84 protein-coding genes, 2 tRNA genes and 1 pseudogene (1 of these 87 running past the window's edge) are annotated in these 115,343 nt (G+C 66.1%); 53 read left to right on the top strand and 34 right to left on the bottom strand.

All coding sequences use genetic code 11. From position 1 onward, the window contains the following. Positions 1 to 256 precede the first annotated feature (256 nt). Positions 257 to 2,698 (bottom strand): annotated as a pseudogene (locus FHW94_RS19870) (conjugal transfer protein TraG N-terminal domain-containing protein); the annotation flags it as partial. Between the two features lie 114 nt (positions 2,699 to 2,812). On the opposite strand from FHW94_RS19870, the gene FHW94_RS19875 reads away from it, so the two are divergent. Beyond that, a complete protein-coding gene (locus FHW94_RS19875; protein ID WP_168557589.1) occupies positions 2,813 to 3,247 on the top strand; it encodes a hypothetical protein in 435 nt (144 codons plus the stop codon). Between the two features lie 277 nt (positions 3,248 to 3,524). Beyond that, entirely contained in the window at positions 3,525 to 5,018 is a 1,494-nt protein-coding gene (locus FHW94_RS19880; protein WP_168557590.1) for a recombinase family protein, read from the top strand. On the opposite strand, the gene FHW94_RS19885 is transcribed toward FHW94_RS19880, so the two are convergent. The 3 genes from FHW94_RS19885 to FHW94_RS19895 all read right to left on the bottom strand — a co-directional run bounded on the left by FHW94_RS19885 (position 5,008) and on the right by FHW94_RS19895 (position 6,278). Then, a tRNA-Asn gene (locus tag FHW94_RS19885) sits at positions 5,008 to 5,082 on the bottom strand. The two genes, FHW94_RS19880 and FHW94_RS19885, sit on opposite strands and share 11 nt — an antisense overlap. A 54-nt stretch (positions 5,083 to 5,136) precedes the next feature. Then, a tRNA-Asn gene (locus FHW94_RS19890) sits at positions 5,137 to 5,211 on the bottom strand. A gap of 257 nt (positions 5,212 to 5,468) precedes the next feature. Continuing rightward, positions 5,469 to 6,278, bottom strand: a complete 810-nt coding sequence (locus FHW94_RS19895; protein ID WP_246866300.1) for an NAD kinase — start codon at positions 6,276 to 6,278, stop codon at positions 5,469 to 5,471. A gap of 135 nt (positions 6,279 to 6,413) precedes the next feature. Between FHW94_RS19895 and FHW94_RS19900 the strand changes: the two genes are divergently transcribed. After that, positions 6,414 to 7,778 (top strand): bifunctional diguanylate cyclase/phosphodiesterase, encoded by a 1,365-nt coding sequence (locus FHW94_RS19900; RefSeq protein ID WP_168557591.1) that lies wholly within the window; start codon positions 6,414 to 6,416, stop codon positions 7,776 to 7,778. Between the two features lie 12 nt (positions 7,779 to 7,790). On the opposite strand, the gene mfd is transcribed toward FHW94_RS19900, so the two are convergent. Both mfd and FHW94_RS19910 read right to left on the bottom strand, forming a co-directional pair. Then, on the bottom strand, positions 7,791 to 11,294 hold the full coding sequence (gene mfd / locus FHW94_RS19905) for a transcription-repair coupling factor (protein WP_168557592.1): 3,504 nt from the start codon (positions 11,292 to 11,294) through the stop codon (positions 7,791 to 7,793). A 197-nt stretch (positions 11,295 to 11,491) separates the two neighbouring features. After that, entirely contained in the window at positions 11,492 to 11,803 is a 312-nt protein-coding gene (locus FHW94_RS19910; RefSeq protein ID WP_168557593.1) for a succinate dehydrogenase assembly factor 2, read from the bottom strand. A 64-nt stretch (positions 11,804 to 11,867) separates the two neighbouring features. Between FHW94_RS19910 and recG the strand changes: the two genes are divergently transcribed. The 3 genes from recG to FHW94_RS19925 all read left to right on the top strand — a co-directional run bounded on the left by recG (position 11,868) and on the right by FHW94_RS19925 (position 17,297). Then, complete coding sequence (gene recG, locus FHW94_RS19915) at positions 11,868 to 13,925, top strand: ATP-dependent DNA helicase RecG (protein WP_168557594.1); 2,058 nt, start codon at positions 11,868 to 11,870, stop codon at positions 13,923 to 13,925. Positions 13,926 to 14,161: 236 nt separating this feature from the next. Further along, positions 14,162 to 16,762 carry a TonB-dependent receptor gene (locus tag FHW94_RS19920; protein WP_210425778.1) on the top strand — a complete coding sequence of 867 codons (2,601 nt, stop codon included), beginning with the start codon at positions 14,162 to 14,164 and terminating at the stop codon, positions 16,760 to 16,762. A gap of 124 nt (positions 16,763 to 16,886) precedes the next feature. Continuing rightward, positions 16,887 to 17,297: a hypothetical protein gene (locus tag FHW94_RS19925; RefSeq protein WP_168557596.1), complete on the top strand. Its 411-nt coding sequence runs from the start codon at positions 16,887 to 16,889 to the stop codon at positions 17,295 to 17,297. A gap of 100 nt (positions 17,298 to 17,397) precedes the next feature. Here the strand turns inward: FHW94_RS19925 and FHW94_RS19930 are convergent, their stop codons facing one another. From FHW94_RS19930 to FHW94_RS19940, 3 genes are read right to left on the bottom strand one after another with little or no spacing between them, the layout of a single operon-like run. After that, entirely contained in the window at positions 17,398 to 18,510 is a 1,113-nt protein-coding gene (locus tag FHW94_RS19930; protein ID WP_168557597.1) for a glycosyl hydrolase 53 family protein, read from the bottom strand. 19 nt (positions 18,511 to 18,529) lie between these two features. After that, complete coding sequence (gene galA / locus FHW94_RS19935) at positions 18,530 to 21,049, bottom strand: beta-galactosidase GalA (RefSeq protein WP_168557598.1); 2,520 nt, start codon at positions 21,047 to 21,049, stop codon at positions 18,530 to 18,532. A 3-nt stretch (positions 21,050 to 21,052) separates the two neighbouring features. Beyond that, positions 21,053 to 21,988 (bottom strand): Gfo/Idh/MocA family oxidoreductase, encoded by a 936-nt coding sequence (locus tag FHW94_RS19940; protein WP_168557599.1) that lies wholly within the window; start codon positions 21,986 to 21,988, stop codon positions 21,053 to 21,055. Positions 21,989 to 22,125: 137 nt separating this feature from the next. Between FHW94_RS19940 and FHW94_RS19945 the strand changes: the two genes are divergently transcribed. Together FHW94_RS19945 and FHW94_RS19950 are read left to right on the top strand one after the other, a co-directional pair. Next, positions 22,126 to 23,943 carry an IlvD/Edd family dehydratase gene (locus FHW94_RS19945; RefSeq protein ID WP_349237571.1) on the top strand — a complete coding sequence of 606 codons (1,818 nt, stop codon included), beginning with the start codon at positions 22,126 to 22,128 and terminating at the stop codon, positions 23,941 to 23,943. Beyond that, a complete protein-coding gene (locus FHW94_RS19950; RefSeq protein ID WP_349237572.1) occupies positions 23,930 to 24,835 on the top strand; it encodes an SMP-30/gluconolactonase/LRE family protein in 906 nt (301 codons plus the stop codon). Before FHW94_RS19945 ends, FHW94_RS19950 begins: the two co-directional genes overlap by 14 nt. A gap of 22 nt (positions 24,836 to 24,857) precedes the next feature. Here the strand turns inward: FHW94_RS19950 and FHW94_RS19955 are convergent, their stop codons facing one another. Then, positions 24,858 to 25,583, bottom strand: coding sequence for an FCD domain-containing protein (locus tag FHW94_RS19955; RefSeq protein ID WP_168557601.1), 726 nt, complete (start codon positions 25,581 to 25,583; stop codon positions 24,858 to 24,860). Between the two features lie 101 nt (positions 25,584 to 25,684). Between FHW94_RS19955 and FHW94_RS19960 the strand changes: the two genes are divergently transcribed. From FHW94_RS19960 to FHW94_RS19970, 3 genes are read left to right on the top strand one after another with little or no spacing between them, the layout of a single operon-like run. Continuing rightward, positions 25,685 to 27,274, top strand: a complete 1,590-nt coding sequence (locus FHW94_RS19960; RefSeq protein WP_168557602.1) for a sodium/sugar symporter — start codon at positions 25,685 to 25,687, stop codon at positions 27,272 to 27,274. After that, the gene (locus FHW94_RS19965) at positions 27,258 to 28,163 is read left to right on the top strand and encodes a 2-dehydro-3-deoxygalactonokinase (protein WP_168557603.1); all 906 of its coding nucleotides are present in this window, start codon (positions 27,258 to 27,260) and stop codon (positions 28,161 to 28,163) included. Before FHW94_RS19960 ends, FHW94_RS19965 begins: the two co-directional genes overlap by 17 nt. A gap of 46 nt (positions 28,164 to 28,209) precedes the next feature. Then, entirely contained in the window at positions 28,210 to 28,818 is a 609-nt protein-coding gene (locus FHW94_RS19970) for a 2-dehydro-3-deoxy-6-phosphogalactonate aldolase (RefSeq protein ID WP_168557783.1), read from the top strand. A 198-nt stretch (positions 28,819 to 29,016) separates the two neighbouring features. Here FHW94_RS19970 and FHW94_RS19975 read toward each other — a convergent pair whose 3' ends face one another. Next, positions 29,017 to 31,332, bottom strand: coding sequence for a TonB-dependent receptor (locus tag FHW94_RS19975; protein ID WP_168557604.1), 2,316 nt, complete (start codon positions 31,330 to 31,332; stop codon positions 29,017 to 29,019). 338 nt (positions 31,333 to 31,670) lie between these two features. Here FHW94_RS19975 and FHW94_RS19980 point away from each other — a divergent pair, with 338 nt between their 5' ends. Then, a complete protein-coding gene (locus FHW94_RS19980; protein ID WP_168557605.1) occupies positions 31,671 to 32,762 on the top strand; it encodes a TauD/TfdA family dioxygenase in 1,092 nt (363 codons plus the stop codon). A 167-nt stretch (positions 32,763 to 32,929) separates the two neighbouring features. Here the strand turns inward: FHW94_RS19980 and FHW94_RS19985 are convergent, their stop codons facing one another. Genes FHW94_RS19985 through FHW94_RS20000 form a run of 4 tightly spaced genes read right to left on the bottom strand, consistent with a single transcriptional unit; the run spans position 32,930 to position 37,158 of the window. Then, on the bottom strand, positions 32,930 to 34,135 hold the full coding sequence (locus tag FHW94_RS19985; protein ID WP_168557606.1) for an MFS transporter: 1,206 nt from the start codon (positions 34,133 to 34,135) through the stop codon (positions 32,930 to 32,932). Then, the gene (locus tag FHW94_RS19990; RefSeq protein WP_168557607.1) at positions 34,132 to 34,947 is read right to left on the bottom strand and encodes a TauD/TfdA family dioxygenase; all 816 of its coding nucleotides are present in this window, start codon (positions 34,945 to 34,947) and stop codon (positions 34,132 to 34,134) included. The genes FHW94_RS19985 and FHW94_RS19990 overlap by 4 nt, the downstream gene beginning before the upstream one ends. A gap of 17 nt (positions 34,948 to 34,964) precedes the next feature. After that, complete coding sequence (locus FHW94_RS19995; protein ID WP_349237579.1) at positions 34,965 to 36,338, bottom strand: amidohydrolase family protein; 1,374 nt, start codon at positions 36,336 to 36,338, stop codon at positions 34,965 to 34,967. Position 36,339: 1 nt separating this feature from the next. Continuing rightward, positions 36,340 to 37,158 carry a class III extradiol ring-cleavage dioxygenase gene (locus FHW94_RS20000; protein ID WP_246866302.1) on the bottom strand — a complete coding sequence of 273 codons (819 nt, stop codon included), beginning with the start codon at positions 37,156 to 37,158 and terminating at the stop codon, positions 36,340 to 36,342. A 338-nt stretch (positions 37,159 to 37,496) separates the two neighbouring features. Between FHW94_RS20000 and FHW94_RS20005 the strand changes: the two genes are divergently transcribed. Both FHW94_RS20005 and FHW94_RS20010 read left to right on the top strand, forming a co-directional pair. Further along, positions 37,497 to 38,753: an MFS transporter gene (locus FHW94_RS20005; protein WP_168557608.1), complete on the top strand. Its 1,257-nt coding sequence runs from the start codon at positions 37,497 to 37,499 to the stop codon at positions 38,751 to 38,753. Further along, on the top strand, positions 38,753 to 39,658 hold the full coding sequence (locus FHW94_RS20010; protein WP_246866303.1) for a ribokinase: 906 nt from the start codon (positions 38,753 to 38,755) through the stop codon (positions 39,656 to 39,658). Before FHW94_RS20005 ends, FHW94_RS20010 begins: the two co-directional genes overlap by 1 nt. Before the next feature lie 180 nt (positions 39,659 to 39,838). Here FHW94_RS20010 and FHW94_RS20015 read toward each other — a convergent pair whose 3' ends face one another. Further along, on the bottom strand, positions 39,839 to 40,930 hold the full coding sequence (locus tag FHW94_RS20015; protein ID WP_168557609.1) for an acetamidase/formamidase family protein: 1,092 nt from the start codon (positions 40,928 to 40,930) through the stop codon (positions 39,839 to 39,841). A 211-nt stretch (positions 40,931 to 41,141) separates the two neighbouring features. On the opposite strand from FHW94_RS20015, the gene FHW94_RS20020 reads away from it, so the two are divergent. From FHW94_RS20020 to FHW94_RS20030, 3 genes are all read left to right on the top strand, one after another. Then, a complete protein-coding gene (locus FHW94_RS20020; RefSeq protein WP_168557610.1) occupies positions 41,142 to 41,627 on the top strand; it encodes a VOC family protein in 486 nt (161 codons plus the stop codon). Positions 41,628 to 41,772: 145 nt separating this feature from the next. Then, positions 41,773 to 42,978, top strand: coding sequence for an SRPBCC family protein (locus tag FHW94_RS20025; RefSeq protein WP_349237573.1), 1,206 nt, complete (start codon positions 41,773 to 41,775; stop codon positions 42,976 to 42,978). Between the two features lie 151 nt (positions 42,979 to 43,129). Further along, on the top strand, positions 43,130 to 45,460 hold the full coding sequence (locus FHW94_RS20030; RefSeq protein WP_168557612.1) for an acetamidase/formamidase family protein: 2,331 nt from the start codon (positions 43,130 to 43,132) through the stop codon (positions 45,458 to 45,460). A 26-nt stretch (positions 45,461 to 45,486) separates the two neighbouring features. Here the strand turns inward: FHW94_RS20030 and FHW94_RS20035 are convergent, their stop codons facing one another. Further along, on the bottom strand, positions 45,487 to 46,332 hold the full coding sequence (locus tag FHW94_RS20035; protein WP_168557613.1) for an oxidoreductase: 846 nt from the start codon (positions 46,330 to 46,332) through the stop codon (positions 45,487 to 45,489). Between the two features lie 220 nt (positions 46,333 to 46,552). Between FHW94_RS20035 and FHW94_RS20040 the strand changes: the two genes are divergently transcribed. Genes FHW94_RS20040 through FHW94_RS20055 form a run of 4 tightly spaced genes read left to right on the top strand, consistent with a single transcriptional unit; the run spans position 46,553 to position 51,048 of the window. Continuing rightward, positions 46,553 to 47,698 (top strand): LLM class flavin-dependent oxidoreductase, encoded by a 1,146-nt coding sequence (locus FHW94_RS20040; RefSeq protein ID WP_168557614.1) that lies wholly within the window; start codon positions 46,553 to 46,555, stop codon positions 47,696 to 47,698. Beyond that, positions 47,691 to 48,389, top strand: coding sequence for an isochorismatase family cysteine hydrolase (locus tag FHW94_RS20045; protein WP_168557615.1), 699 nt, complete (start codon positions 47,691 to 47,693; stop codon positions 48,387 to 48,389). The genes FHW94_RS20040 and FHW94_RS20045 overlap by 8 nt, the downstream gene beginning before the upstream one ends. Beyond that, a complete protein-coding gene (locus FHW94_RS20050) occupies positions 48,386 to 49,789 on the top strand; it encodes an amidohydrolase family protein (RefSeq protein ID WP_168557616.1) in 1,404 nt (467 codons plus the stop codon). The genes FHW94_RS20045 and FHW94_RS20050 overlap by 4 nt, the downstream gene beginning before the upstream one ends. A 44-nt stretch (positions 49,790 to 49,833) precedes the next feature. Further along, a complete protein-coding gene (locus tag FHW94_RS20055) occupies positions 49,834 to 51,048 on the top strand; it encodes an MFS transporter (protein ID WP_168557617.1) in 1,215 nt (404 codons plus the stop codon). A gap of 1 nt (position 51,049) precedes the next feature. Here the strand turns inward: FHW94_RS20055 and FHW94_RS20060 are convergent, their stop codons facing one another. The 6 genes from FHW94_RS20060 to rpsA form a co-directional block, all read right to left on the bottom strand. Further along, complete coding sequence (locus tag FHW94_RS20060; protein WP_168557618.1) at positions 51,050 to 51,508, bottom strand: Lrp/AsnC ligand binding domain-containing protein; 459 nt, start codon at positions 51,506 to 51,508, stop codon at positions 51,050 to 51,052. A gap of 2 nt (positions 51,509 to 51,510) precedes the next feature. Continuing rightward, a complete protein-coding gene (locus FHW94_RS20065) occupies positions 51,511 to 52,536 on the bottom strand; it encodes a LacI family DNA-binding transcriptional regulator (RefSeq protein ID WP_168557619.1) in 1,026 nt (341 codons plus the stop codon). A 29-nt stretch (positions 52,537 to 52,565) separates the two neighbouring features. Then, positions 52,566 to 53,327 (bottom strand): hydroxyacylglutathione hydrolase, encoded by a 762-nt coding sequence (gloB, locus tag FHW94_RS20070; protein ID WP_168557620.1) that lies wholly within the window; start codon positions 53,325 to 53,327, stop codon positions 52,566 to 52,568. 108 nt (positions 53,328 to 53,435) lie between these two features. Next, positions 53,436 to 54,032: a biliverdin-producing heme oxygenase gene (locus FHW94_RS20075; RefSeq protein WP_168557621.1), complete on the bottom strand. Its 597-nt coding sequence runs from the start codon at positions 54,030 to 54,032 to the stop codon at positions 53,436 to 53,438. 38 nt (positions 54,033 to 54,070) lie between these two features. After that, a complete protein-coding gene (locus tag FHW94_RS20080) occupies positions 54,071 to 58,243 on the bottom strand; it encodes a calcium-binding protein (protein ID WP_168557622.1) in 4,173 nt (1,390 codons plus the stop codon). Positions 58,244 to 58,453: 210 nt separating this feature from the next. Next, positions 58,454 to 60,154, bottom strand: a complete 1,701-nt coding sequence (gene rpsA / locus FHW94_RS20085; RefSeq protein ID WP_168557623.1) for a 30S ribosomal protein S1 — start codon at positions 60,152 to 60,154, stop codon at positions 58,454 to 58,456. A 300-nt stretch (positions 60,155 to 60,454) separates the two neighbouring features. On the opposite strand from rpsA, the gene FHW94_RS20090 reads away from it, so the two are divergent. Beyond that, on the top strand, positions 60,455 to 61,000 hold the full coding sequence (locus FHW94_RS20090; RefSeq protein ID WP_168557624.1) for a GNAT family N-acetyltransferase: 546 nt from the start codon (positions 60,455 to 60,457) through the stop codon (positions 60,998 to 61,000). A 9-nt stretch (positions 61,001 to 61,009) separates the two neighbouring features. Here the strand turns inward: FHW94_RS20090 and FHW94_RS20095 are convergent, their stop codons facing one another. Next, positions 61,010 to 62,440 (bottom strand): Mur ligase family protein, encoded by a 1,431-nt coding sequence (locus FHW94_RS20095; protein WP_168557625.1) that lies wholly within the window; start codon positions 62,438 to 62,440, stop codon positions 61,010 to 61,012. Between the two features lie 420 nt (positions 62,441 to 62,860). Here FHW94_RS20095 and FHW94_RS20100 point away from each other — a divergent pair, with 420 nt between their 5' ends. The 6 genes from FHW94_RS20100 (at position 62,861) to FHW94_RS20125 (ending at position 69,079) form a co-directional block, all read left to right on the top strand. Beyond that, on the top strand, positions 62,861 to 63,694 hold the full coding sequence (locus tag FHW94_RS20100) for an LD-carboxypeptidase (RefSeq protein WP_168557626.1): 834 nt from the start codon (positions 62,861 to 62,863) through the stop codon (positions 63,692 to 63,694). 32 nt (positions 63,695 to 63,726) lie between these two features. After that, positions 63,727 to 64,665, top strand: coding sequence for an ACP S-malonyltransferase (fabD, locus tag FHW94_RS20105; RefSeq protein WP_168557627.1), 939 nt, complete (start codon positions 63,727 to 63,729; stop codon positions 64,663 to 64,665). A gap of 151 nt (positions 64,666 to 64,816) precedes the next feature. Beyond that, positions 64,817 to 65,581 carry a 3-oxoacyl-[acyl-carrier-protein] reductase gene (fabG, locus tag FHW94_RS20110; protein WP_168557628.1) on the top strand — a complete coding sequence of 255 codons (765 nt, stop codon included), beginning with the start codon at positions 64,817 to 64,819 and terminating at the stop codon, positions 65,579 to 65,581. Continuing rightward, the gene (locus FHW94_RS20115) at positions 65,581 to 66,111 is read left to right on the top strand and encodes a hypothetical protein (protein ID WP_246866304.1); all 531 of its coding nucleotides are present in this window, start codon (positions 65,581 to 65,583) and stop codon (positions 66,109 to 66,111) included. Before fabG ends, FHW94_RS20115 begins: the two co-directional genes overlap by 1 nt. A gap of 242 nt (positions 66,112 to 66,353) precedes the next feature. Beyond that, complete coding sequence (dnaN, locus tag FHW94_RS20120) at positions 66,354 to 67,472, top strand: DNA polymerase III subunit beta (protein ID WP_168557629.1); 1,119 nt, start codon at positions 66,354 to 66,356, stop codon at positions 67,470 to 67,472. Positions 67,473 to 67,648: 176 nt separating this feature from the next. After that, positions 67,649 to 69,079 (top strand): globin-coupled sensor protein, encoded by a 1,431-nt coding sequence (locus FHW94_RS20125; RefSeq protein ID WP_168557630.1) that lies wholly within the window; start codon positions 67,649 to 67,651, stop codon positions 69,077 to 69,079. Positions 69,080 to 69,133: 54 nt separating this feature from the next. Here FHW94_RS20125 and FHW94_RS20130 read toward each other — a convergent pair whose 3' ends face one another. Beyond that, on the bottom strand, positions 69,134 to 69,934 hold the full coding sequence (locus tag FHW94_RS20130) for an alpha/beta hydrolase (RefSeq protein WP_248290558.1): 801 nt from the start codon (positions 69,932 to 69,934) through the stop codon (positions 69,134 to 69,136). 193 nt (positions 69,935 to 70,127) lie between these two features. Between FHW94_RS20130 and FHW94_RS20135 the strand changes: the two genes are divergently transcribed. The 3 genes from FHW94_RS20135 to FHW94_RS20145 all read left to right on the top strand — a co-directional run bounded on the left by FHW94_RS20135 (position 70,128) and on the right by FHW94_RS20145 (position 76,396). After that, positions 70,128 to 72,794 carry an EAL domain-containing protein gene (locus FHW94_RS20135; protein ID WP_168557631.1) on the top strand — a complete coding sequence of 889 codons (2,667 nt, stop codon included), beginning with the start codon at positions 70,128 to 70,130 and terminating at the stop codon, positions 72,792 to 72,794. Between the two features lie 98 nt (positions 72,795 to 72,892). Further along, positions 72,893 to 74,695 carry a translation elongation factor 4 gene (gene lepA / locus FHW94_RS20140; protein ID WP_168557632.1) on the top strand — a complete coding sequence of 601 codons (1,803 nt, stop codon included), beginning with the start codon at positions 72,893 to 72,895 and terminating at the stop codon, positions 74,693 to 74,695. Between the two features lie 90 nt (positions 74,696 to 74,785). After that, positions 74,786 to 76,396 (top strand): mechanosensitive ion channel family protein, encoded by a 1,611-nt coding sequence (locus FHW94_RS20145; RefSeq protein WP_210425780.1) that lies wholly within the window; start codon positions 74,786 to 74,788, stop codon positions 76,394 to 76,396. 8 nt (positions 76,397 to 76,404) lie between these two features. Here the strand turns inward: FHW94_RS20145 and FHW94_RS20150 are convergent, their stop codons facing one another. Genes FHW94_RS20150 through FHW94_RS20160 form a run of 3 tightly spaced genes read right to left on the bottom strand, consistent with a single transcriptional unit; the run spans position 76,405 to position 79,629 of the window. Next, positions 76,405 to 77,922: an AarF/UbiB family protein gene (locus FHW94_RS20150; RefSeq protein ID WP_168557633.1), complete on the bottom strand. Its 1,518-nt coding sequence runs from the start codon at positions 77,920 to 77,922 to the stop codon at positions 76,405 to 76,407. Between the two features lie 46 nt (positions 77,923 to 77,968). Then, a complete protein-coding gene (locus FHW94_RS20155; protein ID WP_168557634.1) occupies positions 77,969 to 78,730 on the bottom strand; it encodes a DeoR/GlpR family DNA-binding transcription regulator in 762 nt (253 codons plus the stop codon). Further along, on the bottom strand, positions 78,727 to 79,629 hold the full coding sequence (locus FHW94_RS20160) for an endonuclease/exonuclease/phosphatase family protein (protein WP_168557635.1): 903 nt from the start codon (positions 79,627 to 79,629) through the stop codon (positions 78,727 to 78,729). Before FHW94_RS20160 ends, FHW94_RS20155 begins: the two co-directional genes overlap by 4 nt. A gap of 221 nt (positions 79,630 to 79,850) precedes the next feature. Here FHW94_RS20160 and FHW94_RS20165 point away from each other — a divergent pair, with 221 nt between their 5' ends. From FHW94_RS20165 to FHW94_RS20195, 7 genes are all read left to right on the top strand, one after another. Further along, complete coding sequence (locus FHW94_RS20165) at positions 79,851 to 82,631, top strand: TonB-dependent receptor (RefSeq protein WP_168557636.1); 2,781 nt, start codon at positions 79,851 to 79,853, stop codon at positions 82,629 to 82,631. 126 nt (positions 82,632 to 82,757) lie between these two features. Continuing rightward, positions 82,758 to 83,684, top strand: coding sequence for a CmcJ/NvfI family oxidoreductase (locus FHW94_RS20170; protein WP_168557637.1), 927 nt, complete (start codon positions 82,758 to 82,760; stop codon positions 83,682 to 83,684). Between the two features lie 115 nt (positions 83,685 to 83,799). Beyond that, a complete protein-coding gene (gene cysD / locus FHW94_RS20175; protein ID WP_168557790.1) occupies positions 83,800 to 84,702 on the top strand; it encodes a sulfate adenylyltransferase subunit CysD in 903 nt (300 codons plus the stop codon). Then, entirely contained in the window at positions 84,702 to 86,642 is a 1,941-nt protein-coding gene (cysN, locus tag FHW94_RS20180; protein WP_168557638.1) for a sulfate adenylyltransferase subunit CysN, read from the top strand. Before cysD ends, cysN begins: the two co-directional genes overlap by 1 nt. A gap of 22 nt (positions 86,643 to 86,664) precedes the next feature. Beyond that, positions 86,665 to 87,399, top strand: a complete 735-nt coding sequence (locus FHW94_RS20185) for a 3'(2'),5'-bisphosphate nucleotidase CysQ (protein ID WP_168557639.1) — start codon at positions 86,665 to 86,667, stop codon at positions 87,397 to 87,399. Positions 87,400 to 87,451: 52 nt separating this feature from the next. Further along, entirely contained in the window at positions 87,452 to 87,943 is a 492-nt protein-coding gene (locus tag FHW94_RS20190) for a flavin reductase family protein (RefSeq protein ID WP_168557640.1), read from the top strand. A gap of 293 nt (positions 87,944 to 88,236) precedes the next feature. Beyond that, positions 88,237 to 88,935 carry a Crp/Fnr family transcriptional regulator gene (locus FHW94_RS20195; RefSeq protein WP_168557641.1) on the top strand — a complete coding sequence of 233 codons (699 nt, stop codon included), beginning with the start codon at positions 88,237 to 88,239 and terminating at the stop codon, positions 88,933 to 88,935. Between the two features lie 321 nt (positions 88,936 to 89,256). On the opposite strand, the gene FHW94_RS20200 is transcribed toward FHW94_RS20195, so the two are convergent. After that, complete coding sequence (locus tag FHW94_RS20200) at positions 89,257 to 89,949, bottom strand: OmpW family outer membrane protein (protein ID WP_168557642.1); 693 nt, start codon at positions 89,947 to 89,949, stop codon at positions 89,257 to 89,259. A gap of 271 nt (positions 89,950 to 90,220) precedes the next feature. Between FHW94_RS20200 and ccoN the strand changes: the two genes are divergently transcribed. The 13 genes from ccoN (at position 90,221) to sthA (ending at position 104,927) form a co-directional block, all read left to right on the top strand. Next, the gene (gene ccoN / locus FHW94_RS20205; RefSeq protein ID WP_168557643.1) at positions 90,221 to 91,873 is read left to right on the top strand and encodes a cytochrome-c oxidase, cbb3-type subunit I; all 1,653 of its coding nucleotides are present in this window, start codon (positions 90,221 to 90,223) and stop codon (positions 91,871 to 91,873) included. Positions 91,874 to 91,889: 16 nt separating this feature from the next. Continuing rightward, a complete protein-coding gene (gene ccoO / locus FHW94_RS20210) occupies positions 91,890 to 92,636 on the top strand; it encodes a cytochrome-c oxidase, cbb3-type subunit II (RefSeq protein WP_168557644.1) in 747 nt (248 codons plus the stop codon). Continuing rightward, the gene (locus tag FHW94_RS20215) at positions 92,633 to 92,794 is read left to right on the top strand and encodes a cbb3-type cytochrome c oxidase subunit 3 (protein WP_168557645.1); all 162 of its coding nucleotides are present in this window, start codon (positions 92,633 to 92,635) and stop codon (positions 92,792 to 92,794) included. The genes ccoO and FHW94_RS20215 overlap by 4 nt, the downstream gene beginning before the upstream one ends. Continuing rightward, a complete protein-coding gene (gene ccoP / locus FHW94_RS20220) occupies positions 92,787 to 93,710 on the top strand; it encodes a cytochrome-c oxidase, cbb3-type subunit III (protein ID WP_168557646.1) in 924 nt (307 codons plus the stop codon). Before FHW94_RS20215 ends, ccoP begins: the two co-directional genes overlap by 8 nt. Before the next feature lie 6 nt (positions 93,711 to 93,716). Further along, positions 93,717 to 95,231, top strand: coding sequence for a cytochrome c oxidase accessory protein CcoG (gene ccoG / locus FHW94_RS20225; protein ID WP_168557647.1), 1,515 nt, complete (start codon positions 93,717 to 93,719; stop codon positions 95,229 to 95,231). 13 nt (positions 95,232 to 95,244) lie between these two features. Then, positions 95,245 to 95,712: a FixH family protein gene (locus FHW94_RS20230; RefSeq protein WP_168557648.1), complete on the top strand. Its 468-nt coding sequence runs from the start codon at positions 95,245 to 95,247 to the stop codon at positions 95,710 to 95,712. Beyond that, on the top strand, positions 95,709 to 97,853 hold the full coding sequence (locus FHW94_RS20235; RefSeq protein ID WP_168557649.1) for a heavy metal translocating P-type ATPase: 2,145 nt from the start codon (positions 95,709 to 95,711) through the stop codon (positions 97,851 to 97,853). The genes FHW94_RS20230 and FHW94_RS20235 overlap by 4 nt, the downstream gene beginning before the upstream one ends. Continuing rightward, positions 97,850 to 98,002, top strand: a complete 153-nt coding sequence (gene ccoS, locus FHW94_RS20240) for a cbb3-type cytochrome oxidase assembly protein CcoS (protein ID WP_168557650.1) — start codon at positions 97,850 to 97,852, stop codon at positions 98,000 to 98,002. Before FHW94_RS20235 ends, ccoS begins: the two co-directional genes overlap by 4 nt. Beyond that, entirely contained in the window at positions 97,999 to 98,289 is a 291-nt protein-coding gene (locus tag FHW94_RS20245) for a hypothetical protein (RefSeq protein ID WP_168557651.1), read from the top strand. Before ccoS ends, FHW94_RS20245 begins: the two co-directional genes overlap by 4 nt. 37 nt (positions 98,290 to 98,326) lie before the next feature. Further along, a complete protein-coding gene (gene hemN, locus FHW94_RS20250) occupies positions 98,327 to 99,682 on the top strand; it encodes an oxygen-independent coproporphyrinogen III oxidase (protein WP_168557791.1) in 1,356 nt (451 codons plus the stop codon). Between the two features lie 110 nt (positions 99,683 to 99,792). Then, positions 99,793 to 100,410 carry a bifunctional 4-hydroxy-2-oxoglutarate aldolase/2-dehydro-3-deoxy-phosphogluconate aldolase gene (gene eda / locus FHW94_RS20255; protein ID WP_168557652.1) on the top strand — a complete coding sequence of 206 codons (618 nt, stop codon included), beginning with the start codon at positions 99,793 to 99,795 and terminating at the stop codon, positions 100,408 to 100,410. Between the two features lie 72 nt (positions 100,411 to 100,482). After that, positions 100,483 to 103,269 carry a phosphoenolpyruvate carboxylase gene (locus tag FHW94_RS20260; RefSeq protein WP_168557653.1) on the top strand — a complete coding sequence of 929 codons (2,787 nt, stop codon included), beginning with the start codon at positions 100,483 to 100,485 and terminating at the stop codon, positions 103,267 to 103,269. A gap of 227 nt (positions 103,270 to 103,496) precedes the next feature. Next, the gene (sthA, locus tag FHW94_RS20265; protein ID WP_246866305.1) at positions 103,497 to 104,927 is read left to right on the top strand and encodes a Si-specific NAD(P)(+) transhydrogenase; all 1,431 of its coding nucleotides are present in this window, start codon (positions 103,497 to 103,499) and stop codon (positions 104,925 to 104,927) included. A 6-nt stretch (positions 104,928 to 104,933) separates the two neighbouring features. Here sthA and FHW94_RS23745 read toward each other — a convergent pair whose 3' ends face one another. From FHW94_RS23745 to FHW94_RS20280, 3 genes are all read right to left on the bottom strand, one after another. Next, a complete protein-coding gene (locus tag FHW94_RS23745; RefSeq protein WP_210425781.1) occupies positions 104,934 to 106,760 on the bottom strand; it encodes an FUSC family protein in 1,827 nt (608 codons plus the stop codon). A 115-nt stretch (positions 106,761 to 106,875) separates the two neighbouring features. Beyond that, on the bottom strand, positions 106,876 to 107,991 hold the full coding sequence (locus tag FHW94_RS20275) for a potassium channel protein (RefSeq protein WP_168557655.1): 1,116 nt from the start codon (positions 107,989 to 107,991) through the stop codon (positions 106,876 to 106,878). Between the two features lie 63 nt (positions 107,992 to 108,054). Next, positions 108,055 to 108,642 (bottom strand): WHG domain-containing protein, encoded by a 588-nt coding sequence (locus FHW94_RS20280; RefSeq protein ID WP_168557656.1) that lies wholly within the window; start codon positions 108,640 to 108,642, stop codon positions 108,055 to 108,057. Between the two features lie 179 nt (positions 108,643 to 108,821). Here FHW94_RS20280 and FHW94_RS20285 point away from each other — a divergent pair, with 179 nt between their 5' ends. Both FHW94_RS20285 and FHW94_RS20290 read left to right on the top strand, forming a co-directional pair. Next, a complete protein-coding gene (locus FHW94_RS20285; RefSeq protein WP_349237574.1) occupies positions 108,822 to 112,247 on the top strand; it encodes an acyl-[ACP]--phospholipid O-acyltransferase in 3,426 nt (1,141 codons plus the stop codon). Between the two features lie 162 nt (positions 112,248 to 112,409). Then, positions 112,410 to 113,036, top strand: coding sequence for a YceI family protein (locus tag FHW94_RS20290; RefSeq protein WP_168557657.1), 627 nt, complete (start codon positions 112,410 to 112,412; stop codon positions 113,034 to 113,036). 48 nt (positions 113,037 to 113,084) lie between these two features. Here the strand turns inward: FHW94_RS20290 and FHW94_RS20295 are convergent, their stop codons facing one another. After that, positions 113,085 to 114,647 (bottom strand): hypothetical protein, encoded by a 1,563-nt coding sequence (locus FHW94_RS20295; protein ID WP_168557658.1) that lies wholly within the window; start codon positions 114,645 to 114,647, stop codon positions 113,085 to 113,087. 163 nt (positions 114,648 to 114,810) lie between these two features. Further along, positions 114,811 to 115,343, bottom strand: partial view of a hypothetical protein gene (locus FHW94_RS20300; RefSeq protein WP_168557659.1) — the final stretch only. The gene runs 964 nt beyond the window's last position; the window shows 533 of its 1,497 coding nt (coding positions 965-1,497); its start codon lies off the right edge, out of view — the gene reads right to left on this strand; its stop codon occupies positions 114,811 to 114,813.

Here is a 115,343-nt window from a genome sequence, read left to right on the forward strand (position 1 = left end):
GCAGAGACCCTCGCCAAACTCGCCAACGGACATCCAGCCAACGCCGTCGGAGAGCTCATGCCCTGGACCGCCGTGGCCTGAGCACATCGCTTACGTTGAAGCCGATACCGGCAGAAGCTTGATCGGCTCCCGTCCGGCCTTTCCGTGGGCCTGCGGAGGTGGAATTTTGCCTTCTTCCCCCCGACACTGGAGCGCCCCCGCCGGACCTGTTGCCATCAGAAAATTCGACCGAGCGTCCCACCCCGAGGTCGATGGTTGTGCCCATTGTGGTTTGATCCTGCGCTGAGCGGGATAGCGTCCTTTGCCATCCCGTCTGGGCCATGATCGCCTGCACATCGCGCTGGAGCGTGTCCGCAACCTGAGGCTTCAGCCTCCAATCGCCCTTGCGGTCCATTTCAAACCCGCCGCGAAGCCAGTTCGCGAGCATGGCCTGGCCTTCGGCACCGCCGCCCATGAAATGCTCGATAGTGTCGGGACCAGCCTGCTTGCCGGCTTCGAACCGCGTGCTGGTGTCGCTGCGCGCCGACCGGCTGAAGTCCGTGCCGCTGGAGACCAGCAGGTCGTTATGCGCGAAGCTGAAGCGGGCATGCCCGCCATTGGCTATCGCGCCAAGCTGGCTCTCGTTGATGAGGCCGGCCTTCCACATGGCGGCGGCGGTCGCAGGGGTAAGGTTGAGACCAAGATCGCCATTCTGATCCATGGCGAGCTGACGCTTCGATAATTTGATTCCGTGCTCCGCGAGCAAGCCCTGCATGCGAGTGAGACGCTCCCGGTCGACAATCGAAGTCAGACGCTCGTTGCGCGCGCGATCGGCGACACCTGCTGCACCGCCCTCGGCCATATCGACCTGATTGCCGGCCGTGCGGCTGAGCGCCTGGATGAAGCTGTTGAGCCGCGCAGCCTTACGCGTCGAGACACCGGCCGCAGCCGCGCCCTCGGCAAACCCGAAATTCTCGGACTGCCGGCGCTGCTCGCCGATCCGCGCCGAGCTGCGAGTACCGGCAGTGCCAACCTCACGCTGCGCGTCGAGTTTGCCCGAGCGCTCGGCGAAGTCATAGCCGGCAGCCTCGCGGCTGCGGCCATAGATGCTCGTTCCTTCGCGGCCGGCTTCGGCGGCCGCGCCATCTGCCGTGCCCAGCTGCGTCGCGGCGCTGTAGCGTTCAACGGCTGCCACCACCTGGGCTTCGTTCCTGCCGGTGGCGCGGGCAAGCTGGCTGACCGCGGTGCTGCGCGCTTCGCCCGAGAGTGCGTTGATGAACCCGACCCGGCGTCCGGTCTCATCGACCGAAAGCCCGAGCATTGACGCCGCTTCGCGCTGGCCCTGGTTGCTGCCGCTGCGCCAGCCTTGTTCGGTCGCGACATTGGCGCGCTCGACGCCGGTGACATTGTCGCCGGCATAGTCGCGGCGCCCCTCCATCGCACCAACCTGGACCTGCGCGGAGGTGAGGTCGTTGCGCAGCAGCTGTTCCTGATCGTAGGTGTTGGCGATCAGCTTGGCGAAGGTAGGGTCGGCCTGGGCCTCGCCGATTACGCCCGAGGCCTTCAGCTGAGCATCGGCCGGTGAATATCCGGCCCGCTCAAAGTGGCGCGTCGCTCCCTGCAACATCATGTCATAGGCTCGGCTATCGCCAAAGGCGCGCCACTGGACGAGGTTTTGGCTGAAGGCGGCGAACGCCTTTTCGCCAGCTTCGCCCTGGCCGAAATAACCAGTACCCAGACCTCTGAGTGCATCCTTCTCGGCAAACTGATGGATGGCCGTCGTGGCCGCGTTAGCCTGAACGGCGCGCGCGACTGCCGGATCGGCCAGATCGCGGCCTCCCAGCGCAGGGGCGAGGCTTCCCAGTTGGCGTGAGCCCTCGATCCCGCCTAGCGCGAAGGCGGTTCCGCCCGGCGTCCCAGGGCGCTCGCCAAGAATGTGACCGGCCTCGCCATAGGTGCGATTGGCATTGAAGCTCGAACGCTCGCCGAAGTCCCCAAAGCTCGAAGCCGCTGCCGCGCGGGAGCGGGTGCCCATCGCAGACGCCTGCGCCTCGAGCGCGGAGGACCGCCCCTCGGCGGTGCCCATCGGCGCGGCGGCCGCAGTACCCTGGCCCGCGATGCCAAGCGATCCGGAAGTGAGCGACGAGAACACATTGCCGCTGAAGCGGAAGACCGTGAAGACGAAGGCGCCAGCGAGGCCCGCCGCGGCGGTGCGGAAGCTGCCGAAGATCGCGAGCGCCTTCATGGCGGCGGAGGGCGCCAGCAGCCAGGCATTGGCTGCTAACGCGTTGGAGCGGAGTTCGGCCAGCGTCGCGGTCGCGCGTCCGAGGGTCAGCTGGTAGATGCCTGCGTCGATCACGCCCCAAAGTGCCACGAACACGAACATGCCCAGCGCGAAGCTCGCGACCCGCAGGTTGATCGGCGTCAGGATGAACAGCAGCGCGATCGGGATCATGAAGAGCATGATCCCGAACACCGTCGCGCGGATCGTCGGCATCCACTCGTTCGCGACCGACATGGTGGCGAGGCCGTTGGAGATGACCGCACGGTTCGCCATGACCCTGGCCGCGCTTGCCGGAGAGTCCTCGAACAATACGTCTCCAACGGTGTTGCCCAGAAGTATGTGGGTCAGGAAGGCCTGCGCGCTCAGCGGCCGTCCGAGCATCATCTGGCCCATCTCGCCAAGCTGTTGCCGGCAGCGCTGCATCTGCTGGGCATTCCCGGCAGCGGCGCTATGCTGAGAGTTTCATCGGGCACCTAAGGCGCCGTTACGGCCCCTTATGGATCACTCAGCGTGTCAGCGAGCCGCATTTAGACGGGCGGCGCTGAAGCGATGAGGCGCAAGCGAAAAACGAGCGCGCCGGATGGGGTGCCGGCGGCTGATCGCGCCAATCCGCCCGACAACTCCGCAGATGAGGTCGCTCCTCACAGGCAGGGTGGCGATATGGCGTCAGCTGAGCCGAGATCTGTCATCCAACCTGAACGGGGTTACGTCTCGGCCAACCAAACGGCAGAGACCCATCCGATTGCCGCGCCCGCGGTCGAAAGCGCTATCGCTCTGATTGCGGAGCGGCAGAAGGCCGGACCAAATGCGGCGACGCCGCCGGAAGCGAGCACCTTTGTTGCAAGCAGATCCCAATTTTCCGGTGATCTGGTTGAGGAGGCCAAGCGGTATTTCTCATCAAGGCAAGGCGAGCCGGTGAGCGATGATCTGGCTAGGAACTACCTTGGCAGCTTGGTTGATTTCGTGATGTTGTTCAGAAAATAAGCCTCATCAAAATAATAAATATCATCAACAGAGGTACGGCTGCTCATACCCCAAGTGGGATATGTTTCGAACTTTAGTAACCCAAAGTGAGATCCATTTCGAACTGCAATAACCCCAGGCGGGACGCATATCGAACTTTTGCGTAACACTTCCGAAATGGGGAGGGGGTGGTTAGAGTTGAGGTGTTAGGAGTAAGAATATGGCTCAACCCAGAAATAAGTCCGCTGCTCGCAGCCGAGGGACGCCGGCTTCCGTGACGTACCAGGCACGGGCCGTCATGTACGCTCGCGTATCGACGGCGGAGCAAGAGAAGGAAGGATTCTCGATCCCCGCCCAGCAGAAACTCATGCGGGAATATGCGTCGCAAAATGGAATCGGAATCGCAGCCGATTTTGTTGACGTAGAAACAGCCAAGCGGTCTGGCCGACCGGGCTTCGAGGAAATGCTCCGCTACATGAAGAAGCATGCAAGCGTGAGAACGATCCTCGTTGAGAAGACTGATAGGCTATACCGTAATCTCAAGGATTGGGTGACGGTTGATGGGTTGGACCTGGAGGTTCACTTCGTAAAAGAGAACGTGGTGTTGTCGCGAGATTCCCGGTCCTCCGAGAAATTCATGCACGGCATCAAGGTTCTGATGGCGAAGAACTATATCGACAATCTGTCAGAGGAAACCCGAAAGGGTATGCTCGAGAAGGCTGAGCAGGGGATCTGGCCTTCATTCGCGCCGCTTGGCTACACGAATATTGTGGGCGCTCACGGTAAGCGGGTTATCGCCATCGATCCGGAGACCGGTCCTCTCATCACGCGTCTGTTCGAGTGGTTCGAAAGCGGGGAATATTCCCTCAAGGAGCTCACCCGAAAGGCTCGGGACGCTGGGCTGCGCTACCGCAGGACAGGCAAGCCGATCGGGTCGAGTTCCGTCCACAGGATATTGCGGAGTCGGATTTACACAGGATCCTTCGAATGGCTTGGCAAATTGTATGAGGGTTCACACACGCCGCTGACAACCTTCGCGACCTGGATGAACGTGCAGGAAATCCTCGACGGAAGGAGCATTTCCAACGTTCACGGGAACCGCCACGAGTTTGCTTACACCGGTTTGATGACCTGCGGCCATTGCGGGTGTGCAATGACGGCGGAAATTAAAAAGGGCAGGTACATCTACTATCACTGCTCGAAGTTCAAAGGGCGGTGCCCGGAGCCCTACGTTCGAGAAGAGGCGCTGGACGTCATGTTTGCCGCTCAACTCAGGAAGCTGCGACTGGACGATGACGTTTTTCGGATGATTGGCCAGGCGATTCGCGAAAGCCGGGCAAACGAGATTCGGGAACGCGACGAACGGGTGGCAAAGATCCGAGCGGAAGCCGATCGCCTTCAACACCGGCTCGACACCCTCTACCTCGACAAAATCGAGGGGCGGGTGACAAGCGAGTTTCACGATCGCGTCGCGGCAACATGGAGAGAAGAGCGAGACAGGTGTGTCCGCGACCTCGAGAGCCTCTCTTTCGCGGAAGATGACGTGATCGATGACGGTGTCGCGCTCGTCGACTTCGCCCGGACGGCTCATCACCGATTTGAGACGCTGCCTCTTTCCAGCAAGCGCAGAGCCCTGAATCTCGTGCTATCGAACTGCTCATTTGCAGATGGAGAGCTCACCACAATCTTCCGTAAGCCATTCGACTTACTGGAGAAAATCAGCTCTCCCGGTGGAAGCGGTATGCCCCCTGAAGGGGGGTCTCCACCCGGAAATGAAAAAATGGCTCCCTGAGTAGGATTCGAACCTACGGCCGCTCGATTAACAGTCGAGAGCTCTACCGCTGAGCTATCAGGGAACAGGCCCGGCGTGACCGGGGGTATGTGTCCCTCTGTGCAAGGACAGAAGGAAATGGCTCCCTGAGTAGGATTCGAACCTACGGCCGCTCGATTAACAGTCGAGAGCTCTACCGCTGAGCTATCAGGGAACAGGCCCGGTTGCCCGGGTCAGGTGCGCGCTAATAGCACTCATTTCGGCCATGGCAAGCCGGCGCGGGGCAAATTTTTCCACAGCGCGGAGTGCCGAACCTGCCGCCGCAGCAGGGCGTGCGGAGATTTGGCCTGGGGTGGAGCGAGAATGGCTGTCTTCGAGAACCGGACCGCAGCGTACTTTCATGTACGTGAGGACCGGACGCGCAGACGGCGGCCGTTCGCAGCCCGCCCCAGGCCAAATCTTCGCACGCCCTCAGCTCATGAATTGTTCGGCGAAAATCCGCTCGTCCAGGCTGCGGCCGCGGTCGAACAGCAAGGTCAGCTGGTGATCGCGCCAGGCGCGCACGCGCACTTCGCTCACTTCGCGCACTTCCTTCTGGTCGGCCACGACCAGCACCGGGCGCTTGACCGATTCGAGCACGCGGAACACCATTTCGGCCGTGTCGGGCAGGATTGCGCCGCGCCAGCGCCGCGGGCGGAACGGGCTGATCGGGGTCAGCGCCAGGATATTGGCGCCGAGCGGCAGGATCGGGCCATTGGCCGAAAGGTTGTAGGCAGTCGATCCCGCTGGCGTTGCCACCAGCACGCCATCGCACGAAAGCTCGGGGATGCGCACCTTGCCGTTGACGGTCACTTCCAGCTTGGCGGTCTGGCGGGTTTCGCGCAGCAGCGAAACTTCGTTGATGGCATAGCAGCTTTGCGTTTCGCCATCGCTGGTCACTGCGTCCATGCGCAGCGGGCTGATCGCCACGGGGCGGGCGCGGGCCACGCGCTCTTCCAGCGCGCGGCTGCTTTTCTGGCGGTTCATCAGGAAACCCACGGTGCCCAGGTTCAGGCCATAGGCCGGGACCACGCGATCGGCATCGAGCATCTGGTGCAGGACTTGCAGCATATAGCCATCGCCGCCCAGCACGACCACGGCTTCCGCCTCGTCGAACGGCACCCAGGCGTGGGCCTTGGCCAGCGCGGCGGCGGCCTCTTGCGCGCGGTCGGTGGGCGAAGCAAGCAGGGCGAGCCGTTCGTAGCTGGCGCCGCTTGGCGATCCGATCGTTGCCGTCATCATGCATCCCCTGCCGCAAGGACCTGCGGCGAACTGGGGGCGTGATATGGGGCGACCCATTATGGCGCAATGCGAAAATGTCTGAGGTATGTCGCAGGGCAGACAACGCCCGATGCGCTCTGCTAGGGCGGGGCGACAATGACCACGCCCGGCCGCCCCGATCAGCCCATTGTGCCCGACGGGCGCGTTCCGACCGACCCTGCGCGTGAGGCAAATGGCGGGCGCGACGGGCTGACCGGCCTGCCCGATGCCGGCGCAGCGCGCGCCTGGCTCGATCAGGCCGGCCGGGGCGGGTTTGTCCAGGCCATGCTGATCGGCCTCAATCGCTTTCAGGCGGTGAACCTGGCCTTTGGCCATCGCGGCGGGGATCGCGTGCTGGCCGAAGTGGCGCGGCGCATTGCCCATTTCGCCGCGCAGGACATGGCGATCTGCAACAGCGCGCGGGGCGGCATCCTGGTGGCGCGGGTTTCCGGCGGGGAGTTCCTGGTTGCCAGCGCCCGGCCGGTAAGCCGCGAGCGCTGGCAATTGCTGGCCCAAGGCCTGGCGCGCAGCGTGGCGCGGCCGCTTTCGCTGGGCGGCGAGGTGGTGCGCCTCTTGCCGCGCATTGCCCTGCTGCGCGGCCAATCGGGCGAGGGCGGCGGCGCGCTGCTCGACCGGCTGGACCAGGCGCTGGCGCAACTGCTGCGCGGCGGGGCGCGACGGCTGTTGTGGGCCGATGGCAGCCATCCGGCACGCGGGCGCAGCGCAGCGCGGCTTGAAGCAGACCTGATCGGCGCGCTGCACCGCGGCGAGATCGCCGTGCTCTATCAGCCGCAGTTCCGCGTGGCCGATGGCGCGCTCGCCGGGGCCGAAGCGCTGGCGCGGTGGGAGCATCCGGGCATGGGCCGGATCGGCGCGGAAACCCTGTTCGCGGTGGCCGAACGGGCCGACCAGATGGCGCCGCTATCGCAAGCGATCGCCAGCACGGCGCTTGCCGGCGCGCGCGATTGGCCGGCGGGCATGCGCCTGTCGCTCAACATCACGGCCGAGGATTTTGCCTTGCCCGATTTTGCCGGTGGGTTGCTGGCGCGGGCCGAGGCTGCGGGCTTTGCCCCCGATCGGCTGACCGTGGAAATCACCGAGCAGACCCTGATTGCCGATTTCGAGGCTTGCGCGGACGCTTTGCGGACCCTGGCCGCGCGTGGGGTGGCCGTGGCGCTCGATGATTTCGGTACCGGCTTTTCCAACTTCCGCACGTTGAAAGCCTTGCCGCTCGACACGCTCAAGCTCGATCGCTCGCTGGTGCGCGACGTGGCGCGCGATGGGCGCGACCGCGCGATCCTGGCGGCTATCGTGGCCATGGCCCGCGCCCTCTCGCTCTCTGTGGTGGCGGAGGGGGTTGAAAACGAAGCGCAACTCGCCGTGCTGGCCGAAGAAGGCGTGGACTTGTTCCAGGGCTTCCTGCGGGCCGGGCCGATGGATGGTGCCGCCATGGCGCGGATGGCGGCCGGGAGCCCGGCCTGACCGCTCCGGCGATCAGGCGGCTTTCTTGCCGGCGCGCCGCGCGATGGTGGACAGGCCCTTGGTCAGCTGCACCAGCCCGTTGAGGCGCCCTTGCGGATCGCCCCAGGCGCGCTGGATCACCAGCTTGTTGTCGGGGCGCAGCTTGGCGGTGCCTTTCAGCCGCTCGACATAGGCGACCAGGCCCATGGGATCGGGGAAATCGTCGTTGTGGAACGACACGAGCACACCCTTGGGCCCCACGTCGATCTTGGCAATGCGGGCCTCGATCGCCTGGCGCTTGACCTCGATCAGCTGCAAGAGGTTCTGCGTGGGTTGCGGCAGCGGGCCGAAGCGGTCGATCATCTCGGCGGCCAGCGCTTCGACAGCGTCAGCACCCTCGGCATCGTTCATGCGGCGATAGAGCGCCATGCGCACCGCCAGATCGGGCACATAGTCTTCGGGGATCATGATCGGCGCATCGAGCGTGATTTGCGGGGACAGCGCGTCGCGTTCGCGCGCCATGCCGATTTCGCCGGCCTTGGCCGCCATGATCGCGTCTTCCAGCATGGACTGGTAAAGCTCGAAGCCCACTTCCTTGATATGGCCCGATTGCTCGTCGCCCAGCAGATTGCCCGCGCCGCGCAGATCCAGGTCATGGCTGGCCAGCTGGAACCCGGCGCCCAGCGAATCGAGATCGCCCAGCACCTTGAGGCGTTTTTCCGCCACTTCGGACAGGGCCTGGTTTTCCGGATAGGTGAGATAGGCATAGGCGCGCAGCTTGCCCCGGCCGACGCGGCCACGCAGCTGGTAAAGCTGGGCCAGGCCAAAGCGATCGGCGCGGTGGAGCACGATGGTGTTGGCACTGGGAATGTCGATCCCGCTTTCCACGATCGTGGTGGACAGCAGCACTTCATAGCGCTTTTCATAGAAGGCGCTCATGCGGTCTTCCACTTCGGTTGGGCTCATCTGCCCATGCGCCGTCACGAAGCGGATTTCCGGCACGTTGAGGCGCAGCCAGTCTTCCACTTCGGCCATGTCGGCAATGCGCGGCACGACGATGAAGCTCTGCCCGCCGCGCTGGTGCTCGCGCATCAAGGCCTCGCGCATGGTGACATCGTCCCACGGCATCACATAAGTACGCACGGCGAGGCGATCGACCGGCGGGGTCTGGATCGTGGACAGTTCGCGCAGGCCCGACATGGCCATCTGCAAGGTGCGCGGGATCGGCGTGGCGGTGAGCGTGAGGACGTGGACGTCGGTTTTAAGCTCCTTGAGCTTTTCCTTGTGCGTCACGCCAAAGCGCTGTTCCTCGTCGACGATGACCAGGCCCAGCCGCTTGAATTCCACCGATTTGGAAAGCAGCGCGTGGGTGCCCACGACAATGTCCACCGTGCCATCGGCGAGGCCAGCCCGCGTCTGCGTGGCTTCCTTGGCCGGCACGAGGCGCGACAGGCGCCGGATCTGGAGGGGGAAGCCCGAGAACCGCTCCACGAAATTGCTGTAGTGCTGGCGCGCGAGCAGGGTGGTTGGGGCAATCACCGCCACCTGGTGCCCGGCCATCGCCGAAACGAACGCCGCGCGCAGGGCCACTTCGGTCTTGCCGAAACCGACGTCGCCACAGACCAGCCGGTCCATCGGCTTGCCTTCGGCCATGTCGCCCAGCACGTCGTCGATGGCGCGTTCCTGGTCCTCGGTCTCGTCCCAGGGGAAGCGATCGACGAAGGGGCCATAGCTCGCCGGATCGACCGCAAGGACATCGGCCTGGCGCAGCGCGCGCAACGCGGCGGTGGCCATCAGCTGCCCGGCCATTTCCAAGATGCGCTCGCGCATGCGCGCCTTGCGCCGCTGCCAGCCTTCGCCGCCCAGCTTGTCGAGCGCGACGTTTTCGCTCTCGGCGCCATAGCGCGATAGCACGTCGAGGTTTTCGACTGGAATGTAGAGCTTGTCACCCCCGGCATACGTCAGTTGCACGCAATCGTGCGGGCTTTGGCCCACGGTGATCGCTTCGAGGCCCTCGTAACGGCCGATGCCATGGTCCATGTGGACCACCAGATCGCCAGGGGTGAGCGCAGACAGCTCGGCCAGGAACGCGTCGGCGTCCTTGCGCTTCTTCTTGCGGCGCACCAGGCGGTCACCCAGGATGTCCTGCTCGGTCAGCAGTTCCAGGGTGTCGTTGGCAAAGCCCTGTTCCAGCGGCAGGACCACGGCGACCGGGCGGCCGCTGGCAGCCAGGCCCAGCGCTTCCTGCCAGGTATCGGCCAGGGCCGGTGCCTGCTTGCCCGCCTCGGCCAGCAGCGAGGCGAGGCGCGAACGCGAGCCGGTGGTATAGGCCGCGACGATCGGCTTGAGACCGCGCGTGCCGAGCGCGGCCAGGTGCTTGGCCGCGGCTTCATAGATATTGACGCCTTGCGCGCGGTCGGGCGTGAAATCGCGCGAGCTGGAAAAGCCGAAGTCGATGACACTGGCGCTTTCCGGCTCGGCAAAGATCGAGGCGCGATGCACTGGCCACCCGGCCAAGGCGCGATCGAGCTCTTCGCGCGTGAGATAAAGCGCGTCGGGCTTGAGCGGGCGATAGGTGCCCGATTGGCGGGCCGAGGCTTCGGTGCGCGCGGCATAGTAATCGGCGATGTCATCGAGCCGGCTCTCGGCGGCCTTGGCGGCGGCGCTGTCGAGCACCACCAGGTCGCCCTCGGCCAAGTGATCGAACAGCGTGACCATCCGCTCCTCGAACAGCGGCAGCCAGTGTTCCATGCCGGCCAGGCGCCGGCCTTCGCTGACCGCCTGATAAAGCGCGTCGCCGGTGGCGTTGGCCCCGAAGATCTCGCGATAGCGGCTGCGGAAGCGCTTGATCGAGGTTTCGTCGAGCAGCGCCTCGCTGGCGGGCAGCAGCAGGTGGGTTTCCACTGGCTGGACCGAACGTTGCGTGGCCGGATCGAACAGGCGCAGCGTTTCCAGCTCGTCGCCGAAGAAATCGAGCCGCAGCCCGTGATCGAGCCCGGTGGGAAAGATATCGAAGACCGAGCCGCGCACGGCATATTCGCCCGCGTCCACCACGGTGTCGGTGCGCGAATAGCCCTGGCGCTGGAGCAGCGCGATCAGGCTTTCGCGGCCGATTTCCACGCCGGGGGTGAGCAGCCGGGTGGATTCGCGGATGCGAAATGGGGTGAGCGTGCGTTGCAGCACGGCGTTGATCGTGGTGACCACCAGTTGCGGCCGCCCGTCGCGCTTGTGCTGCAGCTTTTGCAGGGCCGCCAGCCGCCGCGCGCTGATCGACAGGGCGGGAGAGGCGCGGTCGAACGGCAGGCAGTCCCACGCGGGGAAATCGATCACGTCCAGTTCGGGCGCAAAGAACGCCGCGCTTTCCACCAGGGCACGCAAGGCGGTGTCATCGGGCGTGATGAACACGCAGCGGCCCTGCGTCTTCGCCGCCGCAGCGGCACGGGCGAGGTCCGCCATGACCAGCGGTTGCGCGCCGCGCGCCACGCTGGCAAGCGTCAGCGGGCTGCGGGCGGAAAGGATGCGGGAAAGGTCGGGCATGGCTGGGTTCTTTTGGCGGACGTTGCGTGCGCGCCCTTCGACAGGCTCAGGGCGAACGGAGATTGGTTTGTTGTTCCTGGACGGACTCAAGCGGTGGTGCCGAGGGCTTCGACAAGCTCAGCCCGAACGGGGAAACACGAAACATTGCAACAATGTTCCGTCCGCCCTGAGCCTGTCGAAGGGCGGCAGGCGCCACGTCAGCGTGGAATCTCCACGTAGTCGAGTTGGCGCATGCGGTCCATCAGCGGGCCGGCATATTCCTCCGGCACCGACAGCGTGCCCAGGGCCCAGCCCAGGATGTCGACGTCTTCCTCGTCCAACAGGGTTTCGAACCAGACGGCCTCTGCTTCACCCCATTCACCGTGGAAACGGTCGAAATAGCAGCCGATCATGTAGTCGGCCTCACGCGTGCCACGATGCCAGGCGCGGAATTTCATGCGCCGCAGGCGTGCTTCGTCCAGTTTGCCAAAGTCCGGGCCGGATTCAGGAGTCGCAGTCGTTTCGGTCATAAGGGCTGCGGGTAAGCCAGCTTGCCCCATGGCGCAACGGCCCCATGGTGATTATGGGAGCCCCATGCGCCCCGATTTGCTCAATCCCCTGTTTGCCGAGGCCACCAGCCTGAAAGGCGTGGGCGCCGGCCTTGCCCGCCCGCTCGACAAGCTGGGGCTGACGCGGGTGCGCGACTTTCTCTATCACTTGCCCGATCGCTTCGTGCAGCGGCGCGCGGTGCAGGCGCTGGATGAAGCGGCGCTGGGCGAGCAGATCATCGTGGCCCTGACCGTGCGCGAGCACCGCCAGCCGGCCGGGCGCGGCCCGTTCCGCGTGATTGCCGAAGACAGCGTGGGCAACCACGTGTCGATCACCTATTTCGGCCGGGCATCCTACACCGGCAAAAAGGCGCTGCCGGTGGGCGAGAAGCGCTGGGTGGCCGGGCGGCTCGACCAGTTCGGCCAGACCTGGCAGATCGTCCACCCCGATCATGTGAGCGAGGACAGCGCAGGCCTGCAAGGCCAGATGACCGAGGCGGTCTATCCCTTGTCCGAAGGCCTGACCCAGGGCCGCATCGCCACGCTGGTGCACCAGGCGCTCGCCCAGGCGCCGCGCCTGCCCGAATGGATCGAGCCAGGCCTCTTGGCGCGCGAGGAATGGCCCGCCTGGCACGAGGCGCTGGCGCGGACGCACCAGGCACCCGACAAGCGCGCCAAGGATCGCCTGGCCTATGACGAACTGTTTGCCAATGCGCTGGCGCTGATGCTGGTGCGCGCGGCCAACCGCACGCGAGTGGGCCAGCCGCTGCACGGCGACGGGCGCCTGCGCGCGAAGCTGAACCTGCCCTTCGCGCTGACCGGTGCGCAAACCCGCGCCATTGCCGAGATCGAGGGCGACATGGCGCAAGGCTCCCCCATGTTGCGCCTGCTCCAGGGCGACGTGGGTTCGGGCAAGACCGCCGTGGCGCTCCATGCCATGCTGGTGGCGGTGGAGGCGGGGGGGCAGGCGGCCCTGCTGGCACCCACCGAAATCCTGGCGCGGCAGCATGCCGATACTCTGGCCAAAATGGCGCGCGGCACGGGCGTCAACATCGCGCTGCTGACCGGCCGCGACAAGGGCCGCGCGCGCGAGGCGCTGCTGATGAACCTGCTCGATGGCGGGATCGATATCCTGGTGGGCACCCACGCAATCTTTCAGGACAGCGTGGCCTATCGCAATCTGGCGCTGGTGGTGATCGATGAGCAGCACCGCTTCGGCGTGGGCCAGCGCCTGATGCTCACGCAAAAGGCGCGGCGCACACCGCACTGCCTGGCCATGACCGCTACGCCGATTCCGCGCACGCTGACCCTGGCGCAATATGGCGAGATGGAAGTCTCGCGGCTCGACGAAATGCCACCCGGCCGCCAGGCGATCGACACGCGCGTGGTGGCGCAGGAGCGCTTGCCCGACGTGATCGACGGGATCGGCCGGCACATCGCCGCCGGGCACCAGGCCTATTGGGTGTGCCCGATGGTGCGCGAGGCGGAGAACGAGGACCTGGCCGCCGCAGAAGCGCGCCACGCCATGCTGGCCGAACGCTTTGGCGAGCGTGTGGTGATGGTCCACGGCCAGATGCGGCCCGAAGCCAAGGACGCGGCGATGGAGCGCTTCGCCAGCGGGCAGGCGAGCCTGTTGGTGGCGACCACGGTGATCGAAGTGGGCGTGGACGTGCCGAACGCCACCTTGATGGTGATCGAGCAGGCCGAGCGCTTTGGCCTGGCGCAGTTGCACCAGTTGCGCGGGCGCGTGGGGCGGGGCAGCCAGAAATCCACTTGCCTGCTGCTGCGCGGCGACATGGTGAGCAAAGTGGGCCGCGAACGCCTGGCCCTGATGCGCGAGACGCAGGACGGGTTCCTGCTGGCCGAGGAAGACTTGCGCCTGCGCGGCGGCGGCGAATTGCTCGGCACGCGCCAATCGGGCGATACGCCGTTTCGTGTCGCCGATTTCGAACAGATCGCCAACCTGCTGCCGATTGCCCACGATGACGCGCGGCTGTTGATGGAGCGCGATGGCGGGCTGGATTCCCCGCGCGGGCAGGCGGCGCGCGTGCTGCTCTACTTGTTCGAGCGCGATTGGGGCGTGCAACTGCTGCGCGGCGGTTGATGCTGCCACACCCTTGATTTCGCAACGTTCCTGACACTTGCCTGCTGTTGCCACCGGGCAACACCTGGCGGTGTTTGCCCCGCCACGTCTGCCGCCTTGCGCGACATGGCTTGACACCTGGCGCATACGAATCCTATTTATCGTATAAATAAGACTTCACTGTTTTCCGGGAGGGGCTTTTCATGCATCTCGATTTCCGTCGCGTTCTTTGTGCAACCAGTGTCCTGGCGCTGGCCATGGGCTCTCACGCTGCTTTCGCGCAAGCCGCCGACAATGCCGCTGCGCCGCAATCGGCTGCTGATGAAGCCCCGTCGGACCAGGCGATCGTCGTCACCGGGCTGCGCGCTTCGCTGCGCGACGCGCTCAATGCCAAGCGCACCACCACGGTGGTGGCCGAAACCATCAGTTCCAAGGACATCGGCGTTCTGCCCGATGTGACCATCGCAGATTCGCTGGGCCGCCTGCCGGGCGTGACCGCCACGCGCGATCGCGGCAATGCCAGCCAGGCCGCGGTGCGCGGCCTTGGCCCGCGCCTGGTGCTGGGCCTGATCAACGGGCGCGAAGTGGCTTCGTCGGAACCCGACCGCAACGTGCGCTGGGAAATCTACCCGTCCGAAATCGTCTCGGGCGTGACGGTCTACAAGGCACAGAGCGCCGACTTCATCGCCGGGGGCGTGGCCGCCACGATCGACATCCAGACGATCAAGCCGCTCGATTACCATGGGCCCGCCTTCACCGTGCGCGGCGGCGCGATCTATAACGATGGCGGCAAGGACATTCCGGGCTATTCGGGCCTCGGCGCCCGCGGCAGCGCGCAATATGTCGGCAAGCTGACCGACAACCTCGGCCTGGTGATCGGTGGCACCTACCAGCGCCAGAAGAACGGCTTCGAAAGCTTCCAGGGCTGGGGCTACAACACCGTCGACACCGGCAGCCCGCCGACCGATGCCAACGGCAACAAGATCAACACCCCCTGGGGCGCGCAGGCCGAAGTCAAGGGCCTGACCGAAACCCGCTGGAGCACCACGGCCGCCCTGCAGTGGAAGCCGGGTTCCTATTGGGACATCACGCTCGACGGCCTCTATTCCAACATCAAGATCGACGAGAACCAGGCGCAGCAATGGTATGGCCGTTCCAACGGCTGGGGCGACTGGGGCGGCAACTTCGGCCAGGCCGGCGATATCTACCAGCAGGGCAACTACACGCTCGCCGGCAACACGGTGACGGGCGCCACGCTCAACAACTATTCCTCGGTCACCAACGTTTTCGGCAAGTATACCGAGGACAAGACCCTGTTCGTCTCGGGCCTCAACGCCAAGTACGATGACGGCACGTGGTCGGTGAAGACCGACGTTTCCTATTCCAGCGCCAAGCGCAACAACCTCTATCGCTCGGTGGCGACGGAATTCTATCCCTCCACCACCACCTTTGCCACTGGCGCGGGCCAGGTGCCGTCGGTCTCGATCAGCGGTGCCAACGTGGGCGATACCAGCGCGCAGACGGTGCAGAGCTATTACCCCGGCATCTATGACGGGCCGCAGCGCCTGCACGATGACCTGGGCGCCGGGCAGATCGACATCCGCCGCGCGGTCAACAGCGGCTGGCTTTCGGGCATTGGCGTGGGCCTGCGCTATTCCAACCGCGTCAAGAGCCTGGCCTATGGCAGCGGCAGCATCGCCACCGTGGGCGGCGGCAGCGTGACGCTCAACGCGTCGGACCTGACCGCCTTCAACACGAGCAATTTCACCGTGCCGACGATGGTGTGGGGCAATTTCGACACCATCGCCAGCCAGGCGGTGGTCTATACCCCCGGCGCCGACGATCCCACCAAGGGCTGGCGCGTGCGCGAAGACGACATGGAAGGCTATGTCATGGCCGACCTCGCCGGCAATGGCTTTTCGGGTAACGTCGGCGTGCGTTTCGTCGACGTGGTGACGCACAGCACGGGCACGTCTGCCTCCACCAGCTGGGACGGCACGGCCAACGTGACCGTGCTTTCGCCGGTGAACGCGCAGAACCACTATTTCCGCGCGCTGCCCAGCATCAACCTGAACTTCGAGCTGACCGACATGCTCAAGCTGCGCGTGGCAGCAGCGCGGGTGATCTCGCGTCCGCCGCTCGATGAACTGCGGGCCAACCAGAACCTGTCGGTCTATCCGCCGCAGCTCACCGGTTCGGCCGGCAATCCCAACTTGCGCCCATTCATGGCCACGCAGGGTGACCTGTCGGTGGAATGGTATTTCCACAAGGATGCGCTGCTGGCGGTTGCGGGCTATTACAAGGATGTCGATACCAACATCGGCTATGCCCAGACCACGCAGACGATCAACGGTGCCGATTACCTGATCACCGGCCCGGCCAACGGCAAGGGCGGCTATATCGCCGGTATCGAAACCACGTTGCAGACGCCGTTCTACTTCATCCCCGGCCTCGATAAGTTCGGCATCTATGCCAACGCCGCCTTCGTGAAGTCTGACCTCAAGGAACTTTCGCCCAGCACCAACCCGTTCCCGGCGGTGGGCCTGGCCGATTTCACCGGCGAGGTTGACCTGTGGTATTCCGACCATGGCATCGACGCGCGCCTGGCGCTCAAGCACCACAGCCCGTTCACGGTGATCTATGGCTGGGACGCCTCCAAGCTCACTCGCCTGGAAAGCGAAACCACGCTGGGGGCCAGCATCGGCTATACCATCACCAAGAACATCTCGGTGCGCGTGCAGGCCAACAACCTGACCAACCAGGTGGCGCGGTTCTATTGGAACAACGATGCCAACCAGATCGCGCGCTATGAAAAGTATGGCCGCAGCTATCTGGCTGACATCACGGTTCGTTATTGATCCTTGCCGGATCACGGGGCCGGCCTGATCCTCTCCCCGGGTCGGCTCCAAACTGCAAGGGGCGCTGCAGCGATGCGGCGCCCTTTTTCTTTGGCGGTGGCGCGGGGCTATGCAACAAGGGCGCATGACCCGCCGCATCGTGCGCCTCTTGCTCGGCCTGCTCTATTTCGCGGCCGGCGTGCTTCATCTGGCCATTCCCGCGCCGTTCCTGAAAATCACGCCAGCGTGGGTGCCGCACGCGCCGCTGGTGATCGCGCTGACCGGCCTTGCCGAACTGGCCGGCAGCGTGGCGTTGGTCCAGGGGTTCAGCCCGGCCTTGCGCCGCGCGGCGGGATGGGGGCTGGCTGCTTATGCGCTGTGCGTGTGGCCGGCCAATATCAACCACATGATCATGGATCTGGCGCGGCCCGATCATGGCCTGGGCCTTGGCTATCACATCCCGCGCATGCTGGCGCAGCCGGTGCTGATCTGGGCGGCGCTGTGGGCGGGCGGGGTGCTTGGACGCCGCCGTTCGTTTGAAAACGGGCGGTCATGAAAAAGCCCCCTCCTCTTTGCAAGGAGGGGGTTGGGGGTGGTGCGAGGCCTGGCGCAACCATCCAGAAAAGCGGGACCCCGGATCAAGTCCGGGGTGACGATCAAGGCTTGGCTTGCGGCTTGTACGTCTTGCGCAACCAGTCGAACGCCGGCAGCGCCTCGTGGCGCTTGATGTCGAACATCGCGGCGTTTTCCCAACTCGATCCGGTGCCCCAGCGCGTCTTGCACTGGGTGGAAACCCAGTCCGGCGCCCAATAGACCACGCCGTTGCCGCCGTTGTTGACCACAGTCTGGGTCAGGTCTTCCAGGTACTTGAGCTGGCCCTTGGGGCTGACCGGATAGCCGGGAATGGCGCTGTACGATCCCAACAGGTTGGTGGTGTCATCGGCATGGTCGTCGGAAAAGGCATAGGCCGTTTCCACCACCCAGACTTGCGCGCCATAGCGGCGGTGGGCGGCGTCGATCACTTTGCCCAGGCCCGAAAGATTGTATTTCGACCACTTGGAATAATAGCTGATGCCGATCACGTCATAGTCCAGCACGCCCGCCGCCGTGGCATCGTCGAACCACGGGATCACGTTTTCGGGCTGGGCGATATGCAGCATGACCTGGATCGGCTTGCCATGGACCTTGGCCGCCTCGCGCACCGCAGCGATCCCGGCATTGAGCATGCGGGCGTTGCGCGTCCAGTCGATCGGCTGGTCCTTGACCCCGCCCTGCACGGAAGCGTTGGTTTCGTTGCCCACCTGCACCATTTCGGGCAGCTGGCCGGCCGCCGCGAGCTTGTCGAGGATTGCGCGGGTATAGTCGTGCAGCGCCTTGACGTGGTCGTCGGTGGAAAGGCCCGCCCAGGCCGCCGGGGCAGGCTGCTTGTCGCCATCGGCCCAGTCATCGGAATAGTGGAAATCGAGCAGCACGTTGAGGCCCGCCGCATGGGCGCGGGTGATCGTCTTCAGCACATCATCATAGGTGCTGTACTGCGTCCACTTGGGGTCGTTCCACAGGCGCACGCGCATCACGTTGCCACCATGCTGCTTGAGCACGACGAAAGGATCGGCCGGCTTGCCATGGTCGAGGAACTTCGCCCCGCAGGCCTCCATCTCGTTGGTGAAGGAAAGATCGGCGCCCAGGTAGAGCGTCGGATCGGGCGCGGCCATGGCGGAAGAGGCCATGAGCAGGGCGGGCGCGAAAGCCGCGCGGCGCAGAAGGTTCATGAACGGGGTGTCCTTGGCGTCAGGCATGGAAATAGAGGTCGAGGCTGGCGGGCTTCAAGCCCGGCGCGCTGGCGGTCAGGCGCGCGCCACCCGCTGCGCCGGCATTCTGCACCAGCACTTGCGCCAGGCCGTTGAACGCGCGGCGGGCGTTGCCCTTATCGGGCTCGGTGGAGGTGGGATTGCCATTGCCCAGGCCGATGATCCGCGCCGCGTTGGTGAGGGCGCCGGAAAGGGCAAAGGTGAGGGCGGTGTCTGCCGTGGGCACCAGATGGCCGGCGGCATCGGTCACTTCGACCCGCACGGCGGCCACGTCATTGCCATCGGCGGCCAGGCGCGTGCGCTCGGTTACCAGGCGCAGCGCAGCGGGCTTGCCGGCGGTGACGCGGGTATCGCGCGCGGCCAGCTTGCCAGCATTGTATCCGCGCGCTTCCAGCGTGCCGGGGGCGTAAGGCACTTGCCAGGCCAGGTGGCCGTTTTCGGGCATGTCCTTGCGGCCCAGCGACTTGCCATTGAGCAGCAGTTCCACGTGCGCGCAATTGCCGTGGACCCACACCTCGATCGGCTGGCCTTCGCGCCCCGTCCAGTTCCAGTGCGGCAGCAGGTGGACCAGGGGCTCGCTGCGCCGCCACCAGGCGCGATAGTAATAATAGTTGTCCTTGGGCAACCCGCACAAGTCCATCGCCCCGAAATAGCTGGAAACGCTGGGCATCTGCGGGAAGGGCGTGGGTTCGCCGCGATAGTCGAACCCGGTCCAGATAAAGCCGCCGGCAATGCCCGGCTCGGCCGCGACGACCTGCCACCATTCTTCCGCCGTGCTGGCCCACCAGGGATGCTCGGTATCGTAGGCGCGCACCACGTGGGCGGCGGCATCGTTGGCATAGGCGCCGCGCGTGGCCACGGTGCTGGCGGTTTCGGTGCCGATCACCGGCTTGCCGGGGTGGCGCTGGCGCCAGGCCGGAATCTTGTCGGTGCGATAGTTGAAGCCGACCACGTCCACGGCATCGGCGGCGCCGCCGTCCCAGCCCTTGTCCATCGCCTGGGTGGTCAGCCGCGTGGGATCGAGCTGCTTGCACCGCGCGACGAGCTGGGCCGAAATGCGCCGGCCGCGCTCGCTGCCCTGGTGGCCTTCCTCGTTGCCCACCGACCACAGGATGATCGACGGGTGGTTGCGCGAGGACAGGATCATGCGGTCGAGTTCGTCGAGCGCTTCGGGGTTGGTGGTGTTGAGCCGGGTTTCGGCCACCATCATCATGCCCGTGGCGTCGCAGATGTCGAGCAGTGCTTGCGATGGCGGATTGTGCGCGCTGCGCCAGGCATTGGCGCCCATGCCCTGGGTCTGCGCCACGCGCCAGGCATGCAGGGCATCGGGAATCGCCGTGCCCACGCCGGCGTGGTCCTGGTGGTTGCACACGCCCAAGAGCTTCACCGGCTGGCCGTTGACGGCAAAGCCGCGCGTGCCGTCGAACGCCAGGGTGCGGATGCCGAAGCGCGTGATCGTGCGGTCCACTTCCCGGCCATCAACCAGCACGCTGGTTTCCAGGGTGTAGAGCTTGGGGGTTTGCGGCGACCACAGTTGCGGGGCGGCCAGCGCCAGATCGGCATTCACCGTCGCCTGTGCGCCCGCTGCGAGCGTGGTGGCGGCTTGCGGGGCGATTTCGCCCACCAGCGCGCCATCGGGGGCGAAGGCGCGATGGCGCAATTGCGCGCGGCCGGCCGCTTCGGCGGCATTGGCGAGTGTGGTGGCGATGGCCACGCGGGCGCCGCTGCCGTCCACCGTGCTGCGCACGCAGGTGCCCCACTGCGGCACGTGGAGCGGCGCGGCGCTCACCAGATCGACATGGCGATAGATGCCCGCGCCTTCATAGAACCAGCCTTCGCCCAGCGAGGCATCGACGCGCAGGGCCAACTGGTTGGGGCCGCCATCATAGTCGAGGAAATCGGCGATGTTGACGCGGAACGGGGCATAGCCCGAAGCGCTGCCGCCGGCTTCGTAGCCGTTCACGAAGACCTTGCAATCGCGGAACACGCCGTCGAATTCCAGCCATACCGCGCGGCCCTTATCCGCCGCGCCCACCGGCAGCTTGCGGCGATACCAGCCCACGCTGTTTTGCGGAAAATCGCGGCCGATGGCGCGAAAGCCATGGCCGGCGGCCATGTCTTCCTGCTCCTTGGCCACCGGCTGCGCAGGCAGGGCATAAGGCAGTTCCACCGCCCAATCGTGCGGCACGCGCACCATGGCCCAGGCGCTGTCATCGAAATCGGGCTGCAAGGCGGGCGACACGTCGAAGCCGGGCTTGGCATAGGTGCGCTGGAAGCGGCCAAAGCCGAAATCCTTGGCCATGTCGGCCGCGTGGCCCAGGGCAAAGCGCCAGCCATCGGCCAGCCGCTCCTGCCGGCGGGGCGAGGGTAGCGCCTTGTCCGCCATACGGGCGCCCGCAGCGGCTGCGGCGTTGGCCAGGGTGGGCGCGGCGCTGCCAGCCAAGCCGGCAAGGCCCAGGGCAAGTGCAGTGCGGCGATCGGTGGTGGGATGCATGGTCATCGTTCAGAACTCGAAATCGGGGCCGGTGGTAACCGTGCCCAGCAAAAGGGCATCGGCCACGAGCGCCAGCGGGCTGGCATCGGCACTGCTGGCGCGGCGGTCGATCAGATCGGCAAAGCGGCGATAGATGCGGGGATATTCGTCGTTCGACGCGTCCAGGCGCAGCGCGCCGTCGATTTCCAGGCGATGCCCGCCCTGGCGCAGCATCAGTTCGCCGTCGGCGGTGTGAACCACGATGTCCCACTGCTGGTCGCCGGGGTGCAGGATGGACAGGTCGGCGATGATCGGGGCGCCCGTGCTGCAGCGCATCTGCACCTGGGCATCGGTGGGTGACTGCCGGTTGGCCGGCATTTCCAGCTGGGCGCCTTCGACGCAGATGCCCGAGGGCAGGATTTCGGTGAGAATCGAAAAGGCGTTGATCGCCGGATCGAACACGCCGAACCCGCCCTTGGCCAGCAGCCAATCCTGCCCCGGATGCCATTGCCGCACGTCTTCGCGCCAGGTGATGTGCACGGCGGTGATGCTGCGGTTGGCCAGCCAGGCCCGCGCGGCTTCCACCGCTTCGCTCTCGCGCGAATGCCACGCGGCATAAAGCGTGACCCCGGCGCGAGTGGCCAGTTGCGCCAGCGCTTCGGCCTGGGTGGGGGCGGCGGCCGGGGGCTTTTCGAGCAGCACATCGAGCCCGGCGGCGATCGCCTCGCGCGCCAGGGACACGCGCACCGCCGGCGGCGTGCACAGGGCCACGGCATCGAGCGAACCGGCTTCGCCCGCCAGCATTTCAGCCAGGGCGGCATAGCCGCGCACGCCGTCAAGACGGTGCACCGGATCGGCCACGGCAACCAGTTCGAACCGGGAATTTCCAGTGATGGCAGGAAGATGCTGGTCGCAGGCGATCTTGCCCAGGCCCACCAGGCCGAGGCGGATCGAAGGTTGGGACATTCCAGGCTCCTCAAACAAGCACGCCATCGCGCTCTTTACATTTATCATATATATATGGTTAGAGAGGTCAATGGGCGCGGATGGCGACGCAAAATGGCGTTCTGGCCCGGAAGAAGGCAAAGGAAGGAATGGCAGCGGTGGCCAACGATAGCACGAAAAACCAGAGCGGCCCGGGCGGTAGCGGCTTGCGTTCGCGGGCCTGGTTCAACAATCCCGAATCGGCCGACATGACCGCGCTCTACCTTGAACGCTATCTCAACTATGGCCTGACGATCGAGGAGCTGCAGTCCGATCGCCCCATCATCGGCATTGCCCAGACCGGCAGCGACCTTTCCCCGTGCAACCGCCATCATCTGGTGCTGGCCAGCCGCGTGCGCGACGGCATTCGCGAGGCGGGCGGCATTCCCATCGAATTCCCGCTCCATCCCATCCAGGAAACCGGCAAGCGGCCCACCGCAGGGCTCGATCGCAACCTCGCCTACCTGGGCCTGGTGGAAGTGCTGTTCGGCTATCCGCTCGACGGCGTGGTGCTGACCATCGGTTGCGACAAGACCACCCCGGCCGCGCTGATGGCGGCGGCCACGGTCAACATTCCCGCGATCGCGCTGTCAGTGGGCCCGATGCTCAACGGCTGGCACGATGGCAAGCGCACCGGCAGCGGCACGATCGTGTGGAAAGCGCGCGAGATGCTCTCCAAGGGCGAGATCGACTTCAAGGGCTTCATCGAACTGGTCGCCAGTTCTGCGCCGTCCACCGGCTATTGCAACACCATGGGCACGGCCACCACGATGAATTCGCTGGCCGAAGCGCTGGGCATGAGCCTGCCCGGTTCGGCCGCGATCCCGGCGCCGCACCGCGACCGGCAGGAATGCGCCTATTACACCGGCAAGCAGATCGTGGAAATGGTCGCCGCCGATCGCAAGCCGTCCGACATTCTCACCAAGTCCGCGTTCCTCAACGCCATTCGCGTCAATTCGGCGATCGGCGGATCGACCAATGCGCCGATCCACCTCAATGCCATTGCCCGCCACGTGGGCGTGGACCTGACGCTGGACGATTGGGAAAGCCATGGCGCCGACATTCCGCTGATCGTCAATCTCCAGCCCTCGGGCGAATACCTGGGCGAGGACTATTTCCGCGCCGGGGGCGTGCCGGCGGTGATGGGCGAACTGGCCCGCGCCGGCCTGCTCGATGGCGCGGCCTTGACCGCCAATGGCAAGACCGTGGCCGAGAATGTCGCCCACGTGACAATCGCCGACGAAGAGGTGATCCGCCCGCTCGACCGCCCGCTCAAGCCGGCGGCCGGCCTCACCGTGCTGGGCGGCAACCTGTTCGACGCCGCCGTGATGAAGAAGAGCGTGATCAGCGACCAGTTCCGCGCGCGCTACCTGTCGAACCCCGATGACCCCGAGGCGTTCGAAGGCAAGGTCTTCGTGTTCGACGGCCCGGAAGACTATCACGCGCGGATCGACGATCCGGCGCTCGGCATCGACGAGCGTTCGATCCTGGTGATCCGCGGGGCAGGGCCGATCGGCTATCCCGGCGGGGCCGAGGTCGTCAACATGCGCCCGCCCGCCGCGCTGATCCGCGCCGGGGTGGATGCGCTGCCGTGCCTGGGCGACGGGCGCCAGTCGGGCACCTCGGGCAGCCCCTCGATCCTCAACGCCAGCCCGGAAGCGGCGGTGGGCGGTGGCCTGGCGCTGCTGCGCGATGGCGACCGCATTCGCGTGGATCTCAACACCCGCACGGTCGATCTGCTGGTGTCGGACGCCGAAATGGCGGAGCGCCGCGCCGCCTTGGCGGCCGAACCGTTCCGCTTCCCCGAAGACCAGACGCCGTGGCAGGCGCTGAGCCGCAAGATCACCGGCCAGTTCGCCGATGGCGCGGTGATCGAGGATGCCGTCCGGTTTCAACGGGTGGCGCAAGTCTATGGGGTGCCCCGTGACAGCCACTGATACCAAGATCGATATCGCCGCCGTGCAGGTGATCCAGGTCGCGCGGCCGGGCGCGATGCACGGGCGTGACTTGCTGGGCGAAGGCGTGCTGTGGTCGGCCCGCCAGCATGCGCTGTTGTGGGTTGATATCATCGGCCAGCGCATCAACCGGCTCGACCTGGCCAGCGGGCTCGTGGCCGAATGGCCCGTGCCCGACATGATCGGCTGGGTGCTGGAGCGCGAGGGCGGCCCTGGCTTCATCGCCGGCTTGCGCAGCGGCTTTGCCACGATCACGCTCGATCCGTTTTCCTGCGTGCCGATCGGCGCGCCCGAACCCGATCTGCCGCGCAACCGCATGAACGATGCCATGGTCTGCCCACAGGGCAGGATCTGGGCCGGCACGATGAACATGGACGGCGAAACGCCGACCGGCAATTTCTACCGCCTCGATCATGACTTGTCGTGGACCAAGGTGGACAGCGGCTATCGCATCGCCAATGGCCCGGTGCTTTCGGCCGATGCGCGCTGGCTGTACCACACCGACAGCGCGCTGGGCCGCGTCTATCGCTTTGCCTATGCTGCCGATGGCTCGCTGGGCCCGCGCGAGACGTTCCTGGAATTTCCCGAAAGCTGGGGTTCGCCCGATGGCATGACCATCGACAGCGACGGGGGGCTGTGGATCGCGCATTGGGGCGCTGGCTGCATCAGCCGCTTTGCCGCCGATGGCACGCGCACCCACCGCGTGGCGCTGCCCGCCAGCCAGATCACCAACCTGGCATTTGCGGGTGACAATCTCGATCGCCTGTTCGTGACATCGGCCGCCGATGGCGTGGACGAGCCGGCCGGCGGCGCGCTGTTCGAAGTGGTGGGCACCGGCTTTCGCGGGTGCCCCACGCCGCGGTTCGGCGGCTGACTTCGTGTCGGGATCAGCCGTTTCAGGCCAGGGCTTCCTCGTTGCGGCGAATGGCATCGAGCGCGTCCTCGATGATCACGCGCATGCGGGTTTGCGCGGTGGCGTCGTCGCGCGCCAGGATGGCGTCCATCACCGCTTCGTGCGCGTCGAGATCGGCACTACGCCCCACGATGCGGTTGGTATAGCGGATCGAGGTTTTCAGCGCGGTGGACACCACGTCGCGAAACTGCCCGAAGAACGGATTGCCCGAGGCCTTGAGAATGGCCACGTGAAAGGCAACGTCGGCTTCCAGCACGTCGTCATGGCCGGCGTCGGCCGCCTGCATGCGGGCAAAGCCGGCGCGGATCAGGGACAGGCCATCCTCGCTCGCCTCGCGCGCGGCCATCGCGGCGGCGGCCGGTTCGATCGCCACGCGCAACTGGCCGAAATGGCGCAAGAGGTCGATCGAGAAGCGCCGCTCCAGCATCCAGCGCAGCACGTCGGGATCGAACAGGTTCCACTGGCTGTCGGGCTGGATGATCGTGCCCTGGCGCGGCCGAGCGCTGACCAGGCCCTTGGCTGTCAGCATCTTGACCGCCTCGCGCGTGACCGAGCGGCTGACCCCGTGGGTTTCGGAAAGTTCCGCCTCGGTGGGAAACGACCGACCGTTAAAGGCGCCGCCCACGATCAGCAGGCCCAGGCGGTCGAGCAGGCCATAAGTGAGATTGCGGCCGAGCGCGTCGCGCGCTTCGAGCGGTTGAAATGCCACGGTGATCCCTTCGCTGTGGGGTGCTCTTTTAATCATATAAATAGACGCGAGGGCCGATTGGCAAGGCCAAATGCCCCGCGCGCGCAAAGAGAGGGCGGGAAATGAGCCTATCGACACTCGATGCCTTGGTGGTGGTGGCCTACGCCGTCTTCATCTTTGCGCTGGCCCAGTGGGTCAGCCGTGAAAAAGCCGGGCACCAGACCGACACCACCGACTATTTCCTGGCGTCCAAGTCGCTGCCGTGGTGGGCGATCGGCGCGTCGCTGATCGCGGCCAACATTTCGGCCGAGCAGATCGTGGGCATGGCGGGGTCGGGCTATGCCATTGGCCTGGCCATCGCTTCCTATGAATGGATGGCGGCGGCCACGCTTTTGCTGGTGGCCAAGTATTTCCTGCCGATCTTCCTGGCCAACGGCATCTACACGATGCCGCAGTTCCTGGAGCAGCGCTTTGGCCCCACGATCCGCACAGTCATGGCGGTATTCTGGTTGGTGCTCTACGTCTTCGTCAACCTGACGTCGATCGTCTGGCTGGGCTCGATCGCGGTGATGCAGGTGGCCGGCGTCAACCAGGACCTGGCGCTGGCCGGGCTGGGCGTGTTCGCGCTGCTCTATCAGTTGCGCGGCGGGCTCAAGGCCGTGGCACTGACCGATATCGTCCAGGTCACGCTGCTGGTGCTGGGCGGGCTGGTGATCGCCTGGCTCACGCTGGGCCAGATCGGCCAGCTTTACGGCGATGGGCCGGGCATCGTCTCGGGCTTCAAGGCGCTGGTGGCGCAAGCGCCTGATCACTTCCACATGATCCTGTCGGCCGACGATCCGCATTACAAGGACTTGCCGGGTCTTTCGGTGATCATCGGCGGCATGTGGATTGCCAACCTGTCGTACTGGGGCTGCAACCAGTACATCATCCAGCGCGCGCTGGCGGCCAAGAGCCTGCCCGAGGCGCAGCGCGGCATGGTCTTTGCCGGTTTCCTCAAGCTGATCATGCCGATCATCATCGTGCTGCCCGGCATTGCCGCCGTGCTGCTCGCGCCCAATCTGGCCAAGCCGGACCAGGCCTATCCCGCGATGATGCGCCTGCTGCCGCCGGGGCTGCTCGGCCTGGTCTTTGCAGCGCTCGTGGCCGCGATCATCGCGTCCACGGCCAGCAAGATCAATTCGATCGCCACGATCTTCACGCTCGATATCTATGCCCGCTTTGCCAAGGGGGAACAGAGCGAGAAGAAGCTGGTGACCGTGGGCCGCATCGCCGCCGCGGTGGCCGTGGTGATCGCCATTCTCACCGCGCGGCCGCTCCTGGGCGGGCTCGACCAGGCGTTCCAGTATATCCAGGAGTTTTCGGGCTTCGTCACGCCGGGGATCACGGTGATCTTCCTGCTCGGCCTGTTCTGGCCGCGCGCGACCGAGGCCGGCGCGCTGACCGGGGCGGTCGCCTCGGTGCTGCTCAGCCTGGTGTTCCGCTTTGGCGGGATTGCCGCGCTCGAAGCCGTGCCGTTCATGAACCGCATGGCGATCATCTTCGTGATTTCGCTGCTGTTGGCCATGGGGGTATCGCTCGCGCGCCCGCAGGTGCAACAAGGCGCCGGTATCCGCAAGGAAGCCACCCTGTTCCGCACCAGCACCGGCTTTAACCTGGCGGCGCTGGCGATCCTGGCGATTCTTGTCGCTCTCTATGCCTTTTGGTGGTGATTTGACCGTGAACGACCGTTTCCTTGCTATCGACTGGGGCACCACCAATCGCCGGGTCTATCTGCTTGATGAGGCCGGTACCGTGCTGGACACTTTCCGCGACGATCGCGGCGTACTCGGCGTGGGGCGCGATGGCGGGCCGGGCGCCTTTGCCGACGAAGTGGCCGCGATCCGCGCGCGGCTGGGAGACTTGCCGGTGATTGCCGCTGGCATGGTCGGCTCCCAGCGCGGCTGGGCACTGGTGCCTTATCTTTCGTGTCCATCCGGTGCGGCGCAGATTGCCGGCGCCTTGTACGAAGTGGCGCCCCGTACCTGGATCGTGCCGGGCCTGTCGGACCCGCGCGGCGACGTGATGCGCGGCGAGGAAGTGCAACTGCTCGGCGCGGTCCACGCAGGCCTTGCCCCGCCCGACGCGTTGTTGTGCCAGCCCGGCACCCATTGCAAGTGGGCGCGCATGGAGGGCGGCGCCGTCGCCAGCTTTGCCACCAGCATGACGGGTGAGATGTTCGCCCTGCTCAAGCAGCACAGCCTGCTGGCCGAATTCCTCACCGGCCCGGTGGCCGATGGCCCGGCCTTCCGCGCCGGGGTGGCGGCCAGCGGCGATGGCGCGCTGCTTACCGCGCTGTTCGGCGTGCGCGCCAGTGCGCTGCTTGGCCTGCGCGCGGTGGAAGACAGTGCCGCCCATGCTTCGGGCCTGCTGATCGGCAGCGATGTACACGGCGCCGGCGTGGGGCCCGATAGCGACGTTTACCTGTTGGCCGATCCGATGCTCGGCGCGCTTTATACGGCGGCCATTGCGCAATGCGGCGGCCGCGCCCACCTCGTTGATAGCCATGCCGCGTTCGTTGCCGGCATCGCCCAGATCTGGAGCCTTGTTCGTGACCGTTGACCATACCGCTGCCGATCGCGTTGCCGCCGATAGCTTTGCCCGGGCCATGCGCCATTGCCCGCTGGTGGCGATCTTGCGCGGGGTTCGCCCCGACGAGATCGAGGCCATGGCCGATGCCTTGGTCCAGGCTGGCTTTTCGATGATCGAAGTGCCGCTCAATTCTCCCGATCCGCTGGTGTCGATCGCCAAGATCGCCCATCGCTATGGCGAGGATGTGCTGGTGGGTGCGGGCACCGTGCTGACCGTGGCCGAGGTTGAAGCCGTGCACGCTGCTGGCGGCACCCTGGTGGTTTCGCCCAACGTCAACCCGGCGGTGATCGCGCGCAGCGTGGAACTGGGCATGGTTTCGCTGCCTGGCTATGCCACGCCCACCGAAGCCTTTGCTGCGCTGGAAGCGGGCGCCCATGGCCTCAAGCTGTTTCCCGCCGAAGCGGCCAGCCCGGCCGTGCTCAAGGCGCAACTGGCAGTGATCCCGCGCCATGTGCCGGTGCTCGCCGTGGGCGGCGTGACCCCGGAAAACCTGTCTGACTGGATGGCGGCTGGCGCGGCCGGCGGCGGCCTGGGTTCGGCGCTCTACAAGGCCGGGCGCAGCGTGGAAGACGTGGCCAAGGCGGCCAAGGCCTTTGTGACCGAAGTGCACCGCCTGATCGATTGAGACCTCGCGGCGCATAAATTTCTTCGTCACCCCGGGCTTGACCCGGGGTCCCGCTTTCTTCCGGCCTCGCACTTTGGGTCAAGAAAAGCGGGACCTCGGATCAATTCCGGGGTGACGTGTTCAGGAAACGCAGACGCAAAAAAACGGCAGCGCGGGGATTATCCGCGCTGCCGGCAAGGTGGACTTCATGCGTCGAAGTCAGAACTTGTAGCCGACCGTGGCAAAGACCTGGCGCGGCGGGATATATTCCACGCTGGTGGTGCCAGAGCCATAAGGATCGGCGAACTTGTTGCTCACCCCGGCCTTGTCGGTGATGTTGGTGCCGGTCACCGAGAAGGTGAAAGGCGAAGCATCCGGCTTGTACTGGATCATCACGTTGCCGATGGTATAGGCCGGCACGGTATCGAACTGCGGCACGTTGAAGATGCGCGAGTTGAACTTGCCGCGATAGACCACTTCGCCGCGCAGCATGAGTTCGCCCGGGCCCACCGGGGCGGTATACGTGGCGGCAAAGCTGCCCTGCACGCCCGGCAGCTTGGGGATCTTCTTGCCGTTGGTGTTGGTCGAAGCAGCCATGACGGCGGAAATCACCCGCGAGTCATAGTACCAGCCCGCGGGATAGCCCAGCGCCGCATACGTGGTGGCGCGAATGTCTTGTGCGGTCTGCTTGTCGATCGTGTAGTAATCGCCGTGGAACTTGCCTTCAGCCAGGGCCAGGTTGCCGTCGAAGCGCAATTGCTTGGTCGGCGCCCAGGTGGTTTCGAATTCCACGCCATAGGTTTCCGCCCGCGGGATGTTGGCGGTGCCGCCGGCAAAGGGCACCGGATCTTCGGCGGTGAACTGGAAATCCTTGTACCAGTAGTAATAGCCCGCCACGTTGAGGCGCAGCGTCTTGTCGAAGAATTCGTTCTTCGAACCCACTTCGGCCGCCCAGACGGTTTCCTTGCGGTACGTGCTCTTCACAAAGATGGAATCGCCGCTGAACGTCACGCCGCTGGGCTTGTAGCCCTTGGAGCCGGTGACATAGAGCATGTTGGTGGGCGTCACCTGGTATTGCACGCTGACCTTGCCGGTCACCGCGTCGCTGGTGGCGGTGCGCGGTGGCACGGTGGCGAAATACTGCACCGGCTGGGCGGAAATCTTGTCCCAGCTATAACGCGCGCCGCCAATCAGATCGAGCTTGTCGGTGGCGTGGATCACTGCCTGGCCATAGCCGGCCCACGAGGTGTGCTGATAGGGGCTGTCGGTCTGGAACGACACTGCCTCGCCCGTGGCGGGATCGGTGGAAAAGCCGCCGGTGGTGTATTCCAGGATGTTCTGCAGGGCGTGCTGGCGCAGGTAGAAGCCGCCGACCACCCATTCGACCGACTTGTTGGGCGTGGACGAGGCCGAGACTTCCTGCGTCCAGGTGCTGCTCATGTCCTGCCACTTGACGATGTTGTCGTGATAGTTGGCATAGACGAAGCGGTCATTGTCGCCGCTCTGGTTCTTGTTGAGGTACTGGTAGGCAGTCACCGACTTGAGCACGACCTTGTCATCGATCGTCTGCGCGATCGACAGGTAGGCCATGCGCGTCTTGGTGACGTACTTGCCGCCATAATCCTGGTTCACCACGCGCGGGTCGGAACTGGGATCGGCGATGTAGGTGGTGCTGCCGGCGGCCGGATCGGTGCTGCACAGCAGGCACTTTTGCAGCGCGGCGTTGTGGCTGGCGTCGAACGACTGCGCCGAAAGCGTCACGGTGGTGTCGGGCGAGGGCTGCCACAGCAGCGAGACATGGCCGCCGATGTTGTTGGCATCGTCCAGCGGATACTTGGCATAACCGGGCACGCCCACGGCATAGCCATAGCCATCATGGCGCAGGTATTGCACCGTGCCGCGCAGGGCGAGCGTCTCGGCAATCGGCACGTTGAGCGTGCCCATGGCGCGCACATAGTTGTAGTTGCCGTAGGAAAGCTGGGCTTCGCCGGTATACTGGCCCAGCACCGGCTTGCGCGTGATCACGTTGATGGCGCCGCCGGTGGACGTCTGGCCGAACACCGTGCCCTGCGGTCCGCGCAGCACTTCCACGTGATCCACATCGAGCAGATCCTGGTTCAGCGCCACGACGTGGGCGATATAGACCCCGTCGATGTGGAAAGCGACGCCGGGCTGCGAATTGGGGTTTTGCGCGGTTTCATAACCAACGCCGCGAATGGCGATGACACGTTCGTTGCCCTCGCTCTTGGTCACAGTCAGGCCGGGAACGAAGCCGTTCAGATCGGCCAGTTCCGTGGCGTTGCGCTGGCGCAGCGCCTCGTCGGAAACGGCGCTGATCGCAATCGGGGCCGATTGCAGGTTCACTTCGCGCTTTTCGCCGTTGACCACGATGGTGCCGATGGGGCTGCCATCGGCATCAAGTTCGGGTGCGGCCACGGGGGCCGGTTCGGGCGCGGCTTCGGCGGCGCGGGCAGAGGTGGCGGCAAGCGCCAGTAGCGATGCAGTGGCAGTGAGCAGGACGGATGACGGGCGCATGGGTTTCCCCCCTCGAAAAATGCTTTTCATCGCTTTCAGGCAGCCCCTCGGCTGTGTTTTCTCCCTGAACCTGGCCTTGATCGTGGCAGGCATGTTTGTGGCGCCAGCATCGGTGGACATGCGGTCCGCGGTCTTGCGCGGCAACGCACGAATAGTTGACCGATCGGCATTGCAGCAAGCGCCATGTTGCGGTGCGGTGCACTGCGGATGCCGGAATCTTGCCCGCTGGTTTGTCGGTGCTGTCCAAATCTCTTGCGCGCAGGGACAAGACGTGGCGCACTGCATCATGCCACGTCCGGCCCAGGCAAACGCCCGCCAAGACGCAAAGGAACATAGCCTTGTCCGTGATCACGCCTTCCGCCCCCGTGCTATCCCCGGTGACCAGCCGTGCCGCCTGGCGCGGCGACGAGCTCGCCCGCGGCCAGGACTGGGTCTACGAACTTTCGCCCGCGCAGATTGCCGAGCTGGAAGCGCTGGGCACGCGCTTCATGGCCGAAAATCCCGATCTGCGCACGGTACAGGCGCAGGACTATCCGCTGGTGGAAACGGCCCAGGCTTGCGAGGAATGGCGCCAGGAAGTGGATTTCGGGCGCGGCTTCGTGCTGGTGCGGGGCCTGCGGGCAGAGCTCTATTCCGATGCCCTGTCGTGCGCGATCTATTACGTCCTTGGCTTGCACATGGGCGATCCCATCCGCCAGAACGAGATGGGCGACCTGATCGACCACGTCTATGCCACGTCGGACAAGACGATGGACGATCCCACCGCGCTGTCGTCCAAGGTGCGCGACAAGCTGGTCTACCATTCGGACAGTTCCGATATCGTCGCGCTGATGTGCCTGCGCGGCGCGCGCGAAGGGGGGCTTTCGTGCCTGGTTTCGGGCGCGGAAATCTATAACGAGATCCTGCGTCGGCGGCCCGACCTGGCGCCTTTGCTGTTCGAACCATTCCACTGGGACTGGCGCCGCCAGGACCACGAGGCGCCGGCCGATACCTATACTTCGCCGATCGTCAGCCTGGAGCAGGGCGTGTTCAGCATGTATGCCGGCTCGCTCTATATCCTGACAGCCCAGGAATATCCCGGCGTTCCGCAGTTGACCGAAGACCAGATCGAGGTGCTGCGCCTGTTCGACGAGATCACCTATGAAGAAGGCATGGCGATCGAGATGGATTTCCGCCCCGGCGACATCCAGTGGCTGTCGAACTATGCCGCGCTCCACGCCCGCACCACGTTCTGGGACTGGCCCGAACCGCAACGCAAGCGCCACTTGCTGCGCCTGTGGCTGTCGAGCAAGGGCACGCGCCCGGTGGTTGAAGGCTTTGGCAAGAATGGCGTGGTCCAACACCGCGCGGCCCCGCGCGACGGCGCGGCCGAGCATCCCGATGCGCATTTCGACGTGCGCGGCATGTCGGTGCCCCGCCTGATCGCCTGACGCACACGCGCCGAACAAATCTGCCCGGTGGAGCGATCCGCCGGGCTTTTTCGTGGGTCGCGTAGGAAACAGGCACGCGCCGGTGCCCCATTAGATGATCGTCACCCCGGACTTGATCCGGGGTCCCGCTTTTTTCTCGGCAGCAAACAGAAGAGCGGGATCCCGGGTCAAGCCCGGGATGACGGGGCCAGGATAACCTGGTGGCGGGGCCGCAGCGCAGCTGCCGCCAGCGCCACTGGCAGGCATGCGCCACCCAGCAGCCATAGCGCTCCGGCGTAGCTGCCGGTCCATTGTGCGAGCACACCGGCAAGGCCAGGCCCTAGCGCGGCAAGGCCGGCCAAGGTCCAGCACAAAGCCAGGCCCGCCGTGCCGGTTTCGGGGCCGAACCAGTCCATCAGCAGCACCGTCACCGCCATGGCGACGAGCGCCGAACCGACTCCGAAGAGGGGGACGAAGCCCCAGTTGACCATGGGCGCACCGCCTTGTGCCAGGGCGCCCATGCCCAGCGCGGTGGCGACCATGGCGAGGGTGAGCAGCGTGACCGCCCGAACATGGCGCAGGGCAAATCCGGCAAGGCCGGTGCCCAGCGCGCCGAGCAGCCCTTGCACGGCCAGAACGCGCGCCACGGCGCCGTCGCTCCAGCCACGCGCGGGGGTAAGATGCGCGGGCGCAACGCTCAGCGCGGTCATGATCACCGCCTGGCTCAGGACCATGGCCAGGGCCAGCACGGCAAAGCGCGCGTTCAGCAGCGGGCGCCACCAGCCAGCCGTGCGCGGCGCATCGGGGCTATGAGACTCTGGCGGATCGCGCAGGACCACGAATAGCAGCGCGGCAAGTGTTAGCGCGATGGCGCAAGTGCCGCGCCAATAGCCGATGCCGCCGTCAATCAGCGCCTGCCCCACGGCCGGCCCGGCAGCATTGCCCAGCGCGCCGGTCATCAGGTAAAGCCCCAGCACGCGCTCAGTGCGCGGGCCTGACCAGCCCGCGATCATCGTATAGGCGGGCGTGTTGGCCAAAAGCGAAAAGCCCGCGCCCACCAGCGCCATCGCCGGCAGCAGGAGGGCAAGGCCACTGGCAAGGCCCGCCAGCGCCAGCCCGGCGGCCATGACCAGCGCGCCGCCGGTCATCGTCAGCCGCCCGCCGATGCGCGCCATCAGCCACACCGGCAGCGTGGCCCCCACGCTGGCACCGACGATCACCATGGTGAAGGCCGCGCCCAGCGCCGCCGGGCCAAGCTGAAGCGCCTGGCCGCTGGCAAACAGCGCCAACCCCATGCCGGCAAAGACAATGCCCTGGCCGGCAAACAGCGCCAGCGACACGGCCGCCGCCACCGCGCCTTCACGCCAGGTGAACGCGCGCGCGGCCTGGTTCATTCGGGCTTTTCGCCCAGGATCTGGACACGATAGCCCGAGCGCACTTGCGGGAAATAGTCCCAGATCGCCGAATGCTGCGCGCAGCGATTGTCCCAGAACGCGATGGAATGCTGCTGCCAGCGGAAGCGGCACTGGAACATCGGGTGCTGCACGTGTTCGTAGAGATAGCTCAGGATCGCGCGGCTCTCGATGGCGGGAATGCCCTCGATATGGGTGGTGAAGCCACGGTTGACATAGATGCACTTCTTGCCGGTAACGGGATGGGTGCGGATCACCGGGTGGCTGTGGCGCGGCAGCTTCATGCCTTCGGGCGTGATCCCGCCAAAGCCGACCACGGCATCGTGCACGGCGGTCAAGCCTTCGAGATAGGCCTTCATCCGGTCAGACAGCGCATCATAGGCGGCGTACATGTTGGAAAACACGGTATCGCCGCCCACCGGGGGGATGGTGTGAAGATAGAGGATCGAGCCCATCGGCGGCGCTTCGTCGCAGCTCATGTCCGAATGCCAGTCCTCGCCGGCCACGAACGTGCTGTTCTCGTCGGCGTGGATGATCGTCACTTCGGGGTGGCCGGGCACCTGCCAGGGCTTGGTGCTGGGCGCGATGTGCACGCCGCCGAAATATTGCGCCAGGCGGATATGGTCTTCGTGGGCAAGCGGCTGGTCGCGGAAGAACAGCACCAGGCGATCGGCCATCGCGGCTTTCAATTCGGCCACTTGCGCCTCGCTCAGCGGCTTGGTCAGGTCCAGGCCGGAAACCTCGCCACCGATCGCGGGGGTTAGTTGGGATACCGAAATCGTTTCATAGGTCATCGCAAGGATTGCCTTTTTCAGATGAGCGGCCAGGCCATGCGCAGCGGCAGGCCCGAGCGGGAAACCACGGCCTGCGCAGCATCCTGCGCCTGGGCCAGCAAAAGATCTTCATCGATGGTGGTGCAGCGCCCGGCCTCGACCACGCGGCGGCCGTCCACCCACACGCTGTGCACGCCGCGCCCATCGGCCGACCACACCAGTTGCTGCGCGGGATTGTGCAGCGGCACCCATTCGGGCCGGCGCGCATCGTGCAGCACCAGGTCTGCCCGCGCGCCCACGCTCAGCGTGCCGACCTGGCCTTGCAGCCCCATCGCGCGCGCGCCGTTGACGGTGAGCATTTCCAGCGCGCTTTCGGCCGGGAACAGCGCAGTATCGCCGCGCGCGTCCTTCCACAATCCCGCCATCAGCCGCGCAGAAGGCATCAGGTCGTGGCGGTCGCCGCCATCGGTGCCCAGCGCGATATTCACGGCCGCTGCTGCCATTTCGGGAAACAGCCCGCGCGTGGTGGCCTGGTAGCCACCCTTGAGCGAGGCTTCGGGGCAGTGCACCACATGGGTGCCGCTCTGCGCCAGCAACGCCACTTCGCTCGCGTCCACATGCACCATGTGCACCAGCGATAGATGGTCACCCAGCACGCCCAGGTCTGCCAGCCATTGCACCGGCCGCTTGCCGGTGTTGGCCAGGTACCACTCCGGGTCGCCCACGGCGGGTGCCATGTGCGCCGCAATACGCAGGCCGCGCTCGCGCGCGATGGCCGTGGCGGCCTGCCACAGTTCGCCCGTGTTGGTCATGTGCCCGACCAGCAGCGGCCAGGCGGCGATCAGCCGCCCATCGTCGGGCCAGGCGGCCAGGTCCGTCTCGAACGCATCGAGCGCCGCGCGGGTGAGCGTGGCCTGGTCGTCTCCGGGGGCAAAGGCGCGGTCCATGCACCAGCGCCCGATGCGGCCACGGATGCCGGTGCCCTCCAGCGCCTGCGCCACCGCGTCGAACGCGATCAGCGTGCCTGCCTCCAGGAACGTGGTGGTGCCGGTCTTGAGCATGGCCAGCACCGCCAGCCGCGCGGCAATCGCCTGCTCTTCCGGCGTATGACCCTGATAGAGCGGGATGACCCACTGGTTCAGCCCTTCGTCGAACGGCAGCGCCTCGGGCAGGAAATTGCGCAGCAGCGTTTCGGTCAGGTGCACATGGGCGTTGACGAAGCCGGGCGTGGCCACGAACCCGTGCGCGTCGATCACCGCGCGCGGGGCCACCTTGGCGGCCACCTCCGCGCTTGGCCCCACGGCCACGATCCGTCCCTCCGCCATGGCCACGGCGCCATCGCGGATCACGCGGCGCTGCGCGTCCATCGTCACCAGCATGGCGCCGGTGACCAGGGTATCGACCGGCTGCACGTCAGCCAAAGCGGAAGGCCGAAATGTCGGCCATCATCACGTTGTCGGTGAAATCGCGCTTGCCCGGCGCATCGGCAGCGGCACCTGCCGCCACCATCAGCGGGATGAGATGCTCTTCGCGCGGATGGCTCTGCCGCCCGGCCGGCGCACTGGCCCATTGCGACAGCGCCTGCCAGCGCGCGTGCGGTTCGCCTTCGATCGCCTGGGTCAGCCAGGCATCGAACGTGGCCGAAGGCTGCGTGGCGGCGGGCGAGAAGAACGCGCGCATATTGTGGAAGCTCATCCCCGAACCCACGATCAGCACGCCTTCATCGCGCAGGGCGCCCAGCGCCCGGCCGCAGCGCAAGTGTTCTTCAGGATCGAGATCGCGCTTGAGCGAGAGCGGCACCACCGGAATATCGGCCTCGGGCGTGACGAGCAGGAAGGGAATGAACACGCCATGGTCGAACCCGCGGCGTTCGTCCGTGCGTGCGGGCAGCCCTTCGGCCTTGATCAGCTCCACGATACGCTCGGCCAGTGCCGGTGCGCCGGGCGCGGGGAATTGCAGTTCGTAAGTGTGCGGGGGGAAGCCGTAGTAGTCATAGATCATGGCGGGCGCCGAAGCGGTGGAGGCGGTGAAGGCGTCTTCCTCCCAGTGCCCGGAAATGACCACGATGCCCTTGGGCCTTTCCGGCAGGCTGGCGATCAGGCCCTTCAGGTAAGCGGCAGTCTTGTCCCAGGCATCGGCCGGGCCACCCATCGCGCGCCAATCCATGAAAAAGCAAGGGCCACCACCATGGGGAATGAACAGGCTGGGCATCCGGGTTGCGGAATCTGGCATGACGTCGCTTGGCTCCTTGGGCATCGGCATTATCGCATCATCGTCACCCCGGCTTGATCCGGGGTGACGGATGCAAAGCCGCAACGATCGGTTCTCGATGATCAAACCATCGCCCACCGCCTAGAAGCGCAGGCCTCTGCTGTCTTGACGGCACGCGCAAGCAATTTTGCATGGCGCGCGCGGAGCATGACCAGGTGCCTGGAAAACCGCGTTCCGCATGGGGGCCAAGTTGATGGCTGGCGCCCTCGTTCTTGCTGGCGGGCCTGCGTGCTTGGCAAGCGCGCGGGGGTGGGGTTTGATGCGCTTGCCATCCATAGTTCAGGGACTCGTTGCGCCACATGTCCGCCAGCCACGCCCGTCAGGCCGCCCAGGTTGCCATCGCCGCCACCATTGCCAACACGCTGTGCATGACGGCGGCGATTTCCGCCACGATCGGCGTGTTCCTGGTGCCGATCGCCGAGGATTTCGGCTGGCCGCGCGCCGGGGTTTCCGGCGTGCTCGGGCTGATCTCGGTGATCAGCGCGATCAGCTATCCCCTGATCGGCCGGGCGATGGACCGCTTTGGCGCGCGCTGGCTCTTGCTGGTGGGCAATCTGGGCCTGGCGGCGGGTATCCTGCTGGTTTCGCGCGCCAGCGGCACGATGCTGGATTTCTACTGGCGCTTTGCCGTGGTGGGCCTGTTCGGCACGATGGCGGCCACCGGCATGGTCAGCAAGGTGGTGTCCAACTGGTTCGATGCGCGGCGCGGGCTCATGCTGGGCGTGACGGCAGGCGTGGGCAATGGCGTGGGCGCCACGATCATGCCGATCGTGGCCGGGCTGGTGCTGACCAGCCATGGCTGGCGCGCGGGCTATGCCACGATCGGGGTGATCGTGGCGCTGGCCGCGCCGTTCATTGCGCTGTGGCTGCGCGATGCGCCCCCGGCAGTGCAAGGCGCGCCGGCGGCGCCGCTGGCCAGCGGCATGAGCCTGGGCCAGACCATGCGCACCAGCGCGTTCTGGCTGATGCTGCTGGCCGTGGCGGCCGGCGCTGGCGGGATGACCGCGATGTTCACCCACGTGGTGCCGATCCTGACCGGCCATGGCGTTGGCCTGGCACAGGCAACCGGCGTGGTGGCGGTGTTCGCCCTGGTCACGGCCGGATGGCAGGTGGTGACCGGCGGGTTGCTCGATCGCTTTCGCACCCCGCGCCTGCTGCTGCCGATGTATGCCAGCGCAATGATCGGGATGGTCGTGCTGCAATTCTACACAGGCAGCCTCGCGATCATCCTGGCCGGGGCGCTGCTTGGCATAGGCATGGGCGCGGAATATGCCGCGCTTTCCTATTTCGTGTCGCGCTATTTCGGGCTGCGCCACTTCGGCACGATCGTGGGCGCGTTCTATGCCGTGGTGGCCTTCATCCAGGGCGTGGCGCCGATGCTGATGGACATGAGCTTTGACCGCACCGGCTCTTATGCCGGGGCAACGCTCACCATCGTCGGCGCCCTGGCGGCCGGCATGGTGCTGCTCGCCCTGCTGCCGCACCCCGATCGCTTTGCCCAAGGGCAGGGGCGCAGGGCCGATGACGTGGCGCCGGGCGATCTGGTGCTGGCCTGATGACCGTCGTCGTTTTCGGATCGATCAACCGCGATCTAGTGATGCGCGTGCCGCGCCTGCCGCTGGCGGGGGAAACCGTCGCGGCCACCAGCTATGACCTGTTGCCCGGTGGCAAGGGCGCCAACCAGGCCGTCGCCGCGGCGCGCCAGGGCGTGCCCACAGTGATGCTGGGCGCGGTGGGCCAGGATGCCCACGGCGATGCCATGCTGGCTGCACTGACGCAGGCGGGCGTGGGCACCGGCGTCATCGCGCGCCTGCCTGGCCCGACGGGCCTGGCGCATGTGTTCGTTTCCGATGAAGGCGAAAACCAGATCGTGATCGTGGGCGGTGCCAATGCGGCGCTGCCCGCGCCCGATGTCTTTCCCGCCGGCGCAGCGATTGCCGTGGCCCAGGCCGAAGTGCCCACCGCGGCCGTGGCGCGCTTCCTGGCCCTGGCGCGCGAAGCTGGCGCACGCACGCTTTACAACGCAGCGCCTGCGCTGGCCGAGGGACGGGCGATCCTGCCGCTGGCCGATATCGTGGTGGTCAACGAAACCGAACTGGCGTTTTTCCTGGGCGAAGCCGTGCCAGAAGGCGATACCGCCCTTGCCGCTGCGGCGCGCCGCCTGATGGCGCGCGAGGGCCAATGGGTCATCGTCACGCTGGGTGGGGCTGGTGTTATTGCTGAAGGGCCGGGCGGCACGATCCGCCTGCCCGCACGCGCCGTGCCGGTGGTGGACACGACCGGTGCGGGCGACACCTTCTGCGGCGTACTTGCCGCGCGGCTGGCGCAAGGCGAGAGCATGGCCCAATCGCTCGCCGTGGCGGTGTTCGCCGCCGGCCTTTCCGTCCAGCGCCTGGGCGCTGCTGCCTCCATGCCCACGCGGGCAGAGGTGGATGCTGGGCTGGCCTTGCTGGACCACTGACGCTGCGCTTGGCGGGGGCTTCGACAAGCGCCACCCGAACGGAATTCAACGAAAATTCCCCCGCCTCCGTTCGCCCTGAGCCTGTTGAAGGGCGCCTGCACTGCACGTGCCAAATCGAAATACGAAAAGCGCCGGAAAGCCCAAGGCTCTCCGGCGCCTCCTTGCGACCCTCTACAGGGCTTACTTGGGATCCTTGACCACGCCCTTGGCGGGGAACATGTCGCGGTCGATGCGGGCGTGCACGCCCAGGGTGCCGTCCACCACTTGCGTCACGCCGAAATCGGCGGCCACGCTCATCAGCGAATAGGCATCGTTGCGCGAAAGGCCGACCTGCTCGCCCAAGAGGTGCAGCATGTCGAGCGAGGCGTTCTTCATCGCCGCGTCCAGATCGTCGCCAAAACCGTGGACGATCCAGTGCTTGGGGGTTTCTAGCAGGGGCGAGGGGAAATCGAAATCCTTGCGCAGCACGATCTGGAACAGGCAGTTGAGCGAGCTTTCGATCGCCGTGCCGGAAATCTCGCCGTCGCCCTGGCTGACGTGCGGATCGCCGATCGAGAACAGCCCGCCCTTGACCTGGCACTTGTAATACATCGTCGCGCCCGCGCCGATGCGCCAGTTGTCGATGTTGCCGCCGTGCAGACCGGGGGGAATGGTGCTGACCGGCTCGTTCACCGCCGGGGCCACGCCCGCCGTGCCCAGGTGCGGGCGGGCGGGGATGGTCACGCCGGGCAGCGCGGGCTGGCGATCGCACACCGGGCAGTTGGTGATCGTGCCCGGCACCAGGTACTTGCCCGGAAAGTCATAGGCATAGAGCGCGTTGGCGGTTTGCGTCGTGGGATCGAGCTGGTAGATCGTCACCCGCTCCTTCTCGTCGAATTCCTGATAGAGGTGGCCCCAGTTGGCCGCCAGGTTCGAGCCATAGTTGTTGCGCGGCACCATCTGGAGATAGCGCACTTCCAGCATGTCGCCCGGCTCGGCCCCTTCCACGAAGATCGGCCCGGTCATGATATGAACGCCGGGCGCGCGCGTGGTGGGGTCGATCTCCTTGAAGATGCGCTCCACCCCTTCGTCGAACATCAGCTCGGGCGCGTCGCCCGCGTGGTGGGTCACGGCTTCGGCATGAACCAGGTCGCCACTGCGAATCGTGAGCGCCGGTTTGATGTCGGGCGAAAAATAGCCCCAGTGCACGGTCTCGGGCGTGGCTTTGAGATAGTGCAGGGCGCCGGGCGCCGTATCCGCCTGCCGATGGCCGTGGTTGCAGACCAAACTCATGCGTGTGCCTCGTTTCGATGGGTATCAGGACGGCATCGTTTTCGGACCAATGCTGCGCTGCGGTCTTGTTTGCGCGCGCCCTATGACTTGGCCTGATGACTGGGCCCGCCGAACGCCCGGGTCAACAATCGGTGCGCGCAGGTCCAAGCCGCGCAAGGCCTACCCGCGCCACAAGGCGGCATCGTTCAATTGGCCCATGAAAGGCGCGCCGATGCCCAATACCTTGATCTTTGTCGACATGCCCAGCGACGATCCCGCCGCGGCAGGGCGATTCTATGCCGAAGTGTTCGGCTGGCAGAACGATGAGAAGCCTGCCGGCGTCTATCATCGCATGGTGCCGGGCGGACAGTTCAAGAATCCCGATGGCAGCGACAGCGCGATCGGCAACCTGCACCTGGGCATTTTCGATGCTGCCAATGCCCGCCCGCATCCGCAGGCCGAAGGGGTGGAACCGCGCGCCCTTGCCACGCAGGGCCGCAAGCCCCGTATCTGGATCCTGATCAGCGACGATGACAGCGCCGATCGCATCCTGGCGGCGGCCGAAGAGCGTGGCGCCACGATCCTGTGGCGCAACCACTATTGGTCCACCTTCAACGGGTATAACCATGCGTTCCAGGATCCCTGGGGCAACGAAATCCTGCTGTGGGGCAAGGCCGGTCCCGATCCGCAAGTGCCGGCCGATTTCACCCGCGAATAAGCGCCGAATTCCATATTGCAGCGCAGCACGAGTTGCCGCACAGTTTCAACAATTCGTGCTGCCCTGCTCAAGACCCACGCCAGGCACTGCCGTTATGGTGCCGACAGACCCCGCCAAGACCCGAATTGTTCAGGAGTTTGCGCCCGTGACCCTCGTTACCGACAGCTTCATCCACTCGCTTGGGAGTTCTGCCACGGACCTCGCCGAGGCGGAGACCCTGCCGCCCGAGTGCTATACCAGCGCCGAATTCTATGAGTTCGAGAAAGAGGCGCTCTACAACCACGAATGGCTCTGCGTGGGCCGCGCCGATTGGGTGGCCAAGCCGGGTGACTATTTCTCCACCCGCGTGATCGGCGAACCCATCCTGGTATCGCGCACCCTGGATGGTGAAATCCGTGCCATGTCCGCGGTGTGCCAGCACCGCGCCATGCTGGTCGCCGAAGGGCATGGCAATGCGCGCGGCTTCCTGTGCCCCTATCACCACTGGAGCTACAACCTCGATGGCAAGCTCGTTGCCGCACCGGCGATGAGCAAGACCTGCAATTTCGACAAGGCGCAATACAGCCTGCCCACCTTCAAGGTGGAACTGTGGAACGGCTTCATCTTCATCAACTTCGACGCCGATGCCGCCCCGTTGGCCCCGCGCCTGGTGGCCGTGGCCGAGGCCATTGCCGGCTATGACCTGGCGGGGGCCGAAGGGCCGCGCCCCGATCCGGCGCCCACGCTGCCGTGGAACTGGAAGGTCATGTTCGAAAACAACAACGATGGCTATCACGCCAGCCGCCTGCACCACGGGCCGCTGCATGATTTCGTGCCATCGGGCCTGGCGGTGTTCCCCGAAAGCGATCCGGCCGATGGCGGGTTCCTGCGCTTCAACGGCACCTTGCATGCTGATGCGAGCTTCAACGCCACGCAAAAGGCGGTCTTGCCGGTGTTCCCCGGCCTTTCCGACGAAGCGCGCATGCGCATGACCTTTGCCAATATCCCGCCCACGCTCAGCCTGGTGATGATGAGCGACATGGTGATCTACCTGATCCTGCGGCCCAACGGCCCGGAATCGCTGGAGATGGACACCGGCTTCCTGTTCGCGCCCGGCGCGATGGCCGATCCCGCTTTCGATCACAAGCTGGACATGAATATCCGCGCTTCGGGGCACATCATCGCGCAGGATCTGCACGTGGATGAACTGGTGCAGCAGGGCCTGCGTTCGCGCTTTGCCCCACGTGGCCGCTATTCCTGGCAGGAAGGCGCGCAGGGCCAGTTCAACAAGTGGTTGGTGCACCGCTATCGTGCCACGCACGAACGGCTGTCGGGCTCGTCGCCATCGCATGGCGAGCTGGTTCGCACCTGACCCGAAGCGGGGCAACCTTGTTTGCGGCGCAGCATTGCGTGTCATCACAGATGGCGTAAGGTGGTTGCCAGGCCGGTAATCATAAGCCGCGCCGCCAACAGGGTCGATCACCGCGTCTCGCGTTGCGTTTCGCGTTTCAGGGGGCAAGCCGTTGCGCTTTACCACCAATGCCTATCCGCGCGAGCAGCGCCAGGATGCCTGGCGTTTTGCGCTGCAACGCGTCAGCCTCGAAGTTCTGGCCAGCGCCGAGGAGCTCTATGGCGAGCTGGTGAGCTTCACCAGCGGCCAGGGCATCCAGTTCGTGCGCGTGACGGGCAATGGCCAGCGCCTGGCGATCGACATGGCGCAGGACGCGCCCAGCTTCTGGCTGGTGCTGCTGCTCGAAGGGCGGCTGGCGGCAGTGCAGGGCACCACCGCGATCGAGCTGTCCGAAGGCGACATTCTCTATGGCGGCGGCTCTGCCCGCACGCAGATCGACCTCAATGGCGAGCATCGCTTCCTGCTGGTCAAAGTGCCCCATGCGCTGCCCGCGCTGCGCTCGCGCTCCGCATTGCCTTCGCAGATCAGCAACCTGATTGCCGACGAGGCGATCGGCCGCATGCTTTCCGCGCTGTTGCGCTCGGTGGCCGATACCATCGTCGATGTTTCTGACGACCAGATCCGCCCGGTGGAACTGGCGCTGCCCGAATTCATTGCCGCCACGCTGCTCGACAAGGCGCCGGTCAAGGAACTGGGCGGCGCGGCGGGCGCGCGTGCCGCGATCCTGGAGCGGGTGTTCCAGTCGATCGAGATGCGCCTGTCCGATCCCAACCTGTCAATCCACCAGATCGCCGCCGAACACCGCATTTCGCCCCGCTACCTGCAAAAGCTGTTCGAAAGCGCCGGCGAAAGCTTCAGCCAGTTCGTGAAGTTCCGCCGGCTGGAACGCTGCCGGCTCGACCTTGGCAGCCCCTTGCACGCGCAGCGCTCGATTTCCGAAATCCTCTATCAATGGGGTTTCAACGACAGCGCCAGCTTCAGCCGCGCGTTCCGCGAACGCTATGGCATGAGCCCGCGCGAATACCGCAAGGTTGGCGCGCTGCCCGAAGAAACCGCGGAAGCGCCCCGGCGCGGCCGGCCCAGCGTGCTCAAGGATGCCAAGCCCGAAGAGCGCGAGGAAGCTCCGTCCACCGCGCCGCTCGATCCCTTGGTGGAGGCCGATGGGCTGGTGGAAGACGTGCAGGTGGATGCTGCCCCCGGCGTGCGCCACCACGTGCTGCCGGTGCGGCCCGATACGATCCACTGGGGCTATTTCAGCAAGCACCTGAAGCCCGCGCTGGAAGTCTGCTCGGGCGATTACGTGACCGTGGAAACGCTCACCCACCACGCCAACGATGATGCCGAGCGGATGATCCATGGCGATCCAGCGGCCGAGGCGATCTATCGCTGGACGGCCGAGGGCAAAGTGGTGGACCGGCGCGGCGCCGGGCCGCTCGATGCCTCGGTCGTCGGGCGCGGGCCGGGCGAAGGGTTTGGCGTGCACATCTGCACCGGCCCCATCGCCATTTCCGGGGCCGAACCGGGCGACGTGGTGCAAGTGCGCATCCTCGACATCGACCCGCGCCCCAGCCGCAACCCGCGCTTTGTGGGCCGCGCGTTCGGCAGCAACGTGGCGGCCTATTGGGGATTTCACTATGCCGAACTGATCACGGAGCCGAAGCCGCGCGAAGTGATCACCATTTACGAGATCGAAAAGGGCGCCGGCCTGCCGCTGGCCCATGCGGTCTACAACTATCGCTGGACCCCGCAGACCGATCCATCGGGGGTGATCCACCCGATGTACGATTACCCCGGCGTGCCGGTTGACCCGGAAACGATCGAGAAGAATTTCAACGTCCTGCGCGATATCGAAATCCCGGTTCGGCCGCATTTCGGCGTGGTGGCGATGGCGCCGGCCCATGCCGATCTGGTGGATTCGGTGCCACCGGCCAATTTCGGCGGCAATATCGACAATTGGCGGCTGGGGCCGGGGGCCAGTGTGTTCCTGCCGGTGGCGGTGCCGGGCGGCCTGCTCTCGCTGGGCGATCCCCATGCCAGCCAGGGCGATGGCGAACTATGCGGCACGGCCATCGAATGCTCGATGACGGCGGTGATCCAGGTGATCCTGCACAAGGCCAAGGGCGCGCCGGCGCATGTGCGCGAGCTGGATTATCCGATGATCGAGACGCCCACCGAATATGTGATCCTGGGTTTTTCCAATCCCGATTATCTGCGCGATCTGGGTGCCAAGGCGCAGAGCGAAGTCTACAAGCGCTCGTCCATCGATGCGGCGATGCGCGACGCGTTCCGCAAGGCGCGCCGCTTCCTCATGACCATCCGCGACCTGACCGAGGACGAGGCGATCTCGCTGCTTTCGGTTGGCGTGGATTTCGGAATCAGCCAGGTGGCCAACGGCAACTGGGGCGTGCACGCCGTGATCCGCAAGGCCCTTTTCACCAGCTGAGGCCTCGGTAGCGCGGGGGCGCCGCCCTATTGGGCGGCTTCAGCCTCTGTCGCCGCGATCGCCAGGGTGTAGCCCTGCCAGCGATCGAATTGCCCGGCCAGCGCGCCCAGTTCGTGTTCGGCATAGTGCAGCGCGTCTTCGCCCAGCAGCAGCACCAGCGGCGGTTCGGGTTCGTCGAGCGCGGCCAGGATCGCTTGGGCGGCCAGGGCAGGGCAGCCGGGTTCCGACCCATGCTTTTCCTGCAGGATCTTGCGCGCCATGTGCGCGGTGCCGGCATAGTCGGCAATGGTGGGTTCCGCGCCGGGCAGCCGCTCTGCCGAAAAGGCCGTGCGCAGCCCACCGGGCGCCACGTTCGTCACCTTGATGCCGAGCGGCGCCACTTCCTGGGCCAGGGTGCGCCCCAGGCATTCCAGCGCAAACTTGGTGGCGCCATAGATCGCCGTGCCGTGCCAGGCGGCGAGGCCCGACACCGAGGTGATGTTGACGATATGCCCGGCGCGGCGCGCGCGCATGGCGGGCAAGGCCGCCTTGATCACGGCCATCGGGCCGAACAGGTTCACGTCGAACAGCGCGCGCGCATCATCAAGCGCGGTTTCCTCCACCGCGCCGGTAAAGCCGCGCCCGGCGTTGTTGACCACATAGTCGAGCGGCCCGACGAGCCCTTGCGCGGTGCGCACCACCACCTGCACGGCGGCTTCATCGGTCACGTCCAGCTTCATCACATGGGCGCGGCCGGGGGCGAGCGCTGCGAACATCTCTGCATCGGCCTGGGCGCGCACCGTGCCGACGACGGCATCGCCGCGTGCCAGGGCCGCCTGGGCGAGGGCCAGCCCCAGGCCCGAACCGACGCCAGTGATGAACCAGTTTGCCATGCGCATGCGTTCCTTATCCAGTACACCCTCAGGCTAGGCGGGCCGCGGCAGCCCGTCTTGGCGTGGCGCGCATGGATTTGTGCACAATGGGTGCAGCGCTCGCTCTGCACAAACCTTGGTGCGCGTGGTGACAAGAAGCGTTGGCCAAGGCGCCCTAGCTTGCCTGCGATCCCAACCCAAGCCACACCTGTTCTCAACACTGCCAGATCACGGACCCGCCATGACCGACCCCGTTACGCCCGATACCCTACCCACGGTTGCGCATTTCGGCCTTCCTTCCGACAGCGGCGGGCGCGACATCGGCATCTTCATGCCCATGGCCAATGGCGGCTGGATCATTTCCAGGAATTCGCCCCGGCTCGATGGCTCTTATGAATACAACCTCAAGGTGGCGAAGCTGGCCGACGAACTGGGGCTGGACTTCATCATGGCCATGGCCAAGTTCAAGGGATACGGCGGGGAAATCCAGCACTGGGAATCCTCGCTCGACAGCCCCTTGATGATGGCCGGCCTGGCCCAGGCGACTTCCCGCGTGAAAGTGTGGGCGACGATCCACACCCTGCTGCAGAACCCTGCGGTGGCCGCCAAGATGATCGCCACCCTCGATCAGATCAGCCATGGTCGCGCCGGGCTCAACGTGGTGACGGGCGCCTATCGCGGCGAATTCGCGCAGATGGGGGCTTGGCCCGAAGGCGTGGACCATGACGAGCGCTATGTCCTGGCGACGGAGTGGATCGAGGCGATCAAGCGCCTGTGGACCGAGGACAGTGTTTCGTCGCAGGGCAAGTATTTCACGCTGGACGATTGCACATCGTGGCCCAAGCCGCAGCAGCGCCCGTTCCTGGTCTGCGCCGGCACGTCGAAAGCCGGCGTGCGCTTTACCGCCGAGCACATGGACGCGCTGTTCCTGGCGGGCAACAACCTGGAAGAACTGATTGCCAACACGCACAAGGCCAAGGCCGGTGCGCTGGAACTGGGCCACGCCATTCGCACCTATTCGATGATGATCCTGGTTATCGGCGAAACGGACGCGGAAGCCGAGGCGATGGTGCAGAGCTATCGCGACGGGCTGGACGAGGAAACGCTGTGGGGCATGATGCGCGCCTACGGCATGCTGGACGGCGAGATCGGCAAGGAGAACGATTTCACCCGCAAGGCGCGATCGGCACTGATGGCGCCGCACGTGGCCGGCTCGCCCGAAACCGTGCTGGCGCAATTGACCGAGATCTTTGAAAAGACCGCGCTCGACGGGCTGATGGTGATCTTCCCCGATTACCTTTCCATGCTGCCGGTGTTTGCCGAAAAGATCCTGCCGGTGCTGCGCGCACGCTTTCCCGGCAAGATCAAGGAGGCGGCCCATGTCTGAGCCTAAGTCTGAAGGCGCAGCGCACACCGTGATCGATCCGGCCACCGCCTTGCCCCACGTGGCCAAGCCGGGGCCGATGATTGCGCCTGAACGCACTGCGCTGGTGGTGGTGGACGTGCAGGTGGACTTTGCCGCGCCCCACGGCGTGGTCGCCGGCTATGGCGCGGACATGACAGAGTCCGACAAGGCCGTGGACCGCATCGAGGAACTGATCGCCGCCGCGCGCGCCGCCGGGGTGACCGTGGCGTTCATGCGGGTGATGACGCGGCCGCAAAGCGATAGCCAGGCGCTGAAGACCTGGATGGTGCGGCGCGGTTCCCCGGGCGGCGAGGCGATCTGCCGGATCGGCAGCGGGGGCGAGGACTATTGGCGCGTGGCCCCGCAGCCGGGCGATATCGAGATTGCCAAGCTGGCTTATTCCAGCTTCCACGGCACCGACCTCGACATGCAATTGCGCGCCCGCAACATCGACACGCTGGTGATGACCGGGCTGACCACCGATTGCTGCGTTGATTCCACCACCCGTGATGCGTTTCATCACAACTACCACACGTTCGTGGTGTCCGATGCCTGCGCCGCGGCCGAGCAGGACCTGCACGTCCATTCCCTCAAGGCGCTGATGCAGCACTGTTCGCTGCTCACCACCAGCGCCGCCGTAGTGGAGGCGTGGAGCGCATGGGGGACCGCATGAGCGCATCTGCCCCGATTGCCGCCGATTTCGTGATCCGCAATGCGTGGATCGTCACCATGGACGCCAGCCGCCAGATCTGGCGCGATGGCGCGCTGGCCGTGGCGGGGGACCGCATCGTGGCGGTTGGCCCCACGGCTGATGTGATGGCGCAGGTTGCCGCGCGGCAGGTGATCGACGGCAGCCGTTTCGTGCTGACGCCGGGCCTGGTCAATTGCCACGTGCACATCACCGGCGAGCCGATCACGCGCGGCTATGTGCCCGATGACACGGATTGGCGCACCAATGTGTTCGATTGGCTGATCCCCACCTACCTGGCGCAGACCCCGGCCGAGGAGCAGCTTGCCGCCACGCTGTGCAGCGTGGAAATGCTCAAGAACGGGGTGACCACGTTCGTGGAAGCGGGCACGATCCTCGATCTGCCGGCCGTGATGGAAGCGGTGGACGCGGTGGGCATTCGCGGCCGGCTGGGCCAGTGGATCCAGGACCGTGCCTTTGCCCCTGGCGACGACCAGCCCGCGCTTACGCGCGAGGCCATTGCCAAGCTGGAAGCGCAAGTGGAGCGCTGGCCAGTGGCGACGGACAACCGCCTGGCCGCCTGGGGTTGCCTGGTGGGGCACAACACCGCAACGGACGATCTGTGGCGCGCGGCGACCGCGCTGGTGCGGGACAAGGGGCTGGGTATCACCGCGCACATGAGCGCAGACCCGGCCGATCCCGATTATTACCTTGCCACCGCCGGCAAGCGGGCCCTGCTGCATCTGGCAGACCTAGGCGTGCTGGGCGATCACCTGTCGCTCACCCACATGATCCACCTCGACGATGCCGAAGTGGCCGCCGTGGCGCAGAGCGGCATGCGCGTGACGCATTGCCCGCTCACCGCGATGAAGGGCGGCTATGGCGTTACCAGCCAGGGCAAGTTTCCGGAAATGCACGCGGCCGGCGTGCCGATCCAGCTGGGCACCGATGGCAACAACAACGGCAACATCGCCGATCTGATGCGCGCGATGTACCTGCTCGCCGGCCTGTTCAAGGATGCGCGGCGCGATGGCAACCTGTTCCCGGCGCACGAAGTGCTGGAATGCGCCACGCTCAACGGCGCGGCCGCTGCCGGCCTTGCCGGCACGGTGGGTGCGCTGGTGCCGGGACTGAAGGCCGATTTCGTGGCACACGATCGCAATCGCCCCGAATGGACGCCGCTGCTCAACGTGATCAACCAGTTGGTCTGGTCGGCCGATGGGCGCGGCGTGCACAGCGTGTGGGTGGATGGACAGCGCCTGGTGGACAATTATCGGATGACGACCGTGGATGAAGAGGCGCTCTATGCCCAGGTGGAACAGGTTGCCCCAACCCTTATCGCGCGGGCGGGCATGACGATCCCTTGCGTCTGGCCGGTGGCTTGACCATGTCGGGGCACAGATCCCAGCCGGGCAAGGGCACCAAGCCGATGCGCATCGTCATTCTGGGCGCGTTTTCCGCGCTCTATTTCCTGTTGATGGCCTCCACGTTCAATTCGCTGGGCCAGGTCCTGCCGATGATCGTGGCCGATCTCCATTTCACCTGGGCCCAGGCCGGCATGGGCTTTACCGTGCTGGGCATCGCCTGCGGGGCAGCCTCGATGCTGCCCGCCGCGGTGATCCGGCGCCATGGCGTGGCGGTGACGCTGCTGATCGGCATGGCACAACTGATCGCCGGGTTTGCCGCGCTGGCCTGGATGCAGGGCGTCGCGATGTACCTGCTCGCCACGCTGCTGCTGGGGCTGGGCTTCTGTTTTTGCGGGTCGATTGCCGCTGTCGATGCCATCGGCAATGCCTTTGACGGCAAGCGATCGACCGCGATCGGCCTCTATTTCACGGCCGGCAACGTCGGCGCCGTGGCCGGGCCGTTGACATTCTTTGCGATCCATTCGGCCACCGGCAGTTGGCGGCTCTATTGGCTGTGCTGCGCCGCTGGCGCGCTGGTGCTGGGCCTGTTCGCGGCGGCGGTGTGCAGGGGTTACGAACGCCGCGTGGGCGTGGTGCATGGCCCGGCAGACGAAGCCGCGCCACCGCCCCAGGGCTGGACCGCCCGCGCCGCGCTGGCCTCATGGCAGTTCTGGATCGTGGTTCTGGCCTATACCGCGTGCCTGTTGATCAACACCACGGTGCACAGTTTTGCCTATCAGCACATGCTGGAACATGCCGTGGCGCCCGGCGTCGCCACGGGTTTCATTTCCGCGGCGGCGTTGGTGGCGGCGGTGGCGGCGGCGCTTGCCGGCTTTGCCGGGCAGCGGGTGGATGCGCGCGCGCTGACCGTGGTCGCACTGGTGGGATCGGCATTTTCCTCGCTGGCGCTGATCCTGCCGCTCGGCTCCATGGCACTGGGCTTTTTCGCGGTCACGTTCGGCATCGGCATCGGCGTTTCCACCGTGGGCACGGCCTTGCTGCTGCGCGGCTGGTTCGGTGGGCGCGCGGCGCTGGAACTCTATTCGATCATGACCGTGGTTTCCACCTCGGCCGCGATCGGCCCCAGCATCGGCGGGCACCTGCACGATACCATGGGCAGCTTCGTGCCCAACTTCGCCGGCCAGGCGGTCATCGGCCTGGCCGTGGCTGTGGTGGTGGCCCTGGCCCGGCGTCCAGTGACGCGCGCCGAGAGCAAGGAAGAAGCTGTGCTGGCCTGAATCAGGCCCCGTGCTCGATGATCGTTTCCATCGCCACATAGGTCGATGTGCTGGCCACATTGGGCAGGCTGGAAATCCGCTCGCCCAGCACCCGGCGATAGGCCAGGATATCGGCCGTGCGGATTTTCAGCAGGTAGTCGAAATTGCTGGCGATCATGTGGCATTCCTCCACTTCCTCCACCTGGAGGACGGCGCGGCGGAATGCATCGAGCGCCTTTTCGCGCGTGTCCGACAGCTTGACCTGGGTGAACGCGATATGCGCCAGGCCGAGTTTTTGCGGATCGACCACGGCGCGAAAGCCGCGGATCACGCCATCGGCGATCAGGCGCTTGAGCCGCGCCTGGCACGGCGTCTTGCTCAATCCCACGCGGCGGGCCAGTTCGTTGATGCTCAGCCGCCCGTCGACACGCAGTTCTTCCACGATCTTGAGGTCGATCCGGTCCAGCGCCGCCTGGTCCATCGTCAGGGCCGGGTGGAACCGCGCACGACAAGGCGCACCGGCACGCGCCGCGCCGTGGCTGCCTCGCCCGAGATCATCGCGAGCAGGCGATCGACCAGCAACGACCCGGCCACTTCGAAATCGGATTCCACCGTGGTCAGCGGCGGGGTGGACCAGGCGCCGGCGCGCACGCCGTCAAAGCCCACAACGCCGATCTGGTCGGGCACCACCAGCCCGCGCGCACCGAATTCCTTGAGCGCGCCCAGCGCGATCTCGTCGCTGACGCCGAAGATCGCGTCGAACGGGCGGCCGCTGTCGATCAGCGCCACGGCGGCGCGGCGGCCCTGTTCCTCGCGCGGCAGGCCGCGCTCGATGCGCTGGAGCACGGGTTCAAGTCCCGCGCTTTCCATCGCGGCGGCATAGCCGTCATAGCGTTCCTTGAACTGCCGCTGGGGCGAGGTTTCCGATCCCAGGCACACGATGTTGCGATAGCCGCGCACCAGCATGTGCCGTGTGGCGAGCGTGGCGCCGGCGTGGTTGTCGCTGCGCACCCAGGGGAAATCATCCTGCGTCGCGCCCCAGCACACCCAGTGGCTGCCTTGGGGCAGGCTGCCGAAATAGTCCCAGGCGGCGGTGTTCTCGCTGGTGCCGATCACGATCATGCCGTCGGCCTTGCGGCGTTCCTGGTAATGGCCCCAGAAGTTCTCCGGGCTGTCCTGGAATGCCACCAGGACTTCAAAGCCGCGCGCCGAGGCGGCGGCGCAGGTGCTGCCGAGCAGGGCATAATAGAACGGGTTCAGGTCCTTGCGATCCTGCCCCGGCCGGCAGACCATGACCACGGCGAGCGTGCCGGTCTTGCCCCGGCGCAGGCGCGCGGCGTTCTCGTCCACCTGGTAGTTCAGCTTGCGTGCGGCTTCCATCACGCGCTGGCGCGTGGGTGCGCTGATCGACGGGTCGCCGGCCAGGGCGCGGCTGACGGTGGACTGGCTCACCCCCGCTGCCTCGGCAACGTCGAAACTGGTTACGCGGGAAAGGCGCTTTTCGGCCATGGATCAGGGTCTCTTTCGCGCAGAAGCCGTCAGCGGAAGCTGTCCTTGGCCGCGCGCAGGGCGGCAAAGGTGGCCACGGCATCGCCGCCGCCCCAGCGGGATTGCAGCGCCGGATCATCGGCGCGCAGGAAAGGGTTGGTTGCCAGTTCGCGCACCAGCGGGCTGGGCACGGTGGGTAGATCCTGGGCGCGGCGCGCCGTCACTTCGCCGGCATAGGCAGCCAGCGCGGCGTTGTCCGGATCGGCATGCAGGGCAAAGCGCGCGTTGCTGGCCGTATATTCGTGCGCACAATAGACCAGCGTTTCGGGCGGCAGCGCTTTCAGCCGGGAAAGGCTGGTCCAGAACTGTACCGGCGTGCCTTCGAACATGCGGCCGCAGCCCAGCGCAAACAGCGCATCGCCCACAAAGGCGGCGCCGGCATCGGGCAGATGATAGGCCACGTGGCCCAGCGTGTGGCCGCCCACGGCCAGAACCTGTGCCACATGCTCGCCCAGGGTCACGGTGTCGCCTTGATCGGCGGTGCGATCGACGCCGGCAATCTTGGCTGCGTCGCCAGCGGGCGCGGTAATCGTGCAGCCGGTGGCGTCCTTGACCGCCGCGTTGCCGCCGGCATGATCGGCATGCCAGTGCGTGTTCCAGATCTGGGTGATGCGCCAGCCGCGCGCGGCAGCCTCCGCCAGGTAACGGTCGGCATCGGGAGTGTCGATGCACACGGTTTCGCCGCTGGCGCCATCGTGCACGAGATAGCCATAGTTGTCCGCCAGGCAGGGAAACTGGTGTATCTCGATCATCGCCCTCGCTCCTGGCCCACGCTCAGCGCCCCTCATAGCGCAAATGCTGCAAAGCAAAAGACGGCAAACGGCAGTTAACCGCCTTGCCTGCGCTGGCAACGCGGCAGATCAGGCGATTCGCGCCAGCCGGGCCACGTGGGCAAAGGCATCGCGCGCGCCGGCAACCGCGCTTGCTTCCTGCGCTGCATCCAGCGGTATGGCATCGAGCGCTTCGGTAAACGCGCGCCACTGTGCTGCCGGCCCTCCGGCGGCAGGCGCCAGGTGCCGCGCGCCAAACGTGTCGGACAGGCCGATCCGCGCCACCAGCTTGCGCAGCACCGCCGCGCCCAGGTTCGATCCTTCGGCCACATAGAGCCAGCCCAGCGCAGGCGGCATGCCGGAAATGGCGGGCAGCGGGTCAGGCGCGGGCAGGGCAAGGCCAAGGTCGCCCATGTCCTGCTCGACCAGCGCCAGGCGCGCGCGTGCGGCAAGGCCTGGCAACAAGGCCTGCAACGCCAGATCGGCATGAAGCGGCGCAACCGCCCGATGGAACGCCAGCTGCATCGCCAGGAACTGCGCATAGCCTTCGCGGCTGGCAAAGCTTTCCCGTGCCATCAACGCTGCATCGAGCGCGGCATGCACGTCGCGCGTCGCTTCCCGCAAACGCAGCGCGCGCGCGGGAATCGGCTGATGCGTCGGCAAATGCGGGGCAGGGGTGACGCTCATCCCCGCGCTTTAGGCAGGTTATGGCGCCGCTGCCAAGGTTACAGTACCAACAGCGCCTGTGTCGCGGCATTCTCGGCTGCAAAATCGCTGAACGATTGCAGGACAATGTCGGTCACGGCAAGGGCGGTGTTGGGTGCTAGCGTGGCCAGCAGGATGGGAGCGTCCGCGCCGTTGGCGTCGGCATCGAAATAGAGATTGCCGCTTCCCCGGTCGTAGATCAGCACGTCGTTGCTATCGAGCGCGGCGGTGCCGATGCGGAAGGCATCGGCCGTCAACATGCCGGACAGTGCGGGATTGAGCAGCACGATCTTGTCGGTGCCAGAGACGAAATCGGTGATCCGGTCGATGCCTGCTTCTGGAAAGGGGCTGATCACGAACCTGTCGCTGCCCGCGCCGCCAGTCAGCGTATCGTTGCCCGATCCGCCGATCAGCTGGTCGGCGCCATTGCCGCCCAGCAATGTGTCGTTGCCATCGCGGCCCAGCAGCACGTCGTTGCCGTCCCCGCCCGACAGGGTGTTGGCCGCTGCATTGCCGCCCATGATATTGTTGAGGGCATTGCCGGTAAGCGAGGTGGCAGCTTCACCGGTAAGCGCGCCCACTTCGATATTGGCGGCAAGGGTGATCGTGGCCGAGGAAAACACCCGATCGGTGCCACCACTGGCCAGTTCGATCGCGCTGTCGCCGCTGCCATCGAAAATGAACGTGTCGTTGCCTGCCCCGCCGGTCATGACGTCGCTGCCGGTGCCGCCGTCCAGCCGGTCGTTGCCGATGCCGCCATCCAGGCTGTCATTGCCTGCGCCGCCCAGCAGGGTATCGTTGCCCTCGCCGCCGTTCAGCGTGTCTAACCCGCGCCCGCCGTCCAGCGTGTCATCGCCACCCATGCCGTTCAGCACGTTGTTGGCGCCGTTTCCGGTCAGCACGTTGGCCAGGCTGTTGCCGGTGCCGTCGATCGCGGCCGTACCGGTGAGGGTGAGATTGTCGCTATCGGCCAGTGCGAAGCTGACGGAAGCCTGCACCGTGCCAGAGCCCGATACCGTATCGCCGGCATTGTCGACGATGAACGTGTTGAAGCCGCTGCCGCCGATCATGGTGTCGGCACCGGTGCCGCCGTCGAGCTTGTCGTCACCGTCGCCGCCCAGCAGGCGATCGCTTCCATCGCCGCCGTTCAACACGTCGGTGCCGATGCCACCGTCCAGCGTATCGTTATCCGCACCACCGTCGAGGCTATCGTCACCGTCGCCACCGACAAGGCTATCATCGCCATTGCCGCCCAGCAGCTTGTCCGCGGCTGCGCCACCATCGAGCGTATCGGCGCCGTCGCCGCCCACTAGGGTGTCGGCATTGGCGCCGCCCAGCAGCGTGTCGCTGCCCGTGCCGCCGTCCAGATAGTCGTTGCCATTGCCGCCTTCCAGCCGGTCATTGCCGGCAAGGCCCCGCAGCAGGTCGTCCCCGCTGGCTCCCGTCACGATGTTGTCCAGCCCGTTGCCGGTGAGGCGCAGCGTCCCGGCGCCGATTTCGGCGGCCAGGTTTTCCAGCGTTGCGCCCAGCGTGTAGTCGATCGTCGTGAGGACCGTGTCGATGCCTTGGTCCGCCAGTTCCACCACCGTGTCGTTCGCGGTGTTGACGTGATAGGTGTCGTTGCCCAGGCCGCCGACCATGCGGTCGATCCCGCCGCGGCCGTCGATGTCATTGTCCGCGCTGTTGCCGGTGATGGTTTCGTTGGCATCGCTGCCGATGGCGCGCCGCGCCGCAGAGCCTTCGGCCAGAATGAGTTTCTCGACATTGGAGGCACGCGCGAACGTGTAGTCGATCGACGTCACGATCGTGTCGGTGCCCGAACCTGCCTCTTCGATCACCTGATCGCCCAGGTTATCAACGTAATAGGTATCGTCACCGGCATAGCCGACCATCACGTCGGCCCCGGTCTTGCCGTCGAGGATGTTGTTCTTGGCTGTCCCCTCGATGCGGTTGTCCAAGCTGTTGCCATAGCCTTCGGCCGCGTCTCCCCGCAGATAAAGATTTTCCAGGTTTTCGCCCAGGGTGTACGACAGCGAGGCATAGACGCGGTCGTTGCCCTCGCCAGCCTTTTCGATGATGACCTGGCCGGTCGTCTCGATGACATAGAAATCGTCACCCAGGCCGCCGATCAGCGTATCGTGCCCGCCCTTGGCGATCAGCGTATCGTAGAAATCGCCCCCGGTCAGCACGTTGTCGAGCGCATTGCCGGTCAACGCGCCGCCATGCGTGGGCGCAGAGATCACGCCGTTTTCGATATTGTCGGGCAGGATATAGGTATAGGCGGTGGTATAGACCGTGTCGGTGCCTTCATCGGCGTTTTCGAAGATGCCATACTTGGTACCATCGTTCACCCCGTTGACATTGTAATAGACGTCGTCACCCTTTCCGCCATAGATCCTGCTGGCGTTGAAATAGGTAATCACGTTGTTCTTGTCGTTGCCGTAGATGGTCGTGTCGAATGTCGCGGTGGCGGTAATTGCGTCACCCAGCAGGTAGATGATTTCGACATTGGCAATCTTGCCCAATGACGCGGTGCTGTAGACCGTATCCGTGCCACTGTTGTAGGTGTACTCTTCGACAACCGTGTCCCCGACGTTGTCGATATAGTAGATATCGTTGCCCTGCCCGCCGATCATGGTATCGGCCCCGCCCGCGCCATCGAGCACGTCGGCGCCCGTGCTGCCGGTCAGCACATTGGCCAAGGCATTGCCCGTGGCGCGGTGGCCGCCGGCATCCATCGTCAGATTCTCGAGAGTGTCGCCCAGGGTATAGTCGAAAGTGACGCGCACCGTGTCCACGCCGGCATCGGCGGTTTCCACGATCACGTCATCCAGCCCCTGGATCACATAGGTATCGTTGCCCAGGCCCCCGGTGAGCACGTTGGTGGCGGCATTGCCGGTCAGCACGTTGTCCAGATCGTTGCCGGTGGCGTTGATCGCGGCGCTGCCGGTCAGCGTCACGTTTTCGATGTCGGCCCCGGCGGTCCACGAAAGGCTGGACTTGATCGTGTCGATCCCGCCGCCGGTGTTCTCGGTGACCTGGTCGCCCTTGTTGTCGATGACGAACGTATCGTTGCCCGCGCCACCGATCATGCGATCGGCGCCGCCCATGCCGTTGATAAGGTTATCCCCTGCATCGCCGATCAGCGTATCCGCATAGGCGGAACCATTGATGTTTTCGATGGCCGTCAGCGTATCGTTGCCATCGGCGCCGGTTGCCGTGCCAAGGCCAAGATCGACCGTGACCGCACCGCTGGCATGGACATAGGTGGCCGTATCCAGCCCCAGGCCGCCGTTGAGGCGATCGTTGCCCAGGCCGCCTTCCAGCGTGTCATTGCCGTAATTCAGCGTGACGGTGTCGACCCAGGTGCGCTTGCCCGTGGTGGTCCAGGCGCCATCGCCATAGAGCGTGTCGTTGCCATCGCCGCCGCGCAAAACGTCGTTGCGATAACCCCCCGCCAGGATATTGGCGCCCGCGTTGCCGGTCAGCACGTCGTCGCCATAGCCGCCCGCCAGATTTTCGATGCTGGTAAGCGTCATCGCGTTGGCTGCGGTGGAGGGAACGAGCGAGAACGTGGTGCCGTTCTTGCCGGTGGTCCATCCCTGGATGCCCACGACCAGCCAGTCTGAGCCGGTGCCGCCATCGAGCGTGAAAGGGCCGACGGGCACGGCAGGCGTGCTGGAACTGAGTACGATGATATCGTTGCCGGCGCCTCCGGCAATCAATCCACCCGTCATGATCGCTGTCGCCTGGAGCCAGTCGTTGCCCGCAGAGCCGCGCAAAGTGCCGACCGTGCCGGAAACGGCTACCCCTTCCACCTCGGACACGATGAAGTTTCCGAACACCCCAGTGGCTTGCGCCGTGGTAAGCGAGAGGTCGAGCGAAAAGGGCTGGGTTGCTGTGCCCAGGTTTGCCCAGAGCAGATCCGATCCCGTTCCGCCGATCCAGGTCTGGACCGTGCCGGCATAGGCAAAACCGGATTCCCAGGTGGCAAACAGCCAGTCGTCGCCGCTGCCGCCATCGACCAGGTCGTTGCCGGTCCCCGGGTGCAGATAGTCATTGCCGCCGAGGCCGCGCAAGATGTCATCGCCAGCGCCGGCATCGATGTCGTCCGACCCGTCATAGAAATCCTTGGGCGCGGGATTGGTGCCGGTGATGGTGTCGTTGCCGGCGGTGCCGTAGGTGGTGATCAAGTCCTGCCCCTGGGAATTCTTGCGTGACGGCGGCAGGATAGAGCGCGCCGGAAGACCGTCAAATCCTATGTTTCAAAAGTTTTCGCCGTTCTGGAGCGATTGCGACGGCCACGAAAAAGCCCGCCCGGCAGATGCCGAGCGGGCCTTTTCGTGTTGTCTCAGGCGGCGAGGGCGCCAGGCCCCCGCTCAAAACCCCTAAGGCTCGCGGGATCAGCCGCGCGCCTTGAGGGCTTCGCCCAGGATGTCGCCGAGCGAAGCGCCCGAGTCCGACGAACCGTACTGTTCCACGGCTTCCTTTTCTTCGGCCAGCTGACGGGCCTTGATCGAGAAGTTGGGCTTCTTGGAACGATCGAAGCCGGTGACCATGGCGTCGATCTTCTGGCCCACCTGGAAGCGGTCGGGACGCTGTTCGTCGCGGTCGCGGCCCAGGTCCGAACGCTTGATGAAGCCGGTCGCGCCGTCTTCGCCAGCCTGCACTTCGAGGCCGCCATCGCGGACTTCGAGGACAGTGACGGTGACGACTTCGCCACGACGCAGCGAGCCCGAGGTGGCAACGCCGCCAGCGGCCGGAGCGCCCTTTTCGAGCTGCTTCATGCCGAGCGAGATGCGCTCCTTGTCGACGTCCACGTCGAGGACCACGGCCTTGACCTGCTCACCCTTGCGGTGAAGGGCGAGGGCGTCTTCACCCGAGATGCCCCACGCGATGTCGGACATGTGGACCATGCCGTCCACGTCGCCATCCAGGCCGATGAACAGACCGAATTCGGTGGCGTTCTTGACTTCGCCTTCCACGATCGAGCCGACCGGGTGCTTTTCGGCGAAAGCTTCCCAGGGGTTCTGCTGCGCCTGCTTGAGGCCCAGGCTGATGCGGCGCTTGTCGCTGTCGACTTCCAGAACCATGACGTCGACTTCCTGGCTCGTCGAAACGATCTTGCCGGGGTGGACGTTCTTCTTGGTCCAGGACATTTCCGAAACGTGGACCAGGCCTTCGATGCCCGGTTCCAGCTCCACGAAGGCGCCGTATTCGGTGATGTTGGTGACGGTGCCGCGCAGCTTGGCGCCAACCGGGTACTTGGCGGCAACGCCATCCCACGGATCGCTTTCCAGCTGCTTCATGCCCAGCGAGATGCGCTGCGTGTCCTGGTTGATGCGGATGATCTGGACGCGCACGGTGTCGCCGATGGCGATCACTTCGCTCGGGTGGTTGACGCGCTTGTAGCTCATGTCGGTGACATGGAGCAGGCCGTCGATGCCGCCCAGGTCAACGAACGCACCGTAATCGGTGATGTTCTTGACCACGCCGTCGATGATCTGGCCTTCCTTGAGGTTCTGGATCAGGCCCGAACGCTGTTCGGCGCGGGTTTCTTCCAGAACGGCGCGGCGCGAAACCACGATGTTGCCACGGCGGCGATCCATCTTGAGGATCTGGAACGGCTGCGGCATGTCCATCAGCGGGGTCACGTCGCGCACCGGGCGGATATCGACCTGCGAACCGGGCAGGAAGGCCACGGCGCCGTCGAGATCGACGGTGAAGCCACCCTTCACGCGGCCGAAGATCACGCCTTCAACGCGCTTGCCTTCGCCGAATTCGGATTCGAGCTTGTCCCAGGCGGCTTCGCGGCGGGCGCGGTCGCGGCTGAGCATGGCTTCGCCTTCGGCGTTTTCCACGCGGTCGACAAAGACTTCGACTTCGTCGCCGACCTTGAGGCCGTGCGGCTGGCCGGGAGCGGCGAATTCGCGCAGGGCCACGCGGCCTTCGCTCTTCAGGCCCACGTCGATGACGGCCTTGTCGTTTTCGATGGCGGTAACGGTGCCCTTGACGACGCGGCCTTCAAAGCCACCGGTGGCGCCAGCGCCAAGCGATTCGTCAAGCAGCGCGGCGAAATCGTCGCGCGTCGGGTTGGTAGACATGGAAAGTCTTCCTAGTATCGATGTTTCCGGCCAGGCGGTTGGGTCCGCCGGTCTTTTCTCCACCACCTGCCCCATGCAGGATGATGGGCCAAAAGGGCCGATCCGCCCGTGCGGGCCGGATGCCCGCGCAGGCATTCTTCCGGCAGGGCCGGCAGAACACCGCGCGCTTAGGCCTGCCCCTTGTGAAATGCAAGCAAAACCGCGTGTTTTGCAAACGCCCGCTTTGCGCAAGGTCAAGGTCCGGGGGGCGAAACGCGGCTAGCTGCGATGCATCAATTCCTGCCGACGGGAGATGCCGCGATGACTGCCACCCAAACCCCACCCACCCTGGCCGCCCTGGCCCGCGCGGCCACGGTCGTCACCCGCCATGGCGTGACGCTGAGCGTGCGCCAGGCCTTTGCCGAAGACGAAGACGCGCTGGCCGCGTTCTTTGATGCCGTGTTGCCCGAAGACCGGCGTTTCCGCTTCCTGGCGGCGGCGGGGCATCTCGATCACCAGCGCCTCCTGCCGCTGACGCGGGTGGACCACTGGCGCACCGAAAGCTTCCTCGCGTTCGACCAGGCGAGCGGCGACCTTGTCGCTTCGGGCATGCTGGCGTGCGATGCCGCGATGGACACCGGCGAAGTGGCGGTTTCGGTGCGCGGCGACTTTCGCGGGCAGGGCGTGGGCTGGGCCATGCTCGATCTGCTGGCCCATGAAGGCGAGCGCCGCGGACTGGACCGCGTGATCGCCATCGAGGACCGCGCCAACCAGGCCGCGATCGACCTGGAAAAGGACTATGGTTTCATCGCCCACGGGGTAGAGGGCGATCCGCACCTGGTCATGCTGGAAAAGAAGCTGGCGTGAAGGGGCTGGTCAGGGAAGGCTGGCCAGCACATCGCGCGCGAACGCCGAGAGGGTATCGTCGCGCGCACCCATGATCACGATCCGGTCACCGGGGCGGGCGAGGGCGGCAAGCCTTTCGCCCGCCTTGGCGCGCTCGGCCACGTGCTCGGCCTGGCCGCCCTGTGCATTGATCAGGCCGACGATGCGCTCGGAGCCTTGCGTGCGATCCACCGTGCCACCGAAATAGACCGGGTCGGTCAGGATCACATGGTCTTCGGCGCCCAGCCGCGTGGACAGCACCTCTGCCAGTTCGGCGCCCATCTGGCGCAGCGGGCCATAGCCGTGCGGCTGGAACAGCGCGAGCACGCGGCCCGGATGCGCCTTGAGCGTGGCGAGCGTGGCGGCCACCTTTTCCGGGTTGTGGCCGAAATCGTCGATCACCGTCACGCCGCTGGCGCTGGTGCCGACGATATCGAACCGGCGAGCAAGCCCGGCATAGCCGGCAAGCGCTGCCACGGCCTCGGCCAAGGGTAGGCCGGCGGCACTGGCGGCGGCCAGCGCGGCCAGTGCATTGGCGAGGTTGTGGCGGCCGGGCACGGCGAGGGTGAGCGCGTGTTGCGCGCCATCCCGCCGGTCGATCACCGTGCCTGAAATGCCGGTGGGGCTTTCGGCCACGCTGGCCGGCACCACACCGATCGTGGCGCTTTCGGCGAAGCCGAAGGTGAGCGCCGCGCGGGCACGATGGCGCAGGCCCATGCCTTCTGCGTCATCGGCGTTGATCACCGCCACGGCCGCCGCGGCCAGAAAATTGCCAAACAGTTCGCGCAGTTCTTCCAGGCTCTTGTGATCGAGGCTGACATTGTTGAGCACGGCGATCTGCGGGCGATAGAGCGCGATCGAACCGTCGCTTTCATCCACTTCCGAAACGAACAAGTCACCCTGGCCAACCCGCGCCGAGGCGAACGGCGCATCGGGCGTGGCGAAGTTCTTCATCACCGCGCCGTTCATGATCGTGGGATCGCGGCCGGTGGCGGTGAGGATCCAGCCGATCATGCCGGTGACGGTCGATTTGCCGCTGGTGCCGCCCACGGCAATGCCCACCGGTGCGGCGTTGAACAGGCGCGCGAGCAATTGTGCGCGGGTGAAGCGCGGACAGCCCAGGTCACGCGCGCGCACCACTTCGGGCACGGTGTCCTCTACGGCGGCCGAAGCGACCAGCGCCTGCTCGGACGAGGTGATGCCGCTACCATCCTGGGGGAACAGGGCAAAGCCCAGGCTTTCCAGCCAGGCGAATTTTTCCGGGGTGCGGCCCTGGTCGCGGCTGCGATCCGACCCGGCTACTTGCGCGCCGGCGCCTTTCAGGATCAGCGCCAGGGGCAACATGCCCGATCCGCCGATGCCGCAAAAGAACCAGGGGTGGGCAACAAGCGCATCATCGGGCGCGGAAACGGTGTGGGCCATGGCGCCAAGGCACTACAGAAAATGGCCGCCGAGGCAAGATTGCTTGGGCCAGGCGATTGGGGGCTGGCGGTGGAAAGGGCTGGCCGGAGCGAATGCCAGGGTGGGCGGCATCGTTCGGCCAGGCCCTTTCACCAGGACCGGGTGCGGGCCGGCAAATGGCGAGACCGGAGCCAGGCTCCCCGTGGAGAGCACAAGTTCGGCCAAGCCATCTTCGGCCCTTCGCCCGATTGCAAAGGCGCAAGGGGCGACAGCACCGGAGCGGCCCACGCTGCATGTCCAGCGTGCCCGTTCGGCCCTGTCATCTGCTCAACGCGGCAGGCCCGAAAACCTTTCCCGAAACGCGCGCCCTAAGTATTCGGGCAATATCTGCTTAACCAAGTGCGATGGACGAAGGCCCCGGCAGAGCCTAACACAGCCGCCATGTTGCGCGTTGCCGTCTGTGCCCCGTCCACCCCGTTTGATCGCGACGATGCCGTGCGCGTGGCCGCCTTGGCGCAGGATCATCCCGGCGTGGAAATCGTCTTTCACGACCAGTGCTTTGCGCAGGAAGGGCATTTTGCCGGGCCGGATGCGCTGCGCCTGGCCGCTTTCGTGGAATGCGCCAGTGATCCCGGCTTTGACGCGGTGTGGTTTGCGCGCGGCGGCTATGGCGCGGGGCGGATCGCGCAGGATGCGATCGGGCTGCTGGGACCAGCCGCGCGCGAGAAGGCCTATCTTGGCTATTCCGACGGCGGGGTGATGCTGGCGGCGCTGTATCGCGCGGGCATCGGCCGGCCGGTTCACGCGCCGATGCCGGTGGACGTGCGCCGCGAAGGCGGCGAGGCGGCGGTGCGGCGCACGCTCGCCTGGCTGGGCGGTGAGGTTTGCGGGTTGGAACCTTCGCTCGATGGCGCTGTGCCGGCCGTGGCGTTCAACCTCATGACCCTGGCGATGATCATGGGCACGCCGGTCATGCCCGATCTGGCCGGGCACGTGGTGATGGTGGAGGAAGTGAGCGAATACGACTATGCCGTCGATCGCCTGCTGTTCCACGTCACGGCGGGCCTGGCAGCCGGGAAGGCAGCCGGGCTGCGGCTTGGCCGGGTAACCCAGGTGCCTGAAAACGATAGGCCTTTTGGCATTTCCGTGGAAGAGATGGCGCGCCACTGGTGCGCGCGCACCGGCCTGCCATACCTGGGCCGGGCCCAGATCGGGCACGACGCCGACAATCGCATCGTGCCGTTCGGGCTTGCAGGAACCCCGCAGGGTCAATAGGGCGCGCGCCAGTTTTCAGGAGGCTTTGAACAATGCGGGCATTCGTTTTTCCGGGGCAGGGCAGCCAGAAGGTGGGCATGGGCGCCGAACTCGCCGCCGCCAGTGCCGCCGCGCGCGAAGTGTTCGAGGAAGTGGACGACGCGCTCGGCCAGAAGCTGTTCCAGATCATGACGCAGGGCCCCGACGACGCGCTGACGCTGACCGAGAATGCCCAGCCGGCGATCATGGCTCATGCCATTGCCGTGCTGCGCGTGCTGGAAAAGGAAGGCGGCATTTCCCTGGCCGACAAGGCCGATTTCGTGGCCGGCCACAGCCTGGGCGAATATACCGCGCTTTGCGCTGCCGGGGCCTTTTCGCTGGCCGATACCGCGCGCCTGCTCAAGCTGCGCGGCCAATCGATGCAGGCCGCCGTGCCGGTGGGTGAAGGCGCGATGTGCGCGCTGCTGGGGGCCGATATCGACAAGGCGACGGCGCTGGCGGAAGCTGCGGCGCAAGGCCAGGTCTGCACCGTCGCCAACGACAACGATCCCACCCAGGTCGTGCTGTCGGGCCATCGCGAAGCGATCGAGCGCGCGGTGGCGCTGGTCAAGGAGCACGGCATCAAGCGCGGCGTGCTGCTGCCGGTTTCTGCGCCGTTCCACTGCCCGCTGATGCAGCCCGCGGCCGATGCCATGGCCGATGCGCTGGCCGCCACGCCGCCCCAGGCTTTCCGCGTGCCGCTGTTCGCCAACGTGACCGCCGCGATCGTTACCGATCCGGCGCAAGTGCAGCAGTTGCTGGTGGAACAGGTGACCGGCCGCGTGCGCTGGCGCGAAAGCGCGATCGCGATGAAGGAAGCGGGCGTCGAACGCTTCGTGGAACTGGGCGGCAAAGTCCTTGCCCCGATGATCACCCGCTCGGCCGGCGCAGACCTTTCCGTCACCAGCGTGATCACCATGGCCGATATCGAGGCCCTGGCGAAAGACCTCTGACACCGCTTCTTCGTCCATCCCTTCGTCGCCCCGGACTTGATCCGGGGTCCCGCTTGGGTCCACCGTGCCCGCCACGTGGCGCAGGGCTCCGGATTCGATCCGGGGCGACGGTGAACAGGACCGGCGGCCAGCATATTGTGGAGCCAAGTTTATGGAAAACCGTCTTTTTGACCTCACCGGCATGACCGCCCTGGTGACCGGCGCGGCCGGTGGCATCGGTTCGGCGATCAGCCATGCCCTGGCCCGCCAGGGCGCGCGCCTGGCGCTTTCGGGCACCAACCCCGCCAAGCTGCGGGCGTTTCGCGAAGAACTGAACGACACCTATGGCCACGACCATGTCGAGGTGACCTGCGACCTGTCCAACGCCGAGCAGGTGGAACGCCTGGTTCCCGCCGCGCTCGACACGCTGGGCAAGATCGACATCCTGGTCAACAATGCCGGCATCACGCGTGACAACCTGGCGATGCGGATGAAGGACGAGGAATGGGATGCGGTGATCCGCGTCAACCTTGAAGCCGCGTTCCGCCTGATGCGCGCCGCCACCAAGCCGATGATGAAAGCACGCTTTGGCCGCATCATCTCGGTCACCAGCGTGGTGGGCGCCACCGGCAATCCGGGCCAGATCAACTATGCCGCTGCCAAGGCGGGCCTGGTGGGCATGTCCAAGAGCCTGGCGCAGGAACTGGCCAGCCGCAACGTGACGGTCAACTGCGTGGCGCCCGGCTTCATCCGCACCGCGATGACCGACGTGCTGCCCGATGCGCAGAAGGACGCGCTCAACGGCCGCATTCCCATGGGCCGCATGGGCGAAGGCCAGGACATCGGCGCGGCGGTGGCCTATCTCGCCAGCAAGGAAGCCGGCTACATGACCGGTCAGACGCTGCATGTGAACGGCGGCATGGCGATGTTCGCCTGATGCGAGCCGGGTGGATGATGGCGCTGGCCGCCGTGGCGCTGAGCGTGCCATGGCCGGCCGGCGCGCGCCCGCCCGAGACGCTGGCCTGCGGCGTGAAGGCCGCGCCCGAGGGGCTGGATATCCGCGTGGCCGATGCGATCCTGGTGCCCGGCACGCCCACTGCCAACGCCACCCAGGCCGATCTGCGCGCCATCACCGATGCTTGCGCCGCCGACCAGTTGCTCAACGACAAGCAGCGCGAGGCGTATTTCAGCTATACCTGGGGGCGCATGGGTCGCGACGCCCTTGATGGTCGGTTGGCGGCGCTGGGCATTCGTTCGGGCCTGATCGACCAGGCGCTCGATATCGGGCCAGGCAACACCAACAACCCGGCCGACAAGGTGACGCAGGGCGACTTGCGCATCGTGGGCGAGGCGCTGGACAAGGCCGGCAAGCCCCCGGCCAGCGTGACCGCGCAAGGGTGGGAATTGATCACCGGCTGGATCGTGGCCACCGCGCTGATGTTCGACGGGCAGCGCGATCTGGACTGAAACCACGATTTTTTCGAGTTTTCGGGCCATTTATGCACAGTTTCACGGGGGGCAGGCAAGGCGAGCCTTGCCCAAGGGGCACGCCACGCTAAGAAAGGTGGTCCGAAACGCAACGCTGCGGGCTGTGATTCCATGGCCTTTGTGCGTGCAGCCAACCCGGACGGCGCCTGTCCGTCCAGTCCGGCCTGGGTCAGATTCTGTCTGAACGGGCTGGGTAAACGAGACTGGGGATCGAGACGAGAATGAAGGCGACCATCGAACGCGCGACTCTTCTGCGCTGCCTGTCCCACGTCCAGTCGGTTGTCGAACGCCGCAACACCATTCCCATTCTTTCCAACGTGCTGATCGAGGCTTCGGCCAACAATTCGGTGCGCCTGATGGCGACCGACCTTGATCTGCAGATCGTCGAATCGATGCCGGCCGTTTCGGTGGAAGGCGCCGGTGCCATCACCGTTTCGGCCCACTTGCTGTTCGACATCGCGCGCAAGCTGCCCGATGGCTCGCAGGTCAGCCTGGAAACCAGCGACAACCGCATGATCGTGAAGGCCGGGCGCAGTCGCTTCCAGCTGCCCACGCTGCCGCGCGACGATTTCCCGATGATCGTGGAAGGCGATCTGCCGACCAGCTTCGAAATCCCCGCGCGCACGCTGGCCGAACTGATCGACCGCACGCGCTTTGCCATCTCGACCGAGGAAACCCGGTATTACCTCAACGGGATCTTTTTCCACGTGGCCGACGACGTGCTCAAGGCCGCTGCCACCGACGGGCACCGCCTGGCACGCTACACCCTGTCGCGCCCCGAGGGTGCCGAGGGCATGCCCGATGTGATCGTGCCGCGCAAATGCGTGGGCGAACTGCGCAAGCTGCTGGAAGAAGTGCTCGATACCAACGTGCTGCTTGATCTTTCGGCCAGCAAGGTGCGCTTTACCCTGGGCGGCGAGCACGGCGTGGTGCTGACCAGCAAGCTGATCGACGGCACGTTCCCCGATTACAGCCGGGTCATTCCCACCGCCAACGACAAGCTGCTCAAGCTTGATCCGCGCAGCTTCTACGAAGGCGTCGATCGCGTGGCGACGATCGCCACGGAAAAGACCCGCGCGGTGAAGATGGCGCTGGAAACCGACCGCGTGACGTTGTCCGTTACCAGCCCTGACAACGGCACCGCTGCCGAAGAACTGCCGGCAGACTATACCGCCCAAGGTTTCGAGATCGGCTTCAACGCCAATTACCTCAAGGACATCCTCAGCCAGATCGATGGCGACACGGTGGAATTGCATCTGGCCGATGCCGGCGCTCCCACGCTGATCCGCAAGGACGACAAGTCTCCCGCGCTCTATGTGCTGATGCCCATGCGGGTGTAACCGGCGCGGCGTGTTGCCGATGGAACGCGAATGGGGCGGGGTCGATGCGACTTCCGCCCCTTTTCGTTGGTGCGGCGCAGCAGGCACGGGATTGCGGATGACCCCCTAGTGGGTGTTTTCGCGCTATTGAACCAAAGCCGGTATCCCTTGGCCGTTCATACCGTCAAGGAAACCTCATGGCCCTCTCCCAGCAGGACGTCGATCAGAAGCTGGCATTCTTCAACATTTCTGCGGATGATGTGGCGCGCTTTGCCCAGATCGCCGGAGCGATGGACAGCCTCGCGCCGCCCGCGCTGGAGCGGCTTTACGATAGGATCGGAAGCACGCCCGACACTGCGCGATTCTTTTCATCGCGACAGGCGATGAGCCATGCGCGCGACAAGCAGATCGAGCATTGGCGCGGCATGTTCAGCGGCGCGCCGGGCACCAACCTGGCCGAACGCGCCCAGCGCATCGGCGATGTGCACGCCCGCATCGGCCTGGCGCCAGGCTGGTATATCGGGGCCTATGCCTCGGTGCTGGATGAAGTCATCGTGCGGTTCCTGGGGCGCGGGCTTGGCGCGATGGGGCGCAGCCGTGCCAAGGCGGTGGCCACGCTGGTGAAAATGGCGCTGATGGACATGGAATTGGCGCTGTCCGCCTATTTCGAGGCGGAAGATGCCAAGCGCCAGGCGGTCGTGGCGCAGGTGGGGCACACCGTGCGCAAGATGACCGAAGGCGATTTCACCGTGGCGCTGTCGGGCCTGCCCGAAGCCTATGCCGCGCTGGAAAACGACCTGGAAACGATGCGCAAGAAGGTAAGCAGCGCGCTGGGCGAAGTGTCGCAAACCTCGCGCGCGGTCGATACCGGGGCCAAGGAAATCCGCGAAGCGTCGGACGATCTGGCCCGCCGTACCGAACAGCAGGCTGCCTCGCTGGAAGAGGCCTCGGCCTCGATCACCACGCTTGCCGGCACGGTGAGCACCACGGCGGAAGAGGCGACGCAACTCAATTCTGCCGTCCAGCAGGCCCATGGCGACGCGCGCCAGGGTGGCGGCGTGCTGGACGAAGCGGTCCAGGCGATGAACGACATCCACCGCTCTGCCGCGGAAATCGGCAAGATCATCGCGGTGATCGACGGCATCGCGTTCCAGACCAATCTTCTCGCCCTGAACGCCGGGGTCGAGGCGGCGCGCGCGGGTGACGCCGGGCGCGGCTTTGCCGTGGTGGCCAACGAAGTGCGCGCGCTTGCCCAGCGCTCGGCCGAAGCCGCGCTCGATATCAAGAAGCTCATCGGCGAAAGCTCGGTCCAGGTGGAACGCGGCGTTACGCTGGTCGGGCAGACCGGGGAAACGTTCGAGCGCATCGTCAACCGCGTGGGGGCGATTGCCGACGTGGCGACCAACATTGCCGAAGGCGCGCGGGCGCAGGCCGGCAATATCCGCCAGATCCAGGCCACGGTGAACGAGCTGGACCTGATGACGCAGCAGAACGCGGCGATGGTGGAGCAAGCGACCGCGGCATCGCGGAGCCTGGCGGGGGAGGCCGATCGCATGGCCGACCTCGTCGGGCATTTCCGGGTGGACGCATTGTCGGGGCATCAGGCGGCGGTGCGGCGGGCTGCCTGAAGCGGCCTGGGCACAGGCCCGCCCAGCGTAAGGCTGCGCGGGTGCTTTTCCGCGTCAGGCGGCGTCGAGGAACCCGCGCAGCGTGGCGGCAAAGGCTTCGGGATCGGCCAGCATGAACAAGTGGCCGCCACCCTTGAACAATTCGAGCTGGCTGCCGGGAATGGCGCCATGCAGGAAATGGGCGTTGGCGGGTGGAATGAGCTGGTCTTCCTCGTCGTGCAGAACCAGCGTGGGCACCGAAAGCAGCGGCAGGAACGGCGCGCTGCTCCAGCTGGAGAAAGCACTCAACTGGCACGCCCAGCCCACCGGCGAGGGCGGCATGGCGGCATTGAGCGACACCGCGTGGCGGCCACCGCCGTTATAGAGCATGGCCAGATTGCGTTGCAGGGTGCGGGCCACGGTATATTCGCGCGGATCGGCCATGTGGCTCAGGATCGTGGGATTGCCGGGGACCATGGCCACGCCCGCCGCGGTTGCCGCCAGGGCAAGCCGGCCGATGCGCGCGCGATGCTGGAATGCAAATTGCTGCGCCACCGCGCCACCCCAGCTGATGCCCAGCACGTCGACCGCATCGAGATGCAGGCGATCGAGCAGCGCCGCGAGCGTCAGCGCCATGCACGGCATGGTATAGGGAATGATCGGGTCGGGTGACTTGCCGATGCCCGGCACGTCGAAGCTGATGACCCGGCGGCAGGACAAGGCACGCGCCACGGGCTCCATCAGCTCCATGTTCATGCCAATGCCGTTCAGCAGCACAAGCGGACGCGCCGCTTGCGCGCGAACGTGCCATTGCCCCAGCCTCAGCCGCCGGCCCGCCACGCCAACCATCGAAAAATCAGCGGTTAAACTCGCCACGATCCCGTCATCTCCTGCCGGCCGTGCCGCACGAACAGGCCGGCCAGAAACCGTCCTTTTGCGCTGCAACGTCCCTTCCGGCCCCGGCGCGCGGCCTAGCAGGTTCATTACGGAGGTAAAAGTGGGCAGATTTCGAGCGCCTTCGTCAGGTCTGCTTAACGGTTTTTCAAAGCCGTTCGGGCAAGTCGGTGTCATGGCAGACGTATCCGGGGCTCAGCAGACCGATCTTGAAGCACGTGGCGATGATCGCCGCGACTATGCACGCACCCAGCGGCGGCGCGAACGCGTGCCATCGAGCCACGCCCCGGCACTGCGCCACGGCAACCGCCTGATCGCGCGCGAATGGCCGCAGATTGCCGTGCCGATGGCCGTGGGGCTGGTCGGCTTGGGCGCGCTCAATGCCACGGTGCCTGATGGCACGGTGCTTTCGGTGGGAATCACCGCCGTGGTGCTGGCCCTGCTGGGCGCGCTGGCAGTGCGGGTTGAAAACGCCGGCGTGGTGGGCACTGCGCCCCGGATGATGTTGATGGCGCTGGCCGTGGGCATGCCGATGTTCCTGTTTGGCGCAACGGTGGGCCATTGGGCAGACATCGGCGCCGTGCCCTGGCTTGAGGCACTGGCCCTGCTGGTCACCGTCTCGCTGCTCGCCACGGTGTTCGAATCCGGGCAACTGGCCGGCGTGCTGGTGGCGCAAGTGGCGATCTGGGCAGGCGTTGCCTGTGCGGCGAGCCGTCTGGGCGGGCTGGTCACGCTGGGCATCGGCCTCGCCGTGGCGGTGGCCGCCTATTTCCGCCAGCGCGAGATCGAAGCGCGCACGCGCGAACAGATGGAAATCGAAACCCGCATCCAGACGCGGGCCCAGGAAATCCTGGCCGATTACGAGGAAACCGGCCAGGGCTGGTTCTGGGAAACCGACCGACGCGGCCAGATCACTTACCTGTCCCGCCCCGTGGCCCAGATCCTGGGCCGCAGCGTCGAAGAATTGATCGGCCGCCCGTTTCCCGAGCTGTTCAACCTGGCCAGCCAGGCCGGCGAAGGCGAGCGCACCCTGGCGTTCCACCTTTCGGCGCGATCGAGCTTTTCCGAACTGGCCGTGCGTGCAGCCACCGATCTGGAAGAGCGCTGGTGGCAGATCAACGGCCGCCCGACTTATGACACCTTCAACAATTTCCAGGGCTTTCGCGGTTCGGGCACCGATCTGACGGAAAAGCGCCGCTCGGCCGAACATGCCTCGCGCCTGGCGCAGTTCGATTCGCTGACCGGCCTGTCCAACCGCCTGCGCATGTCGCAGACGCTGGAAAAGATCCTGGTTGCCCCGCAAGTGCAGCACCGCGCCTGCGCCGTGTTCCTGCTCGATCTCGACCGGTTCAAGCAGGTCAACGATACGCTGGGCCATCCGGCGGGCGACGCGCTGCTCAAGCAGGTGGCGCAGCGGCTGGAGGGCGTGATCGGCAATGTCGGCCGCGTTGGGCGCCTGGGCGGCGATGAATTCCAGGTGATCATGCCCGGCAAGATTGAGCGCGACCACCTTGCCTATCTCGCCGGGCAGGTGATCGAGCAGCTTTCGGCGCCTTATGCCATTGACGGCAATCGCGTGATGATCGGCGCATCGGTGGGTATCGCCATCGCGCCCGACGACGGGGTGACCAGCGAGGCGCTGATTCGCAACGCCGACCTCGCGCTCTATGCCGCCAAGGATGGCGGGCGCGGGCGCTATCATTTCTATGCCGCAGACCTGCACAGCGATGCCGAGGAACGGCGCCAGCTGGAAGAGGAACTGCGCGACGCGGTGGCCCACGGCGGGCTGGAACTCTATTACCAGCCGGTGGTGCAGACCGCGACCGAGCGGATCACCGGGTTCGAGGCGCTGCTGCGCTGGCACCACCCCAAGCATGGCTTCATTTCGCCGGCCAAGTTCATCCCCATTGCCGAAGACACCGGCCTGATCGCCGCGATCGGCGAATGGGCACTGCGCACGGCCTGCCAGGATCTGGCGCAATGGCCCCAAGACGTGCGCGTGGCGGTCAACGTGTCGCCGCTGCAATTTGCCAACCCGGCGCTGCCCACGATCGTCACGTCGGCGCTGGCCCACGCGGGTGTGGATGCCGAGCGGCTTGAGCTGGAAATCACCGAAAGCGTGTTCCTCAACAACGACGAGGGCACCGACCAGATGTTCAAGCAATTGAAATCGATCGGTGTGCGCCTGGCGCTCGACGATTTCGGCACTGGCTATTCCTCGCTAGGCTATCTGCGCTCCGCGCCGTTCGACAAGATCAAGATCGACCAGTCGTTCGTGCGTGGCGCCACCCAGCCGGGCAGCCGGAACGGCGCGATCATCGCCTCGATCGTCAGCCTGGCCGAAGCATTGGGCATGGAAACCACGGCCGAGGGCGTCGAGACGCTCGACGAACTGGACCTGGTGCGCATGCTGGGCTGCAGCCATGTCCAGGGCTATATCTATGAGCGCCCGCTCTCGGCGGTGAACGCGGCGGCGCGGCTTTCCACGGGCCTTGTCGCGGTGGCACAAGGGCCGCGTTCGGCCCGCGCCAGCCGCCAGTCGATGCTGCGCAAGGTGGTGCTGGAGCACGCCGGGCACAAATACAACGGCATGGTTCGCAACATCTCGATGACCGGCGCGCTGATCGAAGGGCTGTGGAATGTGCCGGCAGGCACGGTGTTCCGCATCCAACTGGCCGATGGCCATACTGTGACGGGCACCTGCCGCTGGAGCAACGACGACCGCATGGGCGTGGAATTCGCCGCCCCGCTCAAGGCCGACGAGGATGGCCGCATCGCCGTGGTCCAGGTGCGCGCGCCGATGCCGCTGCCCGAGCGCACGGTACAGCGCAAGGTGGGGTGAAGGCATGTTGCAACGACCACGGCAGGGCATGTTCCCTGCGGCCAAACACCCCCATCGCCCCTGATGACAGGGCGCAAAGGGCCTGCTAACGGCGGCGCATGACCGACCTCGCGCTGATCCGCAATTTTTCCATCATTGCCCACATCGACCATGGCAAATCCACCCTGGCCGACCGCCTGATTCAATACACCGGCGGCCTGGCCGAGCGCGAAATGACCGCGCAGGTGCTGGACAACATGGATATCGAGCGCGAGCGCGGGATCACCATCAAGGCGCAGACCGTGCGCCTGGATTACAAGGGCAAGGACGGGCAGACCTATCAGCTCAACCTGATGGACACGCCCGGCCACGTCGACTTCGCCTATGAAGTGAGCCGGAGCCTTGCTGCCTGCGAAGGCGCGCTCTTGGTGGTGGACGCGGCGCAGGGCGTGGAAGCGCAGACGCTCGCCAACGTCTACCAGTCGATCGAGCATGACCACGAGATCGTGCCGGTGATCAACAAGATCGACCTGCCCGCCGCCGAGCCGGAAAAGGTCAAGGCCGAGATCGAGGAAGTGATCGGCATCGATGCCAGCGATGCCGTGCTGACCAGCGCCAAGGCCGGCATCGGCATCGAGGAAGTTCTCGATGCCGTGGTGGCGCGCATTCCTCCGCCGGGCGGCGATCGCAACGCGCCCTTGAAAGCGATGCTGGTCGATTCCTGGTACGATCCGTACTTGGGCGTCGTCATCTTGGTGCGCGTGATCGACGGGGTCATCAAGAAGGGCCTGCAGGTCAAGTTCATGGCCGGCGGGACCGAGCACCTGATCGACCGCGTGGGCTGCATGCGCCCCAAGATCGAGCAACTGGCCGAACTCGGGCCGGGCGAAATCGGCTTCATCACCGCGCAGATCAAGGAAGTGGCCCAGGCCCGCGTGGGTGACACGATCACCACGGTCAAGGGCGGCGCGGCCGAGCCGCTGGCCGGCTTCAAGGAAGTGCAGCCGGTGGTGTTCTGCGGGCTGTTCCCGACGGACGCGGCCGACTTTGAAAAGCTGCGCGATTCGATCGGCAAGCTGCGCTTGAACGACGCTTCGTTCAGCTTTGAAATGGAAACCAGCGCGGCGCTGGGCTTCGGCTTCCGCTGCGGCTTCCTCGGGCTGCTCCACCTGGAAATCATCCAGGAGCGCCTGAGCCGCGAATACGACCTCGATCTGATCACCACGGCGCCTTCGGTGGTCTATCGCCTGAGCATGACCGATGGTTCCACCCAGGAACTGCACAACCCGGCCGACATGCCCGACGTGGTCAAGATCGACACGATGGAAGAGCCGTGGATCAAGGCGACGATCTACACGCCCGACGAACACCTCGGCTCGATCCTCAAGCTGTGCCAGGACCGGCGCGGCATCCAGACCGGGCTCACCTATGTCGGCGGGCGTGCGCAAGTGAACTACGAATTGCCGCTCAACGAAGTGGTGTTCGATTTCTACGATCGGTTGAAGTCGATCAGCCGCGGCTATGCCAGCTTCGACTACGAACAGATCGGGTTGCGCGAAGGCGATCTGGTCAAGATGAACATCCTGGTCAACAACGAGCCGGTCGACGCGCTGAGCATGATCGTGCACCGCAGCCAGGCCGAAGCGCGTGGCCGCGCGCTGTGCGAGCGGCTCAAGGACCTGATCCCGCGCCACTTGTTCAAGATCCCGATCCAGGCCGCGATCGGCGCCAAGGTGATCGCGCGCGAGACCATTGCCGCGATGCGCAAGGACGTGACCGCCAAGTGCTATGGCGGGGACATCAGCCGCAAGAAGAAGCTTCTGGAAAAGCAGAAGGAAGGCAAGAAGCGGATGCGCGAGTACGGCAACGTGCAGATCCCGCAGGAAGCCTTCATCGCCGCGCTGCGCATGGGCGAGGAGTGACGTCTGCGCGGCGCGGCGGGGAACCGAACGCGCCGCCACCCGGTTGAGACGGCACGAGCCAACCGCTTTTGCCGCCCGACCGGAGGACGCTTGCCCATTTTTCGCCTGATCCGCTCTGCCTTGCTGGCGCTGTTGTTGCTGGCTGCGCCAGCTGCCCATGCCCAGCTGACACCGACCGCTTCCTCCAGCGCCGCGGCACCGTCAGACCCCTATGGCCGAGAAACCCCGCGATCTTCGGTAGCGGGCCTGATCCAGGCCCTGGCCGGGCGCGACTATGAACGCGCCGCGCATTTCATGTCGGTGCGCATGGACAACCCGCGGTTGACCAACGGCGCCGAGGAACTGGCGCGGCGCCTGCAAGTGCTGCTCGACAAGGGTGGCACCTTGCGCGCGTTCGGCGCGCTGTCGAACCAGCCGGTGGGCGACCTGACCGACGATCTGCCGTTCAACCGCGAGCAGGTCGGCACGATGAAGGTGGGCGAGGATAAAGTGCCGGTGATGCTGGCCAGCAGCCAGCAAGGCCAGGTGGTGGTATGGCGCGTGGCGCCCGAAACCTTGCAGATCCTGGCCAAGGCCGATGTCCCGCGGGAGGCGCCGGCAGCCAGCACCAGCCCCGATAACTGGATGATCGGTGGCGCGCCGGTCAGCGATTGGGCGATGCTGCTGGGCCTTGCCGCGGTCAGCTTTGCCGTGTTCCGCCTGCTCGCCGCGCTGGTCTTGCTGGTGGTGCGCAAGGTGATCCCGCGTTGCCAGGATAGCGCGGTCTATCGCTTCCTTGCCGCCGCGTTGCCTCCGCTCAGCCTGTTCCTGTCGATCATGATCTTCTTCATGTGGGCCAACCGGCTGCCCGTGGCGATCGTCGCGCGGCAGACCCTGCTGCGCTATGGCGGCACGGTGGCGCTGGTCGCGCTGGTGTGGTTCGCACTGCGCCTGATCGATGCAATCGCCGAACTGGCGACGCGGCGCCTGCACCACTACCAGCGCCGCCAGGTGATTTCGGTGGTCAACCTGCTGCGACGCGGGGCCAAGTTGCTGTTGCTGGCTTTCACCGTGGTGGGCGTGCTTGATACGTTTGGTATCAACGTTACCACGGGGATCGCGGCGCTGGGCATCGGCGGTATCGCCCTGGCGCTGGGCGCGCAAAAGACGGTGGAGAACCTCGTCGGCAGCGTGACGGTGATTGCCGACCAGCCGGTGCAAGTGGGCGATTTCTGCAGGGTGGGCGATGTTTCGGGCACGGTGGAGGACGTGGGCATCCGCTCTACCCGCATCCGCACCAACGATCGCACTCTGGTGACCATTCCCAATGGTGATTTCGCCGCCCGGCAGATCGAGAATTTCGCCACGCGCGACCGCTTCCTGTTCAACCCGGTGATCGGCATTGCCTATGGCCTTACCGTGGCCAAAGTGCGCGAGGCGGTGGACATCGTGACGCAAGCCTTGCGTGATCATGACGGCGTGCTCAACGATGGCATCCGCGCCACCTTCACCAATTTTGCCGATACCGCGCTGACGATCGAAGTGTGGTCCTATCTTGCCGGGCCGGATTACAACAAGGCGATGCTGGCGCGACAGGACGTGCTGTTGACCATCATGGAAAAATTCGAAGCGGCCGGCATCGCGCTGGCCCAGCCGACGCGATCGGTCATGGTGCAGGGTGGCATCCCCTTGCCCACTTCAGAGGATGTGCCGGTCAACTGAGCTGCTGTTCAACCCAGCAGCCGGGCGGCCATCACGGCCACGGCAACCAGCGTTCCTGCACCCCAGATGGCGCGCGTGATCGGGCGAACGAGCGCGGCCCATTGCGGTGATGGTTCGATCGGCGCCGGCGGCTGGGTCAGCCGTTGCACGGCCGCGCGCAGCAGGCGCGGGGCATCGTTGCCCATGTGCGCCAGTTCCAGGCCAAGCGCGCGCACGATCGGTTGCCAATGATCGGGCGAAAGCCGCGCCGCCACCAGGCGCAAGGTTGACCGGCGCAGCGCGGCGGCAAGGTCGAACCCCGGCTCGATGCGGGTCAGCACGCCATCGATGGTGACCAGGGCCTTGAAGATCAGCAGCAAGTCTGACGGCATGACGATGCCGGTTTCGCGCAGCAGCGGCAGGAAATCGGCGACCATCGGCGCCAGGCGCAGGCTTTGCCCACCATGGGTTTCCACCAGGCGGCGCGCCGCCGCCGCCACGGCCGCGGGCGGTGCGCTGCCGCTTTCGTCCCAGGTGGCCAGCACATCGGCCATGGCGGTATCATCAGCGGTGATCAACGCCTGGGTAAAGCGGATGAATTCCTCCCGCCGCCGGGGCGAGACCTGGCCGACGAGGCCCAGGTCGAGCAGGGCGATGCCGTTGCCGGGCGTGCAGCGCAAGTTGCCGGGGTGCGGATCACCATGAAAGCGGCCGTTGATCAGCACCATGTCGAGCACGACGTCGGCGCCCAGTGCGGCGATGCTGGCCGGATCGATCCCCGCCTCCAGCAAGGCCTGGGCACTGGTTGGCGCAACGCCGGCCACATAGTCCATCACCAGCACGCTTTCGCTGCTGAGGGGCCAGTGGATTTCCGGCACGATCACGCGCGGGTTGCGGGCAAAATCGGCGCGCAGCTTGTCGGCATTGCGGCCTTCGACGGTGAAATCCAGTTCCTGGCGCAGCGCGTCGGCCAGTTCGGCTGCCATCGCGCCGGCGCGCAGGCGGCGGGCCTGGGCGTTGGTCCGCTCGGCCAGGGCGGCGGCGCCGGCGATCAGCCGCAGATCGGCCAGCATGGGGGCGGTAATGCCGGGGCGGCGGATCTTGACGACCACCGCGCGGCCATCGTGGAGAGTGGCGCGGTGTACTTGCGCCATGGAGGCGGCGGCCAGCGGCGCTTCGTCAAAGCTGGCAAAGCACGCATCGACCGGCGCGCCGAGCGCCTGCTCCAGATCGGGCCGCAGCGCGGCAAAGGGCAGGGTGGGAGCCTGGCTTTGCAGGCGCTCCAACTCGGCAATCCATTCGGGCGGCAGCAGGTCGGCCCGTGTCGCCAGGATCTGACCCAGCTTGATCCAGGCGGGCCCCAATTCTTCCAGCGCCAGCCGCACGCGCCGGGGCGTGGTGGCGGGATCGCCGTCCCCGGCATCGGCACTTTCCCCGCTGGGCAGAAACCGGGCCGCCAGCCAGCCCAGCCCGTGGCGGGCCAGTATGCGGGTGATTTCGGCAAGCCGGGCACTGTCGGCCGCGCGGCCGGGGAAAGAATGCATCATGCCCACCAAGGTAGGGGCGCGATTGGCGGGTGCAACCGCCTGCCGCCTAACCCGTCACGACGACTTCGGCATGGGCGAAGGCACTGGCGATGTCTGGCGCAAGCGGTTGATCGGTAACCAGCACACTCACGCTGGCGCAAGGCGCAGTGGCCATCAGGCCATAGCGCCCGAACTTTGACGCATCTGCCGCCAGCAGAACGCGCCCTGCCGTGGCATAGGCGATCCGGCTCATCGTTGCCTCGCCCGCGTGAAAATCCATCAGCCCGCGATCGGCGCTGACGGCGCCGACGGACAGCAGGGCAAGGTGTGGCGTGAACCCGGCCACGTAATCCTGCGCCTGGCGATCGGAAAAGGCGCGGTATTCATAGTCCATCTGCCCGCCGGCCAGGAACAGCCGGTTGCCGTTGATCCCGCCCAGCGCAGTGGCGACGCCGAGCGAATTGGTGATCACCGTCAGGTCGGTGTGCTGGCGCAGGGCCTCGGCAATATGGAACGTGGTGGTGCCGGCATCGATGAAAATGATGTCGCCATCGGCCACGAAGCGCGCGGCGGCTTGCGCAATGCGCTTCTTGGCATCGACATTTTCGTGCAGGCGCCGGTCGAGCGGGCCTTCGGTTTCGCGCCGGGCAAGACGCACCGCGCCGTGCAGGCGTTCCACCCGGCCGGCCGCTTCGAGATCGCGCAGTTCGCGGCGGATCGTCTCGTCCGACACGTCGAGATCGCGGGCCAAGGCGGTGATCGCCAGTGTCGTGCCCGAACCGAGCAGTGCCAGCAGGCGGTCCTGGCGATCCTGGCGCTTGATGCTCATTGTTGTGGCGTGCTTTCCCGTTGGTCCGGCGTCAGGTCTGCCAGAATGGGGAAGTGATCGGAAGGCCAGCCCGCACCCTGGTGGTCGGTCAACGCGGCATAATTGCGCACCCGCCAGCCGCGCACCAGGATGTAATCGATGCGATCCTGCGCCTGGCCGGTGAAATCGTGGAACGTGGCTTCCGGGCCAAGCGGGTTGGCGGCGCGTTGGCGGCTATCGGCGAGGTTTGCAGTCAGCGTGGCATAGGCGGCGCTGTCTGGCGTGGCGTTGAGATCGGCGGTCAATACCACCGGCAGCGCGTCGGCGAGCGCGGGCAGGCGTGCGGCGATCATCCGTGCACTTTGCGCGCGGGCCGTCTCGTCTTCCTTGTCGCGGTTGGCCAGGTGAGTGTCGATCATCAGGAACGTGGTGCGGGCCGCGCTCCGGCGCTGGAACACGGCCCATTGCACCATGCGCGGCAACGTGGCGCCCCAGCCCAGGCTGCCGGGCACATCCGGCGTGGGGGAAAGCCAGAACACGCCGTGGCGCAGCAGGCGCAGCCGGTCATGGCGATAGAGTATGCCCATGTGCTCGTCGGCATGGCCACCAAAGCGATCGGGGCCGAACCAGCGCCAGTGCGGCAGATGGCGCACCACGGCATCGCCTTGGCGGCGATAGAGTTCCTGCGTGCCGATCACATCGGGATCGGCGGCCCGGATCGTGGCGAGGAACAGCGGCTGGCGCCTTGGCCAGATGTTGATCCCGTCATCGGGTGAGGGCCAGCGAACGTTGAAGCTCATCACCCGCAGTGCGCCGGCCGGCCGGGGCGGCGGTGCCGCCCATGCGGGCAGGGGGGAGAGGCTGGCGGCAAGCAGCAAGGCCAAGGCGTGCAGCCGGGCCGGAATGCGGTTTTCGGTCATGCTGACCCATTTGGCGTTTTTGATGAAATTTCGATGACAATGTTTGCAAATCCTCAAAATTGCAAAACATCTCATCAGAAAATGTGGATGTGTCATGGAATCGTCGTGCGGTGCGCCTAGGTGCCGCTGCACAAGGCGCCGTCATGACGGGTGCCGACGATTCGCCGCCAGGCCAAGAATTCGCCAACAGGCCAACAACTCAGCAACAGGGAAGTCCTTCGATGACCGATTTGCCGATCCTTTCCGGCATGCCCCGCCGTGCGCGCTTGCTGCGTGGCGCTGCGCTCGCTGCCATGTCGCTGGGCGGGCTCGCCGCCCCGCTGGTGGCCCATGCCACCGCCACCGCGCCAGCCGATGGCTTGCCCGCTCCCAGCAGCGAGGCCGATGCCGACGGCAACACCCGTAGCATCGTCGTTTCGGGGCAGGCGGCACGCACCGTGAAGCTGGAAGCGCCCGGCACCACCGCCGTGCTTGCCCCCGAAGACCTGGTGCGCCAGCCCAATGTCAGCGTGGTCGATGCCCTGGCGCGAGTGGCGGGGATTTCGGTTTCACCCACCGACTTCTTTGGCACCCCGTCTTCGGGCAATCACGGCGGGCTGGATGGCGCCGCGCGCGGCGGCGCCAGCTTTGTCTATGTGCGCGGGCTATCGGGTTCGTACAACGTCAACCTGGTCAACGGCGCCAATGCCGCCCAAGGCATGCCCTATTCGCGCGAGATCCAGCTCGATCTGCTGCCGCCGGTCGGCCTTGCTGCCGTGGTCGTGAGCAAGACATCGACGGCCGACATGGATGGCGACGCGATCGGCGGCACGATCGATTTCCGCACGCCCAGCGCCGACAATTTCAAGGATGGCCATCTTGGCCTCACGCTTCAGGGCGGTGTCAGCCAGTATGGCCTGGATTACCATGTGCCGGCCGGCAGCGGCCTGGCCCAGGGCGAATACAGCACACATTTTGGCGCCGATCACCAGTTCGGCATCTATGCCACGGGCTATTACGGCAAGCGCTACTTCGCTTCGACTATGGTCGATTTCCAGGCGGGGCAGTGGGAGTATGCCGTTTCGGAAGGGGAGCAGGGCAGCAACCCGGCAGGCTTCAGCAAGGCCGACAACCTGCTGCTGACCAGCACCAACGCGCAGTTTACCGAAGGTCACCAGACCCGCTTTGGCGGCGCGCTCTCGCTGGATTGGGATATGGGCGCCACCAAGCTCTATCTGCGCGGCACGGTGGCCGAATCCAACATCCGCCAGATCGTCTATCAAAAGGGCATCCAGGCTGATCACTATTCCTCGCCCACGGTGCGCCCCGACGGGCTCTATCAGAACGGGGAAAGCGATGCCGCCTATCACTATTGGGTGGAAACGGCTCCGGCGGAATCCGCGCTCGATACCGCCGAACTGGGCGGCAAGACCAGCGACGGGCCGCTGACCCTGGATTATGCCGCATTCTGGAGCTGGGCCAAGAGTGCCGCGCCCGACCATGCCGAAGTCTCGTTCGAAACCAGCGCAGCCAACCAGCTTGGCGGCCCGTTCAGCGTGACCTATCGCGATGGCTATCCGATCCCGGCGCTGAGCGCGGCGCAGCTTGCCCGGCTCAACAACAGCAGCCTGTTCCTCAAGGCCGACGGCAGCGGTGAATATACCACCTCGCGCAGCACGGCCAACAAAGTGGGCGGGCGCCTGGATGCCGAACTGGCAGTGGGCGGCCTGGTGCAGGCGGTGAAAGCCGGGGTAAAGTTCGTGCGCAGCAGCCGGGCAAGCTATTCGCGCGACTATAGCGGCCTGGAATTCATCGACACCGGCACGCCGCTGAGCGCCAGCCCGTTTGCCCGCAACACCATCGCCGCGATCGACAAGAAGTATTATCCCTATTCGTTCGTGCGCTTCGATGGGGACGCGCTGACCGGGGCGGCGGCATCGGCCGCTTCCGCCGTGACGCTCAGCCCCGACGATTACAACGGCAACACCCTGTCGGGCCACGAAAACGTGTGGTCGGCCTATGTGCTGGCGCGCATGCAGGCTGGCGGCGTGGCGATCCAGCCGGGCCTGCGGTTCGAGCACACCACGATCGACAACCGTTTCTGGAACACGGTGAGCGTGGACGATGGCGCCACGGCCACCACGTCATCGGGTTGGGGCACCAGCCGCACCCGCTATGACATCCTGCTGCCCAGCGTGCACGCCGATTGGCATCCCTGGCAGGGTGGCATCCTGCGTGGCGCGATCTGGCGCAGCTATACCCGCCCGGCGTTTTTCCAATTGGCTGGCGGCACGCAGACCGAGCTGAACAGCGATGGATCGGTGAGCATCACCCAGGGCAACCCCGATTTGCGCCCCGTCACCTCGTGGAACTTCGACCTCAATCTGGAACATGAGTCCCACGGGTTCAGCGGCTCGATCGCGGCGTTCTACAAGGCGATCGGCAACTATCTCTATGATCGCGGCACCAGCTATCGCGCCCAGGAAATCGCCAGCACCGGCGTCAGTTCGATCAGCAAGCCGATGAACGGTGGGAACGCGGCGCTCTATGGCCTGGAACTGGCCGGCCGGTTCCAGTTGAGCGCGTTGCAAGGTTGGGTTTCGGGCTTTGGCGTTTCGGGCAACGTGACGTTCCAGCACTCCTGGGCCCACCTGCTCGATTCGGGTACCGATGCCACCCAGGCGATGCAGGGTGTGCCCTCGTTCCTGGCCAATGCCTCGGTGTTCTATGAAGGGAAGAAAGTATCGGCCAACCTGGCTTACCGCTACAACGGTTCGCTGGTAGCGGCCTATCGCTTTGGCACCTGGGGCGGCGCGGCGATGAACGATACCCAGCGGGCAACCCACAGTGTCGATGCCTCGGTCGGCTATGCGCTGCGCCCGGACGTGCGCCTGTCGCTTCAGGCGAGCAATATCTTCGACGATATCAGCTATTATCGCACGGTGAGCGCCACCAGCGAAGCGGTGCCGCAGATCGTGCGCTGGGGCCGCACGTTCCAGGCCACGCTTTCGGCTGCGTTCTGATCGCTGCCGCAGCCCCCGGGCCGGGCCGGCCTGGGGGCCAACCGCTGGACTCGCGTGCGCAAAATTGTTAGGCACGCAAACGAGTGGAGCGCGCCAGATCGCTTCATCCGTGCGAGAGGAAGCGCCATGGACACCGTGTTGTCAGCCCGCCCCGAGGCGATCGATCCCATCGAAGAAACCGCGCGCCAGGCGCCCGCGTTGATCCGCTATCTGGGGGAGGGGAGTTTCGTCACCCGCCGCTATGTGAGCCAGGGGGCCGAAATCAACACTGGGACTTATACCGATCATGCCGTGGTGGTGCGCGACGGCATGCCGATCCGCGATCACTTCACGCTCGACACCCATGGTTTCATGCTGGGTCGCCACCAGTCGGCCGTGCGGGATTTCCATGACCGGGCCGATGTCGACGCGCATTACCTCGCCGAAGTGGAAGCGCTGGTGGCGCGGATGTGCGGCGCCGATCGCGTGGCGGCGCAAGGCTGGATGATCCGCACTTCGGCCGATCTTTCCGCCCGCGCGCAAGAGAAGGTGGCCAATTACCAGCACAACGGCGGTATTCAGCCGCCGGCCGGCGAGGCCCATGTCGATTACAACCGCCCCACCGCGCGCCGTGCCGCGCAGCGCATGCACGACCAGCGCTTTGCCGATCGGCCAGGCTATGCCCGCGCGATCTGTTTTTCACTGTGGCGCACGTTTTCGCCCGGGCCGCAGGATTGGCCCCTGGCGGTGTGCGACGGGCGCAGCGTGGGCCAGGCGGAAACGGCCTCCAACACGCTGTTCGTGGTGGACGAATTTCCGGTGGGCGACGCGCTGACGGCCCCCGTGCCGGGCGAGGAGGACATGATCGCCGCCACGATCTTCCGCTATTCCCCTGCGCACCGCTGGTGGTATTTCGCCAACATGGCGGCCGATGACGTGCTGCTGTTCAAATTCAACGACAGCGACGAAAGCGTGACCTGGCGCTGCCCGCACACCGCGTTCCACGACAGCAGCCTGCCCGACACCCAAATCCGCAGCAGCATAGAAGTGCGCTGCATCGCCTATTTCGATTGACGAAAGCCCCTCTCGCACGCGGGAGGGGTAAGGGCCCAAAGTTTGGCTTGGGGGCGCTTAACCAATTCGCCCTGTCGCTGCGGGGGGCGGCTGTGCCAAAGGCGGCGCCATGAACATGCCGTCGCTCACCCATCTGCAACGCCTTGAGGCCGAGGCGATCCACATCATGCGCGAAGTCGTGGCCGAGGCGCAGGCCCCGGTCATGCTCTATTCGGTGGGCAAGGACAGCGCGGTCATGCTGCACCTCGCGCGCAAGGCGTTCTATCCCTCGCCGCCGCCGTTCCCGCTGTTGCACGTGGACACCACGTGGAAATTCAAGGCGATGTACGAGCTGCGCGATCGCATGGCGCGCGAAAGCGGCATGGAACTGCTGGTCTATCAAAACCCCGAAGCCAAGGCGCGCGGGATCAATCCGTTCGATCATGGCGCGCTTCACACCGATATGTGGAAGACCGAAGGGCTCAAGCAGGCGCTCGATCTCCATGGCTTCGACGCGGCCTTTGGCGGCGCGCGACGCGACGAGGAAAAGAGCCGCGCCAAGGAACGCATCTTCTCGTTCCGCACGGCCAGCCACGGCTGGGACCCCAAGAACCAGCGCCCCGAGCTGTGGAACCTCTATAACGCCCGCAAGAACAAGGGCGAGAGCATCCGCGTGTTCCCGATCAGCAACTGGACCGAACTGGACATCTGGCAGTACATCCACTTGAACGACGTGCCGATCGTGCCGCTCTATTTTGCCGACGAACGCCCCACCGTGGAGCGCGACGGCATGCTGTTGATGGTGGACGACGATCGCTTCCCGCTGCGGGCCGGGGAAGAACCGGTGATGCGCTCGATCCGCTTCCGCACGCTGGGCTGCTATCCGTTGACCGGCGCGGTGGAAAGCACGGCCAAGACCTTGCCCGAAGTGATCCAGGAAACCCTGCTGACCACCACCAGCGAGCGCCAGGGCCGCGCCATCGACAAGGATGCCGGCGGCGCCGGCATGGAAGTGAAGAAGCAGCAGGGGTATTTCTGATGCCGGAAACGATCACCGACGTGGCCGACGTCATCTACAAGACCGATGCCCTGATTGCGCAGGATATCGATGCCTATCTGGAAACCCACCAGCACAAGACGATGCTGCGTTTCATCACCTGCGGGTCGGTGGATGATGGCAAGTCCACGCTGATCGGGCGGCTGCTCTATGATTCCAAGATGATCTTCGAGGATCAGCTGGCCGCGCTGGAAAGCGACAGCAAGAAGCAGGGCACCCAAGGCCAGGCGATCGATTTCGCGCTGCTGGTCGATGGCCTGGCGGCCGAGCGCGAGCAGGGCATCACGATCGACGTGGCCTATCGCTTCTTCAACACCGAAAAGCGCAAGTTCATCGTGGCCGATTGCCCCGGCCATGAACAGTATACCCGCAACATGGTGACCGGCGCTTCCACCGCCGATCTGGCCGTGATCCTGATCGATGCGCGCAAGGGCGTGCTGGTGCAGACGCGGCGCCATTCCTACCTCTGCCACCTGCTGGGCATTCGCAACATCGTCCTGGCGGTCAACAAGATGGACCTGGTCGATTACAGCCAGGCCCGCTTTGACGAGATCGTGGCCGATTACCGCGCCTTTGCCACCAGCATCGGCATCGATACGTTCACCGCGCTGCCGATTTCGGGCTTTGCCGGCGACAACGTGACCGCGCCATCGGCCAACACGCCGTGGTACACCGGGCCCTCGCTGATTGCGCACCTGGAAACCGTGCCGGTGCGCGGGGCCGACGATCTGGCCCGTCCGTTCCGTATGCCGGTGCAATGGGTCAACCGCCCGAACCTGGATTTCCGGGGCTTTTCCGGCCTGATCGCCAGCGGCAGCGTCAAGCCCGGCGATGCCGTGCGCGTGCTGCCCTCGGGCAAGACCAGCACGGTCACCCGGATCGTGACGCTGGAAGGCGATCTGGACCAGGCGCAGGCGGGGCAGGCGATCACGCTGTGCCTGGCCGACGAGATCGACTGCTCGCGCGGCGACGTGCTCGCCCTGGCCGACGCTCCGCCCGAAGTGGCCGACCAGTTCCAGGCCACGCTGGTGTGGATGGCCGACGAGGCGTTGACGCCGGGCCGCGCCTATTGGCTCAAGCTGGGCACGCAAACCGTTTCGGCCACCGTGCGCACGCCCGAATATGTGGTGAACGTCAACACCATGGAGCATCTGGCGGCCAAGACGCTGGAACTCAACGCCATCGGCGTGGCCGAAGTGGTGACCGACAAGCCGCTGGTGTTCGAGCCCTATACGGAAAGCCGCACATTGGGCGGGTTCATCCTGATCGACAAGATCAGCAATGCCACCGTTGGCGCCGGCATGCTGGAATTCAGCCTGCGCCGCGCGCAGAACGTGCACTGGCAGGCGCTGGACGTGACGCGCAAGGCCCATGCTGCGCTCAAGATGCAGCAGCCGGCCGTGCTGTGGTTCACTGGGCTGTCCGGCTCGGGCAAATCGACCATCGCCAACCTGGTGGAAAAGAAGCTGCACGCGCTGGGCAAGCACACGTTCCTGCTGGACGGCGACAACGTGCGCCACGGGTTGAACAAGGACCTGGGCTTTACCGACGCCGACCGGATCGAGAACATCCGCCGCGTGGGCGAAGTGGCCAAGCTGATGACCGATGCCGGCCTGATCGTCCTGACCGCGTTCATCAGCCCGTTCCGTGCGGAGCGCGAGCTGGTGCGCAGCCTGCTGCCCGAAGGCGAATTCATCGAAGTGTTCATCGACACCCCGTTGGAAGACGCCGAAAAGCGCGACGTTAAGGGCCTTTATAAAAAGGCGCGCAGCGGCCAGCTCCAGAACTTCACCGGGATCGACAGCCCGTACGAGCGCCCCGAAAACCCCGAAATCCGGGTGGACACGCGCCGCGAAAGCCCCGAAGACGCCGCCGAGCGGATTGTCGAGCGGGTGATCGGCGCGTGGATGCCGGTGATCTGATCGGACAGGCAGGGGGCAAGCGATGGACGATCTGGCGCTGGCGCGGCATCTGGCCGCAGGGGCGGGGCGCATCCTGACGGATTTGCGTGCCGCCGGCACGCACGAGGGCAAGGCGCTGGGGGCGCAAGGTGACGTTCTCGCCAATGCGTTCCTCATGGCCGAAGTGGCGGCGCACCGTCCCGATGATGGCGTGCTGAGCGAGGAAACCGCCGACACACCCGCGCGGCTGGCCAAGAACCGGGTGTGGATCATCGATCCGCTTGATGGCACGCGCGAATATGGCGAAGGCCGCAGCGACTGGGCCGTGCACGTGGGCCTGGCCGTGGACGGCAAGGCCGTGCTCGGCGCCGTGGCGCTGCCGGGGGAAGACCTGGTGCTCGACAGCGCCGGCATTGCGCCACTGCCGCCCATGGCGTCCACGCCGCGGCTCCTGGTCAGCCGCTCGCGCCCCGCGCACGAGGCGGTGGAAGTGGCCAAGGCGATCGGTGGCGAATTGCTGCCGATGGGCAGCGCCGGGGCCAAGGCGATGGCCGTGGTGCGCGGTCAGGCCGAGATCTACCTCCATTCGGGCGGGCAATACGAATGGGACAATTGCGCGCCGGTGGCCGTGGCGGCCGGCGCCGGCCTGCATGTCTCGCGCATTGATGGTTCGCCCCTGGTCTACAACAACCGCAACACCTGGCTGCCCGATTTGTTGATCTGCCGCCGCGAATGGTCCGAACGGGTGCTTGAGGAAGTGGCCAGGATCGGCGATTGACGCAGCGCAGCGAAATTCTGATCCCCCATTCTTTGCTTGCCCCGAGGACACCATGATCGATCCCAAGCATTTCCGCACCGTTCTTGGCGCCTATCCCACGGGTGTCTGCGTCATCACGTCGGTTGACGAAGCCGGCTTGCGCACCGGGCTGGTGGTGGGCTCGTTCACCTCGATCTCGCTCGATCCGCCGCTTGTCGGCTTTTTCCCCGACAAGCGTTCGGGTTCGTGGCCGCGCATTGCCGCCACCGGGCGGTTCTGCGTCAACGTGCTGGGTGCCGACCAGTTGGACCTGTGCCGCCGCTTTGCCAGCCGCGCCGATGACAAGTTTGCCGAACTGGCCCATGGCCACAGCCCGGCGGGCCTGCCGCGGCTCGACAACGCGCTGGCCTGGATCGATTGCCGGATCGAACGGGTTGATGACATCGGCGATCACTGGCTGGTGGTGGGCGCGGTGGAAGCGCTGGATTCGCGCCAGGAAGGAACGCCGCTGCTGTTCTTCCGCGGGCAGTATCACGATGCTGTGGAAATCGCCCAAGGGGTGTGACAACCGCTGCAACGGTGCTGGCCCTGCGCCAAATTGCACCATTCCTGCTGTAATTGCCGATCGATTGACACCGATCAAAGCCGCGTCGCCGGGCTGGGGGTAAAGCGGAAATCGCCGAAGGGAACAGGTCTTTCCAACCCGGACAGTCTGTTCGTTTCGCGTGATTTCTCCCCAACTCGGGCGGCATGCCTGGCAGGCCGCCCCCCTTTTTGCCGGGTGGGGTGATCATACTTTGGTCTGATAAGGCCCTGTCTTGTCGTTGTCTTTCACGGCGCAAGATGGTAATTGGGGCCATGTCTTCTTGCGAAACCTGCGTCGTCCGCAACCGCGCCATCTGCGCCGGCCTCGACAATCAGGAGATCAACGCGCTCAACGCGATCGGACGCCGTCGCAACGTTTCGGCCGGGGAACCGCTGATCTGGGAAGACGATGACTCGCTGCTCGTCGCCAACGTGATCGAGGGCGTGCTCAAGCTGACCACCAGCACCGAAGACGGCCGCGAACAGATCGTGGGCGTGGCCTATCCGTCCGATTTCATCGGCCGCCCCTTTGGCCAGACCAGCAAGGCCAGTGTCGTCGCGCTGACCGATGCCCGCGTCTGCGTGTTCTCGCGCAACGATTTCGATCGCTTTGCCCGCAGCCATCCGGGGCTGGAGCACAAGCTGCTGGAACGCACGCTGGCCGAACTGGACCGCACGCGTTCGTGGATGATGCTGCTGGGCCGCAAGACCGCGCCCGAAAAGATCGCCACATTCCTGCTCGAAATGTCGGAGCGCCTGGCCGAAACCGGCTGTACCCCGATCACGCGCGGCCCGGCCACGCGCTTCACCCTGCCGTTCTCGCGCCAGCAGGTGGCCGATGTGCTGGGCCTGACGATCGAGACCGTCAGCCGCCAGTTCACCAAGCTCAAGAACGAAGGCGTGATCGACCTGCCCGCGCGGCGTGACGTGGAAATCCTCGATCGCCCCTCGCTGGTTTCGCTGGCGGGGTAAGCGTGGCGGGCACGGGCTTCGACAAGCGCAGCCCGAACGCGGTTTCAGCAGAATTTTCGGATGAGCGTTCGCCCTGAGCTCGTGGAAGGGCCCTGGCTGCGCGCTTTGCGCTTGGCCTCGCACCACCCCCAACCCCCTCCTCTGAAGAGGAGGGGGCTTTTCAACAGCCTCACCTCCCGCCTGCGGGAGGGTTTGGGGGAGGCGTATTCCCCGAAAGAAAAACGAAAACGGGCGGGCCGATGCCAGGGGATCCCAGACCCTGGATCGACCCGCCCGCGGCCCTGCATACGACGGATATGCAGGGCTATCGGTGCGCCGTGATCAGAAGCGGTAGGCGACGCCCGCGCTCAGGACCCAAGGGTCCATGCGATGGCGCGTGGTCAGTGCTTCGGTGCCGTTGGCGGTGTAGAAATGCGCGGTCGTGCTGATCCAGTACTTCTTGGCATCGAGCGTGAGGCCAAGGCCGGTCTTCGTGATCGGAATGTCGATCCCGCCCTGAACCACGACGCCGGCGTCGTTATCCAGCTTCACCCGCCTGGCGCCCAGGGTCTGCGCGGTCGCACCGGCGCGCTCATCGATATAGAAGAACCACGCGCCGCCCGCGCCCACATAAGGCTTGATGCCGCCGGGCAGGTTGAAGTGGTACTTCGCCGTGACCGTGGCGGGCAGGATCAGCGCATGATCGACCAGTGCTGCACCCGCCAGTGCGCCGGCGCCCGAGACGTGGTGCGCGGTAAAGCAGCAGATCGTTTCCACCGACACGTTGGGCAGCGCGAAATATTCGATCGCCAGCGTGGGGGTGAAGCTGTTGTTGCTGGCATCGGTCTGCGATCCGGTGGGCAGGCCGATCAGGTCCTTGCGAACCGCGGTGATCTTGCCATCGGCCAGAACCGACGTGGCCAGCAACTTGACCTGCCACTTGCCCGCCGGCGCTTCATCGGCCGCGATTGCGGGAGAAGCGAAGGCTAGCGCCAGGGCGGCGGCACCAAGAGCTTTGCCAAGAACCTTTTTCATCACACGTTTCCTAATTGCTGGCGGACTGAGTTACCGCGGACTGGGCCACTGCGGGCTGCGCCGCAGGCGGCCTGCCCCTCGCAGGCTCCGTTCCCTCTGGCGTGGCACGGTCAATGGCGGGGTTCTCGATTCGCTACATTGACGCAACGCAAAAATGGCAGGGTGCTGAACAAATCGTTCACCGCAGGGGTTATTTGACTCGTATCAATGTGATGGGCGGGCAAAGGTTGCAGGGGCAGAATCTGTAGTTGGGCATGGAAGGGAAGGGTCCATGGAACAGGTTCTGATGCGCGCCGGCCTATGGTTTGGTGCGCTTGTCCTGGCGGTGGTCGCCTGTGCTCTGGCAGTGGACCAGGGTTTTGCGATTCACATGGCGATCTTCGGGATCGCCGCCGCCATCGCGCTGTGGGTGACTATCAGCGGCAAGAGCGTCGACAATGCGGTGCGGGGCGTGCTGCGCATGCCCGATCCGGGCCGCTATGACGACGACGTGATTCGCTGGGGCGTTATTGCCACGGTATTCTGGGGTATCGCCGGGTTTGCCGCCGGCCTGTGGATTGCGCTGGAGCTGACCTGGCCCCAGCTCAACCTGGGGCTGGAGTGGATCAACTTCGGCCGCCTGCGTCCGCTCCACACCTCGGCGGTCATTTTCGCTTTCGGGGGCAATGCGCTGATCGCCACGTCGTTCTACGTCGTGCAGCGCACCTGCCGGGCGAGGCTGGCCTTCCCCGGCCTCGCCCGTTTCGTGTTCTGGGGATACCAGCTGTTCATCGTCATCGCGGCGACCGGCTATCTCCTGGGCATCACCCAGGGCAAGGAATATGCCGAACCGGAATGGTACACCGACTTGTGGCTCACCATCGTGTGGGTGGCCTATCTGGCGGTGTTCGTCGGCACGATCGTGAAGCGCAGCGAGCCGCACATCTATGTGGCGAACTGGTTCTATCTCTCGTTCATCCTGACCGTGGCGATGCTGCACATCGTCAACAACCTCAACATTCCGGTCAGCCTGTTCGGTTCGCGCTCTTATCCCATCTTTGCCGGCGTGCAGGGCGCGCTGGTGGAATGGTGGTATGGCCACAACGCGGTGGGCTTTTTCCTGACCGCCGGCTTCCTTGGCATGATGTATTACTTCGTGCCCAAGCAGGCCGAACGCCCGGTCTATTCCTATCGCCTGTCGATCATCCACTTCTGGGCGCTGATCTTCCTCTATATCTGGGCCGGCCCGCACCACCTGCACTATACCGCGCTGCCCGATTGGGCGCAGACGCTGGGCATGGTGTTCTCGGTCATGCTGTGGATGCCCAGCTGGGGCGGCATGATCAACGGGTTGATGACGCTGAACGGCGCGTGGGACAAGATCCGCACCGATCCGATCATGCGCATGCTGGTGATGAGCCTGGCGTTCTATGGCATGAGCACGTTCGAAGGCCCGATGATGAGCGTGAAGAGCGTCAATTCGCTCTCGCACTATACCGACTGGACCATCGGCCACGTGCACTCGGGCGCGCTCGGCTGGAACGGCATGGTGACGTTCGGGGCGCTCTATTACCTGGTGCCGCGCCTGTGGGCCCGTGAACGGCTCTATTCGCTGCGCATGGTCAACTGGCACTTCTGGTGCGCCACGCTGGGCATCGTGTTCTATGCCGCCTCGATGTGGGTGGCGGGCATCACCCAGGGGCTGATGTGGCGCGAATATGGGCCCGACGGCTATCTGGTGAACAGCTTTGCCGAAACCGTGGCCGCGCTGCACCCGATGTATGCCCTGCGTGCCTTTGGCGGGCTGCTCTACCTTTCGGGTGCGGTGATCATGGTGATCAACATCACCAAGACCATCCTGGGCCAGTACCGCAACGAAGCGCCGATGCACGATGCCGCGTTCGATCCCGAAAAGGATCGTCCGATCGTCGCCCAGCCTGCCTGATAAGGAAACCCGAACAATGTCCAGCATTGTTGAGCGTCACAAGACGCTGGAGCGCAATGTCACCCTGCTGGCAGTCCTTGCCTTTGCCGCGGTGACGATCGGCGGGATCGTGGAAATCGCCCCACTGTTCTGGATCGACAACACCATCGAGAAGGTGGAGGGGATGCGCCCCTACACCCCGCTCGAACAGGCCGGGCGCGACATCTATGTGCGCGAAGGCTGCTATGTCTGCCACAGCCAGATGATCCGTCCGTTCCGCGACGAGACCGAACGCTATGGCCATTACAGCTTGGCCGCGGAATCGATGTACGATCACCCGTTCCAATGGGGATCGAAGCGCACCGGGCCGGATTTGGCCCGCGTGGGCGGCAAGTATTCGGATGAATGGCATGTCCAGCATCTGAAAGACCCGCGCTCCGTGGTGCCGGAATCGATCATGCCCACCTATCAGTTCCTGGCCGAGCGTCCGCTCAACCAGGGGGACATGACGGCCGAGCTGCAAACGCTCTACACCACCGGGGTTCCTTACACGAAGGACCAGATCGCCCAGGCCAACGATGACTTGAAGGCCCAGGCAGACCCCGAAAACGCCACCGAATTCAAGACGCGCTGGCCCAAGGCCCAGGTTCGCGATTTCGATGGCGATCCCAAGAAGCTGACCGAGATGGATGCGCTGGTCGCCTATCTCCAGATGCTGGGCACGCTGGTGGATGTGAATGCGCCTGCCGCCCAGGAAGACCTGGCCAAGGAGAAGGGGCGATGAGCACGTATGATGTCTTGCGCCACTTTGCCGATAGCTGGGCGCTGGTGGTGATGGGCGCGATTTTCCTGGCCCTGTGCATCTGGCCTTTCCGCAGCGGGGGCAAAGCCTCGGGCGCGGAAGCCGCCAACTCGATCTTCACGGAGGATCACGATGGCTGACAAGCGCATCGACGAACCCACCGGCGTTGAAACCGTCGGACACGAATGGGACGGAATCGAAGAACTCAACACGCCGTTGCCGCGCTGGTGGCTGTGGACCTTCTATGCCACGATCGTGTTCGCGATCGGCTATGTGGTGGTCTATCCGGCCATCCCAGGGCGCCATTCGGCGAGCGCTGGCACCGCCGGGTGGACCAGCCGCGGCGCCCTGGCCAAGGATCTGAAAGCGGCCGATGCCGCCCGCGCCCAGACCCGCGCCGCCATTGCCGCGACGCCGGTGGAAAAGCTGGCCGACAATCCGCAACTGCTGCGCGCCGCGATCGAAGGGGGGGCTGCCGCGTTCAAGCAGAACTGCGTGCAGTGCCACGGGTCTGGCGCGGCCGGGTCCAAGGGCTATCCCAACCTCAACGACGACGACTGGCTGTGGGGCGGGGACATCGCCACCATTCACCAGACCCTGGAACACGGCATCCGCTATCCCGGTGACGAGCAGACCCGTTCCAGCCAGATGCCGGCGTTTGGCCGCGATGGCATACTCACGCCGGCCCAGGTGCAGGACGTGGTCAGCCATGTGCGGGTGATCAGCGGGCAGGAAAAGGCCAGCGCCTCTTCCACCCGTGGCGCGCAGGTTTTTGCCGACAATTGCAGCGTCTGCCACGGCGCCAATGGCGAAGGCAACCGCACCGTCGGCGCGCCGCGCCTCAACGACAAGATCTGGCTCTATGGCGGGGACCGCGCCACGCTGACCGAAACCGTCACTTACGCCCGCCAGGGCGTGATGCCGGCCTGGGGCCAGCGGCTCGATCCGGTCACGGTCAAGATGCTGGCGGCCTATGTCCACTCGCGCGGGGGCGGTGAAGCGCTGCCCGCCGCGTCGGAAGCGGCCGCGCCAGCGCCCGTGCCGGCAACAAGGTAAGCCGCCATGCCCGCCGATCCCAGGCTCAAGCTCGTGGCATCCACCCCCGCACCGCAAGGCGGGGGTGGCCAGCCACCCGCACCACAAGAACCGGCGCTCTATGCCCGCCGCGAACCCGTTTGCCCCAGCAAGATCGACGGGCGGTTCCGGCGCTTCAAATGGGCGGTCATGGCGTTTTGCCTGGCGGTCTATTGGGGCACGCCGTGGCTGCGGTGGGATCGCGGGCCCTGGGCGCCGCATCAGGCGGTGTTGATCGATCTGGCCCATCGCCGGTTCTACATGTTCGGCATCGAAATCTGGCCGCACGAGTTCTATTTCGTGGCGGGCCTGCTGATCATGGCCGGGGTCGGCCTGTTTCTGGTGACATCGGCGGTGGGCCGGGCCTGGTGCGGCTATGCCTGCCCGCAAACGGTGTGGACCGATCTGTTCCAGCATGTCGACCGGCTGATCGATGGCGATCGCAATGCCCAGCTGGCGCTGGACCGCGCGCCCTGGGGCCCGCGCAAGACCGCCAAGCGGCTGACCAAGTGGGCCATATTCCTCGCCATCAGCTTTGCCACGGGTGGCGCTTGGATTTTCTACTTTGCCGATGCGCCCACGCTCCAGCGCGAATTCTGGACCGGTGCGGCGCCCGGCGTGGCCTATGCCTGCGTGGCCGTGCTCACCTTCACCACGTTCTGGCTCGGCGGTTTCATGCGCGAGCAGGTCTGCGTCTATATGTGCCCCTGGCCGCGCATCCAGTCGGCCATGCTCGATGAAAAGTCGTTGATCGTCACCTACAAGGACTGGCGCGGGGAGCCGCGTGGGTCGCTCAAGCAGGCCAAGCGCCTGCCCGGTGCCATCGGGGATTGTATCGACTGCAAGCAGTGCGTGGCGGTGTGCCCCACCGGGATCGATATCCGCGAAGGCGCGCAGATCGGCTGTATCACCTGTGGCCTGTGCATCGACGCCTGCGACCGCGTGATGGGGCAAGTGGGCCGCGACCGTGGCCTGATCGATTATTGCACGCTCGACGATGCCGAGGTGGAGCGCAAGGGCGGCGCGCCCAAGCCGCTGATCAAGGCGATCTTCCGCCCGCGCACGCTGGTCTATCTGGGCATGTGGAGCGCGATCGGCGCTGCGCTGCTGTTCATGCTGGGCGAACGCACCCGGCTCGATCTGTCGGTGGCGCGCGATCGCAATCCTGAATTCGTGCAGCTTTCCAACGGCGCGGTGCGCGATGGCTTCACCATCAAGCTGCGCAACATGGAAGACCGCCCGCGCGAAACCGTGCTGTCGCTCGAAGGGTTGCCCGATGGTGCGATCTATACCGACGAGATGGATGCATCGGCGGCCAAGCCCGCGCTGCGCTTTACCGTGCCGGCCGATACCACGCAGCGTTTGCGTGTCTATGCCGTGGTGCCGGGCCATGCCGCCCGGCCGCAGCCCTTTGCCTTTCACCTGGCCGCCGCGGCGCGCCCTGGCGAGAAGCCCGCGGAAGACCGCGTGAAGACCGAATTTTCCGCGCCAGCCGCGCCATAGAAGGATCACGCCGATGACCCAGCATCGCCCTGCACGTCCGTTCACCGGCCGCCACATGGCCGCCATCCTGATCAGCTTCTTTGGCGTGGTCATTGCCGTCAACGTGGTGATGGCGCGGCTGGCCACGTCCACCTTTGGCGGGGTGGTGGTGGAAAATTCGTATGTCGCCAGCCAGAACTTCAACCGCTGGCTGGGCGAGGCGCGCACCGAGCGCGCGCTTGGCTGGGCAGGGGCGGTGGCGCGGGGCAGCGACGGCGCCCTGGCCGTGACACTGAACGATGCCCAAGGCCGCGCGCTTTCCGGCGCACAAGTGACCGCCGTGGCCGAGCACCCGCTGGGCCTGCGCGACGACGTTGCCCTGACACTGCATGAAACGGCGCCGGGCCAGTATCGCGCGCCGCTGCCGGCGGGCCGCTGGAGGATCAAGCTGCGGGTGGCGCGGCACGGCGCCACCTGGCGCATGATGGGAGATGTGGGATGAGCCAGGCCGCCCAAACTCTTGCGCGCCCGGCAGCGAAAGTGTCGCTGCACACAGCGCTCAATGTTCCGGCCATGCATTGCGCCGGCTGCATGGGCAAAGTGGAACGCGCGCTGGCCGCCGTGCCCGGCGTTGCCCATGCCCGCGCCAACCTGACCGCACGCAGCGTGGGCGTCGATCATGATGACAGCGTGGCCGTGCCCGATCTGGTGGCGGCGCTGGCGGGGGCAGGCTTTGCCGCGCAGCCGCGCGAAACCGTGCTGGAGCAGGCGCCATCGGCGGTGCGCCCGCTGTTGGCGCCGCTGGCCGTGGCGGCTTTTGCCTGCATGAACGTCATGCTGCTGTCGGTCAGCGTCTGGTCCGGCGCGGATGGCACCACGCGCGATCTGTTCCATTGGCTTTCCGCGCTGATCGGCGTGCCGGCCATCGCCTATGCCGGGCGGCCGTTCTTCACCTCGGCCTGGGGCGCGCTCAAGCATGGGCGCACCAACATGGACGTGCCGATTTCCATCGGCGTCACGCTGGCGACCGGTCTGTCGTTCTATGAAACGCTTACCCATGGGGCAGAGGCGTGGTTCGACGGCACGCTGATGCTGCTGCTGTTCCTGCTGGCGGGCCGTGCGCTGGACGCGATGATGCGCGATCGCGCGCGCGCCGGGGTGGATGCGCTGTTGCGCCAGGCCGCACCGGGCGCGCTGGTGGTGGCCGCCGATGGCACCACCACCTGGCGCGCGGTGGCAGACCTGGCACCAGGCATGATAATGCGCGTGGCCGCGGGCGAACGCCTGGCCGCCGATGGCGTGGTGCGGCGCGGGGCCAGCCGGCTCGACCGTTCGCTGCTGACCGGCGAAAGCGCTGCCGTGCCCGCCAAGGTCGGTGACCTGGTGCTGGCCGGCACGCTCAACGAGGAAGCCCCGCTCGACGTGGAAGTGCGCGCCATCGGCGAGGATACGGCCCTGGCCGAAATCGCCCGCCTGATGGAGGCGGCCGGCCAGTCCCGCTCGCGCTATGTGCGGATCGCCGATCGCGCCTCGCGGCTTTATGCCCCGGCGGTGCACAGCCTGGCTGCGCTCACCTTTGCCGGCTGGATGCTGGCCGGGGTGGGGCTCTATCATGCGCTGGTGATCGCCATTGCCGTGCTGATCATCACTTGCCCTTGCGCGCTCGGGCTGGCTGTGCCGGTGGCGCAAGTGGTGGCGGCCGGCGCCCTGATGAAGCGTGGGGTGCTGATCAAGGATGGTTCCGCGCTGGAACGGCTGGCTGAGGTTGACCGCATGCTGATCGACAAGACCGGCACCCTCACGCTGGGCCGCCCGGTGCCCGATCCCGCCGCGCTCGATGCGCTGACTAGTGACGAAGCCGGCGTGGCCCTGGCGCTGGCCAGCCACAGCCGCCATCCGCTCTCGCTTGGCCTGGCCGAGGCACTGGCCGCGCGCGGCGTGAAAGCGTTGCCGCTTGACGCGGTGGAGGAAGTGCCGGGGCGCGGGGTGATCGCGTTGTGGCGCGAAATTCCCGTTTCGCTGGGCCGTCCGTCTTCGCCCACCGGCGGCATGGCGGCGGCCCTGGCGGTGGGGGCCGATCCGGTGCGGCTGATCGGCTTTGCCGATGCCTTGCGGCCCGATGCCCTGCGCGCATTGGCGGCGCTGCGCGGGCAGGGGCTGGAAGCCTCGATCCTGTCGGGCGACAATGTCGAGGCCGTAGTCCAGGTGGCGCGGCAGACCGGATTGACCGCGCAGGCCAGCGCCTCGCCACAAGACAAGCACGATGCGATCGGGCGCTTGGCGGCCGGTGGGCGGCGCGTGCTGATGGTGGGGGACGGGCTCAACGATGGGCCGGCGCTCGCCGCCGCGCACGCTTCGATCGCGCCGGGCAGCGCCAGCGACGTGGGGCGCCAAGCGGCAGACGTGGTGTTCACCACGCCTTCGCTCATGGCCCTGCCGTTCGCCGTGCGCATGGCGCGGGCGACGATGCGCGTGGTGCGGCAGAACTTCACGCTGGCGATCGCCTACAACCTGCTGGCGGTGCCGCTGGCCATGGCGGGCCTTGTCACGCCGCTGATCGCGGCCGTGGCGATGTCCACCTCGTCGTTGATCGTCGTGGCCAATTCGCTGCGGCTTTCCTGGATCGGAGGGAATGGGGCATGACCTCGATCGCGGTGCTCATCCCCATTGCGCTGGGCATGGGGTTGATCGGGCTCTGCGCCTTTTTCTGGGCGCTGCGCCGGGGGCAGTTCGTGGATCTGGATGGCGCCGCCGCGCGCATCCTGATCGACGAGACGGACGACGTGCCATGACGCGCCAGGGCCGCCTGCGGCTGGTGGCGCTGTGTTCGGCGGCCGCAGTGCTGCGTCTGTCGCTGCCCGCGCCGGCGGTGGTGGCCGGTGGTGGCGCGGCGCTTGCGGTGCCGATCTGCGGGGAAGCGGGCCATGTCCTGCTGATCCGCGTTCCCGGCCATGCGCCGCAGCGCAAGCCATCGGGCGACGGCACCGCGCCGTGCTGCGCGATTTGCCATAGCGCAATGCGCAAGCGCGCCGGAGAGCCTAGCTGCTGTGGCGAGGAGGACGACGACGATGTCGCTTGAAGCAGGCCCAGCTGCCCAACTGAACACCGCCGCCACGATGATCACGGCGGCGCCCCCGCCCGGATCGGGCGAACGCTTTGCCGATTGGACGTGGTATCCCGAACTGCTGGCGCGGCCGGTGCCGCGCTATACCAGCTATCCCACGGCGGCGGAATTTGCCGATGCCGATCTGGCCGATGCGCAGCGCGATGCGCTGGCCGCGTTGAAAGGCCCGGTCTCGCTCTATCTGCATATCCCCTATTGCCAGGAGATCTGCTGGTATTGCGGCTGCAATACCGGGGCGGCCAACCGCAGCCAGCGCCTGGCCGGCTATCTCGCAGCCTTGCATCGGGAGATCGAACTGGTGGCCCAGGTCATCGGGCCGCAGGCGCGGATCACCCGCATCGCGTTTGGCGGGGGCAGCCCCAATGCCATTTCGCCCACCGATTTCGTGCGGCTGATCGATACGCTCACGCTCAATTTCCGCCTGGCGCGGCCGGTGATCTCGCTCGAACTCGATCCGCGCAGCCTGGTGCCGCAGTGGTTCACCGCGATTGCCGGCATCGGCGTGATCAAGGCCAGCCTGGGCGTGCAGACATTCGATCCGCGCGTGCAGGCCGCCATCGGCCGGGTGCAGCCGCAGGATGATATCGCCCGTGCGATGGAGGGTTTGCGCCGGGCGGGCGTGGATTCGATCAATTTCGACCTGATGTATGGCTTGCCCCATCAGGACGAGGCGGTGCTGGACCAGACGCTGGACACCGCGATGGCCATGGCGCCCGATCGCGTGGCGCTGTTCGGCTATGCCCATGTACCCCACGTGGTGCCGCGCCAACGGCGGATCGACGTGGGCGCGCTGCCGGGGCAGCGCACCCGCTTTGCCATGGCGGCGCAAGGATCGGCGCGGCTGCGCGGGGCGGGCTATGAGGCGATCGGCTTCGATCACTTTGCCTTGCCCGGCGATGACCTGGCCAAGGCGCGCCACAACGGCACGCTGCGGCGCAATTTCCAGGGCTTTACCGATGATACCGCCGGTGCGCTGATCGGGCTGGGCGCGTCGTCGGTGGGCATGTTCCCTGGCTTGCTCGTGCAGAACGAGAAGAACGCGGGCCGCTATCGCCAGAGGGTGGAAGGCGGGCAGATGGCCGGTACGCGCGGCCTGGTGCAAAGTGCCGATGACTGCCGCCGCGCCGCCCTGATCGAAACGCTGCTTTGCCAGGAAGCGGTGGACCTGCCGCTCGACCTGCTGAACGACGTGCAGGACGGCCTGGCCCCGTTCGTTGTGCGCGGCCTGGCCCGAATCGAAGGGCAGCGGTTGGTGCTGGCGCCGCATAGCGCGCCCTATCACCGCTCGATCGCGGTGCTGTTCGATGCCTATCGTGGCGGCGGGCACCAGTTCAGTTCGGCCGTTTGATGCGGATTTCCCACGGTTTGAGGAAATAGCTATGCACCGGTCCTGTTAGCGGGTGCACAACCGCGCGCTGAAAGGCTAGGCTTTTCTCCTGCCAAATGCGGGGAGAGTTCATGAAGCCGATCGAAGCCATCATGCGCACGGCGCCTGTCATTCCGGTGCTGGTGATCGATGATGTGGCCCATGCCCTGCCGGTGGCGCGCGCCCTGGTGGCCGGTGGCCTGCGTGTTCTGGAAGTGACGCTGCGCACGCCTGCCGCCCTGGAAGCGATCACTGCGATGAAGAGCGTCGAAGGCGCCATCGTGGGTGCCGGCACGGTGACCAATCCGGGTGAATTGAAAGCCGCGATCGACGCCGGCGCCGAATTCATCGTTTCGCCCGGCCTGACCGATCGCCTGGGCCAGGCTGCCGTTGATTCGGGTATTCCGTTCCTGCCCGGCACCGCCAGCGCGGCCGATATCATGCGCGGGCTCGATCTGGGGCTCACCCACTTCAAGTTCTTCCCCGCCTCCACTTCGGGCGGGTTGCCCGCGCTCAAGGCGCTGGCCGCGCCGTTCTATCAGGCGCGGTTCTGCCCCACCGGCGGGATCACCCCGGCCAGCGCGCCGGAATGGCTGGCATTCGACCGCGTGTTGTGCGTGGGTGGCAGCTGGGTCGTGCCCAAGGGCGTGCCCGACGAGGCAGAGATCGAACGCCTCGCGCGCGAAGCCTCGGCCCTTTCCAAGGGCTGAGGGGCCAGCACGCGGGTGGCAGGCCAAGGCAAGGTTCGCTCGATACGTAAGCCAGCAGGGGGGAAACGGCAGATGAAGACCGTCGCAAAGCTCAGGGACCGTTTGCGCAAGCTGCACGAGCGCACCGCCGAAACGCCGCTGTTCAATCCCGTTTTCCAGCTGAGCCACGATCTCTCGCGCGAGCTGGAAACCGGCGCTCTTTCGCTCGATGACATGGAAGGCCTGGTCGCCGAGCTGGAATGCGAGGCGCTGCAAAACCGCGCGGGGCGCTTGGCGCGCCTGATCGCGCCGACCGACCCTGACGAGAACCTGGCGCGCGTGGCAGCCCTTCTGGACGAGGAAGACGGCTTCAGCCAGTTCCGCGCCCGCTGGGAAAAGCCGCTGTTGCACGCGGTGTTCACCGCGCACCCCACGTTCCTGCTCAATCCCGCGCAGGCCGATGCCGTTGCCACCGCCGCCCTGGCCGAAGATCCGCTGGCCTCCACGGTGTGCGCCCTGCCGGCGAATGGCCCCAAGATCACGCTGGAATTCGAACACCTTGAGGTTTGCAACGCGATCGAGCGTGCCGGCCATGCGCGCGATCGCATCAATGCCACGCTGCTGGCCCACGCCCGCCAGCGCTGGCCGGGCCGCTGGCTCGATTTCCGCCCGCTTCCGTTCCGCTTTGCCACCTGGGTCGGCTATGACATGGATGGCCGCACCGACATCGGCTGGCACACCTCCATCGCGTTTCGCCTGCGCGAAAAGGCGCGGCGCCTGCGCACCTACGCCAGTGGCCTTGCCAGCCTGGCGCCCGATCACACACTGCTCGCCACGCTCGAAGCGGCGCAAGCCCATGCCTCGGAAATGGCGGAGCTGTTTTCACGCCCGCTCGATACGCCCGAGGGGCTTGCTGCCGCCGCCAACCGCATGACCGCCGACGATCCGGCCAAGCTGCTGACTCTGGCGCCGATCATCGCCACGCTCGAAGCCGATGCCGCTGCTGCCGAAGATGGCGACGTGGCGGTGGGCCTGGCCACGCTGGCGGGCGCCATGCGCGCCGATGGCCTGGGCATGGGCTGGATCCATTTCCGCGTCAATTCCTCGCAGCTTCACAACGCCTTGCGCCGCCGGATCGACCCGGAAGGCACGCTCGACATTGCCAGCAAGAGCGCGATTTCGCGGCTGCGCGAACTGCTGGCCGAAGTGAAGCCGCTGCGCGTCAACTTTGCCGCGCTGGCGATCGAGACCAGCACCGCGATCCGCCAGTTCCTGGCCATGGCGCAGATCCTGCACCACATCGATGCCGATGCGCCGATCCGCATGCTGATCGCCGAATGCGAACAGCCGCAGACCGTGCTGGCCGCGCTTTATTTCGCCAAGCTGTTCGGCATCGACGACAAGGTGGACGTTTCGCCCTTGTTCGAAACCGAAACCGCGCTGGAACACGGTGGCCGCTTCCTGGAAGCCTTGCTGGCCGAGGAAGCCTATCGCGACTATGTGCGCAAGCGCGGGCGGGTCTCGATCCAGACCGGCTTTTCCGATGCCGGCCGCTTCATCGGCCAATTGCCCGCCGCCCTTGCCATCGAGCGCCTTCAGGGCCGCCTGGCCGAGGCGATGACCAACAATGGCCTGGCCGACGTGGCCGCGCTGGTGTTCGACACGCACGGGGAATCGATGGGCCGCGGTGCGCACCCGGCCGGTTTTGCCGATCGCCTGACCTGGCCATTGAGCCGCTGGGCGCGCCGCCGTTTCGCCAAGGCCGGCATCGCGCTGGAGGCCGAAGCCAGCTTCCAGGGCGGCGATGGCTATCTCTTCTTCCGCAACGACGAACTGGCGCTGGCCACGCTCTCGCGCATTGCCGAGGCGGAAGTGGCCTTTACCGCGCCGGCCGAACGCGATCCGTTCTACGCGCGCACCGATCTCAGCCTCGATTTCTATCGCGCCATTCGCCGCGTGCAGCGCGATCACCTGAAAAGCGCGACTTATGCCCGCGCGGTGACTGCGTTCGGCCTGGGCATGTTGACCGCCACGGGCAGCCGCGTCTCGCGCCGCCAGTCCGACATTTCGGCCGACCGCTCGATGAGCTTGCGCCAGATCCGCGCGATCCCGCACAACGCCATCCTCCAGCAGATCGGCTATCCGGTGAACGTGATCGCCGGGGCGGGCACCGCTGCGGGTGACGAGATGGAGGCGATTGCCGAACTGCTCGGCCAGTCGGAACGCGGCAACCAGTTGGTGCGCCTGCTGCGCGCGGCCAATGGCCTCGCCTCGATCAAGACCGTGGCCGCCTATGGCGAGCTGTTCAATTCGGCCTATTGGGCCAGCCGGCCTTATCGCGGCACCGAAACCGCGCTGGAATCGGCCTGCATGGCGCTGGCCGAATACCTCACCAAGGACGACCGCTCGGGCGTGTTCCGCCGCCTCACTTCGCGCCTGCGGGTGGACTGGATGAAGCTGCACCGCCTGCTGGCGCTGGTGCCCGGCCTGCCTTCGGGCCGCGATCCGGTGGTCGATGCCGAACGGCGCAATATCGGCCTGCTCCAGGCGGTGCGTCTTTCGCTGCTGATGCACATGTTCCTGCGCGCGGTGCAGGTGCCGCCGTTCTCGCGCTCCAACGACGTGAGCCGCGACGACGTGCTGGAAATGGTGCTCTCGCTGCGGGTGGACGATGCCCTGGCGCAATTGCGCCGCGCCTATCCCGTGGCCATGCCGCACGTGGGCGATTTCAGTGTGGACGAAGCCAGCGATTTCCCCGATCACGAAGGCGAAGACTATGGCGCGATCCGCGCCCGCTTCATCGACCCGATCGAGCGCGCCCATGCCCTGAACCTGCGCGTGGCGGTGGCCGTGGCGAACTACTTCGGCGCCCACGGCTGACGGTTGCGGGCGGGGGGCTTCGACTGGCTCAGCACGAACGGTGATGGCGATACTCTCCCCTGCTCCTTAGCGGAAGGGCCGGGGCGCGGTGTGAACCCTTGCACCGCGCATCCCCCCAACCCACCCAATCCCCATTGCCAGCCCCGCACCAGACGATAGGATGATGTCCTAGGGTGGAGAGGAAGTCTTCTGAAAGGCCGGGGGCGCTCTGATGCTGGCGGCCCCGCTTGGCATCGCGCCGGGGGGCGCGGCTTTCGGGGGGCGGCATGGACAAGTTCGATCTTATCGTCATTGGGTCCGGCCCGGCCGGGCGGCGCGCGGCGGTGCAGGCGGCCAAGCTGGGGCGCAGCGTGCTGGTGGTGGAAGGCCGCCGCCGGGTGGGCGGGGTTTCGGTGCACACCGGCACGATCCCCTCCAAGACCCTGCGTGAAACCGCGCTCAATCTGTCCGGTTGGCGCGAGCGCGGGTTCTATGGCCATTCCTATCGCGTGAAGCAGGATATCGGCGGCGAAGACCTGAATATCCGCCTGGCCAAGACCCTGGAACACGAAGTGACGGTGCTGGAGCACCAGTTCCACCGCAACAAGATCCGCACCATGGTCGGTGCCGGGCGTTTCGTCGGTCCCCACGAGATCTGCGTGCGCCGGACCGATGGCAGCGACGTGGTGGTGCGTGCCGAGCGCATCCTGATCTGCGTGGGCACCGTGCCGCATCACCCGGACAACGTGCCGTTCGACGGGGTGAGCGTGGTGGACAGCGACGCCATGGTGGAAGTGCCGCGCGTGCCGCGCAGCCTTTGCGTGATCGGTGCGGGGGTGATCGGCATCGAATATGCCACGATCTTTTCCGCGCTCGATGTGCCCGTTACCGTGATCGAACCGCGCGAGACGATCCTCGATTTCGTGGATCGCGAGATCATCGACGAATTCATCCACGACTTGCGCGACCGGGGCATGTCGATCCGCCTGGGCGTGGGGGTGGAGAAAGTGGAGCGCGGGCCCGACGGCTGGGTGACGACGACGCTGGCCGACGGGCGCACGGTGCGCACCGAAATGCTGCTGCATGCTGCCGGGCGCAGCGGCGCGACGGCCGACCTGGGGTTGGAACATTGTGGCCTTGCCACTGACAGCCGGGGCCGCATCACGGTGGACCCCAAGACATTCCAGACCGCCGTTCCGCACATCTATGCCGCCGGTGACGTGATCGGTTTTCCCAGCCTCGCCTCCACCTCGATGGAGCAGGGGCGGATTGCCGCCTGCCACGCCTTTGGCCTGCCGCTGCCGCCCGCGCCGCAATACTTTCCCTATGGCATCTATGCCGTGCCGGAAATCTCCACCGTGGGGCTGAACGAGCAGGAACTGAAAAGCCGGGGCATCGCCTATGAAGTGGGCATCGCCCGCTTTCGCGAAACGTCCCGCGGGCACATCATGGGTTTGCATTCTGGCATGATGAAGATGCTGTTTTCGCTGAAAACCCGGCGCCTGTTGGGCGTCCACATCCTGGGCGAGGGGGCGACCGAGCTGATCCACATCGGCCAGGCGGTGCTCAACCTGAAGGGCACGCTCGATTATTTCATCGAGAACACGTTCAATTTCCCGACCCTGGCCGAAGCCTACAAGATCGCCGCGCTCGACGCGTGGAACCGCATGCCGAAATAGCGCGGTTCAGCCACGCGCGCCCTGGCCAAGGCGGCGGTGCCAGGCCATTGCGGCACTGCCCGCCAGGGTACGCAGGGTGCCCAGCCCGGCGGCATGGGCCGCTGCGCCGTTGGTGCGGTTGATCAAGCCGCCAAGATCGTGGAGCGCGGTTTCGGCCTCGATGCTGGCAAGGCCCGCCGCACGGCGCACCGCCTCGATCTCGGCAAAGGGCAGGGCGGCCTCCACCGCTTCGAAATAGGCACGGTTGGCGGCGATGCCTTCGGCAATGCGCCCCTGCAGCGATGCCCCGAAATCGGGCCACAGCGCCAGCACGGCGAGCAGCGCGGCCAGGCTGCCGATCACATTGTCCACCATGCGCGCGGCCACGATGCCCTCGCCGGGATGGAGCATGGCCGTGACGATCACGAACAGCATGGTCAGGAACACGACGAAGACGGTGTAGTTGACCGCGCGCAGGGCAATCGCCGCGCCGGCCAGCGCCGTGGCCAGCACGGCCAGGGTGATGGTGGCATCGCCTGCCAGCAGCAGCGCGAACGCCAGAATGCCGCCCAGCACGCTGCCCAGGATCCGCTCAAGACAGCGTGCCCAGGTAATCCGCACGCCGCCTTGCAGCACCACGACAACCGCCATTGCCGCCCAATAGGGATAGCCCAGGTCAAACGCGAGCGCGGCGGCATAGACCGCCACCAGGCCCGCCGTCTGTCGCAGGGCCTGCTGCACCGCGCCGCGCGACAGCGGCCGCAGGCGCAACGGCCCGCGCAACGGCCCACGCAACGCATCGCGCGCCGGATTGGTGCAAGGATTGGGCAGGGGGGCGGCAAGGGCTTGCGCCAGGGCCAAGGCGCAGCCGGCGCACAGGTCTTCGCGCAAAGTGGGGACCAGCCGCCGCAGCCGGGCGACGGCCCAGGGCAGGGCGTACGGCTGGTCCGAGCAGTGCGCATTCGCACGATCGATCATCCAGGCCAGCAGCGCGGTGCGGCAGGCGCGCGCCACCGCCAGCCGCTCGTGCGCCGGGCCCACCCGTTCGATAAAGCCCTGGTCCAGCGCAATCAGCGCGCCGAACAGGGTTTCGGCCTTGGCCAAGGTGGCGTGATGCGCTTCCAGCATGCCGGCCTGCCCGGCATAGCGATCGAGCAGGCTGCGCAGGCGCTCGATGGCAAGGCGCACCGTGCGGCGGTGTTCGGCGTGCTCACTGTGCCAATATCCGTCGCGGTGCGGCCCATCGCCTTGGGCAACCAGGCTTTCGGCCATGTCGAGCAGGCGCACGATCACCGCATCGCTGGCGCGCACCAGCGGCCGCGCGGCATCGATCGGCCAGAGCAGGGTGATCAGCAGATAGGCCCAGGCCGCGCCGCCCATGAACGCAGCGGCCTGCGCGGCGGCGAGAGACACCGGCTGCGGGAAGCCCACGGCGACCACGGCCACCACCCCCAAAAGCGTGCCCAGCAACCCGCCATAGGCAATCCGCGCGCTGGCCAGGACAGCCGCAAACACGGCGATCGGGCCGATCACCATACCCGCCATCGGCCACAAGGCAGCCAGTGCGCTGCCGGCAAACGCGATCACCGTGCCCACGCCCATGAACAGCGCCAGGATGCGGCGCCGCACGGCATCGGGCGCCGGGGCATCGCACAGGCAGGTCCAGAAAGCGGCAAACACCGCCCAGCCCAGCACGGTGATGTCGCTGGCCAGGGCGAGCGCCAGCGGCGCACCCACGGCAAGGGCAGCGCGCAGCCCTTCGGCCTTGTCGAAATGCTCCGGCACCAGGCCGAACGAGCGCAGTTCGAGCCGGCGCGCCGCCCAGCGCACGATGCTGTCTGGGCGCCGCTTCACAGGGAGCGCAAGAGAAGGGCTGGCGGCGGGCAAGGCGTGCATGGCTGGCGCCGGCTCGTGCCGCCGCGCGTGCCGGGCGGCAATTGCATTTTTGCCCTGTGCAGTTGCGCGAACCTCACCGAACCAGCGTGCGGCCGTGCTTGATCGGGCGGGCCGGGGCGGTGAACACGGCGCCGGCCGAAAGGCGGCTGCCGCGCACCACCAGCAGGATGCGGTCTTCCGCTTCGATCCGCACGTCTTCGCCAGGATGCTGGATCTGCTGGCCATTGGCGCGGTCGATCTGCACGATGAAGAACGCGCCATTGCCGCGCCGTTCTGCCTCGCCCACGCTGGCGCCGGTCAGCGCGCCCTTGGCCGGGCAGGTGACGACTTCCAGGTCGAGCCCGAAATCGTGCAACTTGCGCTTCACTTCGCCCATCGGGCTGCTTTCGCCCACAGCCGCGCCGGTGGCGGGATAGAGGATCAATTCGGTGATGCGCTCCGCGCCGATATGGGTGGGCAGCACGACCTTGTCGGCCCCGGCATGGAACAGCTTGCTTTCGGTGGTGGGTGCCTCGCCGCGCGCGATGATCTCCACCTGGGGATTGAGGTTGCGCGCCGAAAGCGTGATGAACACGTTGGCGGCGTCATCGGGCAGCACCGTGGCCAGCACGCGGGCGCGGGTGATGCCGGCCTCTTTCAGCGTCTCCTCGTGCGTCGCCTCGCCCACCAGGGTGAGGAAGCCGTGGGCGCGGGCCTCCTCCGCCTTGGCCGGAGAGCGTTCCAGCACCAGGAACGGATGGCCCGCGTCGGCCAGAGCCTTGGCCAGTTGCACGCCGATGCGGCCATAGCCACAGATGATGGTGTGTCCGGTCAGGCGTTCGATTTCGGTTTGCATGCGATCAAGCCCCAACAGGCGGCGAAACTGGAACAGCGTGAACACCTGGACGAGCGCGCCGGTCAGCACGATCATGCCGGTGCAGCCCAGCACGATGGTCATGGTCGTCCACAGCCGCAGGAACGTGCCGTCGATCGGCCGCACTTCGCCATAGCCGACCGAGAAGATGGTGAGCAGCACCATGTAGGCCGCATCGCCCAGCGGCCACCCGGCGCGGACATAGCCCATGGTGGACACCGCAAACAGCGCCACGACATACAGCAGCGTGCCCGCCAGCAGGCGCAAGGGCGAACCCAGCACGCTGTTGGCGCCTTGCGAAAAGGCTGATTCGCTTCCCGGTCTCTGCTCGGCCATGGGTCCCCGTCCAGGGGCGACTGTGACGGGCGCTGCCGGCGCTGTCCAGCGTCGGCATGATGCCTATGCCGCGTTTACGGCGTCTTCCACGCGGGCGAGGACGGCGGCCAGCGGATCGGTTTCACCCAGCAGGCGGAACGTGCCGTTCATGGCAAAGAAGCAGTGCCCGTGCACCGTGGCCAGCAGCGAGCGCGCCAGCGCCTGTGCCTGGTCGCGGCGGCCGGTGGGCAGGGCGGCGGCCACTTCGCGCACCACCACATCGGTGATCGCGGTAACGCGCGCGGTGTAATCGGCCGGCGGGGTTTCATTTTCGGGCAGGCGGAAATCGTAGAGCGCGGTCCAGGCGTTGCGGTGCTGTGCGGCGAAATCGAAATAGGCGGCAATCGCCTGGGCCAGGCGGTTCTCGCTTTGCCCCTCAAGCCGTTGTTCCAGCGCGGCGCGCCACAGATCGAGCGTGTGGCCGTTGATCGCCAGCATCAGCGCATCGAGGCTGCCCATCACGTTGTAAATCGTGCCGATCGAATAGCCGATCTGCTTGGCCACTTCGCGCGCGGAAAAGCGGGCAAAGCCCACCTCCGACAATTGGCGATGCCCTTCGCGCACGATCATGGCGTGCAATTCTTCACGGGTGTGGTCTGATCGGCGGCCCATGGCGCGGCTCTAGCGCAGAAAATGAACACCGTCTAATTTTTTAATTGAACGGTGTATATTTCCGTGCGACATCGGCGATGCGGCCGCTGAGTCGCAAGGCCGGGTGTGCAACATTCGGCAATCCTTAAGGCTCTCGGCCTCATGAGCGGGGTCGGGCAGCGCAATTGGGGGCAAATCGCGTGGCAAAATCTGATCTTGCATTGCTGGGAAAACGCCGCTTCGGGCCGATTTTCCTGGTGCAGTTCCTGGGCGCGTTCAACGATAACCTGCTGAAATTCGCGCTGCTGTTCCTGGCCAACTTCGGCCTCTATGCCGCCGCGCCGGAAAAGGCCAAGATGTTGGCGGCGGTGGCCACGGGCCTGTTCATCCTGCCCTATTTCCTGTTTTCCGCGCTGGCCGGGCAATTGGCCGATGGCATGGACAAGGCGCGGCTGGTGCGCTGGATCAAGGGCGCGGAACTCGCGATCATGGCGCTGGCCATGGCCGGCTTCTGGCTGCTTTCCGTGCCGCTGCTGCTCGCCGCGCTGTTCTGCATGGGCCTGCATTCCACGCTGTTTGGGCCGGTCAAGTATTCGATCCTGCCCCAGCACCTGGGCGCGGACGAGATCATGGGCGGCACCGGCCTGATCGAGGGCGGCACGTTCCTGGCGATCCTGGGCGGGCAATTGCTGGCCGGCGTGGTCCCGTCGCATCTGGCCGGCCTGGCGCTCACCGCGCTCGCGCTGGTCGGTTTCCTCGCGAGCCTCATGGTGCCGGCGGCACCCCCGGCCGGGCCGAGCGAAAAGCTCGACTGGAACCTGTGGCGCGGCACCATGGCCATTCTGGACGATGCCCGCGCCATCCGCCCGGTGTGGGGCGCGATCCTGGGCACCAGCTGGTTCTTTGCCGCCGGGGCCGTGCTGGTTTCCGAATTCGCCCCGCTTGTCAGCGGCACGCTGGCCGCCACGCAGGATGTGGCGACGCTGTTCCTGATCGTGTTCTCGCTGGCGATCGCGGCCGGGTCGGTCTGCGTCAACCTGCTGCTCAAGGGCGAAGTTTCGGCTCGCTGGGTGCCGCTCTCCGCGCTGGGTCTGGCGGCGGGCCTGATCGACCTGTGGATCGCCACCAGCGGCTTTGCCGTGGGCGTGGCCGGTGCCTCCATCCCGCAGTTTCTCGCCACCGATGGGGCGTGGCACATCCTGTTCGACCTGGGCGTGATCGCCTTTTCGGGCGGCATGTTCATCGTGCCGCTCTATGCGATCATCCAGGTGAAAAGCCCGGTGGATCAGTGCTCTCGCCTGATCGCCGCCAACAACGTGGTCAATGCCGCGCTCACCGTGGCGGTGGTGTTGGTCGTTACCGGCCTGCTCGGCCTGGGGCTGGACGTGCCCGATCTGATCGGCGTGCTGGGCTTTGCCACGCTGGCCGTGGCGCTGGCCAGCGTATGGCTGCTGCCCGAAACCCTGTTCAAGGACGTGATCCGCCTGACGCTCCGCGTGCTCTATCGCGTGGAGGTGCATGGCCTGGAAAACATGCCGCGCGAAGGGCAGGGCGCGGTGGTGGTGGTCAACCACCTCTCGTTCCTCGATGGCGTGCTGTTGGGTGCGTTCCTGCCGGGCAAGCCGACCTTTGCCGTGCACACCGCCATTGCCAAATCGTGGTGGATCAAGCCGTTCCTCAAGCTGTTCAAGGCTTTCCCGGTCGATCCCACCAATCCCATGGCGGCCAAGGCGATGGTGCGCACCGTGCGCGGCGGCGCCTGCCTGGTGATCTTCCCCGAAGGCCGCATCACCGTGACCGGCGCCTTGATGAAAGTGTTCGACGGCCCCGGCATGGTGGCGGACAAGGCCGATGCGCCGATCATCCCGGTGCGCCTGGATGGCCCGCAGTTCTCGCCCTTTTCCTATCTCAAGGGCAAAGTGAAGCTGCGCTGGTTCCCCAAGGTTTCTCTCACCGTGCTGCCACCGCGCCGCTTTGCCATCGAAGGCGAAATGACCGCGCGCGCCCGCCGGGCAGAGGCCGGCCGCAAGCTCTATGACGAGATGAGCGGCATGATCTTTGCCACGTCGGACACACAGCGCACGCTGTTTGCCGCACTCACCGATGCGCGCAACCTGCATGGCGGCAAGACCCGCGTGCTCGAAGACGTGAAGCGCGTGCCGCTCAGCTATGACAGGCTGCTGGTGGCTGCCGGCCTTCTGGGCAAGCGGCTGGAGCAGGGCACGGACGTGGGCGAGGCGGTGGGCCTGCTGATGCCCAACGTGAACGGGGCCATGGCGGCGTTCTTTGCCCTGCAGGCGACCGGCCGCGTGCCGGCCATGCTGAACTTCACCGTGGGTGCGGCGGCCATGCGCTCGGCCTGCGCCACGGCGGCGGTGCGCACGGTGGTGACGGCGCGTGCGTTCGTGGAGCAGGCCAAGCTGCAGGGGGTGATCGCCGCGCTGGAAAGCGATGGCATCGCGGTGCGCTATCTGGAAGACATTGGCGCCACCATCGGCACCGGGGAAAAATTGTGGGCCCTGCTGCGCGTGGGCAGCCTGGCGCGCGCCCATGCCCGGCGGCGGATCGCGGCCGATGCCCCGGCGGTGATCCTGTTCACCAGCGGATCGGAAGGCCTGCCCAAGGGCGTCGTCCTCTCGCACGGCAATCTCTTGGCCAATTGCGCGCAGCTTTCGGCGCGGATCGATTTCAACAGCGCCGATGTGGTCTTGAACGCGTTGCCGGTGTTCCACTCGTTCGGGCTGACCGGGGGCACCCTGTTGCCGCTGCTCAACGGCATTCGCGTGGTGATGTATCCCAGCCCCTTGCACTATCGCATCGTGCCCGCGCTCGCCTATGATGCCAATGCCACGATCCTGTTCGGCACCGACACGTTCCTTTCGGGCTATGCCCGCATGGCCCATGGCTATGATTTCTATGCCTTGCGCTATGTTTTTGCCGGGGCGGAAAAGGTGAAGGACGAGACGCGCCGCACCTGGGCCGACAAGTTCGGCCTGCGCATCCTGGAAGGCTATGGCGCCACCGAATGCGCGCCGGTGATCGCGGTCAACACGCCGATGCACTTTGCCGCCGGCACCGTGGGCCGCCTGCTGCCCGGCATCGAGGCGCGGCTGGAACCCGTGCCCGGCATTGTCGAAGGGGCGCGGCTTTATGTGCGCGGGCCGAACGTGATGGCCGGGTATTTCCTGCCAGGGGAGCCGGCCGTGCTGCAACCGCCCGCCGATGGTTGGCACGACACCGGCGATATCGTCACGATCGACGCCGCCGGCTTCGTCACCATTCGCGGCCGGGCCAAGCGCTTTGCCAAGATCGGCGGCGAAATGGTCTCGCTGCCGGCGGTGGAAGCGTTGGCCGGCGGCCTGTGGCCGCAGGGCGCACACGCTGTCGTGACACGGCCCGACGCCAAGAAGGGCGAGCAACTCGTGCTGTTCACCACCCAGGCCGACGCCACCCAGCGCGCGCTGCAGCAATGGGGCCGCCAGGCGGGTGCGGCGGAGCTGTCGATCCCGCGCGAAATCCGCGTATTGGGCGAACTGCCGGTGCTGGGCACGGGCAAGGTGGACTATGTCACGCTGGGCGACATGGCTGCGCAATCGGCGGCGAGCGAGGAACCGGCCGAAGCCTGAAGCGAGAATGCCCTCTCTCGCGCCGGGCGAGAGGGGGCATCTTGCGCTTGGCTGGGGCCACCGCGCCTGCCGTCATACATCGGGCAGTCATGATACACTTGGCACCAGCCATGGGCCGATTATTGTGCCGCCTGACGGTCACCGGCCGGGAGTGCGTCTGCCATGTCACGCCGTTGGAAAGCTTTGTTCGCTGGCGCGCTTGCCGCTGCCACTTTGCCGGTGGCCGCGAATGCGCCGGCCCTGGCCCAGGCGCCGGCCGTGCCTGCCATGCTTCAGGGTCTTCCGGCCGGGCGCTACACCGTCAACCCCGCGCAGACCATGGCGCGTTTCCGCGTGCGCTATCTGGGCGTCAACCACATCGAGGGCACTGTGCCTGGGGCGACAGGCACGATCACTATCGATCCGGCAAACCTAGATGCCCTTGCGCTCGACGTGGTGATGCCGGCCACGGCCATCGCCACGCAGGACGGCGAATTCGACGATGAACTCAAGGGGCCGGGCCTGTTCGACGTGGCGCGCTTTCCCACCATCCGTTTCCAGGGGCGCAAGTTGATCGCCACCGGCCCGCGCACCGCGCGGATCGAGGGGGAAGTGACGATGCATGGCGTCACGCGGCCGTTGCTGCTGGAGGCCACGTTTGCCGAAGGTAACCAGGCGGATGGCGGGGCCCTGGCAGTCAACGCCACCGGCGTGGTCCATCGTTCCGAATTCGGCATGACCAAGTATGCGCCGTTCGTGGGCGATGACGTCAGGATCAGCATTGCCGTATCGCTCACGCGCGGCGGCTAAGCCTTGGCGCGGGCGGGCGCGGGATGAGACGCTGCCCGCCCTGCCGCCTCAGCCCGGATGCCGCTCCCCACCCTCGGGATGCGGGCGCTGCGCGTGGGCGGCGCGCTGCGCCGCGGCGCGGGCCTGGGCTTCCTGGCGCTTGGCTGCCGCCTGCGCCTGATGCTGCGCTTGCTGCGCCTGCTGGCGTGCGGCCGCGGCTTCGCGCTTTGCCTGGGCGGCTTGGCGCTGCGCCTGCGCGGCCTGGCGCTGGATCGCCTGCTGGCGCGCGCGGTCTTGCTGCATCTGGCGCTGCTGCGCTTGTTTTTGCTGCTGTGCTGCGCGCTGTTGCGCCGCGCGTTGCTGGGCCTGGGTACGGGCCGCCTGTACGGCGTTGGCGTGGGCGAGGGCCTTGGCCTGCGCCGCAGCGCGGGCCTGCTGCTGCATGGCCGCCTTGCGCTGCTGTTCTGCCTGGCGCTGCATGGTCTGCTGGCGTGCCGCCTGGAGCCTGGCCTGCTGCTGCGACAGGCGGGCCTGTTCCTGGGCGATCTTCTGTTGCCGCGCATTCTGCTGGGCTTGCTGCGCGGCGATTTGCCGCTGCGCGCGCTGGATTGCCGCCTGCTGGTCCTGCTGGCGCCGGGCCTGGTCGCGCTGCTGTTGCTGCTGCTGCTGCTGCTGGCGCTGCAGGTCTTGGCGGCGCTGGGCATCCTGCTGCGCCTGGCGGTCGCCACCAAGCCAGCTTGGCATCCAACTGGACGCGCGCGGCTCGCGCTGCGGCGGTGCATAGTTGACCGGCTGCGGCGGCGCAGAGCGGAAGCCCACGCGCTGCCATTGGTCGAAACGCTGTGCCTCGGCCGCGCGGCGCTGGCTTTCTTCCTGCCAGTGCGCGCGCTCCTGCGCCTCGTGCGCCTGATGATAGGCGCGCCACTGGTCCTGCTCGGCCATGTCTTGCGCCCATTGCGCGCGCGAAGCCGCGATTTCGGCGCGGCGCGCGGCCCAGTTCGCGGCAATCACCCCGCGATGCTCGCGCTCGCGCGAAAGGCGATAGAGATAATTGGCGCGATCGTAATAGCGCGAGGCGTAATCGGCGCGGCGTTCATAGACGTCGGACGGCAACAGGCCGCCGCGCTGGTCATATACAGCCACCAGTTGCGGCCCCGAATAGGCGTAGCTGTATTGTGGGTCGCGCACGAGGTAGGGCGTATCGGCGCCCGGTTGGTAATAGTAATAGCGATAGCCGCCATCGATCGGTTCGGCATAGCGGCGATCGCCCTGGCTGGTCTGCCAGACCCATGGGCTGACGCCGCCATCGTCATAGGTGTAATCCGGCGGCGCATCGCCGATCGCCTGGGTCACGCCCTGGGCGCGATCGAGATAGGCATAGGCATCGCTGCGGTTTTGCACCTGCGCCACGCGCACGCGCTGCTGCACCGGCAGGGCCTGGGCCGCCGGCGCGGGGGCCATTGCGGTGGCGGCGCCTGGTTGCAGCGGCACCGCCGCAGGCAATGCCGGCAGCGCGCCGCTGGCCTGGGCCGAAGGGCTCGCTTCGGGCGTGTCAGCCTTGTTGCAGGCGGTCAGAGCTATCGCCATGGCACTGGCCAGGGCGATGTTGAGCGTTGTCTGGCATTTCGACATGGCGTTTCATCCTGTTGCGCCGATCGCGCGGTGTTGTCTGCCACGATGCCCGCAGCAGCCTGAACCCACGTTGGCTCGCGCATTCATCGGCCCATAACGCGCCGATGCCGGTGATGATCCGCAAACAGATGAAACGCCGCGCCGCCCGGCCCCTTTTCGCGCGTCAGAAGTGGTACTTGCCGGCCAGTTCCAGCTTGTCGAGCGTGCCGGCCGGCGCCGCGGTTATGAAGGTCTTGCGGGCGTGGCGATATTCATAGCCGATGTCGATGGCGGGAAGCGGCGACCAGAACAGGTTGAACGCGGTGCTCCACACCGTGTGGGTATTGCCGTTGGCATAGACCTGGTTCATGCCGGGCAGCATCTCGTAATGGTTGTTCTGCCAGGCGCCGATCAGGTTGGCGCGGAGCGTCGACCCCAGCGGCACGTGCAGCGCCGCCATGACGGCCGCGGTGTCGATATTGCCATAGCCCCTGGCGCGCACGCCGTTGCCCACCATTTGATATTCCTGGCCCAGATCGGTCGAGCCCAGGCCGACATAGCGCCCGATGTTGCGGCCATAGGTGATCATGAACTGCAAGTCCGCGCCCTGGTCTTCATCCAGCCAGATCTTGCCACCCAGGCTGCCGCCAACGCCCAGCCGGCGGAAGTTGCCGGCTTCACCGTGGATCTCGCGGGCCAACCCGGCCAGCGAGAGTT

Source organism: Novosphingobium sp. SG720, assembly GCF_012275365.1.
GTDB lineage: Bacteria > Pseudomonadota > Alphaproteobacteria > Sphingomonadales > Sphingomonadaceae > Novosphingobium > Novosphingobium rhizosphaerae.

Bases quoted from the DNA above. Each gene is read 5' to 3' on its own strand.
- FHW94_RS20160 (WP_168557635.1), bottom strand. From the start codon at position 79,629: ATGACCGAAAACCGCATTCCGGCCCGGCTGCACGCCTTGGCCTTGCTG.
- FHW94_RS20245 (WP_168557651.1), top strand. From the start codon at position 97,999: ATGACGCGCCAGGGCCGCCTGCGGCTGGTGGCGCTGTGTTCGGCGGCC.
- FHW94_RS19900 (WP_168557591.1), top strand. From the start codon at position 6,414: ATGACCACGCCCGGCCGCCCCGATCAGCCCATTGTGCCCGACGGGCGC.
- FHW94_RS20035 (WP_168557613.1), bottom strand. From the start codon at position 46,332: ATGGCAAACTGGTTCATCACTGGCGTCGGTTCGGGCCTGGGGCTGGCC.
- FHW94_RS20000 (WP_246866302.1), bottom strand. From the start codon at position 37,158: ATGCCAGATTCCGCAACCCGGATGCCCAGCCTGTTCATTCCCCATGGT.
- FHW94_RS20155 (WP_168557634.1), bottom strand. From the start codon at position 78,730: ATGAGCATCAAGCGCCAGGATCGCCAGGACCGCCTGCTGGCACTGCTC.
- lepA (WP_168557632.1), top strand. From the start codon at position 72,893: ATGACCGACCTCGCGCTGATCCGCAATTTTTCCATCATTGCCCACATC.
- FHW94_RS20095 (WP_168557625.1), bottom strand. From the start codon at position 62,440: ATGGCCCACACCGTTTCCGCGCCCGATGATGCGCTTGTTGCCCACCCC.
- rpsA (WP_168557623.1), bottom strand. From the start codon at position 60,154: ATGTCTACCAACCCGACGCGCGACGATTTCGCCGCGCTGCTTGACGAA.
- FHW94_RS20015 (WP_168557609.1), bottom strand. From the start codon at position 40,930: ATGAGTTTGGTCTGCAACCACGGCCATCGGCAGGCGGATACGGCGCCC.
- FHW94_RS19880 (WP_168557590.1), top strand. From the start codon at position 3,525: ATGTACGCTCGCGTATCGACGGCGGAGCAAGAGAAGGAAGGATTCTCG.
- FHW94_RS20050 (WP_168557616.1), top strand. From the start codon at position 48,386: ATGAGCGCATCTGCCCCGATTGCCGCCGATTTCGTGATCCGCAATGCG.
- FHW94_RS20020 (WP_168557610.1), top strand. From the start codon at position 41,142: ATGCCCAATACCTTGATCTTTGTCGACATGCCCAGCGACGATCCCGCC.
- FHW94_RS19965 (WP_168557603.1), top strand. From the start codon at position 27,258: ATGCCTTTTGGTGGTGATTTGACCGTGAACGACCGTTTCCTTGCTATC.
- FHW94_RS19975 (WP_168557604.1), bottom strand. From the start codon at position 31,332: ATGCGCCCGTCATCCGTCCTGCTCACTGCCACTGCATCGCTACTGGCG.
- fabD (WP_168557627.1), top strand. From the start codon at position 63,727: ATGCGGGCATTCGTTTTTCCGGGGCAGGGCAGCCAGAAGGTGGGCATG.
- FHW94_RS19920 (WP_210425778.1), top strand. From the start codon at position 14,162: ATGGGCTCTCACGCTGCTTTCGCGCAAGCCGCCGACAATGCCGCTGCG.
- FHW94_RS20295 (WP_168557658.1), bottom strand. From the start codon at position 114,647: ATGTCGAAATGCCAGACAACGCTCAACATCGCCCTGGCCAGTGCCATG.
- FHW94_RS20260 (WP_168557653.1), top strand. From the start codon at position 100,483: ATGAAGACCGTCGCAAAGCTCAGGGACCGTTTGCGCAAGCTGCACGAG.
- FHW94_RS20065 (WP_168557619.1), bottom strand. From the start codon at position 52,536: ATGGCCGAAAAGCGCCTTTCCCGCGTAACCAGTTTCGACGTTGCCGAG.
- FHW94_RS20165 (WP_168557636.1), top strand. From the start codon at position 79,851: ATGACCGATTTGCCGATCCTTTCCGGCATGCCCCGCCGTGCGCGCTTG.
- FHW94_RS20150 (WP_168557633.1), bottom strand. From the start codon at position 77,922: ATGATGCATTCTTTCCCCGGCCGCGCGGCCGACAGTGCCCGGCTTGCC.
- FHW94_RS20190 (WP_168557640.1), top strand. From the start codon at position 87,452: ATGATCGATCCCAAGCATTTCCGCACCGTTCTTGGCGCCTATCCCACG.
- galA (WP_168557598.1), bottom strand. From the start codon at position 21,049: ATGACCATGCATCCCACCACCGATCGCCGCACTGCACTTGCCCTGGGC.
- FHW94_RS20060 (WP_168557618.1), bottom strand. From the start codon at position 51,508: ATGGACCAGGCGGCGCTGGACCGGATCGACCTCAAGATCGTGGAAGAA.
- FHW94_RS20185 (WP_168557639.1), top strand. From the start codon at position 86,665: ATGGACGATCTGGCGCTGGCGCGGCATCTGGCCGCAGGGGCGGGGCGC.
- FHW94_RS20280 (WP_168557656.1), bottom strand. From the start codon at position 108,642: ATGGGCCGCCGATCAGACCACACCCGTGAAGAATTGCACGCCATGATC.
- FHW94_RS19960 (WP_168557602.1), top strand. From the start codon at position 25,685: ATGAGCCTATCGACACTCGATGCCTTGGTGGTGGTGGCCTACGCCGTC.
- FHW94_RS20290 (WP_168557657.1), top strand. From the start codon at position 112,410: ATGTCACGCCGTTGGAAAGCTTTGTTCGCTGGCGCGCTTGCCGCTGCC.
- ccoP (WP_168557646.1), top strand. From the start codon at position 92,787: ATGGCTGACAAGCGCATCGACGAACCCACCGGCGTTGAAACCGTCGGA.
- dnaN (WP_168557629.1), top strand. From the start codon at position 66,354: ATGAAGGCGACCATCGAACGCGCGACTCTTCTGCGCTGCCTGTCCCAC.
- FHW94_RS19895 (WP_246866300.1), bottom strand. From the start codon at position 6,278: ATGATGACGGCAACGATCGGATCGCCAAGCGGCGCCAGCTACGAACGG.
- fabG (WP_168557628.1), top strand. From the start codon at position 64,817: ATGGAAAACCGTCTTTTTGACCTCACCGGCATGACCGCCCTGGTGACC.
- FHW94_RS20195 (WP_168557641.1), top strand. From the start codon at position 88,237: ATGTCTTCTTGCGAAACCTGCGTCGTCCGCAACCGCGCCATCTGCGCC.
- ccoO (WP_168557644.1), top strand. From the start codon at position 91,890: ATGTCCAGCATTGTTGAGCGTCACAAGACGCTGGAGCGCAATGTCACC.
- FHW94_RS19985 (WP_168557606.1), bottom strand. From the start codon at position 34,135: ATGAACCAGGCCGCGCGCGCGTTCACCTGGCGTGAAGGCGCGGTGGCG.
- FHW94_RS20075 (WP_168557621.1), bottom strand. From the start codon at position 54,032: ATGAGCGTCACCCCTGCCCCGCATTTGCCGACGCATCAGCCGATTCCC.
- FHW94_RS20235 (WP_168557649.1), top strand. From the start codon at position 95,709: ATGAGCCAGGCCGCCCAAACTCTTGCGCGCCCGGCAGCGAAAGTGTCG.
- FHW94_RS20200 (WP_168557642.1), bottom strand. From the start codon at position 89,949: ATGAAAAAGGTTCTTGGCAAAGCTCTTGGTGCCGCCGCCCTGGCGCTA.
- FHW94_RS20090 (WP_168557624.1), top strand. From the start codon at position 60,455: ATGACTGCCACCCAAACCCCACCCACCCTGGCCGCCCTGGCCCGCGCG.
- FHW94_RS20135 (WP_168557631.1), top strand. From the start codon at position 70,128: ATGGCAGACGTATCCGGGGCTCAGCAGACCGATCTTGAAGCACGTGGC.
- ccoG (WP_168557647.1), top strand. From the start codon at position 93,717: ATGCCCGCCGATCCCAGGCTCAAGCTCGTGGCATCCACCCCCGCACCG.
- ccoN (WP_168557643.1), top strand. From the start codon at position 90,221: ATGGAACAGGTTCTGATGCGCGCCGGCCTATGGTTTGGTGCGCTTGTC.
- FHW94_RS20170 (WP_168557637.1), top strand. From the start codon at position 82,758: ATGGACACCGTGTTGTCAGCCCGCCCCGAGGCGATCGATCCCATCGAA.
- FHW94_RS19940 (WP_168557599.1), bottom strand. From the start codon at position 21,988: ATGTCCCAACCTTCGATCCGCCTCGGCCTGGTGGGCCTGGGCAAGATC.
- FHW94_RS19910 (WP_168557593.1), bottom strand. From the start codon at position 11,803: ATGACCGAAACGACTGCGACTCCTGAATCCGGCCCGGACTTTGGCAAA.
- FHW94_RS20005 (WP_168557608.1), top strand. From the start codon at position 37,497: ATGTCCGCCAGCCACGCCCGTCAGGCCGCCCAGGTTGCCATCGCCGCC.
- FHW94_RS20215 (WP_168557645.1), top strand. From the start codon at position 92,633: ATGAGCACGTATGATGTCTTGCGCCACTTTGCCGATAGCTGGGCGCTG.
- FHW94_RS19930 (WP_168557597.1), bottom strand. From the start codon at position 18,510: ATGAACCTTCTGCGCCGCGCGGCTTTCGCGCCCGCCCTGCTCATGGCC.
- ccoS (WP_168557650.1), top strand. From the start codon at position 97,850: ATGACCTCGATCGCGGTGCTCATCCCCATTGCGCTGGGCATGGGGTTG.
- FHW94_RS20010 (WP_246866303.1), top strand. From the start codon at position 38,753: ATGACCGTCGTCGTTTTCGGATCGATCAACCGCGATCTAGTGATGCGC.
- FHW94_RS20115 (WP_246866304.1), top strand. From the start codon at position 65,581: ATGCGAGCCGGGTGGATGATGGCGCTGGCCGCCGTGGCGCTGAGCGTG.
- FHW94_RS20045 (WP_168557615.1), top strand. From the start codon at position 47,691: ATGTCTGAGCCTAAGTCTGAAGGCGCAGCGCACACCGTGATCGATCCG.
- FHW94_RS20230 (WP_168557648.1), top strand. From the start codon at position 95,245: ATGACCCAGCATCGCCCTGCACGTCCGTTCACCGGCCGCCACATGGCC.
- eda (WP_168557652.1), top strand. From the start codon at position 99,793: ATGAAGCCGATCGAAGCCATCATGCGCACGGCGCCTGTCATTCCGGTG.
- FHW94_RS20125 (WP_168557630.1), top strand. From the start codon at position 67,649: ATGGCCCTCTCCCAGCAGGACGTCGATCAGAAGCTGGCATTCTTCAAC.
- FHW94_RS20275 (WP_168557655.1), bottom strand. From the start codon at position 107,991: ATGGCCGAGCAGAGACCGGGAAGCGAATCAGCCTTTTCGCAAGGCGCC.
- FHW94_RS20100 (WP_168557626.1), top strand. From the start codon at position 62,861: ATGTTGCGCGTTGCCGTCTGTGCCCCGTCCACCCCGTTTGATCGCGAC.
- FHW94_RS19925 (WP_168557596.1), top strand. From the start codon at position 16,887: ATGACCCGCCGCATCGTGCGCCTCTTGCTCGGCCTGCTCTATTTCGCG.
- FHW94_RS19970 (WP_168557783.1), top strand. From the start codon at position 28,210: ATGCGCCATTGCCCGCTGGTGGCGATCTTGCGCGGGGTTCGCCCCGAC.
- cysN (WP_168557638.1), top strand. From the start codon at position 84,702: ATGCCGGAAACGATCACCGACGTGGCCGACGTCATCTACAAGACCGAT.
- FHW94_RS19990 (WP_168557607.1), bottom strand. From the start codon at position 34,947: ATGACCTATGAAACGATTTCGGTATCCCAACTAACCCCCGCGATCGGT.
- hemN (WP_168557791.1), top strand. From the start codon at position 98,327: ATGATCACGGCGGCGCCCCCGCCCGGATCGGGCGAACGCTTTGCCGAT.
- recG (WP_168557594.1), top strand. From the start codon at position 11,868: ATGCGCCCCGATTTGCTCAATCCCCTGTTTGCCGAGGCCACCAGCCTG.
- FHW94_RS19875 (WP_168557589.1), top strand. From the start codon at position 2,813: ATGAGGCGCAAGCGAAAAACGAGCGCGCCGGATGGGGTGCCGGCGGCT.
- FHW94_RS20055 (WP_168557617.1), top strand. From the start codon at position 49,834: ATGCGCATCGTCATTCTGGGCGCGTTTTCCGCGCTCTATTTCCTGTTG.
- FHW94_RS20040 (WP_168557614.1), top strand. From the start codon at position 46,553: ATGACCGACCCCGTTACGCCCGATACCCTACCCACGGTTGCGCATTTC.
- mfd (WP_168557592.1), bottom strand. From the start codon at position 11,294: ATGCCCGACCTTTCCCGCATCCTTTCCGCCCGCAGCCCGCTGACGCTT.
- cysD (WP_168557790.1), top strand. From the start codon at position 83,800: ATGCCGTCGCTCACCCATCTGCAACGCCTTGAGGCCGAGGCGATCCAC.
- gloB (WP_168557620.1), bottom strand. From the start codon at position 53,327: ATGATCGAGATACACCAGTTTCCCTGCCTGGCGGACAACTATGGCTAT.